The sequence below is a fragment of the Pseudomonas sp. Pseusp9 genome, assembly GCF_059491265.1.
Genome location: NZ_CP168500.1, coordinates 4,480,956 through 4,596,298, shown reverse-complemented (window position 1 = coordinate 4,596,298; position 115,343 = coordinate 4,480,956). Strand labels below are relative to the sequence as shown.

The following is a 115,343-nucleotide window of genomic DNA, read 5'->3' as shown; positions in this document are numbered from 1 at the left end:
GGTTCATGTCGGTGTCGACCGGACCTGGTTGCACGTTATTGATGGTGATGCCCTGCGGGCCGAGATCGCGGGCCAGGCCTTTGGTCAGGCCGACCAGTGCCGACTTGCTCATGGCGTACGGGCCGCCGCCGGCGAAGGGCATGCGATCGGCGTTGGTGCTGCCGATGTTGATGATGCGACCGCCTTCGGTCATGTGCCTGGCGGCAGCCTGGGTGGCGATGAACACGCTGCGCACGTTGATGGCCAGGGTCTGGTCGAAGTCTTCGAGTTTAAACTCGGCCAGCGGCGCGACGGCCAGTACACCCGCATTGTTGACCAGAATATCCAGACGACCGAAGGCTTCTACCGTGGCGGACACGGCACCGCGGATCGCCTCGGCGTCGGCGCTGTCAGCCTTGATGGCCAGGGCCTTGCCGCCCTTGGCGGTGATGCTGTCTTGCAGTGCTTCGGCCTTGCCCGCCGAGCTGACATAAGTGAAGGCGACGGTCGCGCCTTCAGCGGCGAGGCGCTTGACGATGGCTGCGCCGATGCCGCGGGAACCACCTTGTATCAATGCCACTTTGCCGCTGAGGTTCTGAGTAGTCATGTCGATCTCCAAGTCCCGAGGCGAGATGTCCCGGTTGATGGAGCCTAGTATCGATTCAGGATTACACGCTGTGTAGACCATAATTACGATAGTCTGTGTAAACCAAAAGTTTATAGTAGCCACTATGGAAACCTTCAGCAGTATCGAATGTTTTGTGCGCAGTGCCGAAGTCGGCAGCTTTGCCGAAGCGGCGCGACGCTTGAGTCTGACCCCGGCGGCGGTGGGCAAGAGCGTCGCCAAACTCGAGGCACGCCTGGGCGTCAGATTGTTTCAGCGCAGCACCCGCAGCCTGACCCTGACTGAGGCTGGTCAGTTGTTTCTCGGCGAAGTCAGCGGCAGCCTGCACACGATCCAGAATGCCGTGGCTAATCTCGCCAGCGCCGGAGGGCAGCCGGCGGGCACTTTGAAAGTCAGCATGGGGACAGTATTTGGCTGTTTGTACATTGTGCCGATGCTCGGCGAGTTTCTGCGGCGATTCCCGGCGATCAACCCGGACTGGCACTTCGACAACCGCCAGGTCGATCTGATCGGACAGGGCTTCGACGCGGCAATCGGCGGCGGCTTCGAATTACCCCAGGGCGTGGTGGCGCGCAGGCTGAGCCCGGCGCATCGGGTGTTGGTGGCTTCGCAAGCTTACCTGGAGGCTCATGCGTCGATCAGCGAGCCGGATGACCTCAAGCATCACGACGGAATTCTGATCCGCTCGCCACAAACCGGTCGGGTGCGTTCCTGGCAGTTGACCCATCGCAATCAGCAGCACAGCCCGTTGACGCTAAAGGCACGGATGACCATGAGCGATTCCGAGGCGGCCTGCGCCACGGCCGCGCAGGGGCTGGGCATTGCGCTGGTGAGCATGCCGTTTGCGGCGGGCTATCTGGAATCGGGCAGGTTGCAGCGGGTGTTGCCGGACTGGTACATCGACGACGGCTACACCTCTATCTATTACGCCGAACACAAACTGCTGCCCGGCAAGCCCCGGGCGTTTGTCGATTTCATTATCGAGCAGTTTGCCGAGCGAGGGTTGGGGCAGAGGTTCAGTGCGGTTTGAGCCAGGTTCTAGACCGAGTTGCCCCCTTCGCGAGCAGGCTCGCTCCCACAGAGGTTCTATGTGTGCCGCAGATCCAGTGTGGGAGCGAGCCTGCTCGCGATAATGGCGCCACGGTCTACCGGGCAAACCGCGCCGGCCAGCCAATGATGTTTTTCGGCCGCGGCGTTGCGTAAGTCCGCACCTTCGAAGTCGACAACCCCAGTCGCACCAGCGATTCGGCAATGGTCACCGCTGCCGTCACGCCATCCACCACCGGCACGCCGGTACGCCGGCGAATCTGCTCGTCCAGCCCGGCCATGCCGCCGCAGCCCAGGCAAATCACTTCGGCCTTGTCCTGGGTCACCGCCAGTTCGGCCTGATGCACGATGGCTTCCAGTGCGCGCTGCGGCTCGTGTTCCAGTTCCAGCACGGCCAGACCACTGGCCCGCACCGAGGCGCAGCGATCCCAGAGGCCGGAGAGCTTGAGGCGATCTTCGATCAGCGGCACGGTGCGGTCGAGGGTGGTGACCACGGAGTAGGCGTGACCGAGGAACATCGCCGTGCTGGCGGCGGCGTCGGTGATATCCACCACCGGCACGTTGAGCAGCTCCTGCAGGCCTTCACGGCCGTGTTCGCCATAACCGGCCTGGATCACCGCATCGAAGGGCTGGTCGTAGGACATCACCCGGTCCATCACCGCGATGGCGGCCAGGTAGCTTTCGAAATTGCCCTCGATGGAGTCGGCGCCGAAGTGCGGGGTGAGGCCGACGATTTCCGTGCCGGGCGACGCGACGGCTTGCGCCGAGCGGGCGATGGCCTGGGTGATGGATTCGGTGGTGTTGACGTTGACCACGAGAATGCGCATGGGGAGTCCTTATTGCAGGTGGTTCTGCGGCCTGACAACGCCAGGCCGCGACAGGATTAATGGCTGACGTTGTCGACTGCGATAGATTCGCCACTGACATCGGCATAGTGCGGTTGGCGTTTGGCGATGATCAGGTAGAGCATTCCGGCGATCCCGGCACCGATCAGCCAGGAGAACGGCGACACGCTGTGGAAGCCCGGTACCAATGCCAGGACGATGGCGATCAACGCTGCAGGAATGAACGCCGCCACCGCGCGCAAATTGACACCGCGGCTGTAGTAATACACGCCGTTGGGGTCTTCGCTGTACAGCTGCGGCACATTGACCTGGCCTTTTCGCACCAGCCAGTAGTCGACCATGATCACGCCGTACAACGGGCCGAGCAGGGCACCGAGGCCGGACAGGAAGTACACGATCACCAGCGGGCTGTTGTAGAGGTTCCACGGCAGGATCAGCACGGCGATGGTCGCGCTGATCAGCCCGGCGCGACGGAAGGTCAGGTACTTCGGGGCCAGGTTGCTGAGGACGAACGCCGGGGCGACGAAGTTGGCCATGATGTTCACCGCCACGGTCACGATCAGGAACGCCAGGCAGCCGAGCACCAGGAAGAAGGTGTTGGGGATCGAGGCGATGATTTCGGTCGGGCTTTCGATGATCCGGCCATTGATCTGGAATTGTGCGCCGCACAGCAGGACGGTGATGGCGGCGAACACCAGGATATTCACTGGCAGGCCCCAGAAATTGCCAACCTTGATGGTCTTGCGGCAGGGCGAAGAGCGGGCGAAGTCGCAGAAGTTGAGGATCAACGTACCGTAGATCGCCAGCCACAGTGCGCCACCGGCAAAGATGTTGCGCCACATCTCACCGCCCGTCAGCGGTTCGCGGATCGACCAGGCAATGGTCGCGTCGGCCTGGGTGTACATCCACGCGGCGAGGGCGGCGACGGTCAGCAGAATCACCGGGCCGGCAAATGCCTCGTAGCGCCGCACCATCTCCATGCCATAGGCAAGGATCGCCAGCTGCACGAACCAGATTGCGACGAAACTCACCCAGCCGAGGGTCGATAGACCCAGGATCGAATTGTGGTCGTAGTCGGCGAACCCGGGATGGACCGCCGTCAACAACACACGAAAGACCACGGACGCGAGGTACGTCTGGATACCGAACCAGGCGATGGCGATCACCGCGCGGATCAACGCAGGAATCTGTGCCCCGTGAATGCCGAAACTGATCCGGCTGATGACCGGAAACGGCACCCCGGTCTTTTGTCCCATGTAGCCGGACAGGTTCATGAAGCAATACACCAGCGCCGCCCCGATCCCCAGGGACAGCAGGATCTGCCAGCCGCCCAGGCCCAGGGCATACAGACCGATGGCGAAGGAGTAGTTGGCAATGTTGTGAACATCGTTGGTCCACAGGGCGAAGATGCTGTAGCGGCCCCAACGCCGGCCTTCGGCCTTGGTCGGTGCCAGGTCTTTGTTGTGCAGCCGGGGGCTGAGCACGACGGGGCAGTGATGCGCTCGATTGTCGGCGATAGGGGTGGAATGGGAGGAGGGTAGATCCAGCGCGATGGTGTTATTGGAGAGACTAGTACGCATTCCGGCAGGCTCCTGATGCTCGACATCGCGATGACTGTGCATGAGCGTTTGCTCGACAAATCTTCGTCGCGGGTGGCGAATATCATTGGTTACGGGGCATCTGCAGCCTGTACGGGATAGGGCGCTTCAGGCTTGCGGATCTAAAGTGTGTGTATGTTTTGAATTGATTGTATACAAAACATGTATGCACTTAAGCCAGATCCATGCCAGTCGGAAGATCTATGAACGGCGTTGCTCATTCCGTTTTGTTATGGCTTTTCGCCAAGTTGCTGAAAAATAGAAAATATAAATTGACTGTTTGATCAGGTATTTATTTTGCGAAGGGGATTCAGGAGGGTATGGCGGTGCACGTCAGGCGAGGGGATGTAACTTTTGGGGGCGTAGAAACGAAAAGTGCACACATAAATGGCACCGATGGTGACATTCCTGTGTACACATTTTTGTAGGAGCGAGCTTGCTCGCGAAAAACTCTGGATAACGCGGGCACTCAGGCAGCACGCGTTATCGTTGACGTCCATCGCGAGCAGGCTCGCTCCTACAGAAGGGGGGTATCACAAGGCTCGGGATCAGGCTTTGGACTTGCTGATGATATTCCCCGCATGCAACCCGCATTCCTTCTGCGTCGCTTCTTCCCACCACCAGCGGCCTTCGCGCTCATGCTGGTTCGGCAGTACCGGGCGGGTGCAGGGTTCGCAGCCGATGCTGATGAAGCCGCGTTCATGCAGGCTGTTGTAAGGCAGTTCCAGCATGCGGATGTAGCCCCAGATCTCTTCGCTGGTCATTTGCGCCAGCGGGTTGAACTTGTACAGGGTGCGTTCCGGCGTGGAGAACGCAGTGTCGATCTCCATCACCGCGACAGCGCTGCGGGTGCCAGGGCTCTGGTCCCGACGCTGGCCGGTGGCCCAGGCTTTCACGCCGGACAGCTTGCGGCGCAGCGGTTCGATCTTGCGGATGCCGCAGCATTCGCCATGGCCGTCCTTGTAGAAGCTGAACAGGCCTTTTTCCTTCACGAAAGGTTCGAGTTTCGTGTAGTCCGGAGACACCAGCTCGATCTCGATCTTGTAGTGCTCGCGCACCTGATCGATGAAACGGTAGGTCTCGGGGTGCAAGCGGCCGGTGTCGAGGCTGAACACCTTGACGTTCTTGTTCAGCTTCCAGGCCATGTCCACCAGCACCACGTCCTCGGCACCGCTGAAAGATATCCACAGGTCATCGCCGAACTCGGCAAACGCGAGCTTCAGGATGTCCTGGGCGGATTTGTTGGCATAGGTCGTGGCGAGTTCCACGACGTCGAACGTTGGGCTCATCAGGGCGGCTTCCTACAGGTCGGTGGCGCTGGGCGCTCTATATGGGGCCGATGGTAACAAAAAGCTGCGCCGGCCGGGGCATCCTCTGCGTTGCGCAGGCAGGCCTGAGTCGCTAGAGTTCGGCAGTCTTTTTGCTCGCTCGACTCAATAATCAATACAAATGGGAGTGTCTTGTGGAAATTGCCTGTCTGGATCTTGAAGGTGTGCTGGTCCCGGAAATCTGGATCGCCTTCGCCGAAAAAACCGGGATCGAATCCCTCAGGGCCACCACCCGGGACATTCCCGACTACGACGTGCTGATGAAGCAGCGCCTGCGGATCCTCGACGAGCACGGCCTGAAACTCGCCGACATTCAGGAAGTGATCGCCACGCTAAAGCCGCTGGACGGCGCCATCGAGTTCGTCGACTGGCTGCGCGAGCGTTTCCAGGTGGTGATCCTGTCGGACACCTTCTACGAGTTCTCCCAGCCGTTGATGCGCCAACTGGGCTTCCCGACCTTGCTCTGCCATCGTCTGATTACCGACGACAGCGGGCGAGTCACGGGCTATCAACTGCGTCAGAAAGATCCCAAGCGTCAGTCGGTCCTGGCCTTCAAGAGCCTCTACTACCGGGTGATCGCGGCAGGGGATTCCTACAACGACACCACGATGCTGGGCGAGGCCGATGCCGGGATTCTGTTCCACGCGCCGGACAATGTGATTCGCGAGTTCCCGCAGTTCCCGGCGGTGCACACGTTTGAAGCGTTGAAGCAGGAGTTCATCAAGGCCTCCAACCGGACCCTGACCTTGTAATCACATCCCCTGTAGGAGCGAGCCTGCTCGCGATGGTCGTCAACGATAACGCGGGGCACCAGACAGCCCGCGTCGTCCGTTGCACCATCGCGAGCAGGCTCGCTCCTACAGGTTTTGCAGTGTTTCCAGCAGAATTTTTACCTTGGTGATCGACTCCTGGTACTCAGCCTGCCACTCCGAGTCCGCGACAATCCCGCCGCCGCCCCAGCAACACACCTGCCCGTCCTTGACCAGCAAACTGCGGATGGCGATTGAGCTGTCCATCTCGCCGCGCACGTCCAGGTAAAGCAACGAACCGCAATACAGTCCGCGTCGGGTGGGCTCCAGCTCATCGATGATCTGCATGGCGCGAATCTTTGGCGCGCCAGTGATCGAGCCGCCAGGGAAACTGCCGGCGATCAGGTCCAGGGCGTCGCGGTCATCCGCCAGTTCTCCGGTGACGCTGCTCACCAGGTGGTGCACGTTCGGGTAACTTTCCAGACTGAACAATTCCGGCACCCTTACCGAACCGGTGCGGCAGGTACGACCGAGGTCATTGCGCAGCAGGTCGACGATCATCAGGTTTTCCGCGCGGTCCTTGGGGCTGGCCAGCAGTTCGGCGGCGTTCGCGGCGTCTTGCTCGGGCGTCAGACCCCGAGGTCGAGTGCCCTTGATCGGGCGGGTTTCCACGTGGCGCTGGCTGACTTTGACGAAGCGTTCCGGCGACAGGCTGAGTACGGCATTGCCGTCGGGCAGGCTCTGGAAGCCGGAAAAAGGTGTCGGGCACGCAGCGCGTAGCGCGCAATAAGCGGCCCAAGGGTCACCCAGGCAAGGCGCACGAAAACGCTGGGCGAAGTTGACCTGATAACAGTCGCCGGCCTGAATGTATTGCTGGATGCGCTCGATTGCCTGTTGATACTCGTCAGCGCTCAAATCGGCAGTCATCGGGGTGAGCAGTTTGAATGGAGCGACCACCTCCGCTGCAGGCTGGCTGAACAGGTCGATCAGGCGCTGACGTTCGCTGTCGGGCAGCGTCGGGTGGAACACCAACTGGCTGGTCAGCGAAAGGTGATCGCTGATCAATGCCCAGCCGTACAGGCCGAAACGCGCGTCAGGCAGTTGCAGGTCGTCCCGCGCCTGGCTCGGCAGGCGCTCCAGATGCCGGCCGAAGTCGTAACTCAGGTAGCCGATCAAGCCACCGGCAAACGGCAACTCATAAGGTGCCGGCAGAGTGGCTTCGCCCAGGCGTGTCAGGTTATCGCGCAGGCGCTGCAGGAAGGTGTCGCCACTTTCGTCGGGCGATACCGTCAGTTGATCCAATGGCCAGGCGCTGAGCAGGTCATAACGACCGCGGTCGGCACTCGGGCGGCCACTGTCGAGCAGCACGGCACCGGGCGCATGGCGAATCGCCGCGAAGTATTGGGCGGGGTTGGCGCGATAGGGCAGCGGGTGTACGGAACAGGTCAGCATGGGCGAAGGAGATCAGCCATCGAGGCGGGGTGGCGATTGTAGTCCCCTCGGAGAATTGCTCCTAGAGGGGATTGGATACTGTAGGAGCGAGCTTGCTCGCGAAAAACTCTGGATAACGCGGGCAGTCAGGCAGCACGCGTCATCGTTGACGTCCATCGCGAGCAAGCTCGCTCCTACAAGAGATCGGCGTCAGTTCATCGCGAGCAGGAGAAGGGGATCAACCCACAACGGCGGGAATATGCCCAAACATCTCCTGCACGAACGCCACGCGCTCTTCGACCGTTTCGGTCACGCCACGTGCCTTGAGGTCTTCCAGTCGTGCTTCCACCGCATGAGTGCGCGACGTCAGCCCGCAGTCATTGGCAATCTGGATATTCAGCCCCGGCCGGGCGTTGAGCTCAAGAATCAGCGGGCCTTTTTCCTGGTCCAGGACCATGTCGACACCGATGTAGCCCAAACCGCACAACTCGTAACAGCCAGCGGCAAGTTTCATGAAACCGTCCCAGTAGGGCAGTTGCACGCCATCCACGGCATTCGTGGTGTCCGGGTGTTTGTTGATGATGTTGTTCAGCCAGGTGCCGCGCAGGGTCAGGCCGGTGGCCAGGTCCACACCAACGCCGATGGCACCCTGGTGCAGGTTGGCCTTGCCATTGGACTGGCGCGTCGGCAGACGCAGCATGGCCATCACCGGGTAGCCCAGCAAAACAATGATGCGAATGTCCGGCACGCCTTCGTAACTGATGCTCTTGAAGATCTGGTCCGGAATCACGCGGTACTCGATCAGCGCCCGGTCACGGTGACCGCCCAGGGAGTACAGGCCGGTGAGGATGCTGGAAATCTGGTGCTCGATTTCTTCGTGGCTGATGATCCGGCCGGATACCGTGCGATAGCGCCCTTCAAAGCGGTCGGCGATGACCAGGATGCCATCGCCGCCTGCGCCCTGGGCCGGCTTGATCACAAAGTCACTGCGCCCGCCGATGATCTCTTCGAGATTGTCGATTTCCTTCTCGGTGGAAATCACCCCGTAGAGTTCCGGCACGTGAATGCCGGCGGCGATGGCGCGCTCTTTGGTGATGATCTTGTCATCGACGATCGGGTACAGGCTGCGCTTGTTGTACTTGAGCACATAGTCTGCGTTGCGCCGATTGATCCCCATGATGCCCCGGGCTTCCAGGGCCTTCCAGGTCTTCCAGAAGCCGAACATCAGGCGTCAGCCTTTTTCAGGAAGGCCTTGAAGCGCACCAGTTCGGTCAGGCGATAGCCGCGATAACGACCCATGGCCAGCATGAAGCCCACCAGGATCAGCAGGATTGCCGGGAAGGTGAACACGAAGTACACCAGTTCCGGCACGGTCATGATCAGGTGTGCCAGGGATGCGGCGAACAGTGTGCCAATCGCCACTTTCATGGCATGGCCGCCGCCCCGTTCTTCCCAAGTGATCGACAGGCGTTCGATGGTCATGGTCAGGATCACCATCGGGAACAGCGCCACCGACAAGCCGCGCTCCAGGCCGAGTTTATGGCTGAACAGGCTGATCGCCGCTATCAACACCACCACGAACGTCAGCACCACCGACAGCCTTGGCAGCATTTGCAGCTTCAGGTGTTCGAGATAGGAGCGTAGCGACAGGCCCAGCGCCGTGATGATGGTAAACAGCATGATACCGAAGCCGAGTTGGGTTTCGCGGAAGGCCAGGGCGATCAGCACCGGAGTGAAGGTGCCCAGGGTCTGGATGCCGATCAGGTTGCGCAGGATCAGGATCACCAGCACGCCGATCGGGATCATGACCATGATCATGAACGTCTGCTGGGTTTGCAGCGGCAGGCCGTACAGCGAGTACTCGAGGAAGTTGGCGTCGGTGTTTTCGTCGGTCAGCTTGGCCAGGCGAATGGCGTTCATTTCACTGTTGTTCAGGCTGAAAGTCACGTTGGCTTTCTTGCCACCGTCGACGGTGATCAGGTTTTCGTCGCCGGTCCACCACAACAGGCGGTCGGACGGCAGGCCCTGTTCACCGGTTTCCGGGTTGAAGTACAGCCAGTCGGTACCGTTGAAGCTGCGCAGCCACAGTTCCGGCAGTTGCGGCTGGTCGGCCACCAGGCGAATGGTGTGGACCTTCTCGATCGGCACATGGGCGACGGACAGCAGCAACTCGACGATTTTTGCCTTGTGCGCGGTGGATGGATCACCGGCCAGCAACAGTTTGACGTTGTCGTCGTTGAGGTTGTTGACCCGCTTGATGGCTTCGCCGACGAAGGTTTCGACGTCGGCCGAGTGCTGGCGAATCGGTGCGAGCAGGGCCTCGGCGGCGATTTTTTCCGGGCCTTCGATGGTGATGCTGTCGCGGAAAGTCGGGCCTTTGATCTTGGCTTTCTCGCCGGAGTAACGCTTGGTCAGCACCAGGCGGTAATACAGCGTCTGATTGCCTTTGGCCCGGCGTGCCGACCAGGTGACCTTGCGATTGCCGTCGACCCGGTTCACCGCCACGCCGTAGTTATTGGAGATGAAGCTCTCGTTGAGGCTGACGAAGTCGCGGCTCAGCGGTGGCACGAACATCTGGATCTTGACCGGGTCCTTGGCACTGGCGACGAACTCGACCTTGGCGTCGATGTTCCACAAGTCGTCAGTGGCGTCTTCGGTTACCGGAATGCCCAGCACGAAAATCTGGTAGGCCGTAACTGAAATGCCCAGCACCACCAGGATGGCGATCAGCAGTTTCAGATGAAGGGTAAGAGAGCGCATTTGAATTACTCGGCGGTATAAGCGTCGGTGGTGCAGGCGGGTTTGCCGGCAGCATATTTAAGGCTGGGGTCAACCAGTGCATCGAAGCGCTTGAGCGCTTCGGAGCCAATCAGTAGCGGGTATTGGAAGGCACTGCGGTCGGTCAGGTTCACTTCGATGCTGCGCAGGGCCGAGCCCATGCAGATATCCAGTTCGATCACCGGACGGGCGGTGTACTTCTTGCCTTCCTCCGGGTCGTAGTCGCCGGCCCGGCGCTTGATCTTGCTGACACGGGCCAGCGGGCGTTCGATCGGGTGCGAATGGGCGGCGTCGATGGCCAGGTAAAAGCGCACCCACGACTCGCCGTTGCGTTTGAAGCGTTTGATATCCCGTGCGCTCAGAGACGCGGTTTTCGCCCCGGTGTCGAGTTTGGCCGCCACTTCCAGATCAATGCCATTGAGTGACGCGTACTCATTGAGGCCATACACGGTCTTTTCCCCGGCCATTGCGTAGCCGGGCAGGCAAAGTAAATAAAGGAAAGCAGGGAAGGGCTTGAGTCTCATAAATCCTGGTGCGCAGCGGTCCGACTTGATTCAAGGCCCTGGCATCGCTGCGCAAGCTCCCTCGTATGCCTATCAGGGTTTTATGACAGGCAGTGCAGATGTGACAAACAAATGCGGCCGGCATTCTAGCACGGTGGATTGCTGGCGCCAGCGCTGGCGGGTGGCTATAAACCGTGAGGCTGCTTCGTTATGGTGCAACCGGTTATCAGAAGATTGTCGACAATATCGATTTATCCTTTGACTGCGCTGCCTGTATTCGTTAGTTTTTGCGGCATTGGCTCACAAGGTGTCGACAATATGCTGGATCAACTCGATCCCCCGGTTTTAGCGCAAGACGATACGGAGACCCTGTCCGAGAACGTCTTCCGTCGCATTCAGGCGGCTATCGTCAAAGGCGAGATCGCGCCGGGCAGCAAAATCTCCGAACCGGAGCTGGCGCGCACCTATGGCATCAGCCGTGGCCCGTTGCGCGAGGCCATCCACCGTCTGGAAGGCCAGCGTCTGCTGGTTCGCGTGCCGCATGTCGGCGCGCGGGTGGTGTCGCTCAATCACGCCGAGCTGCTTGAGCTTTACGAAATCCGGGAATCCCTGGAAGGCATGGCCTGTCGCCTGGCCGCCGAGCGCATGAGCGTCGAGGAAATCGATGAATTGCGTCGGGTCCTGGAAACCCACGAGCGCGATGAGGCGTTCCAGGCCGGTAGAGGCTATTACCAGCAGGAAGGCGATTTCGACTTCCATTACCGAATCATCCAGGGCAGCGGCAACCGCACGCTGACCCAAATGCTCTGCGGCGAGCTCTATCAACTGGTGCGCATGTACCGCATCCAGTTTTCCACCACGCCCAATCGCCCGCACCAGGCGTTCGCCGAGCACCACCGTATTCTCGATGCCATTGCCGACCGTGACGGTGAGCTGGCCGAGTTGTTGATGCGTCGTCACATCGGCGCCTCCAAACGCAATATCGCCCGTCACTACCAGGACGGCGTTAACCCGACAGCCAAACGAGGTGAGTCATGAGTTTGAACAAGAGCACACCAGGCCAGCGTTTCCGCGATGCGGTCGCCAGCGAACATCCACTGCAAGTGGTCGGCGCGATCAACGCCAACCACGCGCTGCTGGCCAAGCGCGCCGGTTTCAAGGCGATCTACCTGTCGGGTGGCGGGGTGGCTGCCGGCTCCCTCGGCGTGCCTGACCTGGGCATCACCGGTCTGGATGACGTGCTGACCGACGTGCGCCGTATCACCGATGTTTGCGACCTGCCATTGCTGGTGGACGTGGACACCGGTTTCGGCTCCTCGGCGTTCAACGTCGCTCGTACTGTCAAATCGATGATCAAGTTCGGTGCAGCGGCGATTCACATCGAAGACCAGGTCGGCGCCAAGCGTTGCGGTCACCGTCCTAATAAAGAAATCGTGACCCAGCAGGAAATGGTCGACCGCATCAAGGCGGCCGTCGATGCGCGTACCGATGACAGCTTCGTGATCATGGCCCGTACCGATGCCCTGGCGGTGGAAGGTCTGGAGTCTGCCCTGGATCGCGCCGCCGCGTGCATTGAAGCCGGTGCCGACATGGTGTTCCCGGAAGCCATCACGGAGCTGGAAATGTACAAGCTGTTCGCCAGCCGTGTGAAAGCGCCGATCCTGGCCAACATCACCGAATTCGGCGCAACGCCGCTGTACACCACCGAGCAACTGGCCGCTGCCGATGTATCGTTGGTGCTGTACCCGCTGTCGGCGTTCCGCGCCATGAACAAGGCGGCCGAAAACGTCTACACCGCGATCCGTCGCGATGGCACGCAACAGAACGTCATCGACACCATGCAGACGCGCATGGAGCTTTACGATCGCATCGACTACCACACCTTTGAGCAGAAGCTCGATGCGTTGTTTGCCGCGAAGAAATAATTGTAGGAGCGAGCCTGCTCGCGATTGTCGTTAACGATGACGCGGGTAAATTGGTACCCCCGTGGTGTTTGGTCCACCATCGCGAGCAGGCTCGCTCCTACAGGGTCGGCGTGAACCCGGCCCATAAATTTGCCGATTCCCTAACAAATTAAAAGATTGGAGACAGCAATGGCCGAAGCAAAAGTACTCAGTGGCGCCGGGCTCCGTGGCCAGGTAGCCGGGCAAACCGCACTGTCCACCGTGGGTCAGTCGGGTGCCGGTCTGACTTATCGTGGTTATGACGTTCGTGAACTGGCGGCTGACGCGCAGTTCGAAGAAGTCGCCTACCTGCTGCTGTACGGCGAGCTGCCGAGCAAGGCACAGCTGAGCGCCTACATCGCCAAGCTGAGCAAGCTGCGTGACCTGCCGCAAGCGCTGAAAGAAGTGCTGGAACGCATCCCCGCCGACGCCCACCCGATGGACGTGATGCGCACTGGCTGCTCGTTCCTGGGCAACCTGGAACCCGAGGCGAATTTCTCCGAGCAGCATGACAAGACCGACCGTCTGCTGGCCGCCTTCCCGGCGATCATGACTTACTGGTATCGCTTCAGCCACGAAGGCAAGCGCATCGACTGCGTGAGCGACGAGCCGTCCATCGGCGGCCACTTCCTGCACCTGCTGCACGGCAAGAAACCGAGCGAGCTGCACGTCAAGGTGATGAACGTTTCGCTGATCCTCTACGCGGAGCACGAGTTCAACGCCTCGACCTTCACCGCACGTGTTTGCGCATCGACCCTGTCCGACCTGTTTTCGTGCATCACCGCAGCCATCGGCTCGCTGCGCGGCCCGCTGCACGGCGGTGCCAACGAAGCGGCGATGGAAATGATCGAGCGTTTCTCGTCGCCGGAAGACGCGATCAAAGGCACCCTCGGCATGCTCGAGCGCAAGGACAAGATCATGGGCTTCGGCCACGCGATCTATAAGGACAACGATCCACGCAACGAGGTGATCAAGGGCTGGTCGAAGAAGCTCGCTGACGAAGTGGGTGACAAGGTGTTGTTCCCGGTGTCCGAAGCCATCGACAAGACCATGTGGGAGCAGAAGAAGCTGTTCCCGAACGCCGACTTCTACCATGCCTCGGCGTACCACTTCATGGGCATCCCGACCAAGTTGTTCACACCGATTTTCGTCTGCTCGCGCCTGACCGGCTGGGCCGCCCACGTGTACGAACAACGTGCCAACAACCGCATCATCCGTCCAAGCGCCGAGTACACCGGCGTTGAGCAGCGCAAGTTCGTACCAATCGAACAACGCTGAATGGTGGAGGTCGGCACCGGGATCTGAAATCAACGCAGATCCCTGTAGGAGCGAGCTTGCTCGCGATGGAGTGTCATTCACATTGGTGTCGACTGATACACCATCGCGAGCAAGCTCGCTCCTACAGTGGAATGCATTGGCTTCGAAACCAGTGCCAGGCCCCACCTTTTGTAACTACCGTGACCGAGTCCTGACGATGAACACACAATTCCGTAAATCGCTGCCCGGCAGCCACCTGGATTACTTCGATGTCCGCGCAGCGGTCGAGGCGATCCAGCCTGGCGCCTATGACACCCTGCCGTACACCTCCCGCGTGCTGGCGGAAAACCTTGTGCGTCGCTGCGACCCGGCCACGCTCACCGAATCCCTGAAGCAATTCATCGAGCGCAAGCGCGACCTCGACTTCCCGTGGTTCCCGGCCCGCGTGGTGTGCCACGACATTCTCGGCCAGACCGCGCTGGTCGACCTCGCCGGCCTGCGTGACGCCATCGCCCTGCAGGGCGGTGACCCTGCGCAAGTCAACCCGGTGGTGCCGACGCAGTTGATCGTCGACCACTCCCTGGCTGTCGAGCGTGGTGGCTTCGATCCGCAGGCGTTCGAGAAGAACCGCGCCATCGAAGACCGTCGCAACGAAGACCGCTTCCACTTCATCAACTGGACCAAAAAGGCGTTCAAGAACGTCGACGTGATCCCGCCGGGCAACGGCATCATGCACCAGATCAACCTGGAGAAAATGTCTCCGGTGATCCAGGTGCGTGACGGCGTTGCGTTCCCTGACACCTGCGTCGGCACCGACAGCCACACCCCGCACGTCGATGCGTTGGGCGTGATCGCCATCGGTGTCGGTGGCCTGGAAGCCGAAAGCGTGATGCTCGGCCGCGCTTCCTGGATGCGTCTGCCGGAAAGCGTTGGCGTCGAACTGACCGGCAAGCTGCAACCGGGTATCACCGCCACCGACATGGTGCTGGCGCTGACCGAGTTCCTGCGCAAACAGAAAGTGGTCGGTGCCTGGCTGGAATTCTTTGGCGAAGGTGCTTCCGCGCTGACCCTCGGCGACCGCGCAACCATTTCCAACATGGCCCCGGAATACGGCGCCACCGCGGCGATGTTCTACATCGACCAGCAGACCATCGACTACCTCAAGCTCACCGGCCGTGAAGACGAGCAGGTGCAGTTGGTCGAAAACTACGCCAAGCAGACCGGTCTGTGGGCTGACAGCCTCAAGGGCGCGCAATACGAGCGCGGCCTGACCTTCGATCTGTCGTCGGTAGTACGCAATATGGCCGGCCCGAGCAACCCGCACGCCCGTGTCGCGGTTTCGGATCTGGCGGCCAAAGGCATCTCCGGCAAGTGGGAAGACGTACCGGGCCAAATGCCCGACGGCGCGGTGATCATCGCGGCCATCACCAGTTGCACCAACACCAGCAACCCGCGCAACGTGATCGCCGCCGGCCTGCTGGCGCGCAATGCCAACAAGCTCGGGCTGACCCGCAAGCCATGGGTCAAGTCGTCCCTGGCGCCGGGCTCGAAAACCGTGGCGCTGTATCTCGATGAAGCCGGCCTGACCGATGAGCTGGAGCAGCTCGGTTTCGGCGTCGTGGCTTTCGCCTGCACCACTTGCAACGGCATGTCCGGCGCACTGGACCCGGTGATCCAGCAAGAGATCGTCGACCGCGACCTGTACGCCACGGCGGTATTGTCCGGCAACCGTAACTTCGACGGGCGGATTCACCCGTACGCCAAGCAAGCGTTCCTCGCCTCGCCACCACTGGTGGTCGCGTATGCAATTGCTGGCACCATCCGTTTCGACATCGAAAAAGACGTACTGGGTGTGGTCGACGGCAAGGAAATCCGCCTGAAAGACATCTGGCCGAGCGACGAAGAAATCGACGCCGTGGTCAAGGCGTCGGTGAAGCCGGAGCAGTTCCGCCAGGTGTACATCCCGATGTTCGCCATCCACGAAGACACCGGCCCGAAAGTCGCGCCGTTGTACGAGTGGCGCGAGATGAGCACCTACATCCGCCGTCCGCCGTACTGGGAAGGTGCACTGGCCGGCGCGCGTCCGCTCAAAGGCATGCGCCCGCTGGCGGTGCTGCCGGACAACATCACCACCGATCACCTGTCGCCGTCCAACGCCATCATGCTCGACAGCGCCGCCGGCGAATACCTGGCGAAAATGGGCCTGCCGGAAGAGGATTTCAACTCTTACGCGACTCACCGTGGTGACCACCTGACCGCGCAGCGCGCGACCTTTGCCAACCCGAAACTGTTCAACGAAATGGTTCTGGAAAACGGCAAGGTCAAGCAGGGCTCGCTGGCCCGTGTCGAGCCGGAAGGCAAAGTGATGCGCATGTGGGAAGCCATCGAAACCTACATGGATCGCAAGCAGCCGCTGATCATCATCGCCGGTGCCGACTACGGCCAGGGTTCGTCTCGCGACTGGGCGGCCAAGGGCGTACGTCTGGCGGGTGTGGAAGCGATCGCCGCCGAAGGTTTCGAACGCATCCACCGCACCAACCTGGTAGGTATGGGCGTGTTGCCACTGGAGTTCAAGCCAGGCACCAACCGCCACACCCTGGCCATCGACGGTAGCGAAACCTACGACGTGATTGGCGACCGCACTCCGCGTGCCGAGCTGACACTGGTGATCCATCGCAAGAACGGCGAGCGCGTCGATGTGCCGGTGACCTGCCGCCTCGACACCGCCGAAGAAGTGTCGATCTACGAGGCCGGCGGCGTGTTGCAACGCTTCGCCCAGGACTTCCTCGAAGAATCGGCGGCTGCCGTTTAATACAGGCTGTACCGACACGGGACCTTGGGTCCCGTGTCTCATTTCAAGGAGTAACGAGCACCATGGCTCATGCACCGCAAATCAAGATTCCTGCTACCTACATGCGTGGCGGCACCAGCAAAGGCGTGTTTTTCAGCCTGAAGGATTTGCCTGAGGCAGCCCAGGTTCCCGGCCCGGCCCGCGATGCCTTGCTGTTGCGCGTGATCGGCAGCCCCGACCCGTACGACAAGCAAATCGACGGCATGGGCGGCGCGACCTCCAGCACCAGCAAAACCGTGATCCTGTCGAAAAGCATCAAGGCCGATCACGACGTCGACTACCTGTTCGGCCAGGTGTCCATCGACAAGCCGTTCGTGGACTGGAGCGGCAACTGCGGCAACCTGTCGGCGGCGGTCGGTTCGTTCGCCGTCAGCAATGGCCTGGTGGACGCCAGCCGCATCCCGCACAACGGTGTGGCGGTGGTTCGCGTGTGGCAGGCCAACATCGGCAAGACCATCATCGCTCATGTACCGATCACCAACGGTGAAGTGCAGGAGACCGGCGATTTCGAGCTCGACGGCGTGACCTTCCCGGCGGCCGAAGTACAGATCGAGTTCCTCGATCCGGCGGCGGAAGAAGAGGGTGGCGGCGGTTCGATGTTCCCTACCGGTAATCTTGTGGACGACCTGGAAGTGCCCGGTGTCGGTACCTTCAAGGCAACCATGATCAACGCCGGGATCCCGACGATTTTCGTCAATGCCCAAGACATCGGCTACACGGGCACCGAGTTGCAGGGCGCGATCAATGGCGACCCGAAAGCCTTGCAGATGTTCGAAACCATCCGCGCTTACGGCGCATTGCGCATGGGCCTGATTTCGAACGTCGACGAAGCGGCCAAGCGCCAACACACGCCGAAAGTGGCCTTCGTGGCCAAGCCGGCGGATTACGTGGCTTCCAGTGGCAAGGCGATTGCCGCAGGGGATATCGACCTGCTGGTGCGCGCACTGTCCATGGGCAAGTTGCACCACGCGATGATGGGGACGGCGGCAGTGGCGATCGGTACGGCCGCGGCGATTTCTGGCACGTTGGTGAACCTCGCTGCCGGCGGTGTCGAACGCAATGCTGTGCGCTTCGGTCACCCGTCCGGCACCTTGCGCGTCGGCGCCGAGGCCAGTCAGGTCAACGGCGAGTGGACCGTGAACAAGGCGATCATGAGCCGCAGTGCGCGGGTATTGATGGAAGGCTTTGTGCGGGTGCCGGGGGATTCTTTCTAAGATCTCCCAAAAAACTGTGGGAGCGAGCCTGCTCGCGAAGAGGCCCGCTCAAACACCGGAGAGCTACTTGAACCGTCGCTCCACACCTTTCTCCACGAGAATCTTCGCGGAAATTTCTTCCACGGAAAAATGCGTGGAGTTGATGTTCGGGATGTTTTCGCGGCGGAACAGGTTTTCGACCTCGCGCACCTCGAACTCGCACTGGGCGTAGCTCGAATAGCGGCTGTTGGGTTTGCGTTCGTTGCGAATCGCCGTGAGGCGGTCCGGGTCGATGGTCAGGCCGAACAGCTTGTGCTGGTGGGCGCGCAGGGCGCTTGGTAATTGCAGGCGTTCCATGTCGTCTTCGGTCAGCGGGTAGTTGGCCGCGCGGATGCCGAATTGCATCGCCATGTACAGGCACGTCGGCGTCTTACCACATCGCGACACGCCCACTAGTATCAGGTCGGCCTTGTCGTAATAGTGCGTGCGGGCGCCGTCGTCGTTGTCGAGGGCGAAGTTAACGGCCTCGATACGCTCCATGTAGTTGGTGTTGGCGCCGATGGAGTGGGACTTGCCCACGGTGTAGGAAGAATGTTCGGTCAGTTCCTGTTCAAGTGGCGCCAGGAACGTCGAGAAGATATCGATCATGAAACCATTCGAGGTTGCGAGAATCTCACGAATGTCCTGATTGACGATGGTGTCGAAGATGATCGGACGGAAGCCGTCGGTTTCGGCGGCCTTGTTGATTTGTTGTACCATGGCCCGCGCTTTGTCCACGTTGTCGATATACGGCCGCGTGACTTTGCTGAAGGTAATGTTTTCGAACTGCGCCAGAAGGCTTTGACCCAGAGTTTCGGCGGTAATGCCGGTACCATCGGAGATAAAGAAAGCAGATCGTTTCATTTGCACCTTGGGCCTTAAGCTAGTAACGAATCTTGGATATGATAGGCGCGATTTGCCGGCCGCCGATGGCCCGCATTCTCACTTATTTTCCAGGTCCAGGCCATACAGCTGGCAAACGCTCCCCCGAGCAGCCGGTGTCTGAGCTTTTCCAACACAGTTAGTGGAGAGATCACCTTGGTAGAGTACGTAGTTTCCCTCGATAAGCTCGGCAAACACGATGTTGAGCATGTGGGGGGCAAGAACGCATCCCTGGGCGAGATGATCAGCAACCTTGCAGGTGCCGGTGTATCGGTGCCTGGTGGCTTCGCCACGACCGCTCAGGCTTATCGTGATTTCCTGGAACTGAGCGGCTTGAATCAGCAGATTCACGATGCCCTCGATGCCCTGGACGTCGACGACGTGAATGCCCTGGCCAAGACCGGTGCCCAGATCCGTCAATGGATCATGGAAGCCGAGTTCCCTGAAAAGCTGAATACCGAAATCCGCACCGCGTTCGCCGCGTTGTCCGCCGGCAACCCTGACGTGGCCGTGGCCGTGCGTTCTTCCGCTACCGCCGAAGACCTGCCGGACGCCTCCTTCGCCGGTCAGCAGGAAACCTTCCTGAATATCCGTGGTGTCGAAAACGTCATTCGCGCCGCCAAGGAAGTGTTCGCCTCCCTTTTCAACGATCGTGCGATTTCCTATCGCGTGCACCAGGGCTTCGACCACAAGTTGGTAGCCCTGTCGGCCGGCGTACAGCGCATGGTCCGCTCCGAAACCGGCACCGCCGGCGTGATGTTCACCCTCGATACCGAATCGGGTTTCCGTGACGTGGTGTTCATCACCGGCGCCTACGGCCTGGGTGAAACCGTCGTGCAAGGTGCGGTGAACCCGGATGAATTCTATGTCCATAAAGGCACGCTGGCCGCCGGTCGCCCGGCGATCCTGCGCCGCAACCTGGGCAGCAAGGCCATCAAGATGATCTACGGCGACGAGGCCAAGGCCGGTCGTTCGGTCAAGACCGTCGACGTGGACAAGGCCGAGCGCGCACGTTTCTGCCTGACCGACGCCGAAGTCAGCGAGCTGGCCAAGCAGGCGATGATCATCGAGAAGCACTACCAGTGCCCGATGGACATCGAGTGGGCCAAGGACGGTGACGACGGCAAGCTGTACATCGTGCAGGCCCGTCCGGAAACCGTGAAGAGCCGCACCCAGGCCAACGTCATGGAACGTTACCTGTTGAAAGAAACCGGCACCGTGCTGGTGGAAGGTCGTGCCATCGGCCAGCGCATCGGCGCCGGCAAGGTGCGCATCATCAAGGACGTGTCCGAGATGGACAAGGTCCAGCCAGGCGACGTACTGGTGTCCGACATGACCGACCCGGACTGGGAACCGGTCATGAAGCGCGCCAGCGCCATCGTCACCAACCGTGGCGGCCGTACCTGCCACGCGGCGATCATCGCCCGTGAGCTGGGTATCCCGGCTGTAGTGGGTTGCGGTAATGCCACCCAGCTGTTGAAAGACGGCCAGGGCGTGACCGTTTCCTGCGCTGAAGGCGACACCGGTTTCATCTTCGAAGGCGAACTGGGCTTCGACATCAAGAAGAACTCCGTTGACGCCATGCCTGAGCTGCCGTTCAAGATCATGATGAACGTCGGTAACCCGGACCGTGCTTTCGACTTCGCGCAGCTGCCGAACGCCGGTGTGGGCCTGGCTCGCCTGGAGTTCATCATCAATCGCATGATCGGCGTGCACCCCAAGGCACTGCTGAACTATGACGGCCTGCCGCTGGACATCAAGGAAAGCGTCGACAAGCGCATCGCCGGCTACAACGATCCGGTAGGCTTCTACGTCGAGAAACTGGTCGAGGGCATCAGCACCCTGGCGGCTGCGTTCTGGCCGAAGAAAGTCATCGTGCGCCTGTCGGACTTCAAGTCCAACGAATACGCCAACCTGATCGGCGGCAAGCTGTACGAGCCGGAAGAAGAGAACCCGATGCTGGGCTTCCGCGGTGCCTCGCGTTACATCAGCGAATCGTTCCGCGACTGCTTCGAGCTCGAGTGCCGTGCTCTGAAGCGTGTGCGCAACGAGATGGGCCTGACCAACGTCGAAATCATGGTGCCGTTCGTCCGTACCCTGGGTGAAGCGAGCCAGGTGGTCGATCTGCTGGCGGAAAACGGCCTGGCCCGTGGCCAGAACGGCCTGCGCGTGATCATGATGTGCGAACTGCCGTCCAACGCCATCCTGGCGGAAGAGTTCCTCGAATTCTTCGACGGTTTCTCCATCGGCTCCAACGACCTGACCCAGTTGACCCTGGGCCTGGACCGTGACTCCGGGATCATTGCCCACCTGTTCGATGAACGTAATCCGGCGGTCAAGAAGCTGCTGGCCAATGCCATTGCCGCGTGCAACAAGGCCGGCAAATACATCGGCATCTGCGGTCAGGGCCCTTCGGACCACCCGGACCTGGCCAAGTGGCTGATGGAGCAGGGCATCGAAAGCGTGTCGTTGAACCCGGACTCCGTACTGGAAACCTGGTTCTTCCTGGCGGAAGGTCAAGCTTCGGCCTGATCCGGTGTAAACGGGCCGCTCTCTCTGTAGGAGCGAGCTTGCTCGCGATGGACGTCAACGAAAACGCGTTTATCCTGGATAAACGTGGTGTCCTGAAGTTCTTCGCGAGCAGGGAGCGGTCTTTTGAGATTCAGGTAGGGCGGGCTCCTGTAGGATGCCGCCCTTTTTTGTGCAAGAGATTATGCAAAGCAGCAGCAACCTATTTCCTGTCGCCCTGATCAGCGCCGAGCGGCGCGGCGATCTGAGCGAAGATGTGTATCGTTTGAAGCCCGGCAACAGCCCCGACTTCACCGTCGAACTGGCTGTGACGCGTCTCGGCATGGCCGATGAGCCGTCTTCCCGCGGCGTGCCGGTGATCCTGCTGCACGGCAGCTTTTCCAATCGCCGGTTCTGGTTTTCTCCCAAGGGCCTGGGGTTGGGCGCTTATCTGACCCGATTGGGGTTCGACGTCTGGATTCCGGAAATGCGCGGTCACGGCCTGTCCCAGCGCAACCACGACTACCGCAAGAACCGTGTCGCCGACTACGCTCGCTATGACCTGCCGGCCATTGGCGCGTTCGTGCGCGAACAGAGCGGGCAGGTGCCGCACTGGATCGGTCACTCGCTGGGCGGTATTACCCTGGCCGCGGCGCTGGGTGGCGAGTACATCGGTGAGCCAGTCGTAGCCTCGGCGGCGTTTTTCGGCGCCCAGGTCAGTCGCACCTATTGGCCATTGAAGATTCCGCCGGTGGAGTGGAGCGGTCGCTTCATTCTCAAGCGTTTTGCCCAGTTGTCCGGATCAAGGCTCAAACGCGGTCCGGAGGACGAACCCATCGGCCTGGCCCTGGAAAGCATGCGTTGGTACGGTCTGTTCGGGCGCTTTGGCGATGCCGATAAAAACTGGTGGGACGGTTTGGCCGAGGTCAAGTTGCCGGTGCTTGCCGTGTCTGCTGCCGGTGATCATCAGGATCCTGCGTGGGCTTGTCGCAAACTGTTCGAGCAGTTCGGTTCCGGGCACAAACAATTTATCAATCTGGGTCGTGACCAGGGTTTTGCCGATAATTTCGATCATGTTGAAATGCTTGTCAGCAAGCCTGCCCAGGCCGAAGTCTGGCCTTTGGTGGCTCGTTGGCTGACGGACCAGCAGACGCCGTTGTTGGGAGAACAAGGGGATTTGGCCACGGCGGTTTGAGCCTGATGCTCTAACAAGGGCATTTCGCTCTGGTCGGCTTGCGGCTAAGATATGACGCATTGAGCTGTTCTGGTCACTTTCCGTGACTGAGCCATCACTGATGTTCGTGCTGTCTTCCTCTTTACAGGAGTTTCTCGATGATCCATTACCTCACGCCTGACCTGTGCGATGCCTATCCGGAACTGGTGCAGGTGCTGGAACCGATGTTCAGCAATTTCGGCGGCCGTGATTCCTTCGGTGGCGAAATCGTGACCATCAAGTGCTTCGAAGACAACTCGCTGGTCAAGGAGCAGGTCGAGCTCAAGGGCAATGGCAAGGTTCTGGTGGTCGATGGCGGGGGCTCTCTGCGCCGCGCGCTGCTGGGCGACATGCTCGCCGAGAAAGCGGCCAGCAATGGCTGGGAAGGCCTGGTGATCTACGGTTGCATCCGTGACGTCGACGTCATCGCGCAAACCGACCTGGGGGTCCAGGCGCTGGCCAGCCACCCAATGAAAACCGACAAGCGCGGTATCGGTGATCTCAACGTTGCCGTGACCTTCGCTGGCGTGACCTTTCATCCGGGCCATTACATCTATGCGGACAACAACGGCGTGATCATCTCGCCAAGCCCGCTGAAAATGCCTGAATAAAAGCGGCTGCAGACCAGAGGAGTGCGGATGTTCGAGGAAGAAAACGCGCAATGGGGGCTGGTGCATGCCCTGGTGCTGGACGGTAGAGGCGGCGCGCGTTCGATTGCCCGGACTGAACTTGACGACTTGCAGCTGCAGGCTCATGAAAGCCTGTGGCTGCACTGGGATCGCAGTCATCCGCAAACCCGGACCTGGTTACGCAAATCCAGTGGTCTGAGCGAATTCAGCTGTGACCTGCTGCTCGAAGAAAACACTCGTCCGCGACTTTTACAGCTTTCCGACAGCGAACTGCTGCTATTTTTGCGCGGGGTCAATCTGAACCCCGGTGCCGAGCCGGAAGACATGGTGTCGGTGCGGATCTTCGGCTCCGCCCAACGGGTCATTTCCCTGCGTTTGCGTCCATTGCGCGCCACTGAAGAACTGCTGGTGCAACTGGCCGACGGCAAAGGGCCGAAAACAGCCTCCGAACTCATCCTGTACATGGCGCAGTACCTCACCAACAAGGTGCAGGATCTGGTCAGCGACCTCTCGGAAGTGGTCGATGAGGAGGAAGAAAAGCTGGATGCCGACGAACGGTATGCTCCGGAGCATGGCGCCGTATTGCAGATCCGCCGCAGGGCCGCCGCGTTGAAGCGCTTTCTCGCTCCGCAGCGGGATATTTTCGGGCAGTTGACCCGGATCAAGTTGCCCTGGTTCGTCGAGGACGATGGTGATTACTGGAATGAATTGAACAACAGCCTGACCCGCTACCTCGAAGAGCTGGAATTGACCCGGGAGCGGGTGGGGCTGGTGCTGGAAGCGGAAGACCGTCGGTTGAGCGTGCGCATGAATCGCACGATGTATCGCTTTGGCGTCATCACCGGGATCTTTTTGCCGATGAGTTTCCTGACCGGGCTATTGGGAATCAACGTCGGTGGAATTCCATTCTCTGCCAGCCCTTATGGCTTTTTGATCGCCTGCCTGATGATGGTCTCGGTGGCGCTTGGGCAGTGGTGGTTGTTCCGACGTTTGCGCTGGGTCTGAGGGAAAGCATGTGACCCGACCAGAACTCACCGCGTCTTCCTCAGACATCACGAGAGGTGCGTATGCACGATCCGTTTGAACAGTCTTTGCGCGACATGCTCAACGCCTCACCGTCCACCCGGGACGACGATGCGTGCCTTGGGCGTGTACTGAAAACCGCCAACCGCCAGGTCGGCGCCGGCGATTTGTTCAGCCTGCTGGGCCGCTGGCTGCCCGCCCTGATGATCGCCCTGAACAACGGCTCGGCCCATGTCGCGCCAGTGTCCCGTCTTCGCAAACCTACCGCTCGCACTGCTGATAAGGCTGATTGAATATGGAACTTGATCTCTGGACCCAGAGCCTCGTCACTGCAATGACTGCGTTATGGACCAAGGTTGCGAACTTCATTCCGAACCTGTTCGGCGCACTGGTTGTGCTGCTGTTGGGTTTCGTCGTAGCCAAGCTGCTGGACACCCTGCTGTCCAAATTGCTCGCCAAATTGGGCCTGGACCGCTTGATGGGCGGCACCGGCCTGACCAAGCTGCTGTCCCGCGCCGGATTGCAGGTTCCCATTTCGACCCTGATCGGCAAGATCGTCTATTGGTTCGTTCTACTTATTTTTCTGGTTTCCGCCGCAGAATCTCTTGGCCTCGAACGAGTTTCAGCTACGCTGGATATGCTTGCGTTGTATTTGCCGAAGGTTTTCGGCGCGGCGCTGGTGTTGCTGGTAGGCGTTTTGCTGGCGCAACTGGCCAACGGGCTGGTGCGTGGAGCGGCAGAAGGCGTGGGCCTGGACTATGCTGCAGGGCTTGGACGGATTGCCCAGGGCCTGGTGATCATCATCAGTATTTCGGTCGCGATCAGCCAGCTGGAGGTCAAGACTGACCTGCTGAACCATGTGATCGTGATCGTGTTGATAACCGTTGGTCTGGCGGTAGCGCTGGCCATGGGGTTGGGAAGCCGGGAAATTGCCGGCCAGATTCTTGCGGGAATCTACGTGCGTGAGCTGTACCAGGTTGGGCAACAAGTGCGTGTTGGCGAGGTCGAAGGCCAGATCGAAGAGATCGGCACGGTTAAAACCACATTGCTGACCGATGAGGGTGAGCTAGTCTCTCTTTCCAATCGGATCCTTCTTGAGCAGCATGTGAGTAGCCGCTAACCCGGCAAACCCTGCTAATGTATGCCGCCGCAAAATGCCCGCTGAAGCTGGCTGCGGCGGACATTGACCTGACTGTCGGCCCGACTTGTTTTGAATAAAGCCCAATCGTTATCCATGCGCTACGACCCCCGCGAGCTCTCTGATGAGGAGTTGGTCGCGCGCTCGCATACCGAGCTGTTTCACGTAACACGTGCCTATGAAGAACTGATGCGGCGTTACCAGCGAACATTATTTAACGTGTGTGCACGATATCTCGGGAACGATCGTGATGCAGACGATGTCTGTCAGGAGGTCATGTTGAAGGTGCTGTATGGCCTGAAGAACTTCGAAGGTAAATCGAAGTTCAAGACATGGCTATATAGCATCACGTACAACGAGTGCATCACACAGTATCGGAAGGAACGGCGAAAGCGTCGCTTGATGGACGCATTGAGTCTTGACCCCCTCGAGGAAGCGTCCGAAGAAAAGGCGCCGAAACCTGAGGAAAAGGGTGGACTTGATCGCTGGTTGGTGTATGTGAACCCGATTGACCGCGAAATTCTGGTGCTACGTTTTGTCGCAGAGCTGGAGTTTCAGGAGATCGCAGACATCATGCATATGGGTTTGAGTGCAACAAAAATGCGGTACAAACGCGCTCTAGATAAATTGCGTGAGAAATTTGCAGGCATTGCTGAAACTTAGTTCAGCGCAAATATCTCTTACGTGTAGGCAAGTTCTGTTAGACTTGCCGCCGAGTTGTCCCCCGGTTTGCGGGACTGCTTCACAATCACCAGATGGGGATTTAACGGATGAAACTGAAAAACACCTTGGGCTTGGCCATTGGTACTCTTATTGCCGCTACTTCGTTCGGCGCACTGGCACAAGGCCAAGGCGCAGTTGAAGGCGAGCTCAACTACGGGAAGAAGTACAACGACAGCGTTAACAACGTTGAAGACGGCTACACTCCTGGCGCCTCCATCGGTTACTTCTTGACCGACGACGTATCGTTGAACTTGACCTACAACAATGACGACCACACCCGTTCGAACAACGGTACTGGTAATCAGAAAATCGAAGGCGACCAGTTCGGTCTGAACGCTCAGTACCACTTCAACAACGCTGGCGACGCTCTGCGTCCTTACGTTCAAGGTGGTGTCAAGCACGGCAGCATGACCAACGTAGCCGCTGACGGCCACACCGGTCGTGACCAGTCGACTTTCCTGACTGCTGGCGCTGGTCTGAAGTACTACTTCCTCGAAAACGTCTACGCTCGTGCTGGCGTAGAAGCTGACTACAAGCTGGACAACGGCCGTTGGGACTACATCCCGTCCGTAGGTCTGGGTGTGAACTTCGGTGGCGGCAACAAGCCTGCCGCTGCTCCGGTTCCAGCACCAGAAGTCTGCTCCGACAGCGACAACGACGGCGTTTGCGACAACGTTGACAAGTGCCCGGACACCCCAGCCAACGTAACTGTTGACGCTGACGGCTGCCCAGCTGTTGCTGAAGTTGTTCGTGTTGAGCTGGACGTGAAGTTCGACTTCGACAAGGCGGCAGTCAAGCCAAACAGCTACGGCGACATCAAGAACCTGGCTGACTTCATGAAGCAGTACCCATCGACCACCACTACTGTTGAAGGTCACACTGACAACGTCGGTCCTGACGCTTACAACCAGAAACTGTCCGAGCGTCGTGCAAACGCCGTTAAGCAAGTTCTGACCAACCAGTACGGTGTTGAGTCGTCCCGCGTTCAGTCCGTTGGCTACGGCGAATCCCGCCCAGTTGCTGACAACAAAACTGAAGCTGGTCGCGCTGTTAACCGTCGCGTAGAAGCGCAGGTTGAAGCTCACGCTAAGTAATTAGCTCGCAGCTCTGAGAAAAGCCCGGCTCAGGCCGGGCTTTTCTTTGCCTGCGATTTGGTGAAGAGGGGTGCGTCAGGCGCGTTGACGTCCGACATGGGTGTCGACGAGTAGAGTCTCTTCGCGAGCAGGCTCGCTCCCGCAGGAGGTGTTCACGTTGGCTGCGACTGCGCCGATCACCAGGATGGCCGGGCTTTTCAGCTCGAAGGCACAGGCATCTTCTTCCATTGCCATCAGGCTGCTTCGACATTCCCGTTGATGCGGCAACGATGCATTTTCAATCATTGCCACGGGTGTATCCGCCGCCATTGCCCCCGCCAATAGTTGCTCACGGATCTCACTGAGCTTCGCCACTCCCATGTAGATCACCAGTGTCGTGCCACCTTGGGCCAGCGCTTGCCAGTTCAGGCTGCTGTCATCCTGAGTGTGGGCGGTCACCAGCGTCACCCCGCGTGCCACGCCACGCAAGGTCAATGGAATATCGCATTGCGTCGCGCCTGCCAGCCCGGCAGTGATACCGTTGACCAATTCGGTCTCGATGCCACGCTCGCGTAGCCACTGCGCTTCTTCACCGCCACGCCCGAAGATGCACGGGTCGCCACCCTTGAGTCTCACCACGCATTTTCCCTGACGGGCATAACGCAGCATCAGGCGATGGATAAAGGCTTGCGGCGTTGAACGACAGCCACCGCGCTTGCCCACCGGAATAATCCGTGCTCCGGGGCAATGTTCCAGCACCGCGTCGTTGACCAGATCGTCGATCAGCACCACGTCCGCTTCCCTCAACGCCCGAACAGCTTTGAGGGTCAGTAATTCAGGATCGCCGGGACCTGCACCCACCAGCCAGACTTTTGCACTCATAGTGTTTTCCTCACGAGATGGCGGCTTGCGGCTGCGCGGTGGCGGCCAGCAAACGCTTGATTTCCGGGACGCAGGAGCCGCATTGCGTGCCGCAACCCAATTCCTGTTTCAAGCCCTGCAAGTCCAGGCCGCGGCGTATGCCAGTGCAGACCGCGTTCTGGCTGACGTTTTTGCAGTTGCACAAGGTTTTGTTGCCGATCGCTTCGGCGTCGATCTGGCCCGGTGGGGCACTCAGTGGCGCCAGCAGCCAGCGCCGTAACTGTTCATCGGCGCGTCCTTCAAGCCAGAGGTTTTGCAGCCAGTGCCGGGCGAGGGTTTCACCCGCCAGGCGGATCGCGGTGATCCGGCCGTTCTCGATCCGCACGCGTTTACCGATGGAGCGTCGCGGATCGTCGTAGGCCAGGACCGGTCCATCGTTTAGCCCCAGGCATTGATCGATATCGCGCAGCAGTTGTGGATCTGGCGCCATGGCGCTGGCAGCGCGTATCAGCAGTGCAGGGCGCTCGCGACCGGTCAGGCTGAGGCTGACGTAGGAAAACGCCTCGCAGAGAGGGCGTAGAGTCTCAAAATGTTGTTGGACATCGCCCTCTATCAGCGCGAAAAGGTGCCATGGCAATTGCACCGGTTCCAGGCGCACGCCGCTGTGTTTGAGCTCCGGTTGTTTCGACAATGGGTCGAAGGCGGGCAGGGTGAGGCTGTTCACGCCCCCCTTGAGAAAACGGTCGCCAAAATGCATCGGCAGGAAGGCTTGGCCCGGACGCACGCTGTCGTCACTGGCGACCGGCACGATCACCGCACCGCGGCGGCTTTTCAGACTGATCAAATCGCCCGCTTGCAGGCGATGCCGGCGCAGCTCATCCGGGTGCAGGCTCAACACGGCTTCGCCGACATGGCCGAACAACTGTGCGGCGGTGCCGGTGCGGCTCATGCCGTGCCATTGATCGCGCAGGCGGCCGGTGATCAGGGTCAGCGGGAAACGTGCATCGCGTTGCTCTTTGGCGGCACGATACGGATCGGCCACGAACTGTGCACGCCCGTTGGCAGTGGCAAATACCCCATCGACATACAGTCGTGCCGTGCCCCCGACGGCACCCGAAGGGAAGGGCCACTGCTGCGGGCCGAGGCGATCGATCAGCGCATGGCTGATACCGGACAGGTCCAGATCGCGATCGCGAGTCAGTTGTTTGTATTCATCGAAGACTTGCGCGGGGTTATCGAACGCAAACAGGCTGATTTGACCAGGACGCAGGTATTTTTCAAGGCGCTGTGCGAAATCCACGGTGATCGCCCAGTCCGGCCGTGCCTCACCCGGTGCGGCGATGGCCTGGCGTACGTGGGAAATGCGCCGCTCGGAGTTGGTCACGCAGCCTTCCTTTTCCCCCCAGCTGGTGGCGGGAAGAAGGAGGTCGGCAAACTTCGCGGTTTCAGTGGTGCCAAAGGCTTCCTGCAACACCACGAACGGGCAGGCTTGCAAGGCGGCGCGCACGGCCGTCTGGTCCGGCATGGATTGCGCGGGGTTGGTGCAGGCGATCCACAATGCCTTGATCTTGCCGCTGCGCACTTGCTCGAACAGCTCGATCGCCGTGAGCCCGGGATTTTCCGGCAGTTGTTCGACACCCCAGTAGGACGCCACTTGCGCACGGTGCTGCGCATTGGTGGCGTCACGATGGCCGGGCAGCAGGTTGGACAAACTGCCGGTTTCCCGCCCGCCCATGGCATTTGGCTGACCGGTGAGGGAGAAAGGTCCGGCGCCGGGACGACCGATCTGCCCGGTGGCCAGGTGCAGATTGATCAGTGCACTGTTTTTCGCACTGCCGGCGGTGGACTGATTAAGGCCCATGCACCACAGCGACAGAAAGCTTGGAGATGTGCCGATCCACTCGGCACATTGCTGCAATTGCCCGACGCTGATTCCGCAGAGCTGCGAAACCATTTGCGGCGTGTAGTCACGCACCAGGCTTTTCAGCTCGGCCAGGCCCTCGGTGTGGTCCCGGATGAAGTCACGATCGATCCAGTCTTCCCACAGCAGCAGATGCAAAATCCCATGGAACAAAGCGACATCGGTGCCAGGCAGGATCGCCAGGTGCAGGTCAGCCAGATCGCAGGTGTCTGTACGACGCGGGTCAATGACGATGACTTTCATCTGCGGCCGGCGGGATCTGGCTTCCTCCAGTCGACGAAACAGCACCGGATGGGCGTAGGCCATGTTGCTGCCGACGATCATCACGCAATCGCTCAATTCCAGGTCTTCGTAGCTGCAAGGCGGGGCGTCGGCACCCAGGCTGCGCTTGTAGCCGACCACCGCCGAGGACATGCACAGCCGCGAATTGCTGTCGATGTTGTTGGTACCCACCAGGGCACGCGCCAGCTTGTTGAAGGCGTAGTAGTCCTCGGTCAACAGTTGCCCGGAAATGTAGAACGCCACACTGTCCGGGCCATGTTCGGTTAGGGTCGCGGCAAAAACGCTGGCGGCGTGATCGAGGGCGGTATCCCAATTGGTGCGGTGGCGAGCCAGGCCTTTACCGAGGCGCAGTTCGGGATACAGCGCCCGCGCCGTCACGTCGCCGGTCAGGTGCAGGGTCGAGCCCTTGCTGCACAGTTTGCCGAAATTGGCCGGGTGTGCCGGATCGCCGCTGACGCCGAGGATGCGCTCGCCGTCGTGCTCGATTAGCACCCCGCAGCCGACCCCGCAGTAACAGCAGGTGGACGCGGTGATCTGGCGGTCCATCAGCCTGCGTCCCGCAAGGCCAGCATCACTCGGCCATTTTCGACCCGCGCCGGGTGGTGGTGGGCGCAGCCGACGTCCGGGGCCTGGGCTTCGCCGCTTTGCAGGTCGATTTGCCAGTTGTGCAACGGGCAGGCCACCCGTTTGCCATAGATCAGGCCTTGGGACAGCGGCCCTCCCTTGTGCGGGCAGCGGTCGTCGAGGGCGAACACTTCGTCGTCGCTGGTACGAAAAATCGCGATGTCTCCCTTTGGACCGGCGATGATCCGCGAGCCCAGGGCATTGATTTCATCCAGTGCGCAGATATCCAGCCAGTTCATGCCAGCACCTCCAGGTTTTTCACGGGGATGACGTCGAATTCTTTTTTCAGCTGTGGCTGTTCCAGGCGCTCCTTCCACGGGTCCTGTTCGAACGACAGCGAGAATTGCAGGCGATCGTTGAGCGCCTTGCGACGCTCCGGGTCCTCAAGCACGGCTTTCTTGATATGGTCCATGCCGACCCGCTGCAGGTAGTGCACGGTGCGTTCGAGGTAAAAGGCTTCTTCACGATAGAGCTGCAGGAATGCACCGTTGTATTCGCGGACTTCTTCGGCGGTTTTCAGTTTGACGAAGAATTCCGCGACTTCGGTCTTGATCCCGCCGTTGCCACCGATGTACATCTCCCAGCCGGAATCCACGCCGATGATGCCTACATCCTTGATGCCGGCTTCCGAGCAGTTGCGCGGGCAACCGGAGACAGCCAGTTTCACCTTGTGCGGTGACCACATGTTGAACAGGTCATGTTCCAGCTCGATACCCAACTGTGTGGAGTTCTGCGTGCCGAAGCGGCAGAACTCACTGCCGACGCAGGTTTTCACCGTACGGATGGATTTGCCGTAGGCGTGGCCGGACGGCATGTCCAGGTCTTTCCATACCCCCGGCAGGTCTTGCTTGCGGATGCCCAGCAAGTCGATGCGCTGGCCACCGGTGACCTTGACCATCGGCACGTTGTACTTGTCGGCAACGTCGGCAATGCGCCGCAGTTCCGAAGGATTGGTCACACCACCCCACATCCGTGGGACTACAGAATAAGTGCCGTCTTTCTGAATGTTGGCGTGAGCCCTTTCGTTGATCAGGCGCGATTGCGGATCGTCCCTGGCTTCTCCCGGCCAGGTGGATATCAGGTAGTAATTGAGTGCCGGCCGGCAGGTGGCGCAACCATTGGGTGTGCGCCAGTTCAGGTAGCTCATGGTGCCGGCGATGGTCAGCAGGTGCTGCTCGCGAATGGCCTGGCGAATCTGCCCGTGGTTGAGGTCGCTGCAGCCGCAGATGGCCTTTTCGCTTTTCGGCTTGACGTCGGCGGCGCCGCCCACGGTGTTGATCAGGATCTGCTCCACCAGGCCCGCGCACGAACCGCAGGAGCTGGCGGCCTTGGTGTGTTTCTTGACGTCGTCGACGCTGAACAGCCCGTGTTCCTGGATCGCCTTGACGATGGTACCTTTGCACACGCCGTTGCAGCCGCAGACTTCGGCGTTGTCGGCCATGCTCATGGCCTTGTCCTGGCCCTGATGTCCTACGTCGCCCAAGGCGTTTTCACCAAACATCAAGTGATCGCGGATCTCGCTGATGGCGTGGTTTTCACGGATCTGCCGGAAATACCAGCCGCCATCTGCCGTGTCGCCATACAGGCAGGCGCCGACCAACACGTCATCCTTGATCACCAGTTTTTTGTAGACCCCGCCAATCGGGTCCGAGAGGGTAATGGTCTCGGTGCCTTCGCCACCCATGAAGTCGCCGGCGGAAAACAGGTCGATGCCGGTGACCTTCAGTTTGGTCGAGGTCACCGAACCCTTGTAGGTGGCAAAACCGAGTTGCGCGAGGTGGTTGGCGCAGACTTTGGCCTGTTCGAACAGCGGTGCCACCAAACCATAGGCGATGCCGCGGTGGCTGGCGCATTCACCGATGGCATAGATTCGAGGGTCGTAGGTTTGCAGGGTGTCGTTGACCAGAATCCCGCGGTTGCACGGAATGCCGGATTTCTCCGCCAGTTCGGTATTGGGGCGAATGCCGGCGGCCATCACCACCAAGTCCGCGGGGATGATGTCGCCGTTCTTGAATTGCACCGAACCGACCCGGCCGTTGCCCGCATCGTGCAAGGCCTGGGTCTGCTCGCTCAGGCGAAAGTGCAGGCCGCGCGACTCCAGGGCTGTTTGCAGTAATTGGCCGCTGGTCTTGTCCAGTTGCCGCTCCATCAACCACTCGCCGATGTGCACCACGGTGACGTGCATGCCCCGCAGCATCAGGCCGTTGGCGGCCTCCAGGCCGAGCAGGCCGCCACCGATCACCACGGCGTGCCGATGGGTTTTCGCGGTGTCGATCATGGCCTGGGTGTCGGCGATGTCGCGGTAGCCGATCACGCCCTCAAGGGTGTTGCCGGGAATGGGCAGGATGAAAGGGGTCGAGCCGGTGGCGATCAGCAGGCGATCGTATTCGGCCTCGCTGCCGTCTTCGGCGATGACCCGGCGCTTGACCCGGTCGATCTCCACCACTTTGCGGTTGAGCAGCAGTTTGACGTTGTTGTCCAGGTACCAGCTCAGGTCGTTGAGCACGATCTCTTCGAAGGTCTGTTCACCCGCCAGCACCGGCGACAACAGGATGCGGTTGTAGTTGGTGTGCGGTTCGGCGCCGAAGACCGTGATGTCGTACAGCTCTGTGCTCAGCTTGAGCAGTTCTTCCAGGGTCCGGACCCCGGCCATGCCATTGCCGATCATCACCAGTTTTAGTTTTTTCATCAGGTTCTCCGGGGAGCTCAGGCCTGCCTCATCAGGGTTCAGGCCATGCTCGACAAATTTTGCGCAAACAAAAAAAGGCGTCCCGCCAGTTACCTGGCGAGGACACCTTTGTCCTGGTCCCGTTCTCTCGGGAAGTGCAGCCTTCGTCGTTGAAGCCTGCGCTTTATGTCTGTTGAAAGAGATAATGCAGTGGTTGTGCCAAGTCGCTCAGATCCCGTGTTTATTGGTGTTCTTCCCGTTCACAGGGACAGAATCGTGAGGGAATGCACCGATACAAAGCGCACTGCCCGCTAATGGAGCGCAACCACCAGCAGCACCAGGTTGAGCAACAGCGATACCAGTGCCAATGTCCGCCAGACCTTCAGTGGCTCGCGCTCCAGCAACGGCTTGGGGCGCACATTCAAACTGCGGCGTTCGCCCTGTTCGAGCAGCAGCAGCCATTCTTCCGCCGTTTCGAAGCGTTGATCGGGGGCCGCCGCCACAGCGCGCTCCAGGTTGTGGGCGATCCAGTCCGGCAGGTCGGGCCGGTAGCGGCTGGCGTTGACCGGGAGGCCAAACCTCGGGCGCTGGAACGCTTCGATTTCGCCATAGGGATAGTGCCCGGTGAGCAGGAAATACAAGGTCACACCGACGGCGTACAAGTCCTGCTGTGGCGTCGGCATTTCGCCGCGAAAGGCTTCTGGTGCAATGTAACTGGGTGTACCCGGCAGAGCCCAGGGCAGATCCTGCGAGAGACCGGGGCAGTAGGCGAGGCCGAAATCCAGCAGGCGCAACTCACCGTCGTGCCCCAGCAGCAGGTTCTCCGGTTTGATATCGCGATGCAGAATCTGCCGTCGATGCAACAGGCCGACCGCACGCAGCAAGCGTTCGGCGATGTCCTGCCACTGGGGCAACGGCAGCGGTCCGCTTTGTTCATGCCGTTGGGCCAGGGTCGCACCAGAATATTCGCGTATCACGTAGTACAAATGCTGACGCTGGCTGGCGGCATGGACTTCAGGAAAATGCCGACCGGCCACGCGTTTGAGAAACCACTCCTCCGACAGCAGTGCTTGCCCGGCCTGGTGATCGTCGTGCAGGCGCCCCGGCAGCGTTTTCAGCAGCCAGGGTTGTTGCTGATTGTCGCGAACGCGATAAAGCAAGGATTGCTGGCTCTGGGCGACGATTCCCTCGACCTGCCAACCCTCGAACGCCTGACCCGGTTTCAATGCTGGTGGCAATGGCCATTGCTGCAAGTGAATCAACGCATCGCCAATACTCGCTTCACCAAGGGCATCGACCCGCACCAGCAAGGCGCTGGCATTGTCCTGGCTGCCCGCCAGGTGTGCGGCACTGACCAGGGTTTGCGCAGCGCTGTGCAAGTCCGGTTGATCACGCAGGATCGCCGCGATCGCGGTATCGCCCAGGACGGCCCAGATGCCGTCGCTGAGCAGGACGAAGCTTTCATCGGGGCGCAACTCACCGTCGAGAAAATCCAGCACCAGATGTTGATCCAGGCCCAGCGCCCGTTTCAGCACATGTTGCATGCCTGGCTGGTCCCAGACGTGATCCTCGCTGATGCGCTGCAATCGATCGGCGTGCCAGCGATACACCCGACAATCGCCGACATGGGCGAGGGTAAAGCGCCGGCCGCGCAGGACCAGCGCGCTGAGGGTGGTCAGCAGCGGTTGTCCGCCGCCATTGGCCTGCAACCAGCGGTTTTGCGCCAACAGCAGACGATCGAGTGCCTGGGCGACGCTCCAGGTTTCCGGCGTGGCGTAGTAATCCAGCGCCAGGGCCTGCAATGTCGAACGGGCAGCCAGACCGCCATCGGCGCACTGGCTGACACCGTCGGCGATGGCGAACAGGTAACCTTTGCTCGCCGCCAGCGCCGGAGCCGGCGTGACCAGGCGCAGGGCATCCTGGTTTTCCTCGCGGGGACCGGTGGCGCTGGCTTCGGCGAAACTCAGTTGCAGGCTCATCGCGACCTCAGACCCGCGCAGCCGTGACCGCGGCCGAACCCCAGGTGGTTCTCCAGCGGCGTTTCACGCCGTGCAGGCCGAACCACGCCAACACGCCGAGGCTGGCGAACAACCACAGCGCCAGTTGATAGCTGCCGGTGCTTTGCTTGATCGCGCCCATGCCGGCCGCGAGGGCAAAACCGCCGATGCCGCCCGCCATGCCGATCAGGCCGGTCATCACGCCGATTTCCCGCCGAAAACGCTGCGGCACCAACTGGAATACCGCGCCATTGCCGGCACCCAGACCGAGCATGGTGCAGACGAAAAGCGCCAGTGCGGCGTAGGAATTCGGCAGGTTGAAACCGACCGCGGTAATGCAGATCGCTGCGACGGTGTACATCGCCAGCAAGGTCCGAATGCCGCCGAAACGGTCAGCCAGCGCGCCGCCCAAGGGGCGCATCAGGCTGCCGCCGAACACGCAGGCAGCGGTGTAGTAGCCGGCAGTGACCGGGCTCAGGCCGTACTGGTCGTTGAAGTAACCGGGCAGGGCGCTGGCCAGGCCGATGAAGCCGCCGAACGTCACGCTGTAGAAAAACATGAACCACCAACTGTCCCTATCGCCCAGGGCCTTGAAGTAGTCGGCCATGGATTTGGCCTTTGGCCGTTCGGGGGCGTTTTTGGCCAGCCAGGCGAAGACGATCAGGGTCAGGATCAGCGGGATCAGGGCAAAACCGAACACGTTGCTCCAGCCAAACGCCGCCGCCAGCACCGGGGCGATCAATGCGGCGAACACCGTGCCCGAGTTCCCCGCACCGGCGATGCCCATGGCCTTGCCTTGGTGCTGCGGCGGATACCACTGCGAAGCCAAGGGCAGGGCGACGGCGAAAGACGCGCCGGCCATGCCCAGGAACAGCCCCAGCAGCAACGCTTGCTCGTAGCTGTGGATGCCGAGTTTCCAGGCGCCGAACAGTGCGCAGATCACGATGACCTGACCGATCAGGCCGGCAGTCTTGGGCGACAGGCGATCAGCCAGCATCCCCATGATAAAACGCAAGACCGCCCCGGCCAGAATGGGTGTGGCCACCACCAGCCCGCGTTGCTGTGTCGTCAGGTGCAGGTCGGCGGCGATCTGTACTGCCAAAGGTCCGAGCAGGTACCAGACCATGAAGCTCAGGTCGAAATAGAGGAAGGCTGCGAACAATGTCGGTGTATGGCCGGATTTCCAGAAGCTTGAATTCATCGCGCACCTCAGCTGTGAAGAGTCTCGGAAGGAGTCATGAGCTTGCAGGTGGGGCGCCGTTACGGCCGCACCACCGACCCCGTGCTGTGGGGCCAAAACGAAAAAACGCCGCGACCCGGTTTGCCAGGGGCAAATGAGGTGCGCGACGTCTTTGTCGTAGGTGGGGCAACCGCCGTTGGTTACCTGTGGTGATTACTTAGCGAGATTTGTGCCAACACTCGAAACCGGGTCACGGCCATTCGCGAGCAGGCTCGCTCCCACAGGTGGTTTGTGTTCGGCGCAATTCCCTTGTGGGAGCGAGCCTGCTCGCGAAGGCGATAGAACATTCGCCACAGAATTTCAGCCAAGCAGCTCGCTCATGGCAATGATCTGCTCCGCCACCTGGATCAGCTTCTGCTGTCGGCTCATTGCCTGGCGGCGCATCAGGGTGTAGGCCTCTTCCTCGTTGCAGTTCTTCATTTTCATCAGCAGCCCTTTGGCCAGTTCGATGCGCTTGCGCTCGGCCAATTGCTGGTCGCGGGCATGCAGCTGGGCACGCAAGGCCTGGTCGCTTTCGAAGCGCGCCATGGCCACATCGAGAATCGGCTGCAGGCGTTGTGCGTGAATGCCTTCGACGATGTAGGCACTGACCCCGGACTTGATCGCCTGTCGCATCACCCCGGGGTCGTGCTCGTCGGTGAACATCACAATCGGTCGCGGCTGGTCGCGAGTCACCAGCACCACTTGTTCCATGACATCGCGCCCCGGTGACTCGGTATCGATCAGGATCACATCCGGACGCACCGTTTCGACGCGTTCGGGCAAGTCTATGGTCAGGCCGGACTCATCGATCACTTCGAAACCGGCCTCGGTCAGGGCGGCCTTCAGGCGTCCGACTTTTTTCGCCGTGTCGTTGATCAGCAGGATACGCAGCATGTTCGTGGTCTCCTGTCAGCGGCTGGCGGATCGGTGCGAGCTGTCGCTCATGGCGTGCAGTTTGAAACTGCGGGCATAACCGGCCGGGTCCGAGCCGTCCCAGATCTTGCCGTCGATCAACTGACTGCTACGCATTTCCAAGGCTGGCGAAGCAACGCCGACGGCACTGGCAGCCTGACGGTAGAGGTCCAGTTGCTGGACCTGCCGGGCCACCGCGAGATAGTCGGGGTCATCGCGCAACAAACCCCAGCGACGAAACTGGGTCATGAACCACATGCCGTCGGAAAGGTACGGCAAGTTGACCTCGCCATCCCCGTGCAAGCGCAGCGCGTGCGGGTCTTGCCAGCGATGGCCGAGGCCGTCGGCGTAATCACCCAGCAGGCGCGGTTCGATGCTGTCCAGTGGCGCATCAAGGTACTGCGCGGCACTGAGCAATTGTGCGGTACTGCGGCGATTCTCGGTGCTTGCTTCGATGAAGCGGCTGGCTTCCAGGACCGCCATCACCAAAGCCCGCGCGGTATTGGGGTATTGCTCGACGAATGCGCGGGTGCAGCCGAGGACTTTTTCCGGATGGTCGGGCCAGAGCGCCTGGGTCGTGGCCAGGGTGAAACCGAGGTCCTGTTGCACGGCGCTGGCCGACCAGGGCTCGCCGACGCAGAACCCGTCGATACGTCCGGCCCGCAGGTGCGCGACCATTTGCGGTGGCGGCACCACCACGCTGTCGACATCCTGCAGCGGGTGAATGCCCTGGCTGGCGAGCCAGTAATACAGCCACAGGGCATGGGTGCCGGTTGGAAACGTCTGGGCGAAGGTGAGTTTTGAGCGAGTTTGGTGCACGTGCCGATCCAATGCTTCAGGACTGGTCACTCCCAGCGCCTGCAAGCCGCGGGACAGATTGATGCTCTGGCCGTTCTGATTCAGGCCCATCAATACGGCCATGTCGGTCGCGGCCACGCCACCGATGCCCAGGTGAACGGCGTAGACCAGACCGTAGAGGCTGTGGGCTGCATCGAGTTCGCCGCTGACCAGGTTGTCCCGCAGGTTGGCCCAGGACGACTGGCGCTTGAGGTTCAGGGTCAAGCCGTGGGGTTGGGCGAAGCCCTGGGTGGCGGCGACGACCACCGATGCGCAGTCGCTCAGGGCCATGAAGCCGAGATTGATTTCGGTCTTTTCCGGGGCATCGCTGCCATTGACCCAGGCCAGAGGGTCGGCTGACGGTTCGTTCATCGCGCATTCACCTTGCAAAAAAAAAACGTCGTCACAGGGCCGTGCATGAACAGGCCGGGGACGACGCCATTGTCTTTGCACACATTCCGTCGTTGGCATGGGTGCTGGTGCCATGGGTGGTGCAAGGCATATGCCATTAACCGTTGATTTGCTCACGCGCCTCGCTTGCCGCCCCGTTGCCCGGCTATAATCGCCGCCTCAATTCGCCGCCAATCGAGTCAAATCCGCCCATGTACACCCTGGCCCGTCAGCTGTTGTTCAAACTCTCCCCGGAAACCTCCCACGATCTGTCCCTGGACCTGATCGGCGCGGGCGGACGTCTTGGGCTCAACGGCTTGCTGTGCAAGGCTCCGGCGAAGGTGCCGGTGAATGTCATGGGCCTGGATTTCCCGAATCCGGTGGGCCTGGCTGCCGGCCTGGACAAGAACGGCGCGGCCATCGATGGTTTCGCCCAACTGGGTTTCGGTTTTGTCGAAATCGGCACCATCACGCCGCGTCCGCAACCGGGCAACCCGAAGCCTCGCCTGTTCCGCCTGCCGGAAGCCGAGGCGATCATCAATCGCATGGGCTTCAACAACCTTGGCGTCGATCACCTGCTGGCCCGCGTGGCGGCGGCCAAGTACAAGGGCGTGCTGGGCATCAACATCGGCAAGAACTTCGATACGCCGGTCGAGCGTGCCGTGGATGACTACCTGATCTGCCTGGACAAGGTTTACGCCCACGCCAGCTATGTGACGGTCAACGTCAGTTCGCCGAACACGCCGGGCCTGCGCAGCCTGCAATTCGGTGACTCGCTCAAGCAGTTGCTGGCCGATCTGGCCGAGCGCCGTGCGGAACTGGCATTGCGTCATGGCAAGCATGTACCGCTGGCGATCAAGATCGCGCCGGACATGAGCGACGAAGAAACCGCACAGGTTGCGCAAGCGCTGATCGAAACCGGAATGGATGCCGTCATCGCCACCAACACCACCCTGAGCCGCGTAGGCGTCGAAGGCATGGAGCATGGCGACGAGGCTGGTGGTCTGTCTGGCGCACCGGTTCGCGACAAGAGCACCCACACCGTGAAAGTGCTGGCCTCGGAGCTGGCTGGTCGCCTGCCGATCATCGCTGCCGGTGGCATCACCGAAGGCAGGCATGCGGCGGAGAAAATCGCCGCTGGCGCGAGCCTGGTGCAAATCTATTCGGGCTTTATCTACAAAGGCCCGGCGCTGATTCGCGAATCCGTAGACGCCATCGCCGCCCTGCGCTGAGCCTTTGTACTTGTAGGAGCGAGCTCGCTCGCGATGGACTCGAGAACACCGCGTGTTTCCAGAAAGCACGCGTTATCGTTGACGTCCATCGCGAGCAGGCTCGCTCCTACAGGAGGATTGTTCTGGGCCAACGAGCGGGCATAAAAAAGGGCTCCTCAAAAGGAGCCCCTGGGCCGGAGCCCGCCGTCCGGATGGGACGTGCGTGGTTAATTCAGTACAAAGTCAGATTGTCGTGTCGGAGTGTTGTGCCCTGTAATTAGCCGACGGCGTGAAGTTCGTTGAGTCTGTGGATTCCCGCAGTGCCGGTCATACCGTCCCAGTTGTCGCCGCGTCCTTCTCGCCAGCCGTTGATCCAGGCTTGACGTACCGACGGTAGAGTAAATGGGCAAAGCTCACGGGATTTACCACCAACGCCATATTGATATCCGCGCAAAAATGCTCTTTCCAACGGATCACGCTTAAGTCTTCTCATAGGGTGCTGCCCTCACTTGTTGACTGTATTTATCGCGTCGACCTCAATCGAGGTCTGGCAGAAATGTCTGCCGTTGGGGGCTCGCTGCCGGCGTGGCGAGCCAAGGTGTTGACGTCCGTTGTGGCGCCAACCTGTATTGAGTTCTAACCAATGCGTCACATCGAGGGAATGATCGTTTTGTCATAAGGACGTAACTATTAATGTGCTAAGGCCATAAGTAACAGCGTGTATTTAGCGTATTTATTGGCCAAACCCCGGTATGATCGGCCCTGCGCTGGATGATGGGCTTAATCCTTTAGTGAGAATGGCTCCCGTTGCCGGGAAGCACTATTCGACGAAGGGTCGACTTATGACATTTTGTTGCATCAACTTTTTTATCTGTCCTTGCATCTAAGCTCATTTAACCCGGGCAGCAAGGGTGGAACGGCACACCTTCGTGCCACGCGGGCGCTCTTCGAGAAAAGCGCCTGATTGAAAACCGGACCGGCAATGCGTTGCCCGGTCACTCAGCTAAAGGTTCTGGAATTCCCATGTCCGATCGTTTCGAACTCTTCCTCACTTGCCCAAAAGGCCTTGAAGGCCTGCTCATCGAGGAAGCCGTCGGGCTTGGCCTTGAGGAAGCGCGGGAGCACACCTCTGCCGTGCGTGGCATGGCCACCATGGAAACCGCTTATCGCCTGTGCCTGTGGTCGCGCCTGGCCAACCGCGTGCTGCTGGTGCTCAAGCGCTTCCAGATGAAGGACGCCGAAGACCTGTACCACGGCGTGCTGGACATCGAGTGGGAAGACCACATGCTCAATGACGGCACCCTGGCCGTCGAATTCAGCGGCCATGGCTCGGGTATCGACAACACCCACTTCGGCGCGCTGAAGGTCAAGGACGCCATCGTCGACAAGCTGCGCACCCCGCAAGGCGACCGTCCGTCCATCGACAAGCTCAACCCGGACCTGCGCATCCACCTGCGCCTGGACCGCGGCGAAGCCATTCTGTCCCTCGACCTGTCCGGTCACAGCCTGCACCAGCGTGGTTATCGCTTGCAGCAAGGCGCGGCGCCGCTGAAGGAAAACCTCGCGGCCGCGATCCTGATCCGTTCCGGCTGGCCACGTATCGCGGCCGAAGGCGGCGCACTGGCCGACCCGATGTGCGGTGTCGGCACCTTCCTGGTGGAAGCGGCGATGATCGCCGCCGACATCGCGCCGAACCTGCGCCGCGAGCAGTGGGGTTTCACCGCCTGGCTCGGTCACGTTCCTGCGTTGTGGAAAAAGCTCCATGAAGAAGCGTCCGAGCGCGCAGCGGCCGGGCTGGCCAAGCCACCGTTGTGGATTCGCGGCTACGAAGCCGATCCACGGCTGATTCAGCCGGGCCGTAACAACGTCGAACGGGCCGGCCTGAGCGAGTGGATCAAGATCTATCAAGGCGAAGTCGCGACTTTCGAGCCACGCCCGGACCAGAACCAGAAAGGCCTGGTGATCTGCAACCCTCCGTACGGCGAGCGTCTGGGTGACGAGGCGAGCCTGCTCTACCTCTACCAGAACCTCGGCGAACGCCTGCGTCAGGCCTGCCTGAACTGGGAAGCGGCGGTATTCACCGGCGCGCCGGACCTGGGCAAGCGCATGGGCATCCGCAGCCACAAGCAGTATTCGTTCTGGAACGGCGCCTTGCCGTGCAAGCTGCTGCTGATCAAAGTGCTGCCCGACCAGTTCGTCACCGGCGAGCGCCGCACCCCGGAGCAACGCCAGGTCGAGCGTGAACAAGCCGCCTATGATCAGGCGCCAAACGAGCCGCAGGAACGCAAGTTCAACAAGAACGGTAACCCGATCAAGCCGACGCCGGCACCGGCTCCGGTGGTCGAGCAACCGCGCCTGAGCGAAGGCGGGCAGATGTTCGCCAACCGCCTGCAGAAGAACCTCAAGGCCATGGGCAAGTGGGTCAAGCGTGAAGGCATCGACTGCTACCGCGTCTACGATGCCGACATGCCGGAATACTCCATGGCCATCGACCTGTATCACGATTGGGTCCATGTGCAGGAGTACGCCGCGCCGAAATCCATCGACCCGGAAAAGGCCTCGGGCCGCATGTTCGATGCCCTGGCAGCCATCCCGCAGGCGTTGAACATCGACAAGAGCCGCGTGGTGGTCAAGCGCCGCGAACGCCAGAGTGGCACCAAGCAATACGAACGCCAGGCGGCGCAGGGCAAGTTTGTCGAGGTCAATGAAGGCGGCGTGAAGCTGCTGGTGAACCTCACCGACTACCTCGACACCGGTCTGTTCCTCGACCATCGGCCGATGCGTATGCGTATCCAGAAAGAGGCGGCCGGCAAACGCTTCCTCAATCTGTTCTGCTATACCGCAACGGCCAGCGTGCATGCGGCCAAGGGCGGCGCGCGCAGCACCACCAGCGTCGACCTGTCGAAAACCTATCTGGACTGGGCGCGTCGCAACCTGTCGCTGAACGGTTTTTCCGATAAGAACCGCCTGGAGCAGGGTGATGTGATGGCGTGGCTCGAAGCCAGTCGTGACGAGTACGACCTGATCTTCATCGACCCGCCGACGTTCTCCAACTCCAAGCGCATGGAAGGCGTGTTCGACGTACAGCGCGACCAGGTGCAACTGATCGACCTGGCCATGGCGCGCCTGGCAACCGGTGGTGTGTTGTACTTCTCCAACAACTTCCGCAAGTTCGAACTGGAGGCCAATCTCGGCGAGCGTTATGCGGTCGAGGAAATCACCGCCCAGACCATCGATCCGGATTTTGCCCGCAACGCCAAGATCCATCGCGCCTGGAAAATCATGGCCCGTTGACGGTTGAACCCTCCTGTAGGAGCGAGCCTGCTCGCGATGGTCGACAACGATAACGCGTGCTTTCTGAATGCACGCGGTGTCCCTGAGTCCATCGCGAGCAGGCTCGCTCCTACAGTGCTGGTCAAATTAGTGGCTAATAGCTATAACTCAACTCATGGCCATAGGGCTTTCCCGCACCTGGCGTTTTGAGTTTGCGTTTTATGTCGTTGCACGCCGTGCGCCCCAAGATCCTGGGTTTTCTCAGCGAAGATGTCTCGGCCTGGCTGATCGCGCTGCTGGTGCTACTTGTCGGTGGGGTGCTCACGGGGTTGCTGGCGTGGTCGACGCTGAATGTGTTTCACCATCAATTGCGGCAACGCTTTCAACTGCTGGCCAGTGAGCGTTACAGCCGTATCGAAGAACGTTTCGAAGATCAGGAGCAGCGCCTCGATGGCCTGCGCCGGTTTTTCGCCAATTCCGATTCGGTTTCCCGAGCGGAATTCGACGGTTATACCCAGCCTTTGCTGCTGCGAACCCAAGCCTACTCCTACGCGGTAAGGGTTACTGGCGAGCAGCGTGCGGCGTTCGAGCGCCGTGTGCGTGACGAAGGCTTGAGTAACTTCACCCTGCGCGAACTCGACGCCGACGGTCAGCTGAAACTGGCGGGCGAACGCGACGAGTACGTAGTGGTGCTGTATAGCCAGACCCAAAGCAAACTCGGTTCTCCCCTCGGTTACGACTTGCTGGCCCAGCCGCTGCGGCGCGCCACGCTCGATCGGGCCGATCAGCATGGCGCGATGGCGGTGTCGCAACCGATGCATCTGGTGAATATCGAGCCGGCATATGCACGAGGTGTGCTGCTGGTCGCGCCGGTCACGCAGCGCAACAGTCAGGACCATAACGCCACCAAGCCCTACGGTTATGTCATGGCCGTGATCAGCATGCGCCAGTTGCTGGCGGACGGACTGCCGGAAGCGAGCCATGACTATCTCTCGGTACGCATCCTCGATTTGTCGACCAACGACCAACACGAAGTGCTGTTCGAGTCGCCCAACCCGCCGGCCATCAGCGAGTTGTCCACCACGCGCCTGTTGCGCATGGCCGATCATGACTATCAAGTTGATATCCAGCCCAGCGAAGCCTTTATCCAGGCCAATCATTCATCGGTGAACAGTGTGGTGGTGCTGGGTGGTTTGCTCAGCGTGCTGCTCAGTGCCTTGCTGTATGTGCTGGTCAGTCAGCGGCAGCGGGCGTTGAAGCTGGTCGAGCAACGCACCCGGGAGCTGCGCGATCGGGAACAGGAGCTGCGCGGCACCCATGGCCAGTTGCGTGGCGTGCTGAATGCCGCCACCCAGGTGGCGATCATCGCCACCGACCTGCGCGGCGTCATCAGCACTTTCAATGCGGGTGCCGAGCAGATGCTTGGCTATACCAGTGCCGAAGTGATCGGCCATATGACCCTGGAGAGCCTGCACCTGCCCCGGGAACTGGCCGCTCGCTCGGCAGAGTTGAGTGCACGCTATGGCAAACCGGTTCCAGCCTGCCACGCGATGCTGGTCGAAGGCGACATGGAGGGCAGTCACGAGACACGGGAGTGGACGCTGGTGCGCGGCGATGGCAGCCATTTGATGGTCAACATGCTTGCGACACCAGTGCTCGACGAGCAAGGCCTGTGGGTCGGGCACCTGGCGGTGTGCATCGACATCACCGAACGTAAACGGGTCCATGAAGCGCTCGCGGCGCGGGACCTGCTGTTGAAGAAACTCAGCGCCCATGTGCCCGGCGGCATCTACCAGTTCAAGATGGAGTTCGACGGGCGCTTCAGTGTGATCTACGCCAGCGACGGCATTCGCGAGATCTACGAGCTGGAACCCGACGTGCTGCTGCTCAATGCCGAGTCGATCTTCACCCGGATTCACCCGCAGGACACCACCCGAGTCCGTGCCTCGATCCGCGCCTCGGCCGACACCCTGAGCCCCTGGCGCGAAGAATACCGCGTGCAACTGCCGCAACGTGGTTTGCGTTGGGTTCGCGGCGAAGCCACTCCGGAGGAACTGCCCGGTGGCGGAGTGCTGTGGCACGGCTACATCTCGGACATTTCCGATATGAAGCGGGTGGAAGAGGAATTGCGCGCGTTGTCGGTCACCGATTCACTGACCGGTATCCACAACCGGCGTTATTTCCAGGAGCGCCTGACCACCGAAATGGTCAGGGTAGAGCGCGGTGGTGGGGATCTTTCGGTGATCATGCTCGATATCGACCATTTCAAGCGCATCAATGACCTGCATGGCCATGCCATCGGTGATCGGGTGTTGCAGGCCGTGTGCGAACGGATCGGCCATCGGCTGCGTCGTACCGATGTGTTCTGCCGCCTGGGCGGTGAGGAGTTCATGGTGCTGTGCCCGGATATCAACGGCGAACATGCCTACATATTGGCTCGGCAATTGTGGCAAGGCTTGCGCAGTTCACCCATCGAAGATGTCGGTACCGTTACCGCCAGTTTCGGGATTGCCAGTTGGCGGGCCGGGGAGGGCGCCGATGCCTTGCTGTTACGCGCGGACTCGGGAGTCTATGCGGCAAAGCAGGCAGGAAGGGATCGGGTGGAAGAGGAAATGAACTAGGGTTGCATGCAATCCCTGTGGGAGCGAGCCTGCTCGCGAAAGCGTAGTGTCAGTCCTGACGCTTTTCGCGAGCAGGCTCGCTCCCACAGGGGGGGTGTGGTGCTTTACAACACCGAAGCCGTCTGCGGCACCTTCGGTTGGCGGTACAGGTCGAGCAGCACCTGATCAAGCACCGAAGAGGCGCCGAACGGGGCCTTGTCGTTGAGGATCGCTACCACCACCCAGGTGTTGCCGTTGACGTCGCGACTGAAGCCGGCAATCGCCCGCACGGTGTTCAGGGTGCCGGTCTTGACGTGGGCTTCACCGCGCATCGCCGTGGTCTTGAGGCGCTTGCGCATGGTGCCGTCGGTGCCGGCAATCGGCATCGAACTGATGTATTCGGCGGCATACGGGCTGTGCCACGCCGCTTCGAGCATCGAGGCCATTTCCCGGGCGCTGACGCGCTCGGAACGGGACAGGCCGGAGCCGTTCTCCATCACCAGATGCGGCGCGGTGATGCCCTTTTTCGCCAGCCACTGACGCACCACACGCTGGGCGGCCTTGGCGTCGTCACCATCGGCGTCGGTGCGGAAGCGTTGGCCGAGGCTCAGGAACAACTGCTGGGCCATGGTGTTGTTACTGTACTTGTTGATGTCGCGGATGACTTCCGCCAGGTCCGGCGAGAATGCCCGGGCCAGTACCTTGGCATCTTTCGGTGTTGGCGCCAGCACATCCTTGCCCTGGATGCTGCCACCCAGTTCCTTCCAGATCGCCCGGACGGCACCGGCGGTGTAGGTCGCATGGTCGAGCAGCGACAGGTACGTCTGCGAGCTGCAGCCTTCTCCCAGCTGCCCGCCGACCGTCACGGTCACGCTGCCATCGGCTTGTGCCACCGGGTTGTAGCGCACGCCACCGGTGCATTGCTTGGAATTGAGGGCCTTGACCTGATTGTCGATGCGGATGCTCGCAATCGGCGGCTCCACCGAGACCAGCACCTTGCCCGAGTCATTGCGCGCGACAAAGCGCAGCGCCTTGAGGTTGACCAGCAGCGAGTCGGGCTTGACCAGGAACGGCTTGTTCTCGTCGTTGCCGTCGTCATTGAACTCCGGCAGTTGCGGTTGCACGAAGAAGGTTTTATCCAGCACCAGGTCACCGGTGACCTGGGTGACACCGTTGGCACGCAGGTCACGCATCAGCAGCCAGAGCTTTTCCATGTTCAGCTTCGGATCGCCGCCACCCTTGAGGTAGAGGTTGCCGTTGAGGATGCCGCCACTGAGGGTGCCGTCGGTGTAGAACTCGGTTTTCCACTGATGGTTCGGGCCGAGCATTTCCAGGGCCGCGTAGGTGGTGACCAGTTTCATGGTCGACGCCGGGTTGACCGAGACGTCTGCGTTGAACACCGTCGGGGTGCCGGGACCGGTGAGCGGGATCATCACCAGCGACAGGGCGTTGTCCTGCAACTTGCTGGCTTTCAGGGCTTTTTCAACGCTGGGCGACAACGCCGTGTTGATCGGAGCTGCGGAAACGGAGAGGGCCAGGGGGAGAAGAAAACCGGCCAGCAGCAATGGACGCAAAGATTTGATCATCTGAAATAAAACCCTACAGTCGAGGGGAAATAAGACGAGGGCATGGCGATAAATTCCCTCAATGGTCATGAAAGTGTCGGCATTATGCCCCAAGGTGTCCCGGCTTGTGCCGTGCGCGGGCGGTCTGACGGGCTATTTTTTTACCGACGGTAGGCATAGTGGCCCACAGAGTCAGGCAATCGGCGGCTTAAACTGCTAAAGTGCCGCCCGTTATTACTTAAGAGGATTGTTCCAATGGCGACTAACCGTTCCCAGCGTCTGCGCAAAAAATTGTGCGTCGATGAATTTCAAGAGCTGGGTTTCGAACTGAACCTGGATTTCAAAGAAGATTTGGCTGATGAAGCCATTGATGCTTTCCTCGATGCGTTCCTCAAAGAAGCCATGGAAGCCAACGGTCTGGGCTATGTTGGCGGCGACGACTACGGTCTGGTTTGCCTGCAGAAGCGTGGCTCGGTCAGCGCTGAACAGCGCGCTGCCGTTGAAGCCTGGCTCAAAGGCCGCACCGAGCTGACCAGCGTTGAAGTCAGCCCGCTGCTGGACGTCTGGTACCCGGAAAAGCCGATCAATCCGGTAGCTTGATGTTCTAAAAAACGGCGACTCTTGAGTCGCCGTTTTTTTTGTAGGAGCGAGCCTGCTCGCGATGAACCTGAGAGCGCTGCGGGGTGTCATGTTCCCAGCGTTATCGTTGACGACCATCGCGAGCAGGCTCGCTCCCACAGTTCAGTATCACCAGCGTCACCACCCCCGCGACAATCCCCCAGAACGCCGAACCGATGGAAAACAGCGTCAGCCCCGATGCCGTGACCATGAAGGTGATCAGCGCCGCTTCACGCTCCTTCACTTCGCTCATGGCGATGCTCAAACCGTTGATGATCGAGCCAAACAGCGCCAGCGCGGCAATCGACAGCACCAGTTCCTTGGGCAGCGCGGCAAACAATGCGGCGAGCGTCGCGCCGAACACCCCGGCGACCCCGTAGAAAATCCCGCACCAGACGGCTGCGGTGTAGCGCTTGTTGCGATCCTCATGGGCGTGCGGCCCGGTGCAGATCGCTGCGCTGATCGCGGCCAGGTTGATCCCGTGCGAGCCGAACGGCGCCAACAGCAAGCTGGCGATACCGGTGGTGGTGATCAGCGGCGAGGCTGGCACCGTGTAACCGTCGGCGCGCAACACGGCGATTCCGGGCATGTTCTGTGACGTCATGGCCACGACAAACAGCGGGATGCCGATGCTGATCGTCGCTGCCAGGGAGAAGTGCGGCGTGGTCCAGACCGGCGTCGCCACCTCCAGGTGAAAGCCGCTGAAGTCCAGCAGCCCCATGAAGCCTGACAAGGCCGTGCCGATCAGCAATGCGGCCAGCACCGCATAGCGCGGCGACAGGCGCTTGACCAGCAGGTAAGTGGCAAACATCCCCAATACCAGGCTGGTGCGGTGTTGCGCGGCGACGAAAATCTCGCTGCCGATCTTGAACAGGATCCCTGCCAGCAGGGCGGCGGCCAGGGATGCCGGGATTTTTTTCACCAGCCGTTCGAAGCTGCCGGTCAGCCCGCAAATCGTCACCAGCACCGCGCAGGTAATATAGGCACCAATGGCTTCACCGTAGCTAACGCCGCCCAGGCTGGTGATCAGCAGCGCGGCACCGGGGGTCGACCAGGCAATGGTGATCGGTGTGCGATAGCGCAGGGACAGGCCAATGGAGCACACCGCCATGCCGATGGAGATCGCCCAGATCCACGAAGAAATCTGCCCGCTGCTCAGCCCCGCCGCTTGCCCGGCCTGAAACATCAGCACCAGGGAACTGGTGTAGCCGGTCATCATCGCGATGAACCCGGCGACGATGGCCGAGGGCGAGGTATCGGCCAATGGACGGAGTTGGGTGTGCGTGGCGTCGTTCATGACAGGTGTGTTCCTGGTTCATATGAAGATGTCCGCTGCAACACTAACCTTGTGGGAGCGAGCCTGCTCGCGATAGCGGTGGATCAGCCAACAGAAATGCTGAATGTGACGCCGCCATCGCGAGCAGGCTCGCTCCCACAGGGATTGCGTTGCAAAGGCGGATTCTGCGAACAAGCCTAAACTCAAAAGTAACCAGGCGTTGCGATACAGCCGAGGCAACATTCAGCCATACAGTCGTGTTGCCACCATCCATTGTGTACAATCGTGGTGTTTTTTACGCGATACTTGCCAGCGACCCACTGTGCCGTATTACAGTCACCGTCAATTCGCCGCAGTTCTTCCGACTCGAGTGCCCATGAACGAACAGTTGCAACCCCTAAAGAAACAACCGCGAGCAGGCAAAGCCGGCCGCAGCGGTACCCAGGACGATATTGTCTACGCGCATATCTTCGAGGCCATCCTCGAGCAGCGTCTGGCGCCCGGCACCAAGTTGAGCGAAGAAGCGCTGGGGGAAATTTTCGGGGTCAGCCGCACCATCATTCGCCGCGCCTTGTCGCGCCTGGCCCATGAAGGCGTGGTGCTGCTGCGTCCGAATCGCGGCGCCGTCGTCGCCAGCCCGAGTGTCGAAGAGGCGCGCCAGGTGTTCATGGCCCGGCGTCTGGTCGAGCGCGCGATCACCGAATTGGCGGTGCAGCACGCCACTGCCGAGCAGATTGCCGAATTGCGCCAGATGGTCAACGACGAGCGCGACAGCTTCTCCCGTGGCGACCGTGGTGCCGGCATCCGCCTGTCGGGCGAATTCCACCTGAAACTGGCCGAAGCGGCGAAAAACGCCCCGTTGATCAGCTTCCAGCGCAGCCTGGTGTCCCAGACTTCGCTGATCATCGCCCAGTACGAAAGCGGCAACCGTTCCCACTGCTCCTACGACGAACACACCCAGTTGATCGATGCCATCGAAAAGCGCGACGCAGAGCTGGCTGTCAACCTGATGATGCATCACATGGATCACATCGACAGCAAGCTCAACCTCGACGAGGAAAGTGCTTCGGATGACCTGCATGCCGTGTTCTCGCATTTGTTGCAGACCAAGAAGCCAGGGCGTTCGCCAGCGAAAATCTGACACCCCCCCTGTAGGAGCGAGCCTGCTCGCGATGGTCGTTAACGATTACGCGGGGCATCTGAAACCCCGCGGCGCCCTCGAGTCCATCGCGAGCAGGCTCGCTCCTACAGGGCATAAAAAATCCCCCGGAATCTGACGATCGCGGGGGATTTTTTATGGGCGCAAACTTTTACCGCTGATGCACCAGATTCCCCGCCGCATAAGTCTGCAGCACCGTCCGGTCATCCCCCAGCGTCATCAACACGAACAACGTCTCGGCGATGTTATGGGCCTGCTTCAGGCGATAGCCCAGCAGTGGCGTGGCGTTGTAGTCCAGCACCAGGAAGTCGGCGTCGCTGCCCGGCTGCAGGTTGCCGATCCTGTCTTCCAGGCGCAGCGCGCGGGCGCCGCCGAGGGTGGCCAGGTACAGCGACTTGAACGGGCTCAGGCGTGCGCCTTGCAGCTGCATGACCTTGTAGGCTTCGTTGAGGGTTTGCAGCAGCGAGAAGCTGGTGCCGCCGCCCACGTCGGTGCCGATGCCGACATTGAGTTTGTGCTTCTCGGCCATCGGCAGGTTGAACAGGCCGCTGCCGAGGAAGAAGTTCGAGGTCGGGCAGAACGAGATGGCCGAACCGGTTTCCGCCAGTCGCGCGCACTCGTCATCGCACAGGTGCACACCGTGGGCGAACACCGAGCGCTCGCCGAGCAACTGGTAGTGATCGTAGACGTCCAGGTAGCCCTTGCGCTCCGGGAACAGTTCCTTGACCCACTCGATTTCCTTGAGGTTTTCGCTGATGTGGGTCTGCATGTACAGATCCGGGTATTCAGTCAGCAACTGGCCGGCCAGGGTGAGCTGTTCCGGGGTACTGGTCGGTGCGAAGCGCGGGGTGACGGCGTAGTGCAGGCGACCCTTGCCGTGCCAGCGTTCGATCAACGCCTTGCTTTCCACGTAGCTGGATTCGGCGGTGTCGGTCAGGTAGTCGGGCGCGTTGCGGTCCATCATCACCTTGCCGGCGATCATGCGCAGGTCCAGCTGTTGGGCGGCTTCGAAGAACGAGTTCACCGATTGCGGGTGCACGCTGCCGAACACCAGCGCGGTGGTGGTGCCATTGCGCAGCAGTTCCTTGATGAAAATGTCCGCGACTTCGTCGGCGTGGGCCTTGTCGGCGAACTGGCTTTCGCACGGGAAGGTGTAGGTGTTGAGCCAGTCCAGCAATTGCTCGCCGTAGGCGCCAACCATGCCGGTTTGCGGCAAGTGGATGTGGGTATCGATGAAGCCGGGAGTGATCAGTGCGTCCTGATAGTGGGTGATTTCGACGTCAGCCGCCAGGGTGGGCAGCAGTTCGCTGGCGTGGCCGAGGGCGCTGATCTGGCCGTTATCCACAACCAGCAAACCGTCTTCGAAATACTCGTAGGAGGCTTCGATGCCGACTACGGCAGGGTCGGCGATGCTGTGCAGGATGGCGGCGCGGTAGGCTTTGCGAGTCAAAGGCATGAGAATTCTCAGTTGGAGGCTTGGCTGCGGCGTGACGCAGGCAGCAATTTGGCAATCGATCCGGCGCTGGCGGTGTGCTGACCGAAATTCGCGTTATAGGTGGCGATGATTTCGCCGGCGATGGAGATGGCGATTTCCACAGGCAGCTTGCCTTTGACTTCGCCGATGCCCATCGGGCAGCGCATGCGTTGCACGACGCTGGTGTCGAAGCCGCGGTCGCGCAGGCGATGTTCGAACTTCACGCGTTTGGTCTTCGAGCCGATCAGGCCGAAGTAGGCGAAGTCGTTGCGCTTGAGGATGGCGGCGGTGAGTTCGAGGTCGAGTTGATGGTTGTGGGTCATGACGATGCAATAGCTCCCGGCAGGGAGATCATCGACTTCATCCACCGGCTCTTCGCTGACGATCTTGCGCACGCCATGGGGGATCTGTTCGGGGAACTCAGCATCCCGCGAGTCGATCCAGCGCACCCGGCAAGGCAGGCTGGCCAGCAGTGGCACCAGCGCCCGGCCCACGTGGCCGGCGCCGAACACGGCGATCTGCGCCTGCACCTGGCCCATCGGTTCGAACAGCAATACCGTGGCCCCACCGCAGCATTGGCCGAGGCTGGCACCGAGGCTGAAGCGCTCCAGATGGGTGTCCTGTTTGCCGCTGGCCAGCATCTCGCGGGCAATCTGCATGGCCTTGTATTCCAGGTGTCCGCCACCGATGGTGTCGAAGGCCTGGTTCGCGCTGATGACCATCTTCGAGCCGGCATTGCGCGGCGTCGAGCCGAGCTCTTCGATGATGGTTATCAGCACGCAGGGCTCACCCCGGTTTTGCAGGTCGGCGAGGGCGTCGATCCAGTTGTACATGTTCACCTCGACATTGTTGTTGTCTGTTCGGGCGTCTTCGCGAGCAGGCTCGCTCCCACATTTTGATCTCTGTCATTCACAAAATTTGTGTCCACTGGAGATCCATTGTGGGAGCGAGCCTGCTCGCGAAGGCCGCACCTCGGTCTTAGAGAGAAGCCAACTCGGTTTCAGCCTCGACAGCCTTCGCCGCCTTCAACTGGCGCATCTGCTCACAGCCCCACAACACCCGCTCCGGAGTCGCCGGCGCATCGATTTTCGGTTGATGCCTGTAATCGCCCAAGCTGGCCACGGCGTCCTTGATTGCACACCACGAGGCGATGCCCAGCATGAACGGCGGTTCGCCCACGGCCTTGGAATGGAACACCGTGTCTTCGGGGTTCTTGCGGTTTTCCACCAGCTTCACCCGCAGGTCCAGCGGCATGTCCGCCACGGCCGGGATCTTGTAGCTGGCCGGGCCGTTGGTCATCAGCTTGCCCTTGTTGTTCCACACCAGCTCTTCCATGGTCAGCCAGCCCATGCCCTGGATGAAACCGCCCTCGACCTGACCGATGTCGATGGCCGGGTTCAGCGAGGCGCCGACGTCGTGGAGGATGTCGGTGCGCAGCATCTTGTATTCGCCGGTCAGGGTGTCGACCAGCACTTCGCAGCATGCCGCACCAAAGGCGAAGTAGTAGAACGGCCGGCCACGGGCCTGGCTGCGGTCGTAGTAGATTTTCGGGGTCTTGTAGAAGCCGGTGCTCGACAGCGACACCTGGGCGAAGTACGCCTGCTGGATCAACGCTTCGAAGGTCAGGATATGGTCGCGTACGCGCACATGGCCGTTGTGGAATTCCACGTCTTCTTCGCTGACCTTGTATTGGCGAGCAGCGAATTCAATCAGGCGTTTCTTGATGGTTTCCGCTGCGTTCTGCGCGGCCTTGCCGTTCAGGTCGGCACCGCTGGAAGCGGCGGTCGGTGAAGTGTTCGGTACTTTGTCGGTGTTGGTCGCGGTGATCTGTACGCGGTCCATTTCCACCTGGAACACTTCGGCCACAACCTGCGCGACCTTGGTGTTCAGGCCCTGGCCCATTTCGGTGCCGCCGTGGTTGAGGTGGATGCTGCCGTCGGTGTAGACGTGCACCAAGGCGCCTGCCTGGTTGAGGAAGCTGGCGGTGAAGGAAATGCCGAATTTCACCGGGGTCAGCGCCAGGCCTTTTTTCAGGATCGGGCTGTTGGCGTTGTAGCGACGGATGGCTTCGCGACGCTCGGCGTACTGGCTGCTTTCTTCCAGTTCGGCGGTCATCTCTTCGAGCATGTTGTGCTCGACGGTCTGGTAGTAATGGGTGACGTTGCGCTCGGTCTTGCCGTAGTAGTTGGCCTTGCGCACCGCCAGCGGATCGAGGTTCAGATGCCGGGCAATCGCGTCCATCACTTCTTCGATGGCGACCATACCTTGCGGGCCGCCGAAGCCACGGTAGGCGGTGTTCGACGCAGTGTTCGTCTTGCAGCGATAACCGTTGATGGTCGCGTCGCCCAGGTAGTACGAGTTGTCGGAGTGGAACATGGCACGGTCAACAATCGAGTTCGACAGGTCCGGCGAGCAGCCGCAGTTACCCGCCAGTTCCAGCTGGATGCCATGCAGGCGCCCGCTGTCGTCGAAGCCCACGTCGTATTCGACATAGAACGGATGGCGCTTGCCGGTCATCAGCATGTCTTCGACCCGTGGCAGGCGCATCTTGGTCGGTTGGCCGGTCAGGTGCGCGATCACCGCGCACAGGCAGGCCGGGCTCGCGGCCTGGGTTTCCTTGCCGCCGAAACCGCCGCCCATGCGGCGCATGTCGACGACGATCTTGTTCATCGACACGTCCAGCACTTCCGCCACCAGTTTTTGCACTTCGGTGGGGTTCTGCGTGGAGCAGTAGACGATCATGCCGCCGTCTTCGGTGGGCATTACCGAAGAGATCTGGGTTTCGAGGTAGAAGTGCTCCTGGCCGCCGATGTGCAGTGTGCCCTGGATACGGTTTTTCGCGGTCGCCAATGCCCCTGTCGAATCACCGCGTTGATGGGTGTGGGTGTCCAGCACGAAATGCTTTTTGCGATAGGCCTCGACCACGTCCAGCACCGGTTCCAGGTCTTCGTATTCGATCACGGCGGCCATGGCGGCCTTGCGTGCGGTCTCCAGGTCGCGGGCGGCCACGGCCACCACCACCTGACCGACGAACTGCACCGTGTCGATGGCCAGCAACGGGTCGCCGGGCATCAATGGACCGATGTCTTTCAGGCCCGGTACGTCTTCGTGGGTAATGGCGATGCGCACGCCTTCGAAGGCGTAGCAGGGCGCGGTGTCGATGCTGATGATGCGGGCATGGGCGCGGTCCGACATGCGCGCATAAACGTGCAACTGGTTCGGAAACTCCAGGCGATCGTCGATGTACTGCGCTTCACCGGCGACATGCTTGGCGGCGCTGTCGTGCTTGACGCTGCGGCCGACACCGGTGGTCAGGTCCTTGGCGAACAGTTCAGCCAATTCGGCTTGGGTCTTCTCTACGGCGTGATGATTAGACATAAGCGGTCACCCGAGTCTCGATGTGCGGTGTTTGCAGTTCGATGAAGTATTTGCGCAGCAGGTTCTGCGCGCTGAGCAGGCGGTATTCCTTGCTGGCGCGGAAGTCCGAGAGCGGCGTGAAATCTTCGCCCAGGGCAGCGCAGGCGCGTTCAACGGTGGCGTTGTTGAACGGCGAACCGAGCAATGCGGCTTCGCAGGCTGCGGCGCGTTTCGGGATGGCTGCCATGCCGCCGAAGGCGACGCGGGCCTCGGCCACCACGCCGTTTTCCAGGCGGATGTTGAAGGCGGCGCACACGGCGGAAATGTCGTCGTCCAGGCGCTTGGAAACCTTGTAGGCGCGGAACAGTTTTTCGACGCTGGCGCGCGGCACGATGATCTTCTCGATGAACTCGCTTTCCTGGCGCGCGGTGACGCGGTAGTCGATGAAGTAATCTTCCAGCGCCAGGGTGCGGCGGGTGTCGCCTTTGCACAGCACGATTTGCGCGCCGAGGGCGATCAGCAGGGGTGGCGAGTCACCAATCGGCGAGGCGTTGCCGATGTTGCCGCCGAGGGTGCCCTGGTTGCGGATCTGCAAAGAGGCGAAGCGGTGCAGCAATTCACCGAAGTCCGGGTACTCGGCGTTCAAGGCCTCGTAGCAATCGGAAAGGGCCGTGGCGGCGCCGATTTCCAGACGATCGTCAAAACGTTCGATGCGTTTCATCTCGGCGACGTTGCCGACGTAGATCATCACCGGCAGGGTGCGGTGGAACTGCGTGACTTCCAGCGCCAGGTCGGTACCGCCGGCCAACAGGCGGGCCTGTGGATAAGCGTCGTAGAGGTCGGCCAGGTCGGCCACGGTCAGCGGCACCAGGCAGCGTTTGTCGCCGCTGTTGAGCTCGCCGATATCGGTAGGGGCAATGGCTTTCAGGCGCGCGATGGTGTCGGCCTCGCGAGCGTCGAACTGGTCCGGTTGCTTGCCGCAGCAGGACTGTTCGGCGGCTTCCAGGATCGGCCGGTAGCCGGTGCAGCGGCAGAGGTTGCCGGCCAGTGCTTCGTGGGCCTTGGCATGATCCGGTGCATCGCTGTTCTTTTGCAGGGCAAACAGCGACATCACAAAGCCTGGGGTACAGAAGCCGCATTGCGAACCGTGGCACTCGACCATGGCTTTCTGCACGCTGTGCAGTTGACCTTTGTGCTTGAGGTCTTCAACGCTGATCAGCTGTTTGCCGTGCAGGGACGAGACGAACGTCAGGCACGAGTTGAGGCTGCGATAGCGAATGTGTTCGCGGCCGTCATCATCCGTTTGCAATTCGCCGACCACCACGGTGCAGGCGCCGCAGTCACCGCTGGCGCAGCCTTCTTTGGTGCCGGGTTTGCCCACATGGTCGCGCAGATAATTGAGCACGGTCAGATTCGGGTCCAGGGCGTGCTCGCTACGGAGTTCCTGGTTTAGTAAAAACTGGATCACGGAAGGCCTCGCAGACTCATTATTGTTGTTAACCGATAGGACCGAATTTAGCAGGTCTGACTTTTCGGTCAATGATTTTCTGACTTAAAGGTCAGGAAATTGCATTTTGTCGATCAACCACCTGTTCCTTAATTATTGTCGTTGGTTCGATAGCCTGCCTTTTTGCTTGAATCAGCTTGAATCGTGCCAAAATCCTCCGGGCGGGCACTCCGCCCTGAGCCAGCAATTGCGCTACACTGCGCCGCTCGTACAGATCGAAGAGTTTGAAGGACAACCATGACGTTCAAGGCCCCGGACAGCCTCGCCGAGCAAATCGCTCACCACCTCGCCGAACGCATCATTCGCGGCGAAATGAAGCCCGGGGAGCGCATCCAGGAACAGAAGGTCACATTGGCCCTCAATGTCAGCCGTGGTTCGGTCCGCGAGGCCTTGCTGATCCTCGAGCGTCGGCACCTGATCGCGATCCTGCCGCGACGTGGCGCCCATGTCACCGAGCTCACGCCGCACAAGGTGCAGAGCCTGTGCACGCTGATGAGCGAGATGTACATCCTGCTGGCCAACTCCGTGGCCAGTGGCTGGAAAGTCCAGACTGACCTGGCGCCGTTCGTGCAGATCCAGCAGCGCCTGACCGCCAGCTACGAGCGCCAGGACATCCACACCTTCGTCGACGACAGTTTCAGCGTGATGCGTGCCACCTATGGGTTTGCCAACAACCCGTACCTGCAGGAAACCGTCGAGAATCTGCAGCCGGCCATGAGCCGTGCCTATTTCCTTGCCCTGGACCAGCGCAAGGCGTCGATGAGCGAGTTCCTGGAACTGTTCGAACGCTTGCTCGCGGCCGTGATCGCCCGTGACTTTGCGCAGATTCGCGTGGTGCTGACGGCTTACGCCCAGCGCAGTTGCGATCTGGTGATCTCCGCGCTGACGGACGCCTGAGCGTGCGTTTAAAGTGCATCAAGCTGGCGGGGTTCAAGTCCTTCGTCGACCCGACCACGGTGAACTTTCCCAGTAACATGGCGGCAGTGGTCGGGCCCAATGGCTGCGGCAAGTCGAACATCATCGACGCCGTGCGCTGGGTGATGGGCGAGAGTTCGGCGAAAAACCTGCGCGGCGAGTCGATGACCGACGTCATCTTCAACGGCTCCACCAGCCGCAAGCCGGTGAGCCAGGCGAGCATCGAGCTGGTGTTCGACAACTCCGACGGCACACTGCTCGGTGAATACGCCGCCTACGCGGAAATTTCCATTCGCCGCAAGGTGACCCGCGACAGCCAGACCACCTATTACCTCAACGGCACCAAATGCCGTCGTCGTGACATTACCGACATCTTCCTCGGCACCGGCCTTGGCCCGCGCAGCTACTCGATCATCGAACAGGGGATGATCTCCAAGCTGATCGAATCCAAGCCGGAAGACCTGCGCAACTTCATCGAAGAAGCCGCGGGCATCTCCAAGTACAAGGAGCGCCGGCGCGAGACGGAAAACCGTATCCGTCGCACCCACGAAAACCTTGAGCGCCTCACCGACCTGCGTGAGGAGCTTGAGCGTCAGCTCGAACGTTTGCACCGCCAGGCCGAGGCCGCCAAGAAGTACCAGGAACTCAAGGGCGAGGAGCGCCAGCTCAAGGCCCAGCTGTCGGCCCTGCGCTGGCAGGCGCTGAACGATCAGGTCGGTCAGCGTGAAGCGATCATCGGTAATCAGGAAGTTTCCTTCGAAGCCCTGGTGGCCGAGCAACGCAATGCCGACGCGAGCATCGAGCGCCTGCGTGACGGGCACCACGACCTGTCGGAGCGCTTCAATCTGGTGCAAGGGCGCTTCTACTCGGTCGGTGGTGACATTGCCCGGGTCGAGCAGAGCATCCAGCACGGCCAGCAGCGTCTGCGGCAATTGCAGGACGACCTGAAAGAGGCCGAGCGCGCACGCCTGGAAACCGAATCCCACCTGGGCCATGACCGCACGCTGCTGCTGACCCTCGGCGAAGAGCTGGACATGCTCACCCCGGAACAGGAAGTCACCAGCGCCGCCGCCGAAGAGGCCGCTGCCGCGCTGGAAGAATCCGAAACCACCATGCATGGCTGGCAGGAGCAGTGGGATACCTTCAACCTCACCGCCGCCGAGCCGCGCCGTCAGGCCGAAGTGCAGCAATCGCGGATCCAGCAGCTGGAAACCAGCCTTGAGCGCCTGGCCGATCGCCACAAGCGTCTTGGTGAAGAGCGCGCCTTGCTTTCGGCGGACCCGGAAGACGCGGCGATCATGGAACTCAGCGAGCAGCTCGCTGAATCCGAAGCGACCCTTGAAGATTTGCAGACCAGCGAACAAGCGCAGGTCGAAAAACTTGAGCAGTTGCGTCAGGAGCTGCAGCAGGCGCTGTCGGCGCAACAACAGGCCCAGGGCGATTTGCAGCGGCTCAACGGTCGGCTGGCTTCACTCGAAGCCTTGCAGCAAGCCGCGCTCGATCCGGGCACCGGTACGGCCGAGTGGCTGCGCGAACAAAATCTTGCGGATCGCCCGCGCCTGGCCGAAGGCCTGAAGGTTGAAGCCGGTTGGGAGCTGGCGGTGGAAACCGTGCTCGGTGCCGACCTGCAGGCGGTGCTGGTGGACGATTTCAACGATTTCGATCTGTCGGGCTTTGCCCAGGGCGATCTGCGTTTGCTCAGTCCGGCCAGCGATGGCGTACGAGTGCCGGGCAGCTTGCTGGACAAGGTCGAGGCGCAAATCGACCTGTCGCCATGGTTGGGGCAGGTCAAACCGATCGACAGCCTTGAGCAGGCTTTGGCCTTGCGCGGGCAACTGGCTGCCGGGCAGAGCCTGATCAGCCGTGACGGTTACTGGGTCGGTCGGCATTTTCTGCGAGTGCGCCGGGCCAGCGAGGCGGAAAGCGGCGTGCTCGCCCGTGGTCAGGAAATCCAGCAACTGGGCCTTGAGCGCGAAACACTTGAAGCCGCAGTCGAAACCCTGGAAACCCAACTGCAGAATCTCAGGGCGCAACAGCGTCAGCAGGAAAACGGTCGCGAACATTTGCGCCGCTTGCTGCAGGATGAAGCGCGTCAGCAAGGTGAATTGAAGGCTCAATTGTCCGCCGGTAAAGCCAAGGCCGAACAGTTGACCCTGCGCCGTACCCGCCTCGACGAAGAGCTCACCGAGCTGGACGAACAGCGCGCTCTGGAGCACGAAAACATCGGTGAGGCGCGCCTGCAATTGCAGGAAGCCCTCGACAGCATGGCGCTGGACACCGAGCAGCGTGAGCTGTTGCTGGCGCAGCGCGACAGTTTGCGTGAGCGCCTGGACCGGGTGCGTCAGGAAGCGCGGCAACACAAGGATCACGCCCACCAGTTGGCGGTGCGCCTGGGTTCGCTCAAGGCGCAGCATGATTCGACGCGCCAGGCGCTGGAGCGTCTGGAGATGCAGTCCGAGCGGCTGACCGAAAAGCGCGAGCAACTGAGTCTCAATCTGGAGGAGGGCGAAGCGCCACTGGAAGAATTGCGTTTGAAGCTCGAGGAGTTGCTCGACAAACGCATGACCGTCGACGAAGAACTCAAGACCGCGCAGATCGCCCTCGAAGACGCCGACCGCGAATTGCGCGACGCCGAGAAGCGCCGCAGCCAGGCCGAACAGCAATCCCAGTTGATTCGCGGTCAGCTCGAAACCCAGCGCATGGAATGGCAAGCCCTGACCGTGCGCCGCAAGACCTTGCAGGACCAGTTGCTGGAAGACGGCTACGATCTCCACGGCGTACTCGCGACATTGACTGCCGAGGCCAGCGAGAAGGACGCCGAGGAAGAACTCGAGCGCATCGCCGCGAGAATTCAGCGCCTAGGCGCGATCAACCTGGCGGCCATCGATGAGTACCAGCAACAGTCGGAGCGTAAACGTTATCTGGATGCCCAGAACGACGATCTGGTGGAAGCCCTTGAAACCCTTGAGAACGTGATTCGCAAGATCGACAAGGAAACCCGCAACCGTTTCAAGGATACCTTTGATCAGATCAATGGCGGTTTACAGGCGCTTTTCCCAAAAGTTTTCGGGGGCGGGCGCGCTTATTTGGAACTGACGGGCGAAGATTTACTCGATACAGGGGTAACAATCATGGCGCAGCCGCCAGGGAAGAAGAACAGCACCATCCATTTGCTCTCCGGTGGCGAAAAAGCCCTGACCGCATTGGCCCTGGTTTTTGCGATCTTCAAGTTGAACCCGGCGCCGTTCTGCATGCTCGATGAGGTTGACGCGCCACTGGATGACGCTAACGTTGGACGCTACGCGCGATTGGTAAAAGAGATGTCACAGACAGTGCAGTTCATCTATATCACCCACAACAAGATCGCCATGGAAATGGCCGAGCAACTGATGGGTGTGACGATGCACGAACCCGGTTGTTCACGTCTGGTGGCCGTGGATGTCGAGGAGGCGATGGCGATGGTGGACGCCTGAGTCGTGGGTGCAGGAAGGGGTGTTTATGGCTTGCAGGACTCTTTTCCTCGCTTCGACTTGCTGGCCAATCGACATATTCGCACTGGCCAAGGTGGTAGACGGTGTAAAGTTGCCTTTGGTCGTGCTAGTTTAATGTCAATTTTTCGTATACGTGGGCAAAACGCCTGTCAGAACATAGAGTTGGCGCCACGTTTTAAAGCGGTTTACAGGTTGTAAACCCCTTATTTTTCAGCATTTTTTATAGAGGCACGGGATTACATGGAAATCGGTCTGCGCGAGTGGCTGATCGTCATCGGCATAATTGTCATTGCCGGTATTCTTTTCGATGGCTGGCGCCGTATGCGCGGCGGCAAGGGAAAACTGAAGTTCCGTCTTGATCGAAATCTGTCCAACCTGCCGGACGAGGACAGCAGCGCCGAACTGCTGGGCCCGCCGCGAGTGCTGGACACCCATAAAGAGCCGCAACTGGACGAGCAGGACCTGCCGTCGGTGAGCATGCCGGCCCGAGAGCCTCGCGAGTCGGGTTCCAAGCGCGGCAAGCGTAGCCACAGCGAGCCTTCCCAGGGCGACATGAACCTCAGCCTGGATCTGGACGGCGGCCCGAGTTTCAGCAGCCGCGACGACGATTTCCCGGCCGAAACCAAATCTTCGCCATCGATCGCCGACAAGGATCAGCCGCAAGCCGAAGAAGTGCTGGTGATCAGCGTGATCTGCCGCGACCCTGCCGGCTTCAAGGGCCCGGCGCTGTTGCAGAACATTCTGGAAAGCGGCCTGCGTTTCGGCGAAATGGACATTTTCCACCGTCACGAAAGCATGGCGGGTAACGGTGAAGTCCTGTTCTCCATGGCCAACGCCGTCAAGCCGGGCGTATTCGACCTGGACGACATCGACCATTTCAGCACCCCGGCGGTGAGCTTCTTCCTCGGTCTGCCAGGCCCTCGCCATCCGAAGCAAGCCTTCGACGTGATGGTGGCCGCGGCGCGTAAACTGTCCCAGGAGCTCAACGGCGAACTGAAGGACGACCAGCGCAGCGTACTGACCGCCCAGACGATCGAGCACTACCGTCAGCGCATCGTGGAATTCGAACGCCGCGCATTGACCCAGAAACGTTGATTGAAATGGTTATTCCTGCGCGGTGCGCGGGATGATCGGCAAAACAGATTGAGCAGCCTCGGCTGCTCTTTTGCTTTATGAGAGAACACCCATGACCGCCGCCAAGAACCGCATTTTAGAGCTGCGCGCTGAGCTGGATCAGCACAACTATCGCTACCATGTGCTCGACGAGCCGAGCATTCCGGACGCCGAATACGACCGCTTGTTCAACGAGCTCAAGGCGCTGGAAGCGGCCAATCCCGAACTGATCACCAGCGACTCGCCCACCCAGCGAGTGGGCAGCGCGGCGCTGTCGGCGTTTACCCAGGTACGTCACGAAGTGCCGATGCTCAGCCTTGGCAACGCCTTCGAGGAAACCGACATGCGTGAGTTCGACCGCAGGGTGAGCGAAGGCCTGGATTTGCCGGCGGGCGACCTGTTCGGTGGCGGCGCCACCGTTGAATACAGCTGTGAACCCAAGCTCGATGGCCTGGCCGTCAGCCTGCTGTATCAGGATGGCGTCCTGGTGCGCGGCGCGACTCGCGGCGATGGCACGACTGGTGAAGACATCAGCGTCAATGTGCGCACGGTACGCAACATTCCGCTCAAGCTGCACGGTACCGGCTGGCCGGCGACCCTGGAAGTGCGCGGCGAAGTGTTCATGTCCAAGGCCGGTTTCGAGCGGCTCAATGCCACGCAACTGGAAGTCGGCGGCAAGACCTTCGCCAACCCGCGCAACGCGGCAGCAGGCAGTTTGCGCCAGCTGGATTCGAAGATCACCGCCAATCGCCCGTTGGAGTTCTGTTGCTATGGCATCGGCCAGGTGTCGGCGGACATTGCCGACACGCATGTTGGCAATCTGCAGCAACTCAAGGCCTGGGGCATGCCGATCAGCCATGAGCTGAAACTGGCGCAGGGTATCGCCGAATGCCTGGATTACTACCGCGACATCGGTGAGCGGCGCAGCGCACTGCCGTATGAAATCGACGGCGTGGTGTTCAAGGTCAACAGCATTGCCGCCCAGCGCGAACTGGGGTTTCGCGCCCGTGAGCCGCGTTGGGCCATCGCCCACAAATTCCCGGCGATGGAAGAGCTCACCGAACTGCTCGATGTGGAATTCCAGGTCGGCCGCACCGGCGCGGTGACGCCGGTGGCGCGTCTGAAACCGGTCAAGGTCGCGGGTGTAACGGTGGCCAACGCCACGCTGCACAACATGGATGAAGTGGCGCGCCTGGGCCTGATGATCGGTGACACGGTGATCATCCGTCGTGCGGGTGACGTGATTCCGCAAGTGGTGCAAGTGGTCATGGAGCGTCGTCCGGAAAACACCCGGCCGGTGCAGATTCCCGAGCAGTGCCCGGTGTGCGGTTCCCATGTCGAGCGCACGCAATTGATCAAGCGCAGCAAAGGCCGCGAGACGATCAGCGAAGGCGCGGTGTATCGCTGCGTCGGCCGCCTGGCCTGCGGCGCGCAACTCAAACAGGCAATCATCCACTTCGTGTCCCGGCGCGCCATGGACATCGAAGGCCTGGGCGAGAAGAGTGTCGAGCAGCTGGTGGACGAAGGCCTGGTGAGTTCGCCGGCCGACCTGTACGCCCTGACGTTCGAGCAGATCGTCGATCTGGAAGGCTTTGCCGAGCTGTCGAGCAAGAACCTGCTCAGCGCTATCGAAAACAGCAAGAAACCGGGGTTGGCGCGGTTCATCTACGCCCTCGGCATTCCCGATGTCGGCGAGGAGACGGCCAAGGTGCTGGCGCGCTCTCTGGGTTCGCTGGAGCGAGTGCAGCAGGCCTTGCCACAAGTGCTGACATACTTGCCGGACGTCGGACTGGAGGTCGCGTACGAAATCCACAGCTTCTTCGAGGACGCGCATAACCAGCAGGTGATTGCCGATTTGCTCAAGCATGGCCTGCAGATTCAGGATCAGGGCGAGTTGGGGGCCGAGTTTGCCGCCAGTACGACATTGGGCGGTTTCCTCGACAAATTGCACATCCCTTCGGTAGGGCCGGGTGGGGCGCAGAAACTGGCGGACAAGTTCGGTTCGCTGCAGGCGGTGATCGATGCTGACTGGCTCGACATGCGTCAGGCGCTACCGGAGAAACAGGCCAATTCGGTGCGCGAGTTCTTTGCACTCGAAGAAAATCGCCAATTGGCCGAAGCGGCCGAGAAGCAACTGCTTGATTTCGGCATGCACTGGCAGAGCGAGAAAAAGGTCGTCGAAGGCTTGCCACTGGCCGGGCAGACCTGGGTGCTGACGGGCTCCCTGGAGCTGATGAGCCGCGATGTGGCCAAGGACAAGCTCGAAAGTCTGGGGGCCAAGGTCGCCGGCTCCGTGTCGGCCAAGACCCATTGCGTAGTGGCTGGGCCCGGCGCGGGCTCCAAGTTGACCAAGGCCAATGAGCTGGGCCTGAAGGTGCTGGATGAAGAGGCGTTTGTCGAAACATTGCGCGGATACGGCAAGGTAGATTGAGCAGCAATTCAACCTGTAGGAGCGAGCCTGCTCGCGATGGTGGATCAGGCGCATTGATGTCGACTGGCACTCCATCGCGAGCAGGCTCGCTCCTACAGGTGTTGCGTTCGACCTGGGAACGATCCTCCTTGGGGAGTGATCTAGTCTTGGCAAGCCTAGGGAGAGATCACCATGTACCGTTTCTTCGAACAGCTCAGCTCGCGCATCGCCGCGCCGTTCATGGGCGACAACTCGCGCAACGGCAAGGTCTGGCCCTGTCGTTGCGGGCAGTCGCTGTTCTTTCGCAACAGTCAGTGCCTGGCGTGTTCGGCGGCGTTGGGCTATCAGCCGGAGCAAGGCCGTTTATCCTCGCTGCAGCCGGGGGAGCAGGCGGGCACCTGGCTGCTTGATGTCGATCCCGAGGCTGGCCTGTTTCGACGTTGTGCCAACCTCGATTCTCCGGCGGCCTGTAATTGGTTGCTGCCTGCCAATGATCACGAGGTCTTGTGCGTTGCCTGCAGTCTCAATCGCACCATTCCCGATCTGTCGATAGCCGCCAATCACGAGCGCTGGCGCAAGGTGGAAACCGCCAAGCGGCGTCTGGTCGCGCAACTGGTCAGCCTGGGGTTGCAGGTGATTCCCAGGACAGTCGACGAAGAGACAGGCCTTGCCTTCGATTTCATCGGAGTGGACCTTGAAGGCAAGCCGCCCACCACCGGACACGCCAATGGCCTGATCACCCTCGATATCAAGGAAGCCGACGACGCGCACCGCGAGCAGGTGCGGGTGCACTTGCACGAACCCTATCGCACGCTGCTCGGGCATTTTCGTCACGAAGTCGGGCATTACTACTGGGATCGCTTGATCGCCAGCAGCCATTGGCTGGAGCCTTTTCGCCGGTTGTTCGGCGATGAGCGCGCCAGCTATGCCGAAGCCCTCGAGCGACATTATCAGCAAGGCGCGCCGCTCGACTGGCAGCAGCACTGCGTCAGCGCCTACGCGACCATGCACCCGTGGGAAGACTGGGCGGAAACCTGGGCGCATTACCTGCACATGATGGACGCCGTGGATACCGCGTTGGGCTTTGGCATGAACGCCCGGGACATGGATTTCGACTATCGGCCGTTTCCGCCGCAAGCCCTCTACGATCCGCAGCATCCCGGTGGTGCGGCGTTTCTGTCGTTCGTCAACGCGTGGATCGAGCTGGCGGGCATGCTCAATGAGCTGTCACGCAGCATGGGGCAGCCGGATTTCTATCCGTTCGTCCTGCCGCCGGCGGTGATTGCCAGGCTGCACTTTATCCACCTGGTGATTCAGCAAGAGGGCGGCAGGGCGGACGAGGTGCTGCAGGCGCAATAGCAAGTGCTTGAACCCCCTCATATTTTTAATCCGAAACCAACGGTTGTAACTTCGCCTCAGATAGGTACAATGGCGCGGCTCGCCGACAGGTGAGCGTCGTTATGGTGACCCCATCGGTCCCCCCGCAACGATCAACCGTGAACCCGGTCAGGCCTGGAAGGGAGCAGCCGCAGCGGTGACATTGTGTGCCGGGGTGTGGCTGGTGGGGTCGCCACCTATCTCTAAATCCTTGGGTCTACAAGGATTTGTCAGTAAAAAAACCTAGAAGTGTGACAGCGTTCAGGCGCGCCGAAGTGGTGCGTCATGCGAGACGCGCAGGCTTTACGTTTGCACTCTTCAAAACCTTGCAGCGCTCCCCGATTTCTTTGCTGTGGCATCTCTGCGCACCTTCTCGCTGCTGCCCCGGATTGGCAAACACCCACACTCCATTGGCTATGCGTCCTGGTCCGATCGGGAGCAATTTCCTGCTGATTTTTTGGGCTTGTCGGGTCAACGCCATAGACAAATCGAATAGCTGAGCATGTTGTTATGATGATTCGATATTTGCGTAGATTGCTATTTGATCCTATTTGTTATTATGGATAAATGCTTAATTCTAACAAGTTGTAAGGGAGATTAGTTCCAAGGCATCAAGGCGCGCGTGGGTTTTGCCAGAAAATCGTTAGAGCGTCGGAGTTTTGTCTTGCCGCAGAGTCAGGCAGGGGCGGACTTCAGTCTTGCTATTGGAGTGTTTGCAAAATGGAGACTTGAAGTCTGATTTCTAGCCAGGCTGAGATGATCAGTGGTGACGCAGTCGCAATGTTGAAAATGTCAGTGGGGAAAGGGGGGCAGATCAAGGCACCTCAAAACGGATTTTGGTTACTTTTCGGGCGGGAGTGTCTGGCATGAATTCATTGTCTGCAGTATTGCAGTCGAGACGGGTCGGATTTTATAGCGGAGTTCTCCTGGCGGGGGTATGGATTGTTTTTGCTTATGTTCACTTGGTTCGATTTCAGGAAACGCATCAACTGACTCTGCTTTTGTTCTGTCTCTCCGAGACGTTGACAGCAGCTTTGTACATTTTTCGAAGCGAACCAAAGACGGTTTCGATCGTTCCGCTCGACTGGTTGATAGCGATAGGTGGGACGTTTGCCCCACTATTGTTCCGGCCGGAGGATTGGGGGGTGCTCCCATGGACAAGTTTTCTGATAACTGTGGGGACGATCATTCAGGTGCTGAGTGTAGTTTCTCTAAATCGCAGCTTTGCGCTCGTTGCAGCAAAGCGGGTTATCAAGACTGCGTGGATGTATCGCGTGGTGCGTCACCCGATCTATGCCAGTTATTGTCTGATATTTACGGGCTATGTATTGGCAAATACATCGCTGACGAATGTAATTATCTATGTGGTAACAATCGGTTTTCTGATTTTGCGAATATTTCGAGAGGAAGCGCATCTTTCTCTTGATCCATTGTATCGAGAGTATATGCAGGCTGTTCGCTATCGGCTGGTTCCATTCATATTTTAGTTTGCGGGTGCTGACTGGCACCCTTACAGGGTCGTCGGGTCAGGTGCAGCCACAGCGGTGACATTGTGTGCCGGGGTGTGGCTGGTGGGGTTACCACCTTAACGCCACACGAGTGTTCTCTCGCGTTATCTTGCTGGAATTACCTTTTGGCTAGCTGCCAGGATTTTGTCCGGGGCGGTTTTTTGTCGTTTCCGATTTGTCGATAACTGCAGGCTCGCCACCGATATACAGCCGAACAGTCTCATCGATCTCCCCGGACATCTTCATCTGCACCAGGGTGCGCAGAATGCGCTCCACCGGCACTTGCGGGTCGTTGCGTACGTAGCAGCCGGCATTCTGTTCCTGCAGCATCGCCACGCTGTGCAGCTGTCGCTCGGGCAGCAGCCGCTGGTTGAACCAGTCCAGGCTCCATTGATTGCTGACGGCATAGCGGTTGCGGCCGGCCAGGAGTTTTTCCAGCACCTGTTCCTGGTTGCGTGCGTCGTCGCGATGCAACTGATCAGTGTCGAACAACGGTTGCAGGGTCGGGTAGCTGTAGCTCAGCACGGTGCCGACGGACTGGTGTGGCAGATCCGCCGGGTTCACGGCGGCGGGCTGCGCATGTCGGGCGATCAACAGGTCGGGCTGGGTAAAGAGCGGAATGCTCCAGGTGTAGTTACCGGACGGGTGGGGCAGCCATGATTGCGCGACATAACAGCGGACATCGATCTCGCCCTGGTCCATGGCGTTTTGCACTCGCCCGCGAGGCAATACATGGAATTCGGCCGGTACGCCGACCTGGGTCGCGAGACTGAGCATCACGTCATACAGGATGCCCTGGGTCGGTTTGCCCCGTTCAAGTTGCACCATGGGCATGGTCCAACTGTCGGTTATCGCGAAGCGCAGTGGTGCTTGAGCGGCCACGCCGTCCAGGCTGATCAACAGCAATGCCCCCAAGGCCAGCCTCATAAACACTCCGTTAAAAGCCCCCGATGTGCAGCTTAGCCAGAATACACGAGCGCACCGGATGCAATTTGTGCCTTGCTCCGCTAGCATTAGCCGCTTCTGCTTCCTTCGCTGCGACGGTTTTCGATGAGTTATCAGGTTCTTGCACGTAAATGGCGTCCGCGCTCGTTCCGCGAAATGGTCGGCCAGACCCATGTGCTCAAGGCTCTGATCAATGCCTTGGACAGCCAGCGGCTGCACCATGCCTATCTCTTTACCGGTACCCGTGGGGTCGGCAAGACCACCATCGCGCGGATCATTGCCAAATGCCTGAACTGTGAAACAGGTATCACTTCGACCCCCTGTGGCGAGTGCTCGGTGTGCCGCGAAATCGACGAAGGCCGCTTTGTCGACCTGATCGAAATCGACGCCGCGAGCCGCACCAAGGTCGAAGATACCCGCGAACTGCTCGACAACGTGCAGTACGCCCCGAGCCGCGGACGCTTCAAGGTCTACCTGATCGACGAAGTGCACATGCTCTCCAGCCATTCGTTCAACGCGCTGCTCAAAACCCTTGAGGAGCCGCCACCCTACGTCAAGTTCATCCTGGCGACCACTGATCCGCAGAAACTTCCGGCAACGATTCTGTCGCGGTGCTTGCAGTTCTCCCTGAAGAACATGACGCCGGAACGTGTTGTCGAGCACTTGACCCACGTGCTGGGTGCCGAGAATGTGCCGTTCGAAGACGATGCGCTGTGGTTGCTGGGCCGTGCCGCCGACGGGTCGATGCGTGATGCCATGAGCCTGACCGATCAGGCCATTGCCTTCGGTGAAGGCAAGGTCCTGGCCGCCGACGTGCGGGCGATGCTCGGGACGCTCGATCACGGGCAGGTCTACGACGTCCTGCATGCGCTGATCGAAGGCGATGCCAAGGCGTTGCTCGAAGCCGTCCGCCACCTGGCCGAACAGGGCCCGGACTGGAACGGCGTGCTTTCGGAAATTCTCAATGTGCTGCACCGCGTTGCCATCGCCCAGGCGTTGCCGGAAGGCGTCGACAACGGTCATGGCGACCGCGATCGCGTGCTGGCATTGGCCCAGGCGTTGCCGGCCGAAGACGTGCAGTTCTACTACCAGATGGGCCTGATCGGCCGCCGCGACTTGCCGCTGGCGCCGGATCCCCGGGGCGGTTTTGAAATGGTGTTGCTGCGGATGCTGGCGTTCCGGCCCGCAGACACCGCGGATGCCCCAAGGCAACCGCTAAAGCCAGTGGGGATCAGCCAGGCCACAGTTGATTCCGCAAATTCAGTGGCTGCCGCGCCGGTTGTTGCGCCGGTAGTCGCTGCGGCCGTTGCACCGATAGCGGCCGCGCCAGTGGCGGCTCCAGTGCCTGTACCGGAACCGGTAGCGCCGGTCGCTGTGCCAGAGCCTGCGCCTGTGCCTGTGGTTGAAGCGGTGGTGGCCGAAGAGGTTGTCGACCTGCCGTGGAATGACCCGGTCGAGCCCGCGCCCGTTCAGCAACCGGCGGTAGAGCCTGTACTGGAAACTGCCAGCGAACAACCTGAATTACCGCCAATGCCGATGCCGACGCCGGACAGCGTGGTGCCGGACGCCCCGGAGTGGGCTGCCACGCCGATCCCGGAACCTTCGGTGGCCGACGTCGATGCCGCGACGCCGGGCATGGACCTGGATGACGAGCCGCCGCTGGACGAGGATTACATCGAACCGGACATGGATTCGGCCTACAGTTACCTCGACGAACTGGCCAGCGAGCATGCCGCCGACCCGGCTCCGGAACCCGAGCCTGAGCCCGCGGCAATGCCGGCCACCGGCCTGGCCCTGCAATGGCTGGAGCTGTTCCCGAAATTGCCGATTTCCGGCATGACCGGCAGTATCGCCGCCAACTGCACGCTGATCGCGGTGGATGGCGACAATTGGCTGATGCACCTGGACCCGGCCCACAGTGCCTTGTTCAACGCCACTCAGCAGCGTCGCCTCAACGACGCGCTGAACCAGTATCACCAGCGCACGCTGACCCTGAACATCGAGCTGATCAAGCCCGAGCAGGAAACCCCGGCCCAGGCGGCTTCACGCCGTCGTGCCGACCGTCAGCGCGAGGCAGAGGAATCGATCCACGGTGATCCGTTCATCCAGCAAATGATGCAGCAGTTCGGTGCGGTGATCCGTAACGATACTATTGAGCCTGTCGACGCCCTGGTCACTCAGGGCTAATAACTGAAGGCGCTCGGCCGCATGGGCCGGGCGCTGTTTTGATCCAAGTACTTTTGAGGTGATTACCATGATGAAAGGTGGCATGGCCGGCCTGATGAAGCAGGCGCAGCAGATGCAGGAAAAAATGGCCAAGATGCAGGAAGAGCTGGCCAACGCCGAAGTCACCGGTAAGGCCGGTGGCGATATGGTCACCGTGGTGATGACCGGTCGCCATGACGTCAAGAGCGTCACCATCGACCCAAGCCTGGTTGAAGGCCTGAGCGAAGACGACAAGGAAATGCTGGAAGCGGTCGTCGCCGCCGCCGTCAACGACGCCGTGCGCAAGATCGAAGCCAACAGCCAGGAAAAAATGGGCAGCATGACTGCCGGCATGCAGCTGCCGCCGGGCATGAAACTGCCATTCTGATTCGCCTTCAGGCGGCAGATGAGCTACAAAAATGCCAGGCATTGCGCCTGGCATTTTTGTTTCCGGCATTGGAAATGTAGTGTCTGGAATGCCGTCATCGCGGGCAAGCCCGCTCCCATGGGTTTTGTGAGCAATACATACCCTGTGGGAGCGGGCTTGCCCGCGATGAAGTCGCCTCGATCTTGCTGAATAAACATCGAACGCCATGCCGACACAAAGGTCTGCTCCCTATATCACCGAACCTCATCGATCACAGGAGACGCTGCCATGTCCGACCCCATGACCCTCAATCAACGCATTGTCCTGGCTTCTCGCCCGATAGGCGCGCCAACACCGGAAAACTTCCGTATGGAGCGGGTCGCGCTGCCGGAACTGGCCGACGGTCAGGTACTGCTCAAGACCGTTTTCCTGTCGCTGGATCCTTACATGCGCGGTCGCATGAGTGACGCACCTTCCTACGCTGCGCCGGTGGAAATCGGCGAAGTCATGACCGGCGGCGCTGTCAGCCGGGTCGAGCGATCGCTCAATCCGAAGTTTCAGGAAGGTGACCTGGTGGTCGGTGCCACCGGTTGGCAAAGCCACAGCATCAATGACGGGCGCAGCATCATCCCGGTGCCGTCGGGATTGCCAAGTGCGTCGATGGCCCTTGGGGTGCTGGGGATGCCGGGCATGACCGCGTACATGGGCCTGATGGACATCGGCCAGCCCAAGGCCGGTGAGACCCTGGTGGTTGCTGCGGCGTCCGGCGCAGTGGGCTCGGTGGTCGGCCAGGTGGCGAAGATCAAAGGGCTGCGTGTGGTCGGCGTGGCCGGCGGCGCGCAAAAGTGCCGTTATGTGGTCGACGAATTGGGTTTCGACGCCTGCATCGATCACAGGAGCCCGGATTTTGCTGACGAGCTGGCACAGGCTTGTCCCAAGGGTATCGACATCTATTATGAGAACGTCGGCGGCAAAGTGTTCGACGCCGTGGTGCCCTTGCTCAATCCCAAGGCGCGGATTCCACTCTGCGGCCTGATTGCCTCCTATAACGCCTATGAAGCGCCGAGCGGGCCGGATCGCCTGCCACTGTTGCAGCGCACCCTGTTGACCAAGCGGGTGCGCGTCCAGGGCTTCATCGTGTTCGATGACTATGGTGATCGCCAGCCGGAATTCCTCAGTGCCATGGCGCCCTGGGTGCGCGATGGCAAGGTGAAATTCCGCGAAGACGTGGTCGATGGCCTGGAGCAGGCGCCCGACGCGTTCATCGGCATGCTGGAAGGGCGCAACTTCGGCAAACTGGTGGTTCGGGTTTCCCGGGACTGAGTTATTGACGCTGCAATTTGACGCTCAACCGAGGCGCGGGTATAAACCGCGTCTCGTTGTTTTGTCGGACTTTTCCACCATGAGCTTCAGCCCTTTGATTCGCCAACTGATCGACGCCCTGCGAATTTTGCCAGGCGTGGGTCAGAAAACCGCCCAGCGCATGGCGTTGCAGTTGCTCGAACGTGACCGCAGCGGCGGTTCACGACTGGCGCTGGCCCTGAGCCAGGCCATGGAAGGGGTCGGTCACTGCCGCTTGTGCCGTACGCTGACGGAAGATGATCTGTGCCCGCAATGCGCCGATACCCGTCGCGACGACACCTTGCTCTGCGTGGTGGAAGGCCCGATGGACGTCTATGCAGTCGAGCAGACCGGTTTCCGCGGGCGCTATTTCGTGCTCAAGGGCCATCTGTCGCCGCTCGACGGCCTTGGGCCGGAAGCCATCGGCATTCCGCAATTGATGGCACGGATCGAAGAGGCCGGTACTTTCACCGAAGTCATCCTGGCCACCAACCCGACTGTGGAAGGTGAAGCCACAGCGCACTACATCGCTCAATTGCTCAGCAGCAAAGGCCTGATCGCCTCGCGTATCGCCCATGGCGTACCGCTCGGTGGTGAGCTGGAACTGGTCGATGGCGGCACGCTGGCGCATTCGTTTGCGGGGCGTAAGCCGATTACTCTGTAATTTGTGTTGTCCGGGCTGACGCCATCGCGAGCAGGCTCGCTCCCACATTGGATTTGTTTACACCACAGATCCCCTGTGGGAGCGAGCCTGCTCGCGAAGGGTGCACCTCGGTTTCACTGACTCACACAATCCTGTTGAAAACCAAGCAAGCGCTCGGTTAACTTCACTGACCCCTTCAGTGGAGCTCGCCGATGCCTGCCTTTCAGGAATACTTCGACCCCAGCCACCAATTGGTCCGTGACAGCGTCAGACGTTTCGTCGAGCGCGAGATTCTTCCTGATATCGAGCAGTGGGAAGAAGCCGAAAGCTTTCCTCGCGAGCTCTACCTCAAGGCCGGCGCGGCGGGGATTCTCGGCATCGGCTACCCGGAGGTTTACGGAGGCAGCCACGAAGGGGATCTGTTCGCCAAGGTTGCCGCCAGTGAAGAGTTGATGCGCTGCGGCTCAGGCGGCCTGGTTGCCGGCCTGGGCTCGCTGGATATCGGCTTGCCGCCCGTTCTCAAGTGGGCCCGGCCTGAAGTGCGAGATCGTGTACTGCCGCAGGTACTATCGGGAGAAAAGATCAGCGCCCTGGCGATCACCGAGCCCGGTGGCGGCTCCGACGTCGCCAACCTGCAAACCCGCGCCGTGCGAGAGGGTGATTGTTACCGGGTCAGTGGCAGCAAGACCTTTATTACCAGCGGCGTGCGCGCGGATTTCCATACCGTCGCGGTACGCACGGGCGAGCCAGGTTTCGCCGGCATCAGCCTGTTACTGATCGAGAAAGGCACCCCCGGTTTCACCGTAGGGCGGCAACTGAAGAAAATGGGCTGGTGGGCGTCGGACACGGCTGAACTGTTCTTCGATGATTGCCGGGTGCCTGTGGGAAATCTGATCGGCGCTGAGAACATGGGCTTTGCCTGCATCATGGGCAATTTCCAGAGTGAACGCCTGGCCCTGGCGTTGATGGCCAACATGACCGCACAGCTTGCCCTGGAGGAGAGCCTGAAGTGGGCGCGCCAGCGTGAAGCCTTTGGCAAATCGATTGGCAAGTTTCAGGTGATCAAACATCGTCTCGCCGAAATGGCGACCGGGCTGGAAGTGTCCCGGGAGTTCACTTACCGCCAGGCCGCGAAAATGGCGGCGGGGCAGAGCGTGATCAAGGAGATTTCCATGGCCAAGAACTTTGCGACCGATACGGCAGACCGGATCGTCACCGATGCGGTGCAGATACTCGGTGGGCTGGGCTACATGCGCGAGAGTCTGGTGGAGCGGCTGTACCGCGACAACCGGATCCTGTCGATTGGCGGCGGGACGCGGGAAGTGATGAACGAGATCATCGGCAAGCAGATGGGGCTTTGAGATATTGCGGTGTAGCGGCTGACGCCTTCGCGAGCAGGCTCGCTCCCACAGTGGATTGCATTCTGCCTGACAGAACGCGGTCAATGTGGGAGCGAGCCTGCTCGCGAATGGCGCCGGCCCAGACGCCGCTTACTTGTCGGTCAGCGCAAACTGCGTCAGGCAGAACGTAGGAATGCCCATGTCTTCCAGGCGCTGCGAACCACCCAATTCAGGCAGATCGATAATCGCCGCCGCTTCATGCACCCGGGCACCCATGCGGCGGATCAGGTTTGCGGCGGCAATCAGGGTGCCGCCGGTTGCGATCAGGTCATCGAACATCACCACCGAATCGCCCTCGCACAGGCTGTCGGCGTGCACTTCCAGGAAGGCTTCGCCGTATTCGGTCGCATAGGCCTCGGCCAGCACGTCAGCCGGCAGCTTGCCTTGCTTGCGGAACAGCACCAGCGGCTTGTTCAACTGATAGGCCAGTACCGAACCGATCAGGAAACCACGGGCGTCCATCGCGCCGATATGGGTGAAGTCGGCCTCGACGTAACGGTGAGCGAAGCTGTCCATCACCAGACGCAGGGCCGTGGGCGACTGGAACAGCGGGGTGATGTCGCGAAAGATCACACCCGGTTTCGGGAAGTCGATGACTGGGCGGATGAGGGATTTGATGTCGAAGGAGTCGAAGGCCATAGTCGGAGAATCCTGGCAGGGCTGCAAACGACGCAGTATAACGGCGGCTGAACCGTTTCGCTCAGCCGCAATGGTTTGATTCAGCTTTCCAGTGAACCACCGGCCAGGGCACACAGCTGGATCGGGTCGATAATCCGGATCTCCTTGCCTTCTGCCGCGATCAATTCGTTTTGCTGGAAGCGCGTAAAGACGCGGGACACGGTCTCTACCGCCAGGCCCAGGTAGTTGCCGATTTCGTTACGCGACATGCTCAGTCGGAACTGATTGGCGGAAAAGCCCCGGGCGCGAAAACGTGCCGAGAGGTTGACCAGGAAGGTGGCGATGCGTTCGTCGGCGGTCTTTTTCGACAACAGCAACATCATCTGCTGATCGTCGCGGATTTCGCGGCTCATCACGCGCATCAGCTGACGGCGCAACTGCGGCAGTTGCAGGGCCAGTTCGTCGAGGCGTTCAAAGGGGATTTCACACACCGAGGTGGTTTCCAGGGCTTGCGCCGACACCGGGTGCTTTTCGGTGTCCATGCCCGACAGGCCGACCAGTTCGCTGGGCAGGTGGAAACCGGTCAGTTGTTCCTCACCGGTGTCGCTCAGGCTGAAGGTTTTGAGGGCGCCAGAACGGACTGCGTAGACAGAATCGAAGGTATCGCCCTGGCGAAACAGAAATTCGCCTTTTTTCAACGGTCGGCCGCGCTTGACGATTTCGTCCAGCGCATCCATGTCTTCCAGATTCAGCGAAAGTGGCAGGCAAAGAGGGGCCAGGCTGCAATCCTTGCAATGGGCTTGATTATGAGCGCGCAGTTTTACTGGCTCGGACATTTCTTCAATCCTTGTGGGAATTCACACATAAGACGTAAGGGTAACTCACCATAGGATATCGAGGCCAGTCCGGGGCGCTTGCTTGCAGAATTAGACTACACGGGAAAAGCGCTGGCGGCTGTGTTGTTCCAGGTATGCGTCGAAGACCATGCACACTGCGCGCACCAACAGTCGCCCGGCGGGCAGGATGGTGATTCTGTCGCGATCGAGCTCGATCAGCCCGTCTTTGGCCATGTCTTGCAGTTGGGGCCAGAGTTCGCCGAAGTAGCCTTGAAAGTCGATGTTGAAGGCCTGTTCGATGTCAGCGAATTCGAGACTGAAATTGCAGATCAACTGCTGGATGACCGCGCGCCGCAGCCGGTCATCGGCATTGCACAGCAGGCCGCGGCTGGTGGCCAGTTGCATTGATGCAAGGGCGTTCTGATAGTGGTTCAGGTCGCTGCTGTTCTGGCAGTAAAGGTCGCCGATCTGGCTGATGGCCGAAACGCCGAGGCCGATCAAGTCGCAGTGACCATGGGTGGTGTAGCCCTGGAAGTTGCGTTGCAGGGTCGATTCTTCCTGGGCAATCGCCAGCTCATCGTCGGGCAGGGCGAAGTGGTCCATGCCGATGTAGCGGTAGCCGGCGGCGACCAGTTGCTCAATGGTGCGCTGCAACATTTCCAGTTTCTGCGCGGGTGTCGGCAGTTCATCGCTGTTGATGCGCCGCTGCGGCATGAAGCGTTCCGGCAGGTGGGCGTAGTTGAACACCGATAACCTGTCCGGTTGCAGGCGGATGACCTCTTCGACGGTGCGGGCGAAGTTCTCCGGCGTCTGGCGCGGCAGGCCGTAGATCAGGTCGATGTTGATCGAGCGAAACTGCAAGGTGCGGGCGGCGTCGATCACCGCGCGGGTTTCCTCCAGGCTTTGCAGGCGATTGACCGCTCGCTGGACCGCCGGGTCAAGGTCCTGCAGGCCGATGCTGACCCGATTGAAGCCCAGTTCGCGCAGCAGGCCCATGGTTGACCAGTCGGCCTCGCGCGGGTCTATCTCGATGCCGTAGTCGCCGGAGTCGTCGTCCAGCAAATTGAAGTGTTTGCGCAGATGCGCCATCAATTGGCGCAGTTCATCGTGGCTGAGAAAGGTCGGCGTACCGCCACCGAAGTGTAGTTGCTCGACTTTCTGCGTGGGGTCGAGGTGGCAGGCGATGAGCTGGATTTCCTGTTCCAGGCGCTGCAAATACGGCAGCGCCCGGCCGCGATCCTTGGTGATGACCTTGTTGCAGGCGCAGTAATAGCAAATGTTCGCGCAGAACGGCACGTGCACGTACAGCGACAACGGACGTTGAGCCTTGCGGCTGTCGCGCAGGGCGTGAAACAGGTCAAAGGTGCCGACCTGACTGTTGAATTGCACGGCAGTCGGGTAAGAGGTGTAGCGCGGTCCCGCCAGGTCATAACGGCGGATCAGATCGGTGTCCCAACGAATGGCGTCGAGCATCATGCGGGCATTCCCCCGGATAGGCTGGCAGTGTCGGCCACTTTATGCGAGGGCGGGTCGGGGGATCTTGATTTGCATCAAGGTCAGAATCTTTGCCGTTTGTGAGGGCCTCATCGCGAGCAGGCTCGCTCCTACAGGGGAGCGCATTCCAATTGTAGGAGCGAGCCTGCTCGCGATGGGCGCGCCGCCGATCAGTGACCCATCAACCAATGCTGATGCGGCCCCGGCAAGGTCCAGATGCCGAACAGCATGACCAACAAGCCGCCAGCCATCCGCACGCTGCGTTTGCGCAACAGCGCGGTGATGCGCTCGGCGGCAAGGCCTGTCGCCAGTAGCACCGGCCAGGTGCCGAGCCCGAATGCGAGCATCAATAATGCACTGTCCAGTGCGTTGCCCTGACTGGCCGACCATAACAGGGTGCTGTAGACCAGGCCGCACGGCAGCCAGCCCCATAGCGCACCCAACAGCAGCGCGCGCGGCACGCTCGATACCGGCAGCAACCGGTTGGCGACTGGCTGGATGTGCCGCCACAAGCCTCGACCGAGGCTTTCGATGTGGGTCAGGCCGCTCCACCAGCCGGCCAGGTACAGGCCCATGGCGACCAGCAGCAGCCCGGCGAGGATGCGCAGGAACATCGCCGCCGGGCTGCTGGCCACGGCCCAGCCAGCCAGGCCGATCAGCAGTCCGGCGCAGGCGTAACTCAGAATCCGCCCCAGGTTGTAGGCCAGCAGCAGGCGAAAGCGGCGGCTGCGTTGCTCCTTGGGAATCGCCAGGGTCAGCGCGCCCATCAAGCCGCCGCACATGCCCAGGCAATGGCCGCCGCCGAGCAAGCCGAGGATCACCGCAGACACCAGCAGGGGCACCAATTCAAGCATGGGGCGGGGCCTTGTCTTGCGGTTTGGCCGGTTGGCCGCTGGCCTCATCGACGGCGGCGGTGTGGTTCGGGTCCTGATCGTCGAACAGGATGCTGTGGGCCGGGCCGTCGAGGTCGTCGTACTGACCGCTGTCGACCGCCCAGAAGAAGATATAGACGGCGATGGCCACGATCAGCAGCGCAGCGGGGATCATCACGTAAAGAGCTGGCATCTGGACTCCATGCCCGCGCGGCTCAGGCCGGCAGCGGGCGGGTTTCTGACGTGGCGGAGAGGGCGGGCGCGCTCGGCATCCGAGTCAGGCGCAGCGCGTTCAACACCACGGTCAACGAACTGATCGACATGCCCACCGCAGCCCATACCGGAGTGATCCAGCCGAGTGCGGCGAAAGGCAACATGAGGCCATTGTACAACCCGGCCCACAGCAGGTTCTCGATAATGATCCGACGGGTGCGCCGCGCCAGGCTGAAGGCTTGCACCAACGCATCGAGGCGGTTGGACAGCAGCACGGCATCGGCACTGGTTTTCGCCAGGTCGGTGGCCGAGCCCATGGCGACGCTGATGTCCGCAGCCGCCAGTACCGGCACGTCATTGACCCCGTCACCGAGCATCAACACCTTGCGACCTTCCTTGTGCAGTTGTTGCAGGACCTGCAGTTTATCGTCCGGGCGCAAACCGCCGCGGGCTTCATCGATACCGAGTTGCGCCGCCACGCTGGCGACCATCGGCGAACTGTCGCCGGACAACAACAGCGTACGCCAGCCACGTGCCTTGCAGGCGGCCAGCAATGCCGGCGCATCGGCACGCAAGCGATCATCGAGGACGAGCCAGGCCAGCGGTCCCTGGTTGTCGCCGAGCAGCAGCCACTGGCCGGCTTCCTCGGGTATCGGTGGCACCCCGGCGCCACTGAGTGCGCAGACGAAACGCGGCTGACCGATGCGCAGGCGTCGCCCCTCGACCAGGCCTTCCAGGCCAAGGCCCGGAATGCTGTGGACTTCTTCGGCGGCCATCGGCGCGCGTCCGAAAGCACGGGCGATCGGATGTTCGGAGCGGTTTTCCAGGGCAGCGGCGAGGCTCAGGCATCGATCGCTGTCGAGCGCGCCGAGCGGGCGAATCGAGCGCAATGCCAGGCGTCCTTCGGTGAGGGTCCCGGTCTTGTCGAAAATCACCGTGTCGATCTGATTCAGGCCTTCCAGGACGTGGCCGCGGGTCAGCAACAGACCGAGTTTGTGCAGTGTGCCGGTGGCCGCGGTGAGGGCGGTCGGCGTCGCCAGCGACAGGGCACACGGGCAGGTCGCCACGAGCATCGCCAGCACAATCCAGAAGGCTCGCGAGGCATCCAGTTGCCACCACAGCAGACCAATCGCAGCGGCTGCGATCAGCGACAACAGCAGGAACCATTGCGCGGCGCGGTCGGCGATTTCCGCCAGTCGCGGCTTTTCGGCCTGGGCGCGATCGAGCAGGCGAACGATGGCCGAGAGGCGAGTGTCCTGGCCCAGGGCCTGAACCTCGACGGTCAGCGCGCCTTCGACGTTCAGGGTGCCGGCGGTGACCGCATCGCCGAGGGTGCGTGGTTGCGGCAGGTATTCGCCGGTCAGCAGCGACTCGTCGACACTCGACTGACCGTCGAGGATCCTGCCGTCAGCCGGGAGAATGGCCCCCGGATGAACCAGCACCCGGTCGCCGACACGCAGTTCACTGAGCAGAATGCGTTCGCTCTGGCCGTCGGAGGTCAAGCGCAGGCACGAGGCGGGCAACAGGTTCACCAGCTGTGCGGTGGCGGCGGCCGTGCGCTCGCGGGCGCGCCGTTCCAGATAACGCCCGGCCAGCAGGAACAGGGCAAACATGCCGACGGCATCGAAATACAGTTCGCCGACCCCGGTGATCGACGTCCAGATCCCGGCAATGTAGGCGCTACCGATGGCCAGCGACACGGAAACGTCCATGGTCAGGTGACGGGTACGCAGGTCGCGCATGGCGCCTTTGAAAAACGGCGCGCAGCTGTAGAACACGATCGGGGTGGTGAGGAACAGGGCGACCCAGCGCAGGATGGTGTGCAGTTCCGGGCTGAGGTCGATGTTGAATTCAGGCCAGGTGGCCATGGTTGCCATCATCGCCTGGAACCACAGTAATCCGGCCACGCCGAGCTGGCGCAGGGCCAGGCGGTTTTCGCTGGCCAGTTGTTCGCTGGCGCGGTCGGCCTGATACGGGTGTGCGGCGTAACCGATCTGGCGCAGTTCGCCCAGGACCTGGCTCAGCGGTAACTGCGCATCGGTCCAGCGCACGTGCAGGCGATGGTTGGACAGGTTCAGGCGCGCTTCGGCCACGGCCGGCAAGCTGCGCAGGTGTTTTTCGATCAGCCAGCCACAGGCGGCGCAACTGATGCCTTCCATCAACAGTGTGGTTTCGGCGAGTTCGCCATCGTGGCGGACAAAGGGCTGCTGCACATCGGCGCGGTCGTACAGCGCCAGTTCGTCCACCAGTTGCACCGGCAGTGCCTCGGGGTTGGCCGAGGCTTCACTGCGGTGCTGGTAATAGCTATCCAGGCCACCGGCAACAATGGCCTCGGCCACGGCCTGGCAACCCGGGCAGCAGAATTCGCGGGACTCCCCGAGCACGACGGCGGTGAAGCGGCTGCCGGTCGGGACAGGCAGGGCGCAGTGGTAGCAGGGGAGTGGGGTGGTCATGAGGTGGAGTCTACATCGTTCGGGAGGGCCTCTTCGCGAGCAGGCTCGCTCCCACATTGATCTGAGTATCAACACAAATCCACTGTGGGAGCGAGCCTGCTCGCGAAGCGCAGGCTTTTTTACTTCTTCAGGTCTTCGGCACCTTGCAACGGTTCATCACCGAGCAGCAGATCCTTGTCATGGCTGACCAGTTCCTCTTCGAACATGCGCCAGATGTGGTCGTCCTGAGTACCGAGCAATTCGACAAAACGCCGGCCTTCGATCTTGTCGCTCAACTGGCCAATGTAACGGCCCTGTTCGGTTTCGCTGCGGCTCAGGGTGATCTTGCGATCCTTCTCCGGCTGGGTCGGCGAGATCAGGTTCAGCTCCAGGGTCTTGGGCTGGCTCTCGCCGCTCAGGCGCAGGTCAACTTCGCCGGTCAAGTCATCGAGATGCACGCTGGCGCGCATTTTCAGGGTCTGGGCCAGCAGCTCACGGTCGAGGGAGCGGTTGATGCCTTTGCCGGCCTCGTAGTAGTTATCGTTGACCAGATTGTCCGGATTCTTCACCGCGATGGTCACCATGGACAAGGTCAGGGTCACCGAGCAGGCCAGGATCCCGATGATGATCCATGGCCAGAGGTGCTTGTACCAGGGACTTGCGGCGGTTGCTGCGGGCATGTTCAGTTCTCTCAACGATTTTGTGGGCCGATGAACCGGCTCTTGGCTTCAATGTGGACGCTGTCGTCATCGGCATCCTTGAGGATGAACTTCACCTCGTTGGTGCTCGACGGCAGTTTTTCCGGTGCGACGGACAGCTCGGCAGGCTGGCTGACGATCTCGCCGGCCGCCACCTTGATCTCGCGCCGGCCCTGCAATTTGAGATCCGCCAGGCCAGAGGCTTCGAGCAAGTAGGTATGGTCGCGCTGGTCCTTGTTCATGATTTTCAGGCTGTAGACGTTTTCGATCCGGCCTTCGGCGTTCTCGCGGTACAGCACGCGGTCCTTGCTGACATCGAAACCCACCAGCGAGCGCATGAAGAAGGCGGTCACCAGCAAGCTGATCATCGCCAGCAGCACCACGGCATAGCCGATCAGGCGCGGGCGCAGTTTATGGGTTTTCTGCCCGGACAGGTTGTGTTCGGTGGTGTAGCTGATCAGCCCGCGCGGGTATTCCATCTTGTCCATGATGGCGTCGCAGGCATCGATGCAGGCGGCGCAACCGATGCATTCGATTTGCAGGCCGTCGCGGATGTCGATGCCGGTCGGGCAGACCTGGACGCACATGGTGCAGTCGATGCAGTCACCCAGACCCTGGGCCTTGTAGTCGATACCTTTCTTGCGCGGGCCACGGGACTCGCCACGGCGCGGGTCGTAGGAAACGATCAGGGTGTCCTTGTCGAACATCACGCTCTGGAAGCGCGCGTACGGGCACATGTAGATGCACACCTGTTCGCGCAACCAGCCGGCATTACCGTAGGTGGCGAGGGTGAAGAAACCGACCCAGAAGTACGACCAGCCATCCGCTTCACCGATAAAGAAGTCGATGGTCAATTCGCGAATCGGCGAGAAGTAGCCGACGAAGGTCATGCCGGTGACGAAGCCGATCAGCAGCCACATGACGTGCTTGCTGAATTTGCGCAGGAACTTGTTGGCGCTCATGGGCGCCTTGTCGAGCTTGATGCGCTGGTTGCGGTCGCCTTCGGTGACCTTTTCGCACCACATGAAAATCCAGGTCCAGACGCTCTGCGGGCAGGTGTAGCCGCACCACACCCGGCCTGCATAGACCGTGATGAAGAACAGGCCGAACGCGGCGATGATCAACATGCCCGACAGCAGGATGAAATCCTGGGGCCAGAAGGTGGCGCCGAAAATGAAGAACTTGCGCTCCGGCAGGTTCCACCAGACCGCCTGATGGCCGCCCCAGTTCAGCCATACCGTGCCGAAATACAGCAGGAACAACACGGCACCGCCGGTCATCCGCAGGTTGCGGAACAGGCCGGTGAAGGCGCGGGTGTAGATTTTTTCTCTGGAGGCGTAGAGGTCGACGCTGTTGTTCGCGTTCTTGTTGGGTGGAGTGATGTCGTGTACCGGAATCTGGTTGCTCATCATTGCATCCCACGGCAGTGGAAAAATGCCCCGGTCAGTACGTGCCGACCGCGGTCAAAAAGGGGTGTTGCAGTGGCTCAATGATACGCCTGTCGCTCTAGCCTGCGGGTGCGACCTTTGGTCACGTTTGGCAAAATCATTTGATGGTGTAATGACTTGAATCAATTGACTTGGGAATTATGGACGGTTTTGCGCATGTCGCCGGTCATTCGCCCCATGGGTTAATCAGTTGTACACCGCTGGACTGAAAGTCTGCGACATTGCGTGTTACGACGGTCAATCCATGAACCAGCGCCGTAGCTGCAATCAACGCGTCACTTTCATTGGCGCGGTCTGGGACATGCAGTCCTGCACAGCGTATGGCTACGGCCGTATCGACCGGCAAGATGCGGGAATCGAATGCCGGCATGACATGATGCTTCAGCCAAGTGCGCAGTACCTTCCCTTGGGCGGCATCCCGGCGCTCTATTCTCAGGACGCCAGTTTCCAGTTCCTTCAAGGTGATAGCCGAAATGAACATGCGTGGCGCGATCACACTTTTGGCCCATGCAACGACGTTCGCGTCGGCATGCGGTTTGCGCAGTTCAGAAATCACGTTGGTGTCGAGTAGATACATCAGGTCAGATCCACAGGGCGATGATTGATAACGGCGCGCTCGGTTTCGAACTCAATGTCTGCTGCGTCCGGCATCGCCAGCAATTCAACGATGTCGGCGTTGGTGCCAGTCAGTTTTTGGTAGTCCTCAATGCTTAGCAGCACATGGGCCGGTTTGCCTCGGTCAGTGATGAAAACGGGCCCCTGGCGAGTGGCTTTTTTGGCACCACTTGTGTCCTGGTTGAATTCGCGGCTGGATATTGTGGTGATGGCCATCATGGTTGGCCCTCCTGAAGTAGCTTTGTAGAAACGTTACTACTATGTGTGGCGATCGACAACCTCGAAGTAGGTGCCGGGCATTACCATCGGTCGAAACCATTGGGCACTGCGGAACAAACAGAACGGCCCCGCCAATTCACATTGGCGGGGCCGTTTTTTGTTACTTCAGGCGTTTGCCTTACTGGGCGTCCGCTGCCTTCTCGCCGTGAGACAGGCTGTAGACGTAAGCGGCCAGCAGGTGAACCTTGTCGTTGCCTTGCAGCTGTTCTTGCGCAGGCATCTGGCCCTGACGGCCGTAACGGATGGTCTGCTGCAGTTGAGCGAAGCTCGAACCGTAGATGAATGCTGCAGGGTGAGTCAGGTTCGGTGCGCCCATCGCTGGTGTGCCCTTGCCTTCCGGACCGTGGCAGGCCACGCAGTTGGTGGCGAACAGTTTCTGCCCGGCAACCGGATCGGCCTTGGTGCCTTCCGGCAGCTTGCGGCCATCGAGGTTGGTCAGGACAAACGCAGCCACGTCGGCCACGCCTTGCTCGCCAATCACTTCAGCCCACGCAGGCATCACGGCATGACGGCCGCCCATGATGGTGGTCTTGATGGTTTGCGGCTCGCCGCCCCAGCGCCAGTCGGCGTCGGTCAGGTTAGGGAAACCATAGGCGCCCTTGGCATCGGAACCATGGCAAACCGAGCAGTTGGAGGCGAACAGGCGGCCACCCATCTTCAGGGCTTGCGGGTCCTTGGCCACTTCTTCGATCGGCATGGCTGCGAACTTGGCGAAGATCGGACCGAACTTGGCGTCCGACCTGGCCATTTCCTTTTCCCACTCGTGAACGCCGGTCCAGCCGGTCTGGCCGTTGGCGAACGGGGTCTGCTTCTCGTTGTCGAGGTAGCCGTAACCCGGCAGCAGGCCTTTCCAGTTACCCAGGCCCGGATACAGCGCCAGGTAGCCCAATGCGAAGATGATGGTGCCCACGAACAGCATGAACCACCATTTCGGCAGCGGGTTGTCGTACTCCTCGATCCCGTCGAAGGAATGCCCGACTGTCTCGTCCGTCTGTTCTGCGCGCTGGCCCTTGCGGGTCGACAGCAGCAGCCAGGTCAGGGAAAAGATCGTACCGAGACTGAGGACTGTGACGTACAGACTCCAGAATGTAGTCATTCTTTGTTACTCCTAGAAGCTTGCTCGACGTGCTTGATGGCTTCGGGATCATCCGCGAACGGCAGCAAGGTCGCGTCTTCAAACTCCGACTTGCGCTTGGGGCTGAACACCCACAGAGCCAGTCCGATGAAGGCCACCATGACAACTACGGTGCCCAGGCCACGAATCATCCCGATATCCATTTAGATCACCGTTTGCTTTTGATGATGGTGCCCAGGCCTTGCAGATAGGCCACCAGCGCGTCCATTTCGGTTTTGCCCTTCACGGCATCCTTGGCACCGGCGATGTCTTCGTCGGTGTAAGGGACGCCGAGCGTGCGCAAGACTTCCATTTTCTTGGCGGTGTCTTTGCCGTCGAGCTTGTTTTCCACGAGGAACGGGTAGGCTGGCATTTTCGACTCAGGCACTACGTTGCGCGGGTTGTACAAGTGCGCGCGCTGCCAGTCATCGGAGTAACGACCGCCGACACGGGCCAGGTCCGGACCGGTACGCTTGGAACCCCACAGGAACGGGTGGTCCCAGACGCTTTCACCGGCGACCGAGTAGTGGCCGTAGCGTTCGGTCTCGGCGCGGAACGGACGGATCATCTGCGAGTGGCAGCCGACACAACCGTTGGCGATATAAACGTCCCGGCCTTCCAGTTCAAGGGCAGTGCGAGGCTTCATGCCCTCGACCGGCTTGTTGGTGACATCCTGGAAAAACAGCGGAACGATCTGGGTCAGGCCGCCGATGCTGACGGCGATGACCATGAAGAAGGCCAGCAGGCCAATATTCTTCTCGACTGCTTCATGCTTCATCAGTGAGCTCCAACTACAACGATCTGTTCGGCGGCTTCAGCTTCTGCCGGGTTCGAGGCGCGTACGGTGCGGAAAACGTTGTAAGCCATGAAGAGCATGCCGGTGGCGAAGAACGCACCGCCCAGGGCGCGAACGATGAAACCAGGGTGGCTGGCTTGCAGCGCTTCGACGAACGAGTAGGTGAGGGTGCCGTCATCGTTGATTGCACGCCACATCAGGCCCTGGGTGATGCCGTTGACCCACATCGAAGCGATGTACAGAACGGTACCGATGGTTGCGAGCCAGAAGTGCGTGTTGATCAGGCCGGTGCTGTGCATCTGCGCACGACCGAACAGTTTCGGGATCATGTGGTAGATCGCGCCGATCGAGATCATCGCCACCCAGCCCAGAGCGCCGGCGTGTACGTGGCCGATGGTCCAGTCGGTGTAGTGCGAGAGCGAGTTGACGGTCTTGATCGCCATCATCGGACCTTCGAAGGTCGACATGCCGTAGAACGCCAGGGACACCACCAGGAAGCGCAGGATCGGGTCGGTGCGCAGCTTATGCCAGGCGCCCGACAGGGTCATCATGCCGTTGATCATGCCGCCCCAGCTTGGCGCCAGCAGGATGATCGACATGGCCATGCCCAGGGACTGAGCCCAGTCCGGCAGTGCGGTGTAGTGCAGGTGGTGCGGTCCGGCCCAGATGTACAGGGTGATCAGCGCCCAGAAGTGCACGATCGACAGGCGATAGGAGTAGATCGGACGCTCGGCCTGTTTCGGCACGAAGTAGTACATCATCCCCAGGAAGCCGGTGGTCAGGAAGAAGCCTACGGCGTTGTGGCCGTACCACCACTGGATCATGGCGTCGGTCGCACCGGAATAGGCCGAGTAGGACTTGAACAGGCTGACCGGCAGCGACATGTGGTTGACGATGTGCAGCATCGCGGTCACGACGATGAACGCGCCGTAGAACCAGTTGCCCACATAGATGTGCTTGGTCTTGCGCTTGACGATGGTGCCGAAGAACACCAGACCGTAGGTGACCCAGACGATGGCCAGCAGAATAGCGATAGGCCATTCCAGCTCAGCGTATTCCTTGGTGGTGGTGTAACCCAACGGCAAGGTAATACCGGCGGCGACAATCACCGCTTGCCAACCCCAGAAGGTGAAGGCCGCGAGGCTGTCGGAAATCAGTCGCGTTTGGCAGGTTCGCTGCACGACGTAATAGGAAGTGGCAAACAGTGCACATCCACCGAAGGCGAAAATCACCAGGTTGGTATGCAGCGGGCGCAGGCGTCCAAAGCTCGTCCACGGCAGACCGAAATTCAACTCCGGCCAGACCAGTTGCGAGGCGATGAAGACACCGAGCCCCATGCCAAGGATCCCCCAGACCACCGTCATGATGGCGAACTGGCGGACTACCTTATAGTTATAAGCAGTCGGACTGATTGCTGTGCTCATTCTAAGGTTCCACGGTTTGGGTGTTTTATTAGGATTAAAAATCGGCCGCAAGTATGGAGAAAGCAGGGGGTCATTGCAACGCGCCATGACCTGGGTCAATGCTTTCAAATGCTGATTCTGCGGCCTTTCCATGCGCCGCGTAGGGACAAATTTGCCCGCGGGCAAAACATCCCGGCGGACTGATCAGGCGAGGGGGTCAGGTCGGATGTAACGGGGTGTGTTCAAACGCAACGTTTGGCTGACCGAAGGTAATTGGCGCGACAGCCGGTATCTACCAGCCTTTGCGGCCTGTCATCGGGCAGATTCGTCGAACACATCGTTCAGGGTCGACCTGGAACCGGCACCGGCCAGTCCGCATCGGGGGAAGCTTAGACCCGAATCCAGGGATCCGAAAGGAAGTCTGCGCGAGGGTGCGACAATGGGTCGCAAAGGGGCAGGGAACTGCCGCATCCGGGAGAATGCGGCAGCAGAGCGGTCGGGATTTATTTGCGGTTGTCTTCAGCCTGCAGGCGCTCGGTATTCAAACCGTGGGACAGGCTGTACACATACGCGGCCAGCAATTGCACCTTGTCATTGCCCAGCAGTTCATTCTGCGCCGGCATATGGCCCTGGCGACCATGCCGAATCGTCTGTTCAAGCTGCGTCAGGCTGGTGCCGTAGATAAAGCCGGCCGGGTGCGTCAGGTTCGGCGCGCCCATGGCTTCAGTGCCCTGGCCGTTTGCCCCGTGACAGGCGACGCAGGTGGTACTGAATGCCTGCTGTCCGGCCTGCAGGTCGGCTTTGCTGTCGGCAGGCAACGGCAGGCCGGCCAGACCATGGCGCACGTAAGCGGCGACGTTCTTCACGCCGTCTTCCCCCAGGACTTCACCCCAGGCCGGCATCGCCGCCATCCGGCCACCCATGATGGTGGTCTTGATGGTTTCTGCGCTGCCGCCCCAGCGCCAGTCGCTGTCGGTCAGGTTGGGGAAGCCGTATGCACCCTTGGCATCCGAGCCGTGGCACACCGAGCAGTTGGAGGCAAACAGGCGGCCGCCCATTTTCAGCGCCTGTGGGTCCTTGGCCACTTCTTCCACGGGCATCGCCGCGAACCTGGCGAAGATCGGCCCGAACTTCGCGTCAGCCTTGGCCATTTCCTTTTCCCACTCGTGCACGCCGGTCCAGCCGTTTTCATAACCGGGGAGGATGCCTTTCCAGTTGCCCAGGCCGGGATAGAGGATCAGGTAGCCGACCGCAAACACCAGGGTGCCGGCGAACAGCATGAACCACCATTGCGGCAACGGGTTGTCGTACTCCTCGATGCCGTCGAAGCTGTGGCCCATGGTCTGGTCGACGCTGCCCTTGGTTTCGCCCTTGCGGGTGCCGATCAGCAGCCAGGTCAGGCCGATCAGGCTGCCGATGGTCAGTACGCAGATCCACGTACTCCAGAAGGTGGTCATGGCCGGGTACTCCTTGCGGCGGATTCTTGTTGATTGCTGTTTTCGGATTGCGGCTCATCGGCGAACGGCAGCAGGCGCGCTTCGGCGAATGCCGGACCGCGCTTGCCGTTGAACACCCACAGGGTCAGGCCGACGAAGGCGATGAAGACAACGACGGTGCCCAGGCCGCGGATCATTCCAGTGCTCATCTCGACAACCATGGTTCACCTCTTGCTCTTGATGGCAGTGCCGAGCACTTGCAGGTAGGCGACCAGCGCATCCATTTCGCTCTTGCCCTTGAGCGAGGCGACGGCACCGGTGATGTCCTGGTCGGTGTACGGCACGCCCAGGGTGCGCATGGCGCGCAGCTTGGTTTCGGTGTGGCTGCTGTCGAGCTGATTGGCCACCAGCCACGGGTAGGCGGGCATCTTCGATTCCGGTACGACGTTGCGCGGGTTGTACAGGTGTGCCCGGTGCCAGTCATCCGAGTAGCGCGCGCCGACCCGCGCCAGGTCCGGTCCGGTGCGTTTCGAGCCCCACAGAAACGGGTGATCCCAGACGCTTTCACCGGCCACCGAGTAGTGCCCGTAGCGTTCGGTCTCGGCACGGAACGGACGGATCATCTGTGAGTGACAGCCGACGCAGCCTTCGCGGATATAGATGTCGCGACCTTCCAGTTGCAGCGCGGTGTAGGGCTTCATGCCTTCCACCGGTTTGTTGGTCACGTCCTGGAAGAACAGCGGGACGATCTGGGTCAGGCCGCCGATGCTCACGGCCAGGATCATCAGCAACAGCAACAGGCCGACGTTTTTCTCGATAGTTTCGTGTTTCATGGCGGACTCCTCAGGCCATCTGCGCGGCAGCGGCGACTTCGGCAGGCTGCGAGGCCCGCACGGTGCGCCAGGTGTTGTAGGCCATCAGCAACATGCCGCTGAGGAAGATCGCCCCGCCCACCAGCCGCACGATGAAGCCTGGATGGCTGGCCACCAGGGTTTCGACGAAGGAGTAAGTCAGCGTGCCGTCCTCGTTCACCGCACGCCACATCAGGCCCTGGGCGATACCGTTGACCCACATCGAGGCGATGTACAGGACGGTGCCGATAGTGGCGAGCCAGAAATGCGCGTTGATCAGGCCGATGCTGTGCATCTGCTCGCGGCCGAAGACTTTCGGGATCATGTGATACAGCGCGCCGATGGAGATCATCGCCACCCAGCCGAGCGCGCCGGCGTGTACGTGGCCGATGGTCCAGTCGGTGTAGTGGGAGAGGGCGTTGACCGTCTTGATCGCCATCATCGGCCCTTCGAAGGTCGACATGCCGTAGAACGCCAGCGACACCACGAGGAAGCGCAGGACCGGGTCGCTGCGCAACTTATGCCAGGCGCCCGAGAGCGTCATCATGCCGTTGATCATCCCGCCCCAGCTCGGTGCCAGCAGGATCAGCGACATCACCATGCCCAGTGACTGTGCCCAGTCCGGCAGCGCGGTGTAGTGCAAGTGGTGCGGACCGGCCCAGATGTACAAAGTGATCAGCGCCCAGAAGTGCACGATCGACAGGCGATAGGAATACACCGGGCGCTCGGCCTGTTTCGGCACGAAGTAGTACATCATCCCGAGGAAACCGGCGGTGAGGAAAAAGCCTACGGCGTTGTGGCCGTACCACCATTGCACCATCGCGTCGGTGGCACCCGAGTACAGCGAGTAGGACTTGGTGAAGCTGACCGGCAATTCCATGTTGTTGACGATGTGCAGGATCGCCACGGTGACGATGAACGCCCCGAAGAACCAGTTACCGACGTAGATGTGCTTGGTCTTGCGTTGCATGATCGTGCCGAAGAACACGATGGCGTAGGCGACCCAGACGATGGTGATCAGGATGTCGATCGGCCATTCCAGCTCGGCGTATTCCTTGGAACTGGTGTAGCCCAGCGGCAGGCTGATGGCCGCCAGCAGGATCACCAGCTGCCAGCCCCAGAAACAGAACGCGGCGATTTTCGGCGCAAACAACCGGGTCTGGCAGGTGCGTTGCACCGAATAGAACGAACTGGCAAACAACGCGCAGCCGCCAAAGGCGAAGATCACGGCGTTGGTGTGCAGTGGGCGCAAGCGGCCAAAGCTGGTCCACGGCAAATTGAAGTTGAGTTCGGGCCAGACCAACTGGGCAGCGAGAAAAACCCCGAGCCCCATGCCGACGATGCCCCACACCACCGTCATAATGGCGAATTGGCGGACCACCTTGTAGTTGTAGGCGGTACTGATAGAAGTGTTCATGGTTCCCCATCCACGGTTCAGCCGAAGTGAGCGCGCAGCGCTTGGCAGTGCACTCTTCGGCCGGAGTTATAGGCAGACTAAAGCGAGGCAAGCATGGACAAAGGGCACAAGGCCGGTATTGACGGGGATCAATGGGCGCAGTGCGTGCGTGATCATGGATGGTTGTGGAATGCCGCGGCCGGCAAGGCTGCGGCAACGCTGATCCTCGCCCACGGCGCCGGTGCACCGATGGACAGCGACTGGATGAGTAACATGGCTGCACGCCTCGCCGTTCAAGGCATCAACGTATTGCGCTTCGAGTTTCCGTACATGGCGCAGCGGCGCATGGATGGCGGCAAGCGCCCGCCGAACCCGGCGCCGAAACTGCTGGAATGCTGGCGCGAGGTACATGCCCAAGTGCGACGCCATGTCACTGGGCCACTGGCCATGGGTGGCAAGTCCATGGGCGGGCGGATGGCCAGTCTGCTCGCCGATGAGTTGGGGGCGGACGCGCTGGTGTGCCTGGGTTATCCGTTCTATGCGGTGGGCAAACCGGAGAAACCACGGGTCGAGCATTTGGCCGGCCTGAAGACGCGGACCTTGATCGTCCAGGGCGAGCGCGATGCACTGGGCAATCGTGAGGCGGTCGAGGGCTATGCGCTATCGCCGGGTATCGAAGTGTTGTGGCTGGTGGCGGGGGATCATGACTTGAAGCCGTTGAAGGCTTCCGGGTTTACACACGAGCAGCATTTGGCGGCTGCGGCGCAGAGAGTGGCTGCATTTCTTCGGTGAGATTTTCAATGCCCTTGAGGGCCTCTTCGCGAGCAGGCTCGCTCCCACAGGGATTTGCGTACCACTCCGGTCCACTGTGGGAGCGAGCCTGCTCGCGAATGCGATCTGCCAGGTAACATTACAACCAAATTGGCAATAAAAAACCCGGAGGCTTTCACCGTCCGGGTTTTGTTTTTTCCAGCATCAATCAGCGGTTAAACCGCTCCACCAACGAATACTGAGTATTGGCGGTCTTGGTCAGCTCTTCACTCAGCAATGCCGAGTTCTGCGCCTGTTCCGAGGTCCGGTCCGCCAGCTCCGAGATGTTGCTGATGTTGCGGCTGATTTCTTCGGCCACGGCACTTTGCTCTTCGGTCGCGGCAGCGATCTGGGTGGTCATGTCGGTGATGTTGGCCACCGCTTCGCTGATCCCGACCAGTGCCTGGTCCGCTTCCAGTACCCGCGCCACGCCTTCTTCGGCCTGGCGATGCCCAGCTTCCATGGTTTGCACGGCGGTGCCGGCGGTTTGCTGGAGCTTGGCGATCAGCGCATGAATCTGCCCGGTGGACTCGCTGGTGCGTTGCGCCAGTTGACGGACCTCGTCGGCGACCACCGCAAAACCACGACCCATCTCGCCGGCACGGGCCGCTTCGATGGCGGCGTTCAGGGCCAGCAGGTTGGTCTGGTCGGCGATGCCTTTGATCACGTCGACCACGCCACCGATTTCGTTGCTGTCCTTGGCCAGTTGGGTCACGGTCACGCCGGTTTCACCGACCACCACCGACAGGCGCTGGATGGCTTCGCGGGTTTCCCCGGCGATGTCACGACCACGACCGGTCAGCCGATTGGCTTCCTGGGTCGCGTCGGCGGTGCGTTGCACGTGGCTGGCGACTTCCTGGGTGGTAGCGGCCATCTGATTGACCGCGGTGGCCACTTGCTCGGTCTCGACGCGTTGACGTTCCAGGCCACTGGAGCTGTTGTGCGCCAGGGCATCGGACTGCCTGGCCTGATCGGTCAGGTGTTCGGCCGTGTCCTGCAGACGTGTCAGGCAGGTTTTCAGGCGTGCTTCCTGACTGAGGATGGACATTTCCAGACGCGCCTGGGCGCCGCGACTGTCGGTGTACATCTGGGCGATCAACGGATCGGAGGTGGTCTGCTCGGCCAGGCGCAGCAAGCGCTTGAGGCCACGCTGTTGCCACTGAAGGCCCATCAGGCCCAGCGGCACAGAAAGACCGGCCGCCAGGGCAAACCCCCATTGGGAGTTCAACGAGGCACCGATCATGAAGCTCAATTGGCTGACCAGAATGAACGGCAGCCAGTCCTGCAGCATCGGCAACCATTTATCCGAGGAGGGAACAGCCGACTTGCCCTGATTGATGCGTTGGTAGAGCGCTTCGGCACGGCGGATCTGCTCGGCGGTGGGCTTGACCCGCACCGACTCGTAACCGATCACCTGATTGCCTTCGAAGATCGGCGTCACATAGGCGTTAACCCAGTAGTGATCGCCGCTCTTGCAGCGGTTCTTCACAATGCCCATCCAGGGCAAGCCTTGCTTCAGCGTACCCCACATGTGCGCGAACACCGCAGCCGGCACATCGGGGTGACGCACCAGGTTATGCGGCGCACGAATCAACTCATCACGAGAAAACCCGCTGATCTCAACGAAGGCATCGTTGCAGTAGGTGATCATGCCCTTGGCATCGGTGGTGGAAATCAACCGTTGCTGAGCGGGGAAGGTTCGTTCGCGTTGTGTAATAGGCTGGTTGTTACGCATGGCGGTTTCAATCCGTGAGGCTTTGACAGCGTATCGGCGGGGGGGAGGATTTGTTGAGTTTATTTTTCAACAGCCGATGTTGTGCCAAAGGGGGGGACACAAAAACACTGTAGGAGCGAGCTTGCTCGCGATGGTCGTTCAGTTAACGTTGATGTTGTCTGATAGACCATCGCGAGAAAGCTCGCTCCTACAGAAGCTCGGCTAGCGCTTCACGACGTGAGGGCGGATGCCTTTTTAAGCTTGGTGTTCCGATACCCGCGCCACGCCAGAATCACCAACATACCGCACGTCACGCCCGTGGCATTGGCCACCATGTCACCCCATGACGCGCTGCGCAGCGGCATGAAGCTCTGTTCCAGCTCAATCACCATCGAGCCCACCAACGGCCAGAACAACAACCAGATCAACCGCGTGCCGGGGAACGCCAGCCATGCACTCACCGTCAGGCAGGCAAAACCTGCCCAGTGATGCAGCTTGTCCTGATTCTCGAACACCTGGGGCACTGGCTCGCCACGCATACCGGCGAAACACAGCACCAACAGGATCACGAGAAACGCCAGTTTGGGCAGGGCTCGCAGGATTCGCTGCTTCATTCGGTGACCTTGTAGAAGTTGCTGTGGAACAGGTCGATGTTGCGACGCTCCGTCAGGGAATACAGCGAGTAGCTGCGCGCCAGTGCGGCACCACCGTCACGGGTCAGTGGCGTCCAGGCCAGGCTGGCACGGCGGGTGGTGGAGCTGGCCATCAACTCGTCGAACGGAATCGAGAAGTAAATGCCTTTGCCGAAGCTACCTTCGCCGTACTCTTCCGAGGTCGCATTGGTCACCGTTACCCAGCCACCGAAACGCACGCCATTGTTGAATTCGCGAGACAAGTCCACGGTAACCCCGTAGTCCTTGGCCAGATAACGCCCAACGCTGACCGCACCGAGAATGTCCTGGAACGAACTGCGATAGTAGAGGGTGGCATTGCCGGTGATGGTGCTGTAGTCACGCAGACCAAAGCCCTGATCGAAGTCACGCTGCTTGACCCAGTTCATGTCCACACCCACCGCCCAGCGCTCGCCCATCGGACGATACAGCGCTTCGCCACCGACGCCGGCGAACATCGATTCCAGATAGCCACCGTACAGCATGCCGTAAAGGTCCTGATCCAGCTGTTTGACCTTGTTCATCTGGAAGGTCGGCATGGTGACTTCCGAAGTCGTCATGTACTGGCGCAGGTCGGTACGCACACGCGGCAGACCGCTAGGTGCGTCGTACTTGAACTTGTCGAAGTTGTTCGCCAGGTTCGCGCTCAGGGTGCCGCTCCACCACAGGTCAGGCTTGAAGCGATACTCGCCGGTCAAGTCCGCACTGAACTGGTACAACAGGAACCCGTCGGGGCCGCCGACGTTTTGCTTGTAACCCAGGCCCAAGCCATAGCTGAGCGGGTCAGGTTTTTGCTCGAACAGGGTCTTTTCCTGATGCGGTACCGGGACGTTCATCTCGGTCACCCGGCGCAGGTCTTCCAGCGGGCGATCCTCTTGCACCACTTCACGGAAGGTATCGCGCGGCAGGCTGACTTCCTCGACCGGCAGGCTGTAGCGCGTATCGACCATGGTGAACCAGTCGATTTCGTCATTGACGCTGTTGTCCAGAATGCGCGAAGCGCGGCCCACGGCTTTCGGCGTGTGGAAATAACGGCCCTGTTCGCCATAGACGATCACCTCGGAATCCCGCTGGGTGATGCGCGAAACCGTATAGCCCGCGTTGTTTTGCAGGCGCTTGGCGACACCGGCCCACTGCACATCTTGCGGTGCGACCATGGGTTTGGTGTCGGACACAGGTTCAGGCTTCGGGTCGAAGCTTTTGGTCGGCGCCTTGCGGGTGGCGAAGTTGGTGTGCATGGTGATACCGAACATCGCGGTGTTGCCGCGTTCCCAGGCAGCGTGCAGATCGATCCAGTCGTTGGCTTTGAAGACGAAGCCGAGGTTGATTGGCGAGTCCTGGATCTGGTTGTTTTTCAGGGGCTCGTGCTGGTAGTCGTTGCCTTCATATTCCAGCTTGAGCGACAGCGGGTCCCAAGGGGTTTGATAGGTCATACCGCCGAAGAAGGACGGTGATCCTCGGAAATAGCTGTTTGCATTGAAGCCACCGGACGTATCAACCAAGCCCGTCGAATCCGGGCGAGTGTCGAACTTGTCATCTATCCAACCCAGTGGGTTGTCCATGTCACCACGATTGCCAATGTAACCCCAGGCGAGCCCGAGACTGAGATCGAAATCGCCGAAACGTTTGTTGCCTACAAAGTACTCGCTGGAAAACAGGCCGGTACCACCGATGTCTCGTGCGCCTAGCGCAACTTGGGGTATCCAGTGGGTTTCTTCGAGCAAGCGCACTTTTGCGTCGATCGCCTTGTCCTTGAAGCTTTGGTTGCCACTCAAGTCTTCCGAACCATAATCGCGGTTGGTGATAGCGGTATAGCGGAACGAACCCTCCAACCAATCAAACGGCTGAAACGACACGCTGTAACGACTGTAGGGATCGGTACGGTTAGCGTTCAGTGACAACTCGCCCGCAGGCGCCATGCGCGCAGTAGGCGTTTGCAGCAACCCCACGCCACCAAAGTCATTCTGGGTATAACGCGGCTCTGCCCCCGCCCACGTGCTGCAACCCAGCAGCAAGCAAGGGATCAAGTGATACTTCATGGCTTCACCTCCAGCAATGGCTGGGTGGCAATGAAGGCAGCCAGTTCGGTATTCAGGTCAGGCGTGGGATCGCCTTGTTTGCTGTTGTGCACCGGCACGTAAATGCGTGCGCCTGGGGCAGGTGGTACGGATGTGGTTTCGTTCCACAGAGCCACGCCATCCTTGAATACCCGGCCGTCAGGCTGAATCACGAACAGCCAATCGGCATCAGCGTTTGGATCGCGCGGGCAAGCCTTGAGATAGTCGATCGCGGCCTGTAACGGTTGGAACGGCAATTCGCACTCACCCAGCACCGCGCCTTCGACCCTAACCGTGGATGGGCGAAGCGGGTAAAGCAGTACATCGCCGTCACTCAGGAAACGGTTATTAACGCGGTTCAATTCAACCTGCACCGGGTCAAGTTGGGCGACCTGGCGTCCGGTCACCGGCATGGCCTGCACCTTGTCGCGAAGGCGCGCGGCAAGCGTTGCCAACCCAGGCTGATCGCCCACTAGCGCATTACTGTGCAAGGTCGACAGATCGAAAAGAACACCAACTTTCAGGCGTTCTTGCGCATCTCGCAGAGGGGTATGCAACCAGGCGGCCCCGAGCAAATAAGCCTTGGGGCTTACCTGAGCCTGCAGCAGCACGTCATGCAGGCGCGTGCCATCCACAATCGAGTAACGCCCGGGCTTGGCGGCATCGCCCTGCACCGTGACCAACGAGTCGGCATTTGCGGCAAAAGTCATGAGCAGGCTGCAGCAAAGCAGCCAGGAAGAGCGAAAAATCATTGCACTACCGGCTTATTCGGGCGCACTTGAACAATGCGTAGGGGCAATTCGGGGGTCAGGTGTTGCACGCTGGCCATGATGAAACCGTCGGCCGGGTCAACCCAGTATCGGTTCTGCGCGGTGAAGCCCAGGCCGTCCATTGAGATCTCTTCGTCCACGCGCAATAACTCGACGTCGCGGTCGAGGATGTGCACGGTCTCCAGGCCCTTTCTGTTGAAACGGCTGGTCACGCTGATACCCATTCGATAACCGTCGGTAAAGTCCACATGACGTCGGGTTTGCAAGCCATCGGGGATGCGGTGCAGTCCGGTCTTGAACGGAGACGCTCCGTCGAAGCGAGTGCCATCCAGATTGTCGTTGAAACCGACACTGCGAATGGCCAGGCCGTCCTCGAGCATCAGGATCTGGCGGGTCGAGGCCATCCAGAAGCCCACACCATCCTGCAGACGCACCAGTGCCATCACGGCTTCACCCGTAGGGGCCTCGATGGTGATCTGGTAGTAAGGCGTTGCATCGACCTGCTGGCGGGTCAGCTCCAAGGGCGCAGGCCCTTCGAACGCGGCCTTCAGCGTGTCCATGGAAGCGGTCATCAACGGATTGCAGGCGCTCACCAGCAAGGAGGCCACCGCCAGGGTGGCCAGTCGCAGAAATTTCACAAGAATTCCAGATCTTAGTTGGTGGTGCCCAAGTCGTCTTTGATGTTGGCACCAACGCTCAGCAAGTTAGCCGAGGGGAAAACCTGGCTGATAAAGCGGTTCCAGCGAGTGATATCGGCCGGGCCAACATACACTACGTCCTGTGGCTTTAATTTGAAGTGCTGGGCAAGGGCAAACGATGAAGGCGACTTCAAATCGATCTGGAAAACCTTGACCGGCTCATCCGCCAGGTTTTCTACGCCACGGATTACATAAACTTCCTTGCCGCTGGAGGTTTCCTGACGCAAGCCGCCGACACTGCCAAGGGCATCCGTGAGGTTCATGTTGCTGCCCTTGAAGCTAAGGGAGCGCGATGTGTTGACTTCACCCAGCAAATAGACCTTTTTCTGGTCGTTGTAAGGCAGGTGAAGTTGATCTCCATCCTTCAGGTAGAGATGGTGCAGATTGGAGTTCTTGCGATTGAGCGCGTCAAGATCGATCAGGTACTCGCGACCATCGCGCTTTAGAACCAGGCCAGAGATATCTGCAGTGCCAGCCTCCACTGAGCCTTGACCAATAGCTTCCAGAAGGCTCAACGGTGTATTGGTGATTGGTAGCTGGCCCGTTTTGGTAAAAGCACCCGAAAGGATAACTTTCTGGCTGACAAAACGCAGGATGCTGACATCCACCTGAGGCTCGGCAACAACCTTGGACAGGCGCGAGGCTATGATCGAGCGAAGTTCGTCGATAGTTTTACCGGCCGCTTCGATAGTGCCCACATAGGGATAGAACAGCGTGCCATCAGGACGAATCAGGCGTCCGTTTGCTTCGATTTGCTGTTGTGGGCCGGACGGAGCGGTCAGTTCCGGGTGATCCCAGACAGTGATGTAAATCAGGTCACCAGGACCAATTCGGTACTCAGCAGGCTGGTAACGCAGCAGCTCCGGGGCAACCACATTCGAATGGTCTGCGGCCGCTTCAATGGCCACCAGTTTTGGCGTAATCGGAACCAGCTCGATACGGCTGCTTTCCGGGGAACCTTCACGTACCAGATTGCCCGTGTCCATGTGCTGACCAGGGGAGAAAATGCAGCCTTGCAGGGTCAGGCCAACCAGCATGGCCAAGGGAAGCGCGCGATTCATTGTAGAAATTGCTCGAAGGGAATAGGCAAAACAAAACCTCCCAGCAAGGCTGGGAGGTTAGCGTATCGAACTTTAAGCGGGGGTCTGTTACCGAGTGGTACCAGTAGTGCCGGTAGTACCAGTGGTGCCGGTAGTACCTGGGGTACCGTCGTTACCGCCGCCGCCACCGCTGTTGGAAGCAGCAACACCGGCAGCGATTACGCCAGCGCCGATTGCCAGACCAGTACCGACGGTTACACCGCCAGCGATTGGAGTGGACAGGGACAACTCGGAGGATGCACCAGGTGCAGGGGCTTTTGCTGGGGCGGTTTCAGCAGCCATCAATGGCAGGCTGATGGAGGTAGCGAGGGCGATGGCCAGTAGTTTTTTCATGTTCGTGCTCCTTGAAAGGATAATCCTTGGGGGTTATCGGTATAAGGGTATTTCAGTATGTGACGGTATTGCAAGCCAGACTTGCTCGAATTAAAAGTCAAATCAGAGCAACCGGACAGTTGCGGTGTATTTACTCACTTTAAATCACCATTGTTAGCGGCACCAAGCTTGTCGCTGAGTCGCTTTGTGTGCTAGTCGTAACAGAAAAGAAGGCTGCATTTTTCGAAATTTGCTGGTCGTGTCTAGTTGATGTCTATGCGGTGACGATTGGCCATTTTGATAAAAATTGTCGAGCGTTATGCTGTTGTAGCGTAATAGTCCAGGGTTTCTCTAATTTTTGACCAGAAATTCAGTTCATTTTCCTTTATTTTTTTTGTTATGCGTGAGCTGGACTAGTTTTTCTTTGAGCAGCAACCAGCCGAAGATACTATTAGTGATCAGATAGCGCTTCCACATGCGTCTGGGCTCTTGAATGACTCGGTACAGCCATTCCAAACCCCAATTCTGCATCCATTCCGGAGCGCGTTTGACCTTGCCTGCAACTACGTCAAAGGTTCCCCCTACACCCATAACGAAGGTCACTCCGAGTTGATCCCGCCAACGATTAATAAAATTTTCTTTTTTGGGTGAGGTTATGGCGACGAAAAGCATTTTGGCGCCCGAGCTGCGAATTTTATCAACCACCGCCGCTTCGTCGTCCCAGAAGTAACCGTGGTGGAAACCAGCAATTGGCAGCGCTGGATAAATTGTTCGGACGTTTTCGGCTGCAGTGGCTACGATTTCCTCTGTTGCCCCGAGAAGGAATACAGAGAAATTGTTAGTTTCACTCATTGCCAAAAGTTCGTAAAACAAGTCGACCCCTGCAACTCGCTCTTGCACGTCATAACCAAGAAACCTAGCGCCAAGGACTACGCCCATTCCGTCGATATTGATAATGTCGCAAGAGCGCACTGATTCATTGAGCTGTGAATCAGTACGCATATTTACTAATTTTGCGACATTCACGACAACATGTTGAATGAAGCTACCTTTTTCGAGAGCGGTACGAATTTTCTCTACAGTAGTGCTCATGCTGCCGATATCCATCGGGCAGCCTAAAATTTCAACCCTCTTCATTGCTTAGCTCTAGTTCTTGAATGAGTTTAATGGATATTGTTTTTAGCCCATACCGTTGTAGGCACGACTGGGAGATGTCTTGTTTGTTTATTGCGGAGGATAAGCCGTTTAATATCGCTTGGTGGACCGAATTGACTGAAAAGTCATTTGCCATAAATACACCTTCTAGCCCACTCAGTGCTGATATTACTGCCGGATTAGGCCCAATAACTACGGGGCACCCACGGGAAAGTGCCTCTATATAAACCATTCCAAATGAGTCGTAGTCACTTGGGAGGACAAATATATTGCTACTATTGTAAAGCTCGTTTTTTTCGAGTTCATTAACCCAACCTAAAAAATGTATATTTTTTTGCTGTGGGGATGAGGTTGATATTTTTTTTAATTGTTCTAGTTCTGGACCGTTGCCGGCTATTTTTAACTTTGAATTGGTTGGCAGAAGTGAAAATGAATTTATGACTAAGTCAAAATTTTTTCCTTTTGCAAGACGCCCGATAGAAAGTAGTGTTTTCTCATCGTTCCAAGTTTTTGGGGTGATGTGATAACTATTTTGTGGCAAGCAATTTGGGATGACGCTCACATTGGTTATGTTTGCGCTTCTATATATTTTTTCCCACCATTCGCTAAGAACAAAATTTTTATGGCTGATTTTTGATAGGAGTAGCAAGCATTTATTGAAAAATCCGTTGCTATGTAGATAGTCTTTGAAATCAGCGGAGTGGTGGTGGGTGTACGCTTTTACCCCGAGTATTCGAGCGATAAATGCGATCTGAAGCTTTCTTATTAGAGACCCTTTTGGGCCTGCGTGTAAATAAGCAATTGGGGTTTCTTTTAGACAGATGCGACCAAGTAGAACTCGAGAGATAAAGCTAATTGCTGCGATTGCAAAAACAACACTGTTCTGTAGCCTGTTTGCATTCGGTTCATGAGTCACAAATTCTCTTGTTTTGAAGCCTTGCTGGTTCAGACAAGTAATGAAAGATGCTGTGGCGGTTGATATTCCGCCTTTACTTGATGATGCATTCGTAGAGAATATGTAAATTTCACGCATAAGAGTGCTCCTGGCGTTGAGCAGGTAATGCGTGTTTTCGGGGGGGAAGGAACTTGCTGTTAAGCCCGTAAGCGAGCGCTCCCGCGATAAGAGGGGCCGATACACCAGAAAAAATAACGTGGCCAGCAGTAAGGCTGATGCCGGTTAATAGGGATAATAGTAATACCGTGGCTTTGGATCCGGCATGATTTTTATTAAAATAAGCTTTGTAAATTATTAGGGATAGGAAACCATATACTAGCAGCACTCCCAGTATGCCGTATGTCATTAAAGTATCAATGATGTCAATTTCTACTATACCTCCATGCGGCATATTATCAGTCCATCGTAAGCCTCCGCCAAGGATCATGCTAAGTAAGGAGTAATTGTCGAATAAATCTAGTGCTTGCATCGCCCAAATATTTCTAAGGCTAAAGATAAGTGAGGCTAATCCGTTCTTATCATAAAAGTAAGTTAGTCGGGATATTTGATCAATCTGATATAGCGCGTAATATCCAGCAAACCCGATTGTGCCTAGGGCAAATACGAGTATGGCAGCTCTCTTGAGGGCGACATTGCTTGCATTTTTGTGCTTGAGAAGTGGCATGAAAACAAAAAGCACTGCAATCGATAGGATTGATGCTTTCATGGTTGTTAACGCTGCTACAGCGATAGCTAGAATGGAGAATAATAGGTATTTCGCCATTTTTTGTCGTTCAAAGTAACTTATCATTACAATGCCGCCGGAGCACGCAAGCGCCACTGACAGTTCATTTCCTGCATAGAAAAAACCGCGAGTTCCGTATGTTTGATCCCCTAACGAGTACTGTGCATACCCAAATCCAAGGCTGCCTAGGAATATATTTATCGCGATTACCGTAAAGGAAATTTTGGCTAAGGTTATTATATTCTCGTTGTGTTTGCTTGCCGCGGTGGTTGTGGACATGTATTGAAATAGAAGGTAAATAAATACAAGTTTTGAAATCCAGTCAAGTGATCGTTGGAGTTCATCCCATGTTGGGGTTTGTATTGTATGGGCAAAGACAAACAAAGCTATTAATAGCGTAAGGCCAATGTACTTTTTGATGCTGCGTAATTGAAGTACGCAAAGCGCAAAGACTAGCGCTTTATAATATGGTGAAATAGATGTTGAGTAAGAGTAGATAAGGAATCCATTGATGGAGTCTACTAGTAGGCTTATGTAGAGCAGGTAGAAGATAGCGTTACTTCGTTTCATTTTAATAATTGTTCGTTGAGGTGAACGTTTCCAGTTCTACAGAACTGCCATGCTGGAAATAAAAATGGTTATCGGTAAAATTTATAGGTCTTGTACGGCCATAACCAAATGGAATATGGTCGAATCCGCGTAGTAAGTCGATTAAGCCATAAATCAAAATGCGAGCGGCTTTGTTCAGTGCGCCTCGTCGATCTATAAATTTATAAATGAATTCTGGTAGTAAAGAAAGAGTTGCAGAAGAGGCAATGCAGAACTTAAGCTCCGGTGAGATTTCTCTATCAGATGCTCTTATTTTTAAGAGTCGATGCATGAATTGGCTAATATGCGACGTTTTAATAATCATGAAGGATTGTTGTGCTGGGTACGGCGTACCTTTTCCGCAGCCAAAAGCCATAGGCTTATTCATTGAGGATATGCATTGATCAATGAAATTGTCTCCATGGATAAGAGCATCTTGTTCAATGTATACCCAGTAATCATACTCATTTAGTAGTGCCAGGGTCATGCCCATAATGTGGGCTCTAGTAACTCCTGAGAGTTTGTAGTCGCAGCGTGTAGAGTGTCCAAAGTTCTTTTCCAGGCTGATGAGCTGTTCGCCTTGGTTAAGAGCAGGCTTTATTGGTGAAGCAGAGTCAATTATATAAATATTGGCAGATGAACTGGTTTTTCTGATGCTTTCGTGCCAGATTTCATGGAAGTCTTTGTCTCTAATTGTGTCGTCACCAATTAGGGTCTCTCGACTATCGATATTTTCACTCGAGCACCACCATCCCGTGGTAATTACATAATTCATCTAAATAACCCCATTGACTCTATTGCTCCTCGAAGATTTCCTATAAAGTGTGGATTGGGTCGATTCCCCTGAATGAGTAATTCCCAATTCCCAACAGCAGACTCTATAGAATATTTTCTGTGGCAGGTCTTCCGAAAATCTTCCAACTGCCACTCGGGAATGCTCATGTTGTGGACGTGTATTAATTGATTCGCGGACTTTATCGCTTTGATGTTGTACTTCGATTTAAAGTTGGAAAGGGCTTCAATTTGACCGCCTTTGTTGCTGGTTAGTATTTTTTTTCCTAAAAAAGCGGACTCAATTGCGGTGACGCAAAAGGTTTCATTTCCACCTAAACCGCAAGCTATAAAATCAAGCTCATTTATTTTTTTATAAAGATCACTGCGTCCTATTGTGCCGTGCGTGAAAACCTTTGCTTGCTTATCTGTTGAAAGGTTTTCTGGATTGTATAGGCCTCCACCAAAGACATGCCATTCAAATGTCCAGGAGGCAGTAGAGGTTATTCTGTTTTTTAGCTCAATGAACTCATTATAACCTTTCTCTGATGATGTGTTTCCAATGTAAGCGCATTTGATCTTTTTGTGGTTTTTGGGCGCGCTTAAACTGGATGTGAGATGGTTATTCAAAAGAGTTAAATCTAAAGGGTTGTAAATAATTGTAATTTTTTTATAGAAGTGTAGTATCTTCGATGCGTTTATTTTTATGTGTCGTAAAGCATGGTTTAGAGAAACAAAAATATGTCTTTCGATGTCTTTCTCGTGCAGCGTTTTGAAGATGCTGTCTGTTCTTATCGGGTTGTGATGCCAAAACCATATCTTTGCTGCAGTAAGATTAATTATTGAGGCGAAAGTGTGAGAGTACTCTACTCCTACGCAGACAATAATTTTAGGTAGAGGGCTTTCGTTAAGTAGCTGTTTGCTATTGCTGTTTTTTAGGCCTAGGAATTGAACATCGCGCTCTAGGTGGGGTTGTGCGTTTGATGCCTCATTCACTACGGTTACTTTGTGTTTGGACCTTGCCAGACCTTCGGCAATCCAAAGCATGGAGGATATAGTTCCTGATGCGCCCTCGGATTCTAATTTTGAGAAGTCGCTATGCCTAATATCTGCGCAGTAGAAGATTATATGATTCTTTTTATTGTCCATGCTTTTGCCAGGATTAAGCCTAAGTATTGAAGGAAAATTGTAAATACGCCGAGTAATAAACTGTGCTTGGTTGCTATGTAAAATGCAGCGATAAAAATAATATTTGCAGCTGTTGTGATATAAAATTCTATTTTGGTTTTTCCAATTGCGCTTAATGTTAAGTGGTAGGCGCAAAATGCGAAGCCTAGCAAGTGACAGGCAATGTAAAGTCTTATTTGTTGTCTGTGGTCATGTATTGCTGTAAGGATGGTGCTTTCAATGGGGAGTATGGTTGAGGTGAAAAGAGCGAGTTCGAATAATATGTATATGGCTGCAGAGATTAAAACGAAGTGTTTTGTGTGTTCGTTTATTCTTTTTTTGAGTGTGAGCCTGTTGTTTGATGCTGAAACTAAAGCTCCAAAAACTATTGGGTAAACTGGTGCCAAAAATTTTGATAGTGCATAACCAAGTTTTTTTAGTAGGTCATATATTGCGAGTGTGCTCGGCCCTAGGTTGAGGTTTATTATAATTTTGTCGAAGTGGTTTATAAGAAGGTCGGAAGCGTTTTTAGGGTGTAAATAGAGATTGTATTGGAAGAAACTTGCTAGGTCGGGTTTTCTAGGCTTTAGTGTGCTGAGTTTCAATTTCGAAATGCAATAAATATTCGCAATGGCGTGGGGCAGCCCGAAGAGCCAAAGAGTGTAACTTAATAGTTTTATTGCGGTTTCTTTTTCTGTGGTTAGGGTGCAGATTGAAATGATTGTGATGGCCTTTGTAAGTTCAGATGTTAAGGCAATCAGTGCTGGTGGGTTAAATTTTTCTTTGCTTCTATATAGTGCAGTATAAATTGATAGGTGGCTAATTGAGAAGCCAATAATGTAGCTTCTCAAAATTCCTATGTACTCATCAGAGATGATTTGATGGAAATCGTTAATGTTCTTTATTTGAAAAGCGATGGCTAGTGTGGTTATAGTGAATATTATATCGTTTGTGGTGACTGCGGTTATTGCGTTTTGTTGGTTGTCTTTTAACTTTATTAGTAGCCACTGCCATCCATTTACGTACAAAAGTGAGTAAAGTATATTGGCTATAGTAGTGGCTAAAATAAAGTTTCCGTAATTCTCTATGTCTAAAAATTTTATTAATATGGGGATCCATGCTAATGAGACTGCAGCAGTAGATATGTTTAGCAGGCTAAGGCTGCTGACTTTTTTTAAAAAGCTCACATGGATCTCTTTTATTGCTTTTGGTGAAGGCTGTGGTTCACTGGTTTTGGGTTTGCCAGATTCCACGTGTGTCGATCATTGGATATTTGTTTATTTTTTTTGAATCGATTGATTTGAACTCATTGTGATCGACCAGGAGTACAACTATATCTGCTTCCTCCAAGGCTTGTTCAATCGTTTTTAATTCTAATAATTGTTTTGTGTGTTGCGGTAGCTCTTGGATATTTGGCTCTACTGCAAATACTCTTCCCGCGTGCATTTCTGCAATTTTTTGAGTGATCGCTAGTGCAGGACTTTCTCGTAAGTCATCGATGTTTGGTTTGAAGGTGAGACCAAAGCAAGCAATGGTAAGTTCTCTGGCAGTTTTATCTGGATTTGCCTGAAGAACATCTGTAACCGCAATTTTTACCGAATCAATCACCCATTGTGGCTTGTTGTCGTTAACTTCTCGTGCCGCTCGAATCAATTTAGCTTGTTCTGGTGTTTTGCTCACAATGAACCATGGATCAACTGCTATGCAATGACCGCCAACACCTGGGCCAGGCTGTAGGATTTTTACTCTTGGGTGGCGATTCGCCAAACGGATGAGTTCCCAAACATTTATGTCTAGTTTATCGCAGATCATTGATAGTTCGTTTGCGAAGGCAATGTTCACGTCGCGGAAACTGTTTTCGGTGAGTTTGCACATTTCTGCGGTGCGAGCATTTGTAACAATGCACTCGCCTTGAACAAAAACTTTATAAAGCTTGATTGCTAGTTCTGAGCACTTTGGAGTCATGCCGCCAATGACTCGGTCGTTCTGTACGAGTTCACGTAAAACGTGACCTGGCAGTACGCGTTCCGGGCAGTGAGCGATACGTATATCGGAGTCTTCACCATGGGTTTGCGGAAAGCTTAAATCTGGTCGCGCCTCTGCAAGCCAGGCGGCCATTTGTTCAGTGGCACCCACGGGGGAGGTTGACTCGAGGATGACCAAGTCACCTTTCTTCAATACAGGGGAGATGCTTTTGCTGGCGGATTCGATATAGCTTAGATCAGGCTCGTGATCACCTTTGAATGGCGTTGGTACGGCGATCAAAAAGGCGTCAGCGGCTTCCGGTTGGGTAGTCGCACGAAGATATCCTTCAGTTACGGCCGCGTGCACTACCATATCTAGGTCTGGCTCAACAATATGAATTTGACCACGATTAATTAAGTCCACCGCTCTTTTATTGACGTCGACACCGATTACTTGTTTTTTGCGCGAAGCGAATACGGCCGCTGTTGGCAGCCCAATGTATCCGAGGCCAATGACGGAGATGGTTGTGAAAGGCATTGAACGTCCTTGATAAATGTTTGTTTAATATAGATAACCAGCGCGCAAGGCGTTGGTTTCTTACAAATGGTCTTAGTGGGTTAGCAGCGCTTCAATAATGCGCTGACAGGCTTTACCGTCTCCATATGGATTGTGGGCAAAGCTCATAGTGCGGTAGGCATCGGCGTCGGTAAGTAAACTAGTCAACTCAAGGACAATGTCTGCGGTTTCTGTGCCTACCAATCTCACTGTACCTGCGGCGACTGCCTCTGGGCGCTCCGTGGTATCGCGCATCACCAGTACCGGCTTACCTAAAGATGGCGCTTCCTCCTGAATACCGCCCGAGTCGGTCAAGATGATGTGAGAGCGGGTCATCATGTAAACAAAGGGTAGGTAATCCAATGGCTCGATCAAATGAACATTGTCGATGCCGGAAAGCAACCGGTTGACGGGTTCACGAACATTAGGATTGAGGTGCACCGGATAAACGATATCGACCTCCGGGTTTTGTTGGGCGACTTCAATCAGCGCATTACAGATTCGCTCAAACCCGTCACCGAAGCTTTCTCGACGATGCCCGGTTACGAGAATCAATTTCCGGGAAGGGTCGAGAAATGCGCAAGGTGCGGCGGCTTTTTGATTGAGTTCCTGGTCCTTATCAAGTCGCGCCACTACGTCCAGTAATGCATCAATTACGGTGTTCCCTGTAACGATGATGCTTTCGGGGTTGACGCCTTCGCGTAGCAGGTTCGACTGCGAGGTTTCGGTAGGGGCGAAATGCAGGCTGGCCAGAGCGCCAGTCAACTTGCGATTGCCTTCTTCAGGCCAGGGCGAATAGAGATTGCCGGTACGCAGGCCCGCTTCAACGTGCGCGACTGGAATTTGTTGGTAGTAGGCCGCGAGGCTGGCGGCGAAGGTGGTCGCGGTATCACCGTGGACCAGGACAATATCCGGTTTGAATTGTGCAAATACGCCTTTCAAGCCCTGCAGGATAGCTGTGCTGACATCGGTCAGGTCCTGGCCGGACTTCATGATATTCAGGTCGAAGTCTGGGGTGATCGCAAACAGGTCAAGTACCTGATCAAGCATCTCTCGGTGCTGGCCTGTCACACAAACCTTCGCATCGAAGCGTTCGTCTGAGGCAAGAGCAAGAACCAGAGGGGCCATCTTGATAGCTTCGGGCCGAGTGCCGAAGACGCAGAGGGTTTTCATTGAATACGGGCCATTCTATTGGTGTTCGTTTGAGTCAAAAGTGCGCAGCGAAAGAGCGCACTACAGCGAGGAGCAGCAGACAGGCTTCAGTAGATGTTCTTTGACAACAAGGTGAAGGGAGTCTTGATCAGAATCTTGATATCGAGCCACAACGACCAGTTGTTGATGTACGCGAGATCAAGCTCTACACGCTTTTCCATCTTGTCGATGGTTTCTGTTTCGCCGCGATAACCGCTGATTTGAGCAAGTCCGGTAATCCCCGGTTTGATTCGGTGCCGAGCCATATAGGCGTCGATTTTGCCGGTGTAGTAATCGTTATGCGCCACGGCGTGAGGGCGAGGGCCTACCAGTGACATGCGGCCTTGCAGGGCATTGAACAGTTGTGGCAGTTCATCGAGGGAAGTGCGGCGGATGAACTGACCGACGCGGGTGACTCGAGGGTCGTCACGGCTGGCCTGTTTGACTTCCTGGTCGTCGTGCATACGCATCGAGCGAAACTTCCAGACCTTGATGATCTTGCCGTTCCACCCGTGGCGTTTCTGTTTGAACAGGATCGGGCCAGGGGATGAGCATTTGACGGCGATGGCGGTGGCCAGCAGTACCGGGCTAAGAAGGATTATCGCGATGAGTGCGACGGTTCGGTCCATTATCGCTTTAGAGGCGGCGGCGGTGGGGTAGGACGTCAGTGGGCTCTCGTTCAAGTGAATGGCGGGAAGGCCTTCGATATCACTTACGGAGTGGTTGAGCAGGATCAGGCTTTGCAGATCCGGGGTCCAGATGACGTCGACGCTGGAGTCCAGCAGGTCGATGTACAGGCCTTCGATCTGTTCGGCTTCTGTCAGCGGCAATGCGATGTAGAGGCGCCGAATCTGGTGGGTTGCGATCAGGTCCCGCAGGTGGGCAAGGCTGCCGATCACCGGGTACAGGCCATTGCTGGGCGAGGGGTGGTCGTCCGCGGCTACCAGGCCAACCAGTGGTTCGTTTCTGTTGCGAACCAATTTGTCCGCGAGTTCTTGAGCCAGGTCGCCGGTGCCGATAATCAGCGAGGTGCGGGCGGCTTGCAGCTTTTGCTGGTAACGCCGGGAGAGGTTATGCAGCGGTACATAGAGACAGGCTTGGAGTGCGAAACCGGCAATGGCGAGAATGATGATGACTTCGCGGGAAAAAAGCTCACTGGTTTTGGTGATAAACGCCACGACGGTCAAGCCGGAGAGTAGTACCAGCCAGCCAGCCAACAATCGGCCCAGTCCTACCAGATAGCCATGGTGTTTATGGTAGGCCTGCATCATTGAGTAGGCGGGTACCGAGCCGAGCAGTATGAATGCCGCGAGTATCCGGTAGTGGGCTTCGACTTCCCCGGTCTTCATGATTGCCAGTGCGCAGAGCAGGAGGATGAGTACGGAGATTGCGGCAAGCCATTGGGTCCAGAACGTAAGACCGCGACCGGCTGGTAGCGTGGTGTTGCGCTTGCGAATCAAAATAATCTCCCTTGCATCGATTTGGACATAACCTTCCTGGGTATGCCCGCTGTCTGGAGTGTTCACTCCATGCAGCTTTAGTTGCTGTTTGAGCCTCTGGCACAAACCGGTCTGTGTCGTGGCGTTTCCCTTATCCGTGACAGGGAACGCACTCGCCTTGGCCAATATCAAGGTTTTGGGCACGCTACCGCCCCAGGATTGACCGTTGGTTTCCTGAGAACGTGCGCCGTGGGTGCGACGAATGAGCCGATGCGCGAGCGCTGGCAGTTTATTTGGGGGGATGAGGCAGTCAATCGGGCAGGCCGAGCCATAGCTCAGCAGAGGACTATGCGTCTATTCCTTGACTATTGCACAGCGAGGGGACTGTGCAAGGCATCCTGCCGGAGTGAAGTAGTTAACCTCAGCCGGGGGCGCATTCTACCGAATTTGTAGGAAAAGTGAAGACGGATTTGTAGGATGGACCCACTAAAAGCGGGGTTTTTATTGGGCGAGGACTAGGTTCAGCTATATTTGCTGTGGTTCGGGCAGGGGTCGACATTGCAAGCAGTTTCAGCACTTACACGTCAGTCATTGATTTTTATTTTTGTTGTTTTCGGTGAGCAAAACGATAGGGGGGATCAGGTTTTTTCTATTGCGTCGATCGGTACGCTGAGGGTGTGTTCGCGGTGCAGGAGCTGGAGCAGGATCACGATGCGTTCGGCACCGTCGCGGGCCAGGAATATCGCATCCAGTTCCTTATAGCTGCCGCGGTTGATGCGCACCCGGTCGCCGGGTTCGAATGCTGCGGACTCTACGGGCGCCTCGTTGAGCTGCTGTTGCAATTGCTCGATGAGATCGTCAGCGACCGCAATCGGTAGATTGCCGAACGTCACCAGTTGGTTGACGCCGCGGGTGGAGCGGATCGGGTGCCAATTATCGTTGAGTTGGTCGAGCTGAATAAAAAGGTAGCCGGGGAATAGAGACTCCACTGAGGTGCTGCGGCGACCGCGTTGAATACGTTCGACCTGTTGCGTTGGTCGGTAGCAGGTGAAACTCTGGCGAATCAGGTTTTCCTCGGCGCGGGCGTCTTGCCGGGGTTTGCACTGGATCAGGTACCAGCGTGGGGGAGGGTGCGGGCGAGGCATGCTGAGGGCTCTCATGGGTGAATCAGGGCAGCGGCGCTGCCCTGATGTCCGGTGTCACTTTTTGTCCGAGGCGTATTCGTATTGATAGTAGCTGTAGTTGCCGTAGCCGTACGCTGAAGCTTTGCGCTCCACGGCGTTGAAAATCGCACCCTTGACCACGATGCCGTTCTGTTCGAAGCGGCGCTTGGTCACGGCGATCTCTTTGGCGGCGTTTACGCCGAAACGGGTCACGATCAGGTTCGTGCCGGACTGGCGGCCAACCAGGGCGGCGTCGGTCACTGCGAGGATTGGCGGGGTATCGATGATCACCAGGTCGTACTGGCTGCTGACTTGCTCCAGGAACTGGGTGAAGTTGCTGTGCATCAGCAGTTCGGATGGGTTTGGTGGGATCTGACCGCGGGTGATGACGTGCAGGTTGTCCACTTCGGTGGAGTGGGTTGCCTTGTTCAGGTCAATTTTGCCGGCGAGCAGGTCGGACAAACCGTTGCTCACGTCCAGGCGGAACATTTTGTTCAGGTAGCCTTTACGCATGTCGGCGTCGACCAGCAGTACCTTTTGTCCGGTCTGGGCAATGATGGCTGCCAGGTTGCACGAGACGAAGGATTTACCCACGGCCGGACTTGGGCCGGAAATCATCAGGATGTTGTTTTTCGCTTCAAGGGTCGCGAAGTGCAGGCTGGTACGCAGGCTGCGCAACGATTCGACGGCGAGGTCGGCAGGGTTGTTCACGGCTAGCAACAGGGAGCCGGTAGAAGCGCGGCTGTTGCCCTTCAACGTACCTTCAATCTGGGACTGACCCTTGCTGAGAGGGATCGACGCGTAAACCGGGATGCCGAGTTGTTCGATGACCTCTGGGTCTTCGACGCCACGATTCATCGCTTTACGAACCAGCACGTAAGCCACGGCAAGCAAGCCACCGAGAAAGGTCGCGATCAATACGATCAGTGCCTTTTTCGGCTTAACCGGTTTTTCGATGTTCGCATCTGCCGAGTCGATTACTCGAACGTTTCCGACTGTGCCCGCGCGGACAATATCCAGTTCCTGGGTTTTATTCAGCAGCTGAGTGTAGATGTCGGTGGTAACTTGCATGTCGCGAGTCAATCGCAACAGTTCCTGCTGGGTCTCTGGCAGGTTTTTGACCTTTTTTTCCAGTCCTCGCTTCTGTTGGTCGAGTTGTCCCATTTGGGTCATTAACGCCTGGTAGGACGGATGCTCGCGGGTGAAGCGGTGTTCCATCTCGGCTTGCTTCAGCTTCAACTCGGAAATCAGGGTTTCCAGGGCCACGATTTGATCAAGCACTGCTTTTGTTTCGATGGTGATGTCCACAGAGCGAGCGCTGCTCTGGTAGGCATTCAACTGGCCTTCGGCTTTCTCAAGTTGCTTTCGTACATCCGGTAACTGGGTGCGCAGAAACTCCAGGCTTTGTGCTGCTTCGGCGGAGTTGCGCTGGACGTTCTGCAGTACATAGAGCCTGTTAATTTCGTCCAGTACTTTGTTGGCCATCGCCGGATCTTCGTTTTCCAACGATAGCGCGATAATGCCGGACTCTTTACCGCGCTCACTTGCTGACACAGCATCCTGATATTGCAGGATAGTATTGAGGCGACGCTGCTTTGTAACGTTGAACAGCGCGCCCGCATTAGCATTCAGGGTCGAGATTTGCAGTTTAAAACCGTTTTGTTCGAGCTTTTCACCAGCCTGACCGTGAAGGAGGTCTTCATCATCATTTAGCAGGGTAAAGGCACCATTACCCTCTGAGCGCAGCTTCAGCCCTTTGCCAAGATAAGCATCCGGCACTTCCAGTTGGAAAATATCCAGTTTTTCACCGCCCCATGTATAGCTGTCCAAGCCGAGTAGTGGTGCGGCCACTTGGTGTTCACTAGCGGGCTCAAAGCGCCGGCTCAAAAAGTGTCCAATAAATGGGAAATAGTTCGGCTCGATAATGATATCGAGTTTGAGGTTCTCAACTGCCTTGCCGAGTACCGCGCGGGATTTAAGCAGCTCAATCTCGGTCACCGCCGGAGATGTGCCACCGAACATCTCACTCATTTCCCCTATGCCACCCAAAGCAGACATGCCGCCTTTTTTCTGTTCAACCTGAACCAGCGCATTGGCCTGGTAAACCGGTGTCGACAGCACGGCATACGCAACACCCACCGCGCAAAAGAACGCAGTGATGCCAACAATGATCCACTTGCTGTCGATCAAGGTGCCGAAGAGTGCGAGCAGATCGATGTCGTCATCGTCGTCGTCGCGGTGTTCCTGGAGGGGGAGGCTGTTTGGGCTTTGCATGCGGGGTACTTTTACAAGGGGGTGATTATAGTTTTTGCGACCAGCTGTCGACGCCTTGCGTCATCAGTTGGTAGACGTGTTCGAAGGCGACCTTCTGTTGGCGATAGGGGTCGGGGATTTCCTGGTTGTTCTGCCACTTGCCCAGCAGGAACGTTTTGCCCTGTGCTTCCGGTGCCATTTGCACGATGCGTTTGATGTGGCCTGTTTCCATGGTGAGGATCAGGTCGGCCTGTTGCAGCAGTTCACGGGTCAGTTGCCGGCCTTTGTGGTCCGGGTGGTCGCCATGGTGTTCGCGCAGGACTTCCAGCGCAGTGCTGTCCATGGGTTTGTCCACCAGGGCGTGGATGCCCGCTGAACTCACATCAATGCCGCGCTCGGCCAGTCTGCTTTTCAGCAGGGCCTCGACGGTGGGGCTTCGGCAGATGTTGCCGATGCAAACGACCAGGATTTTATTGAACATAGGGGCTGCGCAAGTTGCGATATCAAGTGTGAAAACCGCACAGGCAGGGGGAAAGGAGATGGCGTGTGGATTCCGTTCCCGCGCTACTGTACGGCTATCTCCGGTGGCTAACTGCTACCGGGGCCATTTTAAAAGCGTGCACTCTAGTGGTGTAGGGGGGGAGGGTCAAGGCTCGACTGTTACTTTCTGTCATACGGTTGTTCGGTTCGTCGCGGTGACTATCCTGCCATCGGGTAGGTGAACAGTCCGAAGTGCATCAGGTTCAAGCCGAAGTGGCTGAGGATGGCTGCGCCCAATCCACCGTAACGGTAGGCGAGGCCGTAACCGACCCCGGCCAGACTTGCCAGTACCACCCATTGCCCGCCGGCCCCGGCGTGGCCCAGGCCGAAAATCAGAGACGCCAGCAGCAGGGCGAGGTTTTCACCCTGGGGCAGGGTTTTCATGATCCGGCTCAGTCCGCCCTGGATATAGCCGCGAAACAACGCTTCCTCGACCAGGGTTACCAGCAACAGGTTGTTGAGCATCCATAGCCAGGCCTGGTCCGGCCATTTTGGCGCCCAGGTGATAATGCCCATCAGCAGCGCACCGCCCAGCGCCAGCACGGCGCTCAACGGCAGTGCCAGCACGCTGGCATAAAGGAAGGCGCGCAACGAGCAGCGACCGACAATCCATGGGCAGGCCAACAGCAGCCAGAAGCCGATCAGGGGTTTGTCCAGATTCAGGAACATGGAATACGACACGGCGTTTTCGCTGAAACGCTGCAGAGCAATGCCGCGACCGTTATGGAAGCCCGGTAGCCAGTGCAATGCCAGGGCCAGCGCCAGGACGATGAACAGGCCGTGGCCGAGGATGCGTAGTCCGGGGATTACTTGTTGGCGAACGGTGAAGCCTGCGGACAACAGCAGCATTACCGAGATTGCCGCCAGCCAATCGAGGTGGCCGTAGGTGAGCGCCAATCCGTAGCCGAGGCAGAGCAGGGCCAGAAAAGTCCATGGCAGGGCAGGCATGTAAAGTCCTTGTGTCGGGATTACGCTGTGCGCCCCTGATCCCACAGGTTGTGTGTCGGACACACTATTTGGGGCGATTCCATTGCAAGTGGCGCGCGATTATAGGGATGTAGGCGACATAAACAAAAACACCGCCCGAAGGCGGTGTCTGTTTGTGTATTGCTCGTCAGTTACGAGGCAATCAATTGCCGCAACACGTAATGCAAGATCCCGCCCGATTTGAAGTACTCCACTTCATTGAGGGTATCGATCCGGCACAGCACTTCGATTTTTTCGCGGTTGCCGTTTTCGCGGGTGATGACCAGGGTCAGGTTCATCCGTGGCGTCAGTTCGACGCCGGTCAAGCCGAGGATGTCCAGGGATTCACTGCCGTTGAGGTTCAGGCTCTTGCGGTTCTGATCCAGCTTGAACTGCAACGGCAGCACGCCCATGCCCACCAGGTTGGAGCGGTGGATCCGTTCGAAGCTTTCGG

General features: G+C 58.9%; 96 protein-coding genes and 1 other RNA gene (2 of these 97 cut by a window edge). 33 read left to right on the top strand and 64 right to left on the bottom strand.

Features of this window, described 5'->3' with window-relative positions; translation table 11 throughout:
• Positions 1–586, bottom strand: partial view of a 3-oxoacyl-ACP reductase family protein gene (locus ACEN8E_RS20765; RefSeq protein WP_495589668.1) — the 5' portion only. The gene continues 161 nt to the left of window position 1, outside the view; 586 of the gene's 747 nt are visible here — the first part of the coding sequence; the start codon lies at positions 584–586; its stop codon lies beyond the left edge, outside the window.
• Between the two features lie 124 nt (positions 587–710).
• Here ACEN8E_RS20765 and ACEN8E_RS20760 point away from each other — a divergent pair, with 124 nt between their 5' ends.
• Positions 711–1,634, top strand: coding sequence for a LysR family transcriptional regulator (locus ACEN8E_RS20760; RefSeq protein ID WP_495589667.1), 924 nt, complete (start codon positions 711–713; stop codon positions 1,632–1,634).
• Positions 1,635–1,749: 115 nt separating this feature from the next.
• Here ACEN8E_RS20760 and ACEN8E_RS20755 read toward each other — a convergent pair whose 3' ends face one another.
• The 3 genes from ACEN8E_RS20755 to ACEN8E_RS20745 form a co-directional block, all read right to left on the bottom strand.
• Entirely contained in the window at positions 1,750–2,478 is a 729-nt protein-coding gene (locus tag ACEN8E_RS20755) for an aspartate/glutamate racemase family protein (protein ID WP_008017624.1), read from the bottom strand.
• Positions 2,479–2,534: 56 nt separating this feature from the next.
• A complete protein-coding gene (locus tag ACEN8E_RS20750) occupies positions 2,535–4,076 on the bottom strand; it encodes an NCS1 family nucleobase:cation symporter-1 (protein ID WP_495589666.1) in 1,542 nt (513 codons plus the stop codon).
• Between the two features lie 566 nt (positions 4,077–4,642).
• Positions 4,643–5,383: a phosphoadenylyl-sulfate reductase gene (locus tag ACEN8E_RS20745; protein WP_413705391.1), complete on the bottom strand. Its 741-nt coding sequence runs from the start codon at positions 5,381–5,383 to the stop codon at positions 4,643–4,645.
• A gap of 173 nt (positions 5,384–5,556) precedes the next feature.
• Between ACEN8E_RS20745 and thrH the strand changes: the two genes are divergently transcribed.
• Positions 5,557–6,174: a bifunctional phosphoserine phosphatase/homoserine phosphotransferase ThrH gene (thrH, locus tag ACEN8E_RS20740; protein WP_495589665.1), complete on the top strand. Its 618-nt coding sequence runs from the start codon at positions 5,557–5,559 to the stop codon at positions 6,172–6,174.
• A 105-nt stretch (positions 6,175–6,279) separates the two neighbouring features.
• Here thrH and pabB read toward each other — a convergent pair whose 3' ends face one another.
• From pabB to rloA, 4 genes are all read right to left on the bottom strand, one after another.
• Positions 6,280–7,623, bottom strand: coding sequence for an aminodeoxychorismate synthase component I (pabB, locus tag ACEN8E_RS20735; protein ID WP_495589664.1), 1,344 nt, complete (start codon positions 7,621–7,623; stop codon positions 6,280–6,282).
• 217 nt (positions 7,624–7,840) lie between these two features.
• Positions 7,841–8,827, bottom strand: a complete 987-nt coding sequence (locus ACEN8E_RS20730) for an alpha-L-glutamate ligase-like protein (protein ID WP_495589663.1) — start codon at positions 8,825–8,827, stop codon at positions 7,841–7,843.
• Positions 8,827–10,362, bottom strand: coding sequence for an osmotic stress tolerance membrane protein RloB (rloB, locus tag ACEN8E_RS20725; protein ID WP_495589662.1), 1,536 nt, complete (start codon positions 10,360–10,362; stop codon positions 8,827–8,829). The genes ACEN8E_RS20730 and rloB overlap by 1 nt, the downstream gene beginning before the upstream one ends.
• 5 nt (positions 10,363–10,367) lie before the next feature.
• Positions 10,368–10,904 carry a retropepsin-like aspartic peptidase RloA gene (gene rloA, locus ACEN8E_RS20720; RefSeq protein WP_413422009.1) on the bottom strand — a complete coding sequence of 179 codons (537 nt, stop codon included), beginning with the start codon at positions 10,902–10,904 and terminating at the stop codon, positions 10,368–10,370.
• Between the two features lie 297 nt (positions 10,905–11,201).
• Between rloA and ACEN8E_RS20715 the strand changes: the two genes are divergently transcribed.
• The 5 genes from ACEN8E_RS20715 (at position 11,202) to prpF (ending at position 18,148) form a co-directional block, all read left to right on the top strand.
• On the top strand, positions 11,202–11,921 hold the full coding sequence (locus ACEN8E_RS20715; protein WP_008017617.1) for a GntR family transcriptional regulator: 720 nt from the start codon (positions 11,202–11,204) through the stop codon (positions 11,919–11,921).
• Entirely contained in the window at positions 11,918–12,808 is an 891-nt protein-coding gene (prpB, locus tag ACEN8E_RS20710; protein WP_008061726.1) for a methylisocitrate lyase, read from the top strand. The genes ACEN8E_RS20715 and prpB overlap by 4 nt, the downstream gene beginning before the upstream one ends.
• Positions 12,809–12,976: 168 nt before the next feature.
• A complete protein-coding gene (gene prpC, locus ACEN8E_RS20705; protein WP_495589661.1) occupies positions 12,977–14,104 on the top strand; it encodes a bifunctional 2-methylcitrate synthase/citrate synthase in 1,128 nt (375 codons plus the stop codon).
• A gap of 196 nt (positions 14,105–14,300) precedes the next feature.
• Positions 14,301–16,895: a Fe/S-dependent 2-methylisocitrate dehydratase AcnD gene (gene acnD / locus ACEN8E_RS20700; protein ID WP_495589660.1), complete on the top strand. Its 2,595-nt coding sequence runs from the start codon at positions 14,301–14,303 to the stop codon at positions 16,893–16,895.
• Positions 16,896–16,957: 62 nt separating this feature from the next.
• Complete coding sequence (gene prpF, locus ACEN8E_RS20695) at positions 16,958–18,148, top strand: 2-methylaconitate cis-trans isomerase PrpF (protein ID WP_495589659.1); 1,191 nt, start codon at positions 16,958–16,960, stop codon at positions 18,146–18,148.
• A gap of 63 nt (positions 18,149–18,211) precedes the next feature.
• On the opposite strand, the gene ppsR is transcribed toward prpF, so the two are convergent.
• Positions 18,212–19,030, bottom strand: a complete 819-nt coding sequence (gene ppsR, locus ACEN8E_RS20690) for a posphoenolpyruvate synthetase regulatory kinase/phosphorylase PpsR (RefSeq protein ID WP_008048584.1) — start codon at positions 19,028–19,030, stop codon at positions 18,212–18,214.
• Positions 19,031–19,204: 174 nt separating this feature from the next.
• Between ppsR and ppsA the strand changes: the two genes are divergently transcribed.
• The 8 genes from ppsA (at position 19,205) to ACEN8E_RS20650 (ending at position 27,376) form a co-directional block, all read left to right on the top strand.
• Positions 19,205–21,580: a phosphoenolpyruvate synthase gene (ppsA, locus tag ACEN8E_RS20685; RefSeq protein WP_008017605.1), complete on the top strand. Its 2,376-nt coding sequence runs from the start codon at positions 19,205–19,207 to the stop codon at positions 21,578–21,580.
• 181 nt (positions 21,581–21,761) lie between these two features.
• Positions 21,762–22,751, top strand: a complete 990-nt coding sequence (locus tag ACEN8E_RS20680; protein WP_495589658.1) for an alpha/beta fold hydrolase — start codon at positions 21,762–21,764, stop codon at positions 22,749–22,751.
• A 140-nt stretch (positions 22,752–22,891) separates the two neighbouring features.
• Complete coding sequence (gene rraA / locus ACEN8E_RS20675; protein ID WP_181456758.1) at positions 22,892–23,380, top strand: ribonuclease E activity regulator RraA; 489 nt, start codon at positions 22,892–22,894, stop codon at positions 23,378–23,380.
• A 27-nt stretch (positions 23,381–23,407) separates the two neighbouring features.
• Positions 23,408–24,403 carry a zinc transporter ZntB gene (locus tag ACEN8E_RS20670; RefSeq protein WP_413422023.1) on the top strand — a complete coding sequence of 332 codons (996 nt, stop codon included), beginning with the start codon at positions 23,408–23,410 and terminating at the stop codon, positions 24,401–24,403.
• A 62-nt stretch (positions 24,404–24,465) separates the two neighbouring features.
• Positions 24,466–24,714, top strand: a complete 249-nt coding sequence (locus ACEN8E_RS20665) for a hypothetical protein (protein WP_008017601.1) — start codon at positions 24,466–24,468, stop codon at positions 24,712–24,714.
• A 2-nt stretch (positions 24,715–24,716) separates the two neighbouring features.
• The gene (locus tag ACEN8E_RS20660; protein ID WP_008027407.1) at positions 24,717–25,541 is read left to right on the top strand and encodes a mechanosensitive ion channel family protein; all 825 of its coding nucleotides are present in this window, start codon (positions 24,717–24,719) and stop codon (positions 25,539–25,541) included.
• Between the two features lie 90 nt (positions 25,542–25,631).
• On the top strand, positions 25,632–26,222 hold the full coding sequence (gene sigX / locus ACEN8E_RS20655) for an RNA polymerase sigma factor SigX (protein WP_075949123.1): 591 nt from the start codon (positions 25,632–25,634) through the stop codon (positions 26,220–26,222).
• A 107-nt stretch (positions 26,223–26,329) separates the two neighbouring features.
• Positions 26,330–27,376, top strand: a complete 1,047-nt coding sequence (locus ACEN8E_RS20650; protein WP_495589657.1) for an OmpA family protein — start codon at positions 26,330–26,332, stop codon at positions 27,374–27,376.
• A 75-nt stretch (positions 27,377–27,451) separates the two neighbouring features.
• Here the strand turns inward: ACEN8E_RS20650 and cobA are convergent, their stop codons facing one another.
• The 8 genes from cobA to ACEN8E_RS20610 all read right to left on the bottom strand — a co-directional run bounded on the left by cobA (position 27,452) and on the right by ACEN8E_RS20610 (position 39,051).
• A complete protein-coding gene (cobA, locus tag ACEN8E_RS20645; protein ID WP_495589656.1) occupies positions 27,452–28,237 on the bottom strand; it encodes a uroporphyrinogen-III C-methyltransferase in 786 nt (261 codons plus the stop codon).
• A gap of 10 nt (positions 28,238–28,247) precedes the next feature.
• The gene (locus ACEN8E_RS20640) at positions 28,248–30,965 is read right to left on the bottom strand and encodes a nitrate reductase (RefSeq protein WP_495589655.1); all 2,718 of its coding nucleotides are present in this window, start codon (positions 30,963–30,965) and stop codon (positions 28,248–28,250) included.
• The gene (nirD, locus tag ACEN8E_RS20635) at positions 30,965–31,282 is read right to left on the bottom strand and encodes a nitrite reductase small subunit NirD (RefSeq protein WP_495589654.1); all 318 of its coding nucleotides are present in this window, start codon (positions 31,280–31,282) and stop codon (positions 30,965–30,967) included. The genes ACEN8E_RS20640 and nirD overlap by 1 nt, the downstream gene beginning before the upstream one ends.
• Entirely contained in the window at positions 31,279–33,732 is a 2,454-nt protein-coding gene (gene nirB / locus ACEN8E_RS20630) for a nitrite reductase large subunit NirB (RefSeq protein WP_495589653.1), read from the bottom strand. The genes nirD and nirB overlap by 4 nt, the downstream gene beginning before the upstream one ends.
• 290 nt (positions 33,733–34,022) lie before the next feature.
• A complete protein-coding gene (locus ACEN8E_RS20625; protein WP_495589652.1) occupies positions 34,023–35,690 on the bottom strand; it encodes a bifunctional protein-serine/threonine kinase/phosphatase in 1,668 nt (555 codons plus the stop codon).
• A gap of 7 nt (positions 35,691–35,697) precedes the next feature.
• Complete coding sequence (locus ACEN8E_RS20620; RefSeq protein WP_104449766.1) at positions 35,698–36,909, bottom strand: nitrate/nitrite transporter; 1,212 nt, start codon at positions 36,907–36,909, stop codon at positions 35,698–35,700.
• 339 nt (positions 36,910–37,248) lie between these two features.
• Entirely contained in the window at positions 37,249–37,824 is a 576-nt protein-coding gene (locus tag ACEN8E_RS20615; protein WP_429369221.1) for an ANTAR domain-containing response regulator, read from the bottom strand.
• A gap of 15 nt (positions 37,825–37,839) precedes the next feature.
• Positions 37,840–39,051, bottom strand: coding sequence for a CmpA/NrtA family ABC transporter substrate-binding protein (locus ACEN8E_RS20610; RefSeq protein WP_495589651.1), 1,212 nt, complete (start codon positions 39,049–39,051; stop codon positions 37,840–37,842).
• Between the two features lie 230 nt (positions 39,052–39,281).
• Here ACEN8E_RS20610 and ACEN8E_RS20605 point away from each other — a divergent pair, with 230 nt between their 5' ends.
• The gene (locus ACEN8E_RS20605; protein ID WP_495589650.1) at positions 39,282–40,301 is read left to right on the top strand and encodes a quinone-dependent dihydroorotate dehydrogenase; all 1,020 of its coding nucleotides are present in this window, start codon (positions 39,282–39,284) and stop codon (positions 40,299–40,301) included.
• Between the two features lie 256 nt (positions 40,302–40,557).
• Here the strand turns inward: ACEN8E_RS20605 and rmf are convergent, their stop codons facing one another.
• On the bottom strand, positions 40,558–40,773 hold the full coding sequence (gene rmf, locus ACEN8E_RS20600) for a ribosome modulation factor (protein ID WP_003223300.1): 216 nt from the start codon (positions 40,771–40,773) through the stop codon (positions 40,558–40,560).
• 530 nt (positions 40,774–41,303) lie between these two features.
• Between rmf and rlmKL the strand changes: the two genes are divergently transcribed.
• Entirely contained in the window at positions 41,304–43,574 is a 2,271-nt protein-coding gene (rlmKL, locus tag ACEN8E_RS20595) for a bifunctional 23S rRNA (guanine(2069)-N(7))-methyltransferase RlmK/23S rRNA (guanine(2445)-N(2))-methyltransferase RlmL (RefSeq protein ID WP_495589649.1), read from the top strand.
• A 200-nt stretch (positions 43,575–43,774) separates the two neighbouring features.
• Positions 43,775–46,174, top strand: coding sequence for a sensor domain-containing diguanylate cyclase (locus ACEN8E_RS20590; protein WP_495589648.1), 2,400 nt, complete (start codon positions 43,775–43,777; stop codon positions 46,172–46,174).
• A gap of 104 nt (positions 46,175–46,278) precedes the next feature.
• Here the strand turns inward: ACEN8E_RS20590 and dacB are convergent, their stop codons facing one another.
• Positions 46,279–47,739, bottom strand: coding sequence for a D-alanyl-D-alanine carboxypeptidase/D-alanyl-D-alanine endopeptidase (gene dacB / locus ACEN8E_RS20585; protein ID WP_495589647.1), 1,461 nt, complete (start codon positions 47,737–47,739; stop codon positions 46,279–46,281).
• Positions 47,740–47,973: 234 nt separating this feature from the next.
• On the opposite strand from dacB, the gene ACEN8E_RS20580 reads away from it, so the two are divergent.
• Complete coding sequence (locus ACEN8E_RS20580) at positions 47,974–48,318, top strand: YggL family protein (protein WP_007971486.1); 345 nt, start codon at positions 47,974–47,976, stop codon at positions 48,316–48,318.
• A 100-nt stretch (positions 48,319–48,418) separates the two neighbouring features.
• On the opposite strand, the gene ACEN8E_RS20575 is transcribed toward ACEN8E_RS20580, so the two are convergent.
• A complete protein-coding gene (locus ACEN8E_RS20575) occupies positions 48,419–49,633 on the bottom strand; it encodes a benzoate/H(+) symporter BenE family transporter (protein ID WP_495589646.1) in 1,215 nt (404 codons plus the stop codon).
• A 355-nt stretch (positions 49,634–49,988) separates the two neighbouring features.
• Here ACEN8E_RS20575 and ACEN8E_RS20570 point away from each other — a divergent pair, with 355 nt between their 5' ends.
• Complete coding sequence (locus tag ACEN8E_RS20570; protein WP_007971481.1) at positions 49,989–50,753, top strand: GntR family transcriptional regulator; 765 nt, start codon at positions 49,989–49,991, stop codon at positions 50,751–50,753.
• 169 nt (positions 50,754–50,922) lie between these two features.
• Here the strand turns inward: ACEN8E_RS20570 and guaD are convergent, their stop codons facing one another.
• From guaD to xdhA, 4 genes are all read right to left on the bottom strand, one after another.
• Positions 50,923–52,227 (bottom strand): guanine deaminase, encoded by a 1,305-nt coding sequence (gene guaD / locus ACEN8E_RS20565; protein ID WP_495589645.1) that lies wholly within the window; start codon positions 52,225–52,227, stop codon positions 50,923–50,925.
• Between the two features lie 8 nt (positions 52,228–52,235).
• Positions 52,236–53,078 (bottom strand): xanthine dehydrogenase accessory protein XdhC, encoded by an 843-nt coding sequence (gene xdhC / locus ACEN8E_RS20560; protein ID WP_495589644.1) that lies wholly within the window; start codon positions 53,076–53,078, stop codon positions 52,236–52,238.
• 145 nt (positions 53,079–53,223) lie between these two features.
• On the bottom strand, positions 53,224–55,623 hold the full coding sequence (gene xdhB / locus ACEN8E_RS20555; RefSeq protein WP_495589643.1) for a xanthine dehydrogenase molybdopterin binding subunit: 2,400 nt from the start codon (positions 55,621–55,623) through the stop codon (positions 53,224–53,226).
• Positions 55,616–57,070 carry a xanthine dehydrogenase small subunit gene (gene xdhA, locus ACEN8E_RS20550; protein ID WP_495589642.1) on the bottom strand — a complete coding sequence of 485 codons (1,455 nt, stop codon included), beginning with the start codon at positions 57,068–57,070 and terminating at the stop codon, positions 55,616–55,618. Before xdhA ends, xdhB begins: the two co-directional genes overlap by 8 nt.
• A gap of 276 nt (positions 57,071–57,346) precedes the next feature.
• Here xdhA and ACEN8E_RS20545 point away from each other — a divergent pair, with 276 nt between their 5' ends.
• From ACEN8E_RS20545 to ACEN8E_RS20515, 7 genes are all read left to right on the top strand, one after another.
• Positions 57,347–58,006, top strand: coding sequence for a GntR family transcriptional regulator (locus ACEN8E_RS20545; protein ID WP_495589641.1), 660 nt, complete (start codon positions 57,347–57,349; stop codon positions 58,004–58,006).
• A 2-nt stretch (positions 58,007–58,008) separates the two neighbouring features.
• The gene (smc, locus tag ACEN8E_RS20540; protein ID WP_495589640.1) at positions 58,009–61,497 is read left to right on the top strand and encodes a chromosome segregation protein SMC; all 3,489 of its coding nucleotides are present in this window, start codon (positions 58,009–58,011) and stop codon (positions 61,495–61,497) included.
• A gap of 258 nt (positions 61,498–61,755) precedes the next feature.
• Positions 61,756–62,610, top strand: coding sequence for a cell division protein ZipA (gene zipA / locus ACEN8E_RS20535; RefSeq protein WP_495589639.1), 855 nt, complete (start codon positions 61,756–61,758; stop codon positions 62,608–62,610).
• A gap of 91 nt (positions 62,611–62,701) precedes the next feature.
• Positions 62,702–65,059 carry an NAD-dependent DNA ligase LigA gene (gene ligA / locus ACEN8E_RS20530; RefSeq protein WP_495589638.1) on the top strand — a complete coding sequence of 786 codons (2,358 nt, stop codon included), beginning with the start codon at positions 62,702–62,704 and terminating at the stop codon, positions 65,057–65,059.
• 171 nt (positions 65,060–65,230) lie between these two features.
• Positions 65,231–66,397, top strand: a complete 1,167-nt coding sequence (locus tag ACEN8E_RS20525; RefSeq protein WP_495589637.1) for a zinc-binding metallopeptidase family protein — start codon at positions 65,231–65,233, stop codon at positions 66,395–66,397.
• Positions 66,398–66,508: 111 nt separating this feature from the next.
• An RNA gene (gene ffs / locus ACEN8E_RS20520) (signal recognition particle sRNA small type) lies at positions 66,509–66,605 on the top strand.
• 676 nt (positions 66,606–67,281) lie between these two features.
• The gene (locus ACEN8E_RS20515; protein ID WP_495589636.1) at positions 67,282–67,902 is read left to right on the top strand and encodes a methyltransferase family protein; all 621 of its coding nucleotides are present in this window, start codon (positions 67,282–67,284) and stop codon (positions 67,900–67,902) included.
• Between the two features lie 150 nt (positions 67,903–68,052).
• Here the strand turns inward: ACEN8E_RS20515 and ACEN8E_RS20510 are convergent, their stop codons facing one another.
• Positions 68,053–68,850, bottom strand: a complete 798-nt coding sequence (locus ACEN8E_RS20510; protein ID WP_495589635.1) for a substrate-binding periplasmic protein — start codon at positions 68,848–68,850, stop codon at positions 68,053–68,055.
• A gap of 123 nt (positions 68,851–68,973) precedes the next feature.
• On the opposite strand from ACEN8E_RS20510, the gene dnaX reads away from it, so the two are divergent.
• The 5 genes from dnaX to ACEN8E_RS20485 all read left to right on the top strand — a co-directional run bounded on the left by dnaX (position 68,974) and on the right by ACEN8E_RS20485 (position 74,785).
• Entirely contained in the window at positions 68,974–71,055 is a 2,082-nt protein-coding gene (gene dnaX / locus ACEN8E_RS20505; RefSeq protein ID WP_495589634.1) for a DNA polymerase III subunit gamma/tau, read from the top strand.
• Between the two features lie 67 nt (positions 71,056–71,122).
• Complete coding sequence (locus ACEN8E_RS20500) at positions 71,123–71,461, top strand: YbaB/EbfC family nucleoid-associated protein (protein WP_007985911.1); 339 nt, start codon at positions 71,123–71,125, stop codon at positions 71,459–71,461.
• Between the two features lie 267 nt (positions 71,462–71,728).
• The gene (gene curA, locus ACEN8E_RS20495; protein WP_495589633.1) at positions 71,729–72,763 is read left to right on the top strand and encodes an NADPH-dependent curcumin/dihydrocurcumin reductase; all 1,035 of its coding nucleotides are present in this window, start codon (positions 71,729–71,731) and stop codon (positions 72,761–72,763) included.
• A gap of 79 nt (positions 72,764–72,842) precedes the next feature.
• Positions 72,843–73,445, top strand: a complete 603-nt coding sequence (recR, locus tag ACEN8E_RS20490; RefSeq protein ID WP_057396224.1) for a recombination mediator RecR — start codon at positions 72,843–72,845, stop codon at positions 73,443–73,445.
• Positions 73,446–73,636: 191 nt separating this feature from the next.
• The gene (locus ACEN8E_RS20485) at positions 73,637–74,785 is read left to right on the top strand and encodes an acyl-CoA dehydrogenase family protein (RefSeq protein ID WP_495589632.1); all 1,149 of its coding nucleotides are present in this window, start codon (positions 73,637–73,639) and stop codon (positions 74,783–74,785) included.
• Between the two features lie 129 nt (positions 74,786–74,914).
• On the opposite strand, the gene ACEN8E_RS20480 is transcribed toward ACEN8E_RS20485, so the two are convergent.
• From ACEN8E_RS20480 to ccoN (ACEN8E_RS20395), 18 genes are all read right to left on the bottom strand, one after another.
• Positions 74,915–75,463, bottom strand: coding sequence for an adenine phosphoribosyltransferase (locus tag ACEN8E_RS20480; RefSeq protein ID WP_495589631.1), 549 nt, complete (start codon positions 75,461–75,463; stop codon positions 74,915–74,917).
• 80 nt (positions 75,464–75,543) lie between these two features.
• On the bottom strand, positions 75,544–76,278 hold the full coding sequence (fnr, locus tag ACEN8E_RS20475) for a fumarate/nitrate reduction transcriptional regulator Fnr (RefSeq protein WP_007995802.1): 735 nt from the start codon (positions 76,276–76,278) through the stop codon (positions 75,544–75,546).
• A 90-nt stretch (positions 76,279–76,368) separates the two neighbouring features.
• Complete coding sequence (gene hemN / locus ACEN8E_RS20470; protein WP_495593363.1) at positions 76,369–77,751, bottom strand: oxygen-independent coproporphyrinogen III oxidase; 1,383 nt, start codon at positions 77,749–77,751, stop codon at positions 76,369–76,371.
• 191 nt (positions 77,752–77,942) lie between these two features.
• Positions 77,943–78,626: a sulfite exporter TauE/SafE family protein gene (locus tag ACEN8E_RS20465; RefSeq protein ID WP_495589630.1), complete on the bottom strand. Its 684-nt coding sequence runs from the start codon at positions 78,624–78,626 to the stop codon at positions 77,943–77,945.
• Positions 78,619–78,837, bottom strand: a complete 219-nt coding sequence (gene ccoS / locus ACEN8E_RS20460; RefSeq protein WP_007971444.1) for a cbb3-type cytochrome oxidase assembly protein CcoS — start codon at positions 78,835–78,837, stop codon at positions 78,619–78,621. The genes ACEN8E_RS20465 and ccoS overlap by 8 nt, the downstream gene beginning before the upstream one ends.
• Positions 78,838–78,859: 22 nt before the next feature.
• A complete protein-coding gene (locus ACEN8E_RS20455) occupies positions 78,860–81,310 on the bottom strand; it encodes a heavy metal translocating P-type ATPase (RefSeq protein WP_495589629.1) in 2,451 nt (816 codons plus the stop codon).
• A 119-nt stretch (positions 81,311–81,429) separates the two neighbouring features.
• Positions 81,430–81,969 (bottom strand): FixH family protein, encoded by a 540-nt coding sequence (locus ACEN8E_RS20450; RefSeq protein WP_495589628.1) that lies wholly within the window; start codon positions 81,967–81,969, stop codon positions 81,430–81,432.
• An 11-nt stretch (positions 81,970–81,980) separates the two neighbouring features.
• Positions 81,981–83,396 (bottom strand): cytochrome c oxidase accessory protein CcoG, encoded by a 1,416-nt coding sequence (gene ccoG / locus ACEN8E_RS20445; protein ID WP_495589627.1) that lies wholly within the window; start codon positions 83,394–83,396, stop codon positions 81,981–81,983.
• 205 nt (positions 83,397–83,601) lie between these two features.
• Complete coding sequence (locus tag ACEN8E_RS20440; RefSeq protein WP_495589626.1) at positions 83,602–84,012, bottom strand: type II toxin-antitoxin system VapC family toxin; 411 nt, start codon at positions 84,010–84,012, stop codon at positions 83,602–83,604.
• Positions 84,012–84,266, bottom strand: a complete 255-nt coding sequence (locus tag ACEN8E_RS20435; protein WP_495593362.1) for a type II toxin-antitoxin system Phd/YefM family antitoxin — start codon at positions 84,264–84,266, stop codon at positions 84,012–84,014. Before ACEN8E_RS20435 ends, ACEN8E_RS20440 begins: the two co-directional genes overlap by 1 nt.
• 181 nt (positions 84,267–84,447) lie before the next feature.
• Positions 84,448–85,425, bottom strand: coding sequence for a cytochrome-c oxidase, cbb3-type subunit III (gene ccoP / locus ACEN8E_RS20430; protein ID WP_111282311.1), 978 nt, complete (start codon positions 85,423–85,425; stop codon positions 84,448–84,450).
• Positions 85,422–85,607, bottom strand: a complete 186-nt coding sequence (locus ACEN8E_RS20425; RefSeq protein ID WP_003175465.1) for a CcoQ/FixQ family Cbb3-type cytochrome c oxidase assembly chaperone — start codon at positions 85,605–85,607, stop codon at positions 85,422–85,424. The genes ccoP (ACEN8E_RS20430) and ACEN8E_RS20425 overlap by 4 nt, the downstream gene beginning before the upstream one ends.
• A 5-nt stretch (positions 85,608–85,612) precedes the next feature.
• A complete protein-coding gene (ccoO, locus tag ACEN8E_RS20420) occupies positions 85,613–86,221 on the bottom strand; it encodes a cytochrome-c oxidase, cbb3-type subunit II (RefSeq protein WP_009042961.1) in 609 nt (202 codons plus the stop codon).
• Positions 86,221–87,663, bottom strand: coding sequence for a cytochrome-c oxidase, cbb3-type subunit I (gene ccoN / locus ACEN8E_RS20415; RefSeq protein ID WP_495589625.1), 1,443 nt, complete (start codon positions 87,661–87,663; stop codon positions 86,221–86,223). The genes ccoO (ACEN8E_RS20420) and ccoN (ACEN8E_RS20415) overlap by 1 nt, the downstream gene beginning before the upstream one ends.
• 482 nt (positions 87,664–88,145) lie before the next feature.
• A complete protein-coding gene (ccoP, locus tag ACEN8E_RS20410) occupies positions 88,146–89,099 on the bottom strand; it encodes a cytochrome-c oxidase, cbb3-type subunit III (RefSeq protein WP_495589624.1) in 954 nt (317 codons plus the stop codon).
• A complete protein-coding gene (locus ACEN8E_RS20405) occupies positions 89,096–89,299 on the bottom strand; it encodes a cbb3-type cytochrome oxidase subunit 3 (RefSeq protein ID WP_429366576.1) in 204 nt (67 codons plus the stop codon). The genes ccoP (ACEN8E_RS20410) and ACEN8E_RS20405 overlap by 4 nt, the downstream gene beginning before the upstream one ends.
• 3 nt (positions 89,300–89,302) lie before the next feature.
• Positions 89,303–89,911: a cytochrome-c oxidase, cbb3-type subunit II gene (ccoO, locus tag ACEN8E_RS20400; RefSeq protein ID WP_495589623.1), complete on the bottom strand. Its 609-nt coding sequence runs from the start codon at positions 89,909–89,911 to the stop codon at positions 89,303–89,305.
• Positions 89,912–89,921: 10 nt separating this feature from the next.
• On the bottom strand, positions 89,922–91,346 hold the full coding sequence (ccoN, locus tag ACEN8E_RS20395; RefSeq protein WP_495589622.1) for a cytochrome-c oxidase, cbb3-type subunit I: 1,425 nt from the start codon (positions 91,344–91,346) through the stop codon (positions 89,922–89,924).
• A 93-nt stretch (positions 91,347–91,439) separates the two neighbouring features.
• On the opposite strand from ccoN (ACEN8E_RS20395), the gene ACEN8E_RS20390 reads away from it, so the two are divergent.
• Positions 91,440–92,117 (top strand): alpha/beta family hydrolase, encoded by a 678-nt coding sequence (locus tag ACEN8E_RS20390; protein WP_495589621.1) that lies wholly within the window; start codon positions 91,440–91,442, stop codon positions 92,115–92,117.
• A gap of 187 nt (positions 92,118–92,304) precedes the next feature.
• Here ACEN8E_RS20390 and ACEN8E_RS20385 read toward each other — a convergent pair whose 3' ends face one another.
• The 21 genes from ACEN8E_RS20385 to acnA all read right to left on the bottom strand — a co-directional run.
• Positions 92,305–93,870 (bottom strand): methyl-accepting chemotaxis protein, encoded by a 1,566-nt coding sequence (locus tag ACEN8E_RS20385; protein ID WP_495589620.1) that lies wholly within the window; start codon positions 93,868–93,870, stop codon positions 92,305–92,307.
• A 209-nt stretch (positions 93,871–94,079) separates the two neighbouring features.
• Positions 94,080–94,463 carry a VanZ family protein gene (locus tag ACEN8E_RS20380; RefSeq protein ID WP_495589619.1) on the bottom strand — a complete coding sequence of 128 codons (384 nt, stop codon included), beginning with the start codon at positions 94,461–94,463 and terminating at the stop codon, positions 94,080–94,082.
• Positions 94,460–96,559 carry a YjbH domain-containing protein gene (locus tag ACEN8E_RS20375; RefSeq protein WP_495589618.1) on the bottom strand — a complete coding sequence of 700 codons (2,100 nt, stop codon included), beginning with the start codon at positions 96,557–96,559 and terminating at the stop codon, positions 94,460–94,462. Before ACEN8E_RS20375 ends, ACEN8E_RS20380 begins: the two co-directional genes overlap by 4 nt.
• Positions 96,556–97,287 (bottom strand): capsule biosynthesis GfcC family protein, encoded by a 732-nt coding sequence (locus tag ACEN8E_RS20370; protein WP_495589617.1) that lies wholly within the window; start codon positions 97,285–97,287, stop codon positions 96,556–96,558. Before ACEN8E_RS20370 ends, ACEN8E_RS20375 begins: the two co-directional genes overlap by 4 nt.
• Before the next feature lie 38 nt (positions 97,288–97,325).
• Positions 97,326–97,985 carry a YjbF family lipoprotein gene (locus tag ACEN8E_RS20365; protein ID WP_495589616.1) on the bottom strand — a complete coding sequence of 220 codons (660 nt, stop codon included), beginning with the start codon at positions 97,983–97,985 and terminating at the stop codon, positions 97,326–97,328.
• Positions 97,986–97,999: 14 nt separating this feature from the next.
• On the bottom strand, positions 98,000–99,106 hold the full coding sequence (locus ACEN8E_RS20360; RefSeq protein WP_495589615.1) for a polysaccharide biosynthesis/export family protein: 1,107 nt from the start codon (positions 99,104–99,106) through the stop codon (positions 98,000–98,002).
• A gap of 87 nt (positions 99,107–99,193) precedes the next feature.
• On the bottom strand, positions 99,194–99,478 hold the full coding sequence (locus tag ACEN8E_RS20355; protein WP_495589614.1) for a hypothetical protein: 285 nt from the start codon (positions 99,476–99,478) through the stop codon (positions 99,194–99,196).
• Positions 99,479–99,832: 354 nt separating this feature from the next.
• Complete coding sequence (locus tag ACEN8E_RS20350) at positions 99,833–100,594, bottom strand: WecB/TagA/CpsF family glycosyltransferase (protein ID WP_495589613.1); 762 nt, start codon at positions 100,592–100,594, stop codon at positions 99,833–99,835.
• Positions 100,581–101,645, bottom strand: a complete 1,065-nt coding sequence (locus ACEN8E_RS20345; protein WP_495589612.1) for a glycosyltransferase family 4 protein — start codon at positions 101,643–101,645, stop codon at positions 100,581–100,583. Before ACEN8E_RS20345 ends, ACEN8E_RS20350 begins: the two co-directional genes overlap by 14 nt.
• Positions 101,638–102,861 carry an O-antigen ligase family protein gene (locus tag ACEN8E_RS20340; RefSeq protein ID WP_495589611.1) on the bottom strand — a complete coding sequence of 408 codons (1,224 nt, stop codon included), beginning with the start codon at positions 102,859–102,861 and terminating at the stop codon, positions 101,638–101,640. The genes ACEN8E_RS20345 and ACEN8E_RS20340 overlap by 8 nt, the downstream gene beginning before the upstream one ends.
• A gap of 1 nt (position 102,862) precedes the next feature.
• The gene (locus tag ACEN8E_RS20335; protein WP_495589610.1) at positions 102,863–103,654 is read right to left on the bottom strand and encodes a hypothetical protein; all 792 of its coding nucleotides are present in this window, start codon (positions 103,652–103,654) and stop codon (positions 102,863–102,865) included.
• The gene (locus ACEN8E_RS20330) at positions 103,651–104,697 is read right to left on the bottom strand and encodes a glycosyltransferase (RefSeq protein WP_495589609.1); all 1,047 of its coding nucleotides are present in this window, start codon (positions 104,695–104,697) and stop codon (positions 103,651–103,653) included. The genes ACEN8E_RS20335 and ACEN8E_RS20330 overlap by 4 nt, the downstream gene beginning before the upstream one ends.
• Positions 104,698–104,774: 77 nt before the next feature.
• Positions 104,775–106,070: a lipopolysaccharide biosynthesis protein gene (locus ACEN8E_RS20325; RefSeq protein ID WP_495589608.1), complete on the bottom strand. Its 1,296-nt coding sequence runs from the start codon at positions 106,068–106,070 to the stop codon at positions 104,775–104,777.
• Positions 106,042–107,319: a UDP-N-acetyl-D-mannosamine dehydrogenase gene (gene wecC / locus ACEN8E_RS20320; protein WP_495589607.1), complete on the bottom strand. Its 1,278-nt coding sequence runs from the start codon at positions 107,317–107,319 to the stop codon at positions 106,042–106,044. Before wecC ends, ACEN8E_RS20325 begins: the two co-directional genes overlap by 29 nt.
• Before the next feature lie 72 nt (positions 107,320–107,391).
• Positions 107,392–108,510, bottom strand: a complete 1,119-nt coding sequence (gene wecB / locus ACEN8E_RS20315) for a non-hydrolyzing UDP-N-acetylglucosamine 2-epimerase (RefSeq protein WP_495589606.1) — start codon at positions 108,508–108,510, stop codon at positions 107,392–107,394.
• Positions 108,511–108,596: 86 nt separating this feature from the next.
• The gene (locus ACEN8E_RS20310; RefSeq protein ID WP_495593361.1) at positions 108,597–109,988 is read right to left on the bottom strand and encodes an undecaprenyl-phosphate glucose phosphotransferase; all 1,392 of its coding nucleotides are present in this window, start codon (positions 109,986–109,988) and stop codon (positions 108,597–108,599) included.
• A gap of 617 nt (positions 109,989–110,605) precedes the next feature.
• On the bottom strand, positions 110,606–111,112 hold the full coding sequence (gene rfaH / locus ACEN8E_RS20305; RefSeq protein ID WP_495589605.1) for a transcription/translation regulatory transformer protein RfaH: 507 nt from the start codon (positions 111,110–111,112) through the stop codon (positions 110,606–110,608).
• Between the two features lie 54 nt (positions 111,113–111,166).
• On the bottom strand, positions 111,167–113,404 hold the full coding sequence (locus tag ACEN8E_RS20300) for a polysaccharide biosynthesis tyrosine autokinase (RefSeq protein WP_495589604.1): 2,238 nt from the start codon (positions 113,402–113,404) through the stop codon (positions 111,167–111,169).
• Between the two features lie 25 nt (positions 113,405–113,429).
• The gene (locus ACEN8E_RS20295; protein ID WP_495589603.1) at positions 113,430–113,864 is read right to left on the bottom strand and encodes a low molecular weight protein-tyrosine-phosphatase; all 435 of its coding nucleotides are present in this window, start codon (positions 113,862–113,864) and stop codon (positions 113,430–113,432) included.
• A 218-nt stretch (positions 113,865–114,082) separates the two neighbouring features.
• Positions 114,083–114,871, bottom strand: coding sequence for a CPBP family intramembrane glutamic endopeptidase (locus ACEN8E_RS20290; protein ID WP_495589602.1), 789 nt, complete (start codon positions 114,869–114,871; stop codon positions 114,083–114,085).
• Between the two features lie 170 nt (positions 114,872–115,041).
• Positions 115,042–115,343, bottom strand: the final stretch of a protein-coding gene (acnA, locus tag ACEN8E_RS20285) for an aconitate hydratase AcnA (RefSeq protein WP_495589601.1). It continues 2,440 nt past the right edge of the window; the window shows 302 of its 2,742 coding nt (coding positions 2,441–2,742); its start codon lies off the right edge, out of view; the stop codon is at positions 115,042–115,044.

Bases quoted from the DNA above. Each gene is read 5' to 3' on its own strand.
- zipA (WP_495589639.1), top strand. From the start codon at position 61,756: ATGGAAATCGGTCTGCGCGAGTGGCTGATCGTCATCGGCATAATTGTC.
- ccoG (WP_495589627.1), bottom strand. From the start codon at position 83,396: ATGAGCAACCAGATTCCGGTACACGACATCACTCCACCCAACAAGAAC.
- ACEN8E_RS20605 (WP_495589650.1), top strand. From the start codon at position 39,282: ATGTACACCCTGGCCCGTCAGCTGTTGTTCAAACTCTCCCCGGAAACC.
- xdhC (WP_495589644.1), bottom strand. From the start codon at position 53,078: ATGTACAACTGGATCGACGCCCTCGCCGACCTGCAAAACCGGGGTGAG.
- prpC (WP_495589661.1), top strand. From the start codon at position 12,977: ATGGCCGAAGCAAAAGTACTCAGTGGCGCCGGGCTCCGTGGCCAGGTA.
- ACEN8E_RS20750 (WP_495589666.1), bottom strand. From the start codon at position 4,076: ATGCGTACTAGTCTCTCCAATAACACCATCGCGCTGGATCTACCCTCC.
- ACEN8E_RS20480 (WP_495589631.1), bottom strand. From the start codon at position 75,463: ATGGCCTTCGACTCCTTCGACATCAAATCCCTCATCCGCCCAGTCATC.
- ACEN8E_RS20370 (WP_495589617.1), bottom strand. From the start codon at position 97,287: ATGACTTTTGCCGCAAATGCCGACTCGTTGGTCACGGTGCAGGGCGAT.
- ACEN8E_RS20620 (WP_104449766.1), bottom strand. From the start codon at position 36,909: ATGAATTCAAGCTTCTGGAAATCCGGCCATACACCGACATTGTTCGCA.
- ccoS (WP_007971444.1), bottom strand. From the start codon at position 78,837: ATGCCAGCTCTTTACGTGATGATCCCCGCTGCGCTGCTGATCGTGGCC.
- ACEN8E_RS20615 (WP_429369221.1), bottom strand. From the start codon at position 37,824: ATGCTGCGTATCCTGCTGATCAACGACACGGCGAAAAAAGTCGGACGC.
- rfaH (WP_495589605.1), bottom strand. From the start codon at position 111,112: ATGCCTCGCCCGCACCCTCCCCCACGCTGGTACCTGATCCAGTGCAAA.
- ACEN8E_RS20590 (WP_495589648.1), top strand. From the start codon at position 43,775: ATGTCGTTGCACGCCGTGCGCCCCAAGATCCTGGGTTTTCTCAGCGAA.
- ccoO (WP_495589623.1), bottom strand. From the start codon at position 89,911: ATGAAACACGAAACTATCGAGAAAAACGTCGGCCTGTTGCTGTTGCTG.
- cobA (WP_495589656.1), bottom strand. From the start codon at position 28,237: ATGAGTGCAAAAGTCTGGCTGGTGGGTGCAGGTCCCGGCGATCCTGAA.
- ACEN8E_RS20625 (WP_495589652.1), bottom strand. From the start codon at position 35,690: ATGAGCCTGCAACTGAGTTTCGCCGAAGCCAGCGCCACCGGTCCCCGC.
- ACEN8E_RS20450 (WP_495589628.1), bottom strand. From the start codon at position 81,969: ATGCCCGCAGCAACCGCCGCAAGTCCCTGGTACAAGCACCTCTGGCCA.
- ACEN8E_RS20525 (WP_495589637.1), top strand. From the start codon at position 65,231: ATGTACCGTTTCTTCGAACAGCTCAGCTCGCGCATCGCCGCGCCGTTC.
- recR (WP_057396224.1), top strand. From the start codon at position 72,843: ATGAGCTTCAGCCCTTTGATTCGCCAACTGATCGACGCCCTGCGAATT.
- ACEN8E_RS20575 (WP_495589646.1), bottom strand. From the start codon at position 49,633: ATGAACGACGCCACGCACACCCAACTCCGTCCATTGGCCGATACCTCG.
- nirD (WP_495589654.1), bottom strand. From the start codon at position 31,282: ATGAACTGGCTGGATATCTGCGCACTGGATGAAATCAATGCCCTGGGC.
- ACEN8E_RS20465 (WP_495589630.1), bottom strand. From the start codon at position 78,626: ATGCTTGAATTGGTGCCCCTGCTGGTGTCTGCGGTGATCCTCGGCTTG.
- acnD (WP_495589660.1), top strand. From the start codon at position 14,301: ATGAACACACAATTCCGTAAATCGCTGCCCGGCAGCCACCTGGATTAC.
- ACEN8E_RS20670 (WP_413422023.1), top strand. From the start codon at position 23,408: ATGTTCGAGGAAGAAAACGCGCAATGGGGGCTGGTGCATGCCCTGGTG.
- rlmKL (WP_495589649.1), top strand. From the start codon at position 41,304: ATGTCCGATCGTTTCGAACTCTTCCTCACTTGCCCAAAAGGCCTTGAA.
- ACEN8E_RS20660 (WP_008027407.1), top strand. From the start codon at position 24,717: ATGGAACTTGATCTCTGGACCCAGAGCCTCGTCACTGCAATGACTGCG.
- ACEN8E_RS20500 (WP_007985911.1), top strand. From the start codon at position 71,123: ATGATGAAAGGTGGCATGGCCGGCCTGATGAAGCAGGCGCAGCAGATG.
- ccoO (WP_009042961.1), bottom strand. From the start codon at position 86,221: ATGAAGCATGAAGCAGTCGAGAAGAATATTGGCCTGCTGGCCTTCTTC.
- ACEN8E_RS20515 (WP_495589636.1), top strand. From the start codon at position 67,282: ATGAATTCATTGTCTGCAGTATTGCAGTCGAGACGGGTCGGATTTTAT.
- ACEN8E_RS20570 (WP_007971481.1), top strand. From the start codon at position 49,989: ATGAACGAACAGTTGCAACCCCTAAAGAAACAACCGCGAGCAGGCAAA.
- rloA (WP_413422009.1), bottom strand. From the start codon at position 10,904: ATGAGACTCAAGCCCTTCCCTGCTTTCCTTTATTTACTTTGCCTGCCC.
- ACEN8E_RS20580 (WP_007971486.1), top strand. From the start codon at position 47,974: ATGGCGACTAACCGTTCCCAGCGTCTGCGCAAAAAATTGTGCGTCGAT.
- ACEN8E_RS20345 (WP_495589612.1), bottom strand. From the start codon at position 101,645: ATGCGTGAAATTTACATATTCTCTACGAATGCATCATCAAGTAAAGGC.
- ccoP (WP_495589624.1), bottom strand. From the start codon at position 89,099: ATGACCACCTTCTGGAGTACGTGGATCTGCGTACTGACCATCGGCAGC.
- ACEN8E_RS20385 (WP_495589620.1), bottom strand. From the start codon at position 93,870: ATGCGTAACAACCAGCCTATTACACAACGCGAACGAACCTTCCCCGCT.
- ACEN8E_RS20545 (WP_495589641.1), top strand. From the start codon at position 57,347: ATGACGTTCAAGGCCCCGGACAGCCTCGCCGAGCAAATCGCTCACCAC.
- ppsR (WP_008048584.1), bottom strand. From the start codon at position 19,030: ATGAAACGATCTGCTTTCTTTATCTCCGATGGTACCGGCATTACCGCC.
- ACEN8E_RS20510 (WP_495589635.1), bottom strand. From the start codon at position 68,850: ATGAGGCTGGCCTTGGGGGCATTGCTGTTGATCAGCCTGGACGGCGTG.
- ACEN8E_RS20300 (WP_495589604.1), bottom strand. From the start codon at position 113,404: ATGCAAAGCCCAAACAGCCTCCCCCTCCAGGAACACCGCGACGACGAC.
- ACEN8E_RS20355 (WP_495589614.1), bottom strand. From the start codon at position 99,478: ATGAAAAAACTACTGGCCATCGCCCTCGCTACCTCCATCAGCCTGCCA.
- ACEN8E_RS20745 (WP_413705391.1), bottom strand. From the start codon at position 5,383: ATGAGCCCAACGTTCGACGTCGTGGAACTCGCCACGACCTATGCCAAC.
- ccoN (WP_495589625.1), bottom strand. From the start codon at position 87,663: ATGAGCACAGCAATCAGTCCGACTGCTTATAACTATAAGGTAGTCCGC.
- ACEN8E_RS20425 (WP_003175465.1), bottom strand. From the start codon at position 85,607: ATGGATATCGGGATGATTCGTGGCCTGGGCACCGTAGTTGTCATGGTG.
- ACEN8E_RS20335 (WP_495589610.1), bottom strand. From the start codon at position 103,654: ATGAATTATGTAATTACCACGGGATGGTGGTGCTCGAGTGAAAATATC.
- ACEN8E_RS20665 (WP_008017601.1), top strand. From the start codon at position 24,466: ATGCACGATCCGTTTGAACAGTCTTTGCGCGACATGCTCAACGCCTCA.
- ACEN8E_RS20455 (WP_495589629.1), bottom strand. From the start codon at position 81,310: ATGACCACCCCACTCCCCTGCTACCACTGCGCCCTGCCTGTCCCGACC.
- ccoN (WP_495589622.1), bottom strand. From the start codon at position 91,346: ATGAACACTTCTATCAGTACCGCCTACAACTACAAGGTGGTCCGCCAA.
- ACEN8E_RS20680 (WP_495589658.1), top strand. From the start codon at position 21,762: ATGCAAAGCAGCAGCAACCTATTTCCTGTCGCCCTGATCAGCGCCGAG.
- ACEN8E_RS20610 (WP_495589651.1), bottom strand. From the start codon at position 39,051: ATGAACGAACCGTCAGCCGACCCTCTGGCCTGGGTCAATGGCAGCGAT.
- prpF (WP_495589659.1), top strand. From the start codon at position 16,958: ATGGCTCATGCACCGCAAATCAAGATTCCTGCTACCTACATGCGTGGC.
- ACEN8E_RS20295 (WP_495589603.1), bottom strand. From the start codon at position 113,864: ATGTTCAATAAAATCCTGGTCGTTTGCATCGGCAACATCTGCCGAAGC.
- ACEN8E_RS20715 (WP_008017617.1), top strand. From the start codon at position 11,202: ATGCTGGATCAACTCGATCCCCCGGTTTTAGCGCAAGACGATACGGAG.
- ACEN8E_RS20360 (WP_495589615.1), bottom strand. From the start codon at position 99,106: ATGAATCGCGCGCTTCCCTTGGCCATGCTGGTTGGCCTGACCCTGCAA.
- pabB (WP_495589664.1), bottom strand. From the start codon at position 7,623: ATGCTGACCTGTTCCGTACACCCGCTGCCCTATCGCGCCAACCCCGCC.
- curA (WP_495589633.1), top strand. From the start codon at position 71,729: ATGTCCGACCCCATGACCCTCAATCAACGCATTGTCCTGGCTTCTCGC.
- rmf (WP_003223300.1), bottom strand. From the start codon at position 40,773: ATGAGAAGACTTAAGCGTGATCCGTTGGAAAGAGCATTTTTGCGCGGA.
- guaD (WP_495589645.1), bottom strand. From the start codon at position 52,227: ATGCCTTTGACTCGCAAAGCCTACCGCGCCGCCATCCTGCACAGCATC.
- ccoP (WP_111282311.1), bottom strand. From the start codon at position 85,425: ATGACTACATTCTGGAGTCTGTACGTCACAGTCCTCAGTCTCGGTACG.
- ACEN8E_RS20330 (WP_495589609.1), bottom strand. From the start codon at position 104,697: ATGCTTTGGATTGCCGAAGGTCTGGCAAGGTCCAAACACAAAGTAACC.
- fnr (WP_007995802.1), bottom strand. From the start codon at position 76,278: ATGTCCGAGCCAGTAAAACTGCGCGCTCATAATCAAGCCCATTGCAAG.
- dacB (WP_495589647.1), bottom strand. From the start codon at position 47,739: ATGATCAAATCTTTGCGTCCATTGCTGCTGGCCGGTTTTCTTCTCCCC.
- ACEN8E_RS20730 (WP_495589663.1), bottom strand. From the start codon at position 8,827: ATGTTCGGCTTCTGGAAGACCTGGAAGGCCCTGGAAGCCCGGGGCATC.
- ACEN8E_RS20405 (WP_429366576.1), bottom strand. From the start codon at position 89,299: ATGGTTGTCGAGATGAGCACTGGAATGATCCGCGGCCTGGGCACCGTC.
- wecC (WP_495589607.1), bottom strand. From the start codon at position 107,319: ATGCCTTTCACAACCATCTCCGTCATTGGCCTCGGATACATTGGGCTG.
- ACEN8E_RS20375 (WP_495589618.1), bottom strand. From the start codon at position 96,559: ATGAAGTATCACTTGATCCCTTGCTTGCTGCTGGGTTGCAGCACGTGG.
- dnaX (WP_495589634.1), top strand. From the start codon at position 68,974: ATGAGTTATCAGGTTCTTGCACGTAAATGGCGTCCGCGCTCGTTCCGC.
- ACEN8E_RS20760 (WP_495589667.1), top strand. From the start codon at position 711: ATGGAAACCTTCAGCAGTATCGAATGTTTTGTGCGCAGTGCCGAAGTC.
- ACEN8E_RS20650 (WP_495589657.1), top strand. From the start codon at position 26,330: ATGAAACTGAAAAACACCTTGGGCTTGGCCATTGGTACTCTTATTGCC.
- rloB (WP_495589662.1), bottom strand. From the start codon at position 10,362: ATGCGCTCTCTTACCCTTCATCTGAAACTGCTGATCGCCATCCTGGTG.
- ACEN8E_RS20290 (WP_495589602.1), bottom strand. From the start codon at position 114,871: ATGCCTGCCCTGCCATGGACTTTTCTGGCCCTGCTCTGCCTCGGCTAC.
- ACEN8E_RS20440 (WP_495589626.1), bottom strand. From the start codon at position 84,012: ATGTATCTACTCGACACCAACGTGATTTCTGAACTGCGCAAACCGCAT.
- nirB (WP_495589653.1), bottom strand. From the start codon at position 33,732: ATGAAAAAACTAAAACTGGTGATGATCGGCAATGGCATGGCCGGGGTC.
- ACEN8E_RS20350 (WP_495589613.1), bottom strand. From the start codon at position 100,594: ATGAAGAGGGTTGAAATTTTAGGCTGCCCGATGGATATCGGCAGCATG.
- ACEN8E_RS20485 (WP_495589632.1), top strand. From the start codon at position 73,637: ATGCCTGCCTTTCAGGAATACTTCGACCCCAGCCACCAATTGGTCCGT.
- prpB (WP_008061726.1), top strand. From the start codon at position 11,918: ATGAGTTTGAACAAGAGCACACCAGGCCAGCGTTTCCGCGATGCGGTC.
- ACEN8E_RS20390 (WP_495589621.1), top strand. From the start codon at position 91,440: ATGGACAAAGGGCACAAGGCCGGTATTGACGGGGATCAATGGGCGCAG.
- wecB (WP_495589606.1), bottom strand. From the start codon at position 108,510: ATGAAAACCCTCTGCGTCTTCGGCACTCGGCCCGAAGCTATCAAGATG.
- ACEN8E_RS20435 (WP_495593362.1), bottom strand. From the start codon at position 84,266: ATGGCCATCACCACAATATCCAGCCGCGAATTCAACCAGGACACAAGT.
- ACEN8E_RS20640 (WP_495589655.1), bottom strand. From the start codon at position 30,965: ATGGACCGCCAGATCACCGCGTCCACCTGCTGTTACTGCGGGGTCGGC.
- ACEN8E_RS20755 (WP_008017624.1), bottom strand. From the start codon at position 2,478: ATGCGCATTCTCGTGGTCAACGTCAACACCACCGAATCCATCACCCAG.
- ACEN8E_RS20340 (WP_495589611.1), bottom strand. From the start codon at position 102,861: ATGAAACGAAGTAACGCTATCTTCTACCTGCTCTACATAAGCCTACTA.
- ligA (WP_495589638.1), top strand. From the start codon at position 62,702: ATGACCGCCGCCAAGAACCGCATTTTAGAGCTGCGCGCTGAGCTGGAT.
- hemN (WP_495593363.1), bottom strand. From the start codon at position 77,751: ATGCTCGACGCCATTCGTTGGGACACCGATCTGATCCGCCGTTATGAC.
- ACEN8E_RS20380 (WP_495589619.1), bottom strand. From the start codon at position 94,463: ATGAAGCAGCGAATCCTGCGAGCCCTGCCCAAACTGGCGTTTCTCGTG.
- xdhB (WP_495589643.1), bottom strand. From the start codon at position 55,623: ATGTCTAATCATCACGCCGTAGAGAAGACCCAAGCCGAATTGGCTGAA.